Source organism: Opitutus sp. sgz309028 (genome assembly GCF_059821195.1).
In genome coordinates this window covers 57,672-173,014 of the sequence record NZ_JCAMRR010000005.1, presented here as the reverse complement: position 1 = coordinate 173,014, position 115,343 = coordinate 57,672, and the positions used below count along the sequence as shown (strand labels likewise).

General features: G+C 63.6%; 58 protein-coding genes and 1 tRNA gene (2 of these 59 cut by a window edge). 29 read left to right on the top strand and 30 right to left on the bottom strand.

The genetic code is table 11. The annotated features are described in order from the left end of the window. The 10 genes from AC6RV7_RS18955 to AC6RV7_RS18910 form a co-directional block, all read left to right on the top strand. Window positions 1-419: the final stretch of a PAS domain-containing protein gene (locus AC6RV7_RS18955; protein ID WP_500095766.1), read on the top strand. It extends 1,030 nt beyond the left edge of the window; only the last 419 of its 1,449 coding nucleotides appear in the window; its start codon lies off the left edge, out of view; its stop codon occupies window positions 417-419. A 394-nt stretch (window positions 420-813) separates the two neighbouring features. Continuing rightward, on the top strand, window positions 814-7,995 hold the full coding sequence (locus tag AC6RV7_RS18950; protein WP_500095765.1) for a malectin domain-containing carbohydrate-binding protein: 7,182 nt from the start codon (window positions 814-816) through the stop codon (window positions 7,993-7,995). 112 nt (window positions 7,996-8,107) lie between these two features. After that, window positions 8,108-8,182: transfer RNA gene (locus AC6RV7_RS18945), tRNA-Cys, on the top strand. 572 nt (window positions 8,183-8,754) lie between these two features. Further along, on the top strand, window positions 8,755-10,098 hold the full coding sequence (locus tag AC6RV7_RS18940; protein ID WP_500095764.1) for an aspartate aminotransferase family protein: 1,344 nt from the start codon (window positions 8,755-8,757) through the stop codon (window positions 10,096-10,098). 19 nt (window positions 10,099-10,117) lie between these two features. Continuing rightward, entirely contained in the window at window positions 10,118-11,659 is a 1,542-nt protein-coding gene (locus AC6RV7_RS18935; RefSeq protein WP_500095763.1) for a M81 family metallopeptidase, read from the top strand. Further along, on the top strand, window positions 11,631-12,014 hold the full coding sequence (locus tag AC6RV7_RS18930) for a RidA family protein (protein ID WP_500095762.1): 384 nt from the start codon (window positions 11,631-11,633) through the stop codon (window positions 12,012-12,014). The genes AC6RV7_RS18935 and AC6RV7_RS18930 overlap by 29 nt, the downstream gene beginning before the upstream one ends. 20 nt (window positions 12,015-12,034) lie before the next feature. Then, complete coding sequence (locus tag AC6RV7_RS18925; RefSeq protein WP_500095761.1) at window positions 12,035-12,850, top strand: fumarylacetoacetate hydrolase family protein; 816 nt, start codon at window positions 12,035-12,037, stop codon at window positions 12,848-12,850. An 84-nt stretch (window positions 12,851-12,934) separates the two neighbouring features. Continuing rightward, the gene (locus tag AC6RV7_RS18920) at window positions 12,935-13,933 is read left to right on the top strand and encodes a Gfo/Idh/MocA family protein (RefSeq protein ID WP_500095760.1); all 999 of its coding nucleotides are present in this window, start codon (window positions 12,935-12,937) and stop codon (window positions 13,931-13,933) included. Beyond that, window positions 13,930-14,721: an SDR family oxidoreductase gene (locus AC6RV7_RS18915; RefSeq protein ID WP_500095759.1), complete on the top strand. Its 792-nt coding sequence runs from the start codon at window positions 13,930-13,932 to the stop codon at window positions 14,719-14,721. The genes AC6RV7_RS18920 and AC6RV7_RS18915 overlap by 4 nt, the downstream gene beginning before the upstream one ends. A 2-nt stretch (window positions 14,722-14,723) precedes the next feature. Next, window positions 14,724-15,632: an aldo/keto reductase gene (locus AC6RV7_RS18910; RefSeq protein WP_500095758.1), complete on the top strand. Its 909-nt coding sequence runs from the start codon at window positions 14,724-14,726 to the stop codon at window positions 15,630-15,632. A gap of 15 nt (window positions 15,633-15,647) precedes the next feature. Here the strand turns inward: AC6RV7_RS18910 and AC6RV7_RS18905 are convergent, their stop codons facing one another. The 4 genes from AC6RV7_RS18905 to AC6RV7_RS18890 form a co-directional block, all read right to left on the bottom strand. Continuing rightward, the gene (locus AC6RV7_RS18905; protein ID WP_500095757.1) at window positions 15,648-17,111 is read right to left on the bottom strand and encodes a sodium:solute symporter family transporter; all 1,464 of its coding nucleotides are present in this window, start codon (window positions 17,109-17,111) and stop codon (window positions 15,648-15,650) included. A 28-nt stretch (window positions 17,112-17,139) separates the two neighbouring features. Next, the gene (locus AC6RV7_RS18900) at window positions 17,140-18,156 is read right to left on the bottom strand and encodes a hypothetical protein (protein ID WP_500095756.1); all 1,017 of its coding nucleotides are present in this window, start codon (window positions 18,154-18,156) and stop codon (window positions 17,140-17,142) included. A gap of 298 nt (window positions 18,157-18,454) precedes the next feature. Then, window positions 18,455-20,674, bottom strand: a complete 2,220-nt coding sequence (locus AC6RV7_RS18895; RefSeq protein ID WP_500095755.1) for a TonB-dependent siderophore receptor — start codon at window positions 20,672-20,674, stop codon at window positions 18,455-18,457. 458 nt (window positions 20,675-21,132) lie between these two features. Then, the gene (locus AC6RV7_RS18890) at window positions 21,133-22,053 is read right to left on the bottom strand and encodes a cupin domain-containing protein (protein ID WP_500095754.1); all 921 of its coding nucleotides are present in this window, start codon (window positions 22,051-22,053) and stop codon (window positions 21,133-21,135) included. 207 nt (window positions 22,054-22,260) lie between these two features. Between AC6RV7_RS18890 and AC6RV7_RS18885 the strand changes: the two genes are divergently transcribed. From AC6RV7_RS18885 to AC6RV7_RS18875, 3 genes are all read left to right on the top strand, one after another. Further along, a complete protein-coding gene (locus AC6RV7_RS18885) occupies window positions 22,261-23,034 on the top strand; it encodes an HpcH/HpaI aldolase family protein (protein WP_500095753.1) in 774 nt (257 codons plus the stop codon). Window positions 23,035-23,193: 159 nt separating this feature from the next. After that, entirely contained in the window at window positions 23,194-26,004 is a 2,811-nt protein-coding gene (locus tag AC6RV7_RS18880; protein WP_500095752.1) for an FG-GAP repeat domain-containing protein, read from the top strand. Continuing rightward, window positions 26,001-28,814, top strand: coding sequence for an FG-GAP repeat domain-containing protein (locus tag AC6RV7_RS18875; protein ID WP_500095751.1), 2,814 nt, complete (start codon window positions 26,001-26,003; stop codon window positions 28,812-28,814). The genes AC6RV7_RS18880 and AC6RV7_RS18875 overlap by 4 nt, the downstream gene beginning before the upstream one ends. Before the next feature lie 80 nt (window positions 28,815-28,894). Here the strand turns inward: AC6RV7_RS18875 and AC6RV7_RS18870 are convergent, their stop codons facing one another. Both AC6RV7_RS18870 and AC6RV7_RS18865 read right to left on the bottom strand, forming a co-directional pair. Continuing rightward, window positions 28,895-29,983: a threonine synthase gene (locus tag AC6RV7_RS18870; protein WP_500095750.1), complete on the bottom strand. Its 1,089-nt coding sequence runs from the start codon at window positions 29,981-29,983 to the stop codon at window positions 28,895-28,897. Further along, complete coding sequence (locus tag AC6RV7_RS18865) at window positions 29,980-30,966, bottom strand: aldose epimerase family protein (RefSeq protein ID WP_500095749.1); 987 nt, start codon at window positions 30,964-30,966, stop codon at window positions 29,980-29,982. The genes AC6RV7_RS18870 and AC6RV7_RS18865 overlap by 4 nt, the downstream gene beginning before the upstream one ends. 130 nt (window positions 30,967-31,096) lie before the next feature. On the opposite strand from AC6RV7_RS18865, the gene AC6RV7_RS18860 reads away from it, so the two are divergent. After that, the gene (locus AC6RV7_RS18860) at window positions 31,097-32,065 is read left to right on the top strand and encodes a succinylglutamate desuccinylase/aspartoacylase family protein (protein ID WP_500095748.1); all 969 of its coding nucleotides are present in this window, start codon (window positions 31,097-31,099) and stop codon (window positions 32,063-32,065) included. Window positions 32,066-32,172: 107 nt separating this feature from the next. On the opposite strand, the gene AC6RV7_RS18855 is transcribed toward AC6RV7_RS18860, so the two are convergent. The 3 genes from AC6RV7_RS18855 to AC6RV7_RS18845 form a co-directional block, all read right to left on the bottom strand. Beyond that, window positions 32,173-32,919 (bottom strand): SDR family NAD(P)-dependent oxidoreductase, encoded by a 747-nt coding sequence (locus AC6RV7_RS18855; protein ID WP_500095747.1) that lies wholly within the window; start codon window positions 32,917-32,919, stop codon window positions 32,173-32,175. Continuing rightward, on the bottom strand, window positions 32,916-33,716 hold the full coding sequence (locus tag AC6RV7_RS18850) for a hypothetical protein (protein ID WP_500095746.1): 801 nt from the start codon (window positions 33,714-33,716) through the stop codon (window positions 32,916-32,918). Before AC6RV7_RS18850 ends, AC6RV7_RS18855 begins: the two co-directional genes overlap by 4 nt. A gap of 197 nt (window positions 33,717-33,913) precedes the next feature. Continuing rightward, a complete protein-coding gene (locus tag AC6RV7_RS18845; RefSeq protein WP_500095745.1) occupies window positions 33,914-34,804 on the bottom strand; it encodes a dihydrodipicolinate synthase family protein in 891 nt (296 codons plus the stop codon). 68 nt (window positions 34,805-34,872) lie between these two features. On the opposite strand from AC6RV7_RS18845, the gene AC6RV7_RS18840 reads away from it, so the two are divergent. From AC6RV7_RS18840 to AC6RV7_RS18825, 4 genes are all read left to right on the top strand, one after another. Further along, window positions 34,873-35,976, top strand: a complete 1,104-nt coding sequence (locus AC6RV7_RS18840; RefSeq protein WP_500095744.1) for a substrate-binding domain-containing protein — start codon at window positions 34,873-34,875, stop codon at window positions 35,974-35,976. Window positions 35,977-36,433: 457 nt separating this feature from the next. Beyond that, entirely contained in the window at window positions 36,434-38,479 is a 2,046-nt protein-coding gene (locus AC6RV7_RS18835; RefSeq protein ID WP_500095743.1) for a DUF2264 domain-containing protein, read from the top strand. A gap of 743 nt (window positions 38,480-39,222) precedes the next feature. Then, a complete protein-coding gene (locus AC6RV7_RS18830) occupies window positions 39,223-40,545 on the top strand; it encodes a Gfo/Idh/MocA family oxidoreductase (RefSeq protein ID WP_500095742.1) in 1,323 nt (440 codons plus the stop codon). Between the two features lie 95 nt (window positions 40,546-40,640). Continuing rightward, a complete protein-coding gene (locus AC6RV7_RS18825) occupies window positions 40,641-41,756 on the top strand; it encodes a serine hydrolase domain-containing protein (RefSeq protein ID WP_500095741.1) in 1,116 nt (371 codons plus the stop codon). Window positions 41,757-42,026: 270 nt separating this feature from the next. On the opposite strand, the gene AC6RV7_RS18820 is transcribed toward AC6RV7_RS18825, so the two are convergent. The 4 genes from AC6RV7_RS18820 to AC6RV7_RS18805 all read right to left on the bottom strand — a co-directional run bounded on the left by AC6RV7_RS18820 (window position 42,027) and on the right by AC6RV7_RS18805 (window position 54,642). Then, on the bottom strand, window positions 42,027-44,561 hold the full coding sequence (locus AC6RV7_RS18820) for a hypothetical protein (protein WP_500095740.1): 2,535 nt from the start codon (window positions 44,559-44,561) through the stop codon (window positions 42,027-42,029). A gap of 314 nt (window positions 44,562-44,875) precedes the next feature. Beyond that, the gene (locus AC6RV7_RS18815; RefSeq protein ID WP_500095739.1) at window positions 44,876-48,469 is read right to left on the bottom strand and encodes an Ig-like domain-containing protein; all 3,594 of its coding nucleotides are present in this window, start codon (window positions 48,467-48,469) and stop codon (window positions 44,876-44,878) included. A 362-nt stretch (window positions 48,470-48,831) separates the two neighbouring features. Further along, entirely contained in the window at window positions 48,832-50,904 is a 2,073-nt protein-coding gene (locus AC6RV7_RS18810; RefSeq protein ID WP_500095738.1) for a heparinase II/III domain-containing protein, read from the bottom strand. 318 nt (window positions 50,905-51,222) lie between these two features. After that, window positions 51,223-54,642, bottom strand: coding sequence for a TonB-dependent receptor plug domain-containing protein (locus AC6RV7_RS18805; RefSeq protein WP_500095737.1), 3,420 nt, complete (start codon window positions 54,640-54,642; stop codon window positions 51,223-51,225). Window positions 54,643-55,124: 482 nt separating this feature from the next. Between AC6RV7_RS18805 and AC6RV7_RS18800 the strand changes: the two genes are divergently transcribed. After that, entirely contained in the window at window positions 55,125-57,782 is a 2,658-nt protein-coding gene (locus tag AC6RV7_RS18800) for a DUF4962 domain-containing protein (RefSeq protein ID WP_500095736.1), read from the top strand. Then, window positions 57,779-59,167: a sulfatase-like hydrolase/transferase gene (locus AC6RV7_RS18795; protein ID WP_500095735.1), complete on the top strand. Its 1,389-nt coding sequence runs from the start codon at window positions 57,779-57,781 to the stop codon at window positions 59,165-59,167. The genes AC6RV7_RS18800 and AC6RV7_RS18795 overlap by 4 nt, the downstream gene beginning before the upstream one ends. A 62-nt stretch (window positions 59,168-59,229) precedes the next feature. Here the strand turns inward: AC6RV7_RS18795 and AC6RV7_RS18790 are convergent, their stop codons facing one another. Beyond that, complete coding sequence (locus AC6RV7_RS18790) at window positions 59,230-60,627, bottom strand: carbon-nitrogen hydrolase family protein (protein WP_500095734.1); 1,398 nt, start codon at window positions 60,625-60,627, stop codon at window positions 59,230-59,232. A gap of 514 nt (window positions 60,628-61,141) precedes the next feature. Between AC6RV7_RS18790 and AC6RV7_RS18785 the strand changes: the two genes are divergently transcribed. Beyond that, complete coding sequence (locus AC6RV7_RS18785) at window positions 61,142-63,667, top strand: alpha/beta hydrolase family protein (RefSeq protein ID WP_500095733.1); 2,526 nt, start codon at window positions 61,142-61,144, stop codon at window positions 63,665-63,667. Window positions 63,668-63,923: 256 nt separating this feature from the next. After that, entirely contained in the window at window positions 63,924-65,009 is a 1,086-nt protein-coding gene (locus tag AC6RV7_RS18780; RefSeq protein WP_500095732.1) for a LacI family DNA-binding transcriptional regulator, read from the top strand. Window positions 65,010-65,014: 5 nt separating this feature from the next. On the opposite strand, the gene AC6RV7_RS18775 is transcribed toward AC6RV7_RS18780, so the two are convergent. The 7 genes from AC6RV7_RS18775 to AC6RV7_RS18745 all read right to left on the bottom strand — a co-directional run bounded on the left by AC6RV7_RS18775 (window position 65,015) and on the right by AC6RV7_RS18745 (window position 80,300). Next, window positions 65,015-66,811 (bottom strand): glycoside hydrolase family 2 protein, encoded by a 1,797-nt coding sequence (locus tag AC6RV7_RS18775; RefSeq protein WP_500095731.1) that lies wholly within the window; start codon window positions 66,809-66,811, stop codon window positions 65,015-65,017. A gap of 31 nt (window positions 66,812-66,842) precedes the next feature. Next, on the bottom strand, window positions 66,843-68,747 hold the full coding sequence (locus AC6RV7_RS18770) for a glycoside hydrolase family 97 protein (RefSeq protein ID WP_500095730.1): 1,905 nt from the start codon (window positions 68,745-68,747) through the stop codon (window positions 66,843-66,845). After that, complete coding sequence (locus AC6RV7_RS18765; protein WP_500095729.1) at window positions 68,744-71,032, bottom strand: FAD-dependent oxidoreductase; 2,289 nt, start codon at window positions 71,030-71,032, stop codon at window positions 68,744-68,746. Before AC6RV7_RS18765 ends, AC6RV7_RS18770 begins: the two co-directional genes overlap by 4 nt. Next, the gene (locus AC6RV7_RS18760; RefSeq protein WP_500095728.1) at window positions 71,029-72,312 is read right to left on the bottom strand and encodes an MFS transporter; all 1,284 of its coding nucleotides are present in this window, start codon (window positions 72,310-72,312) and stop codon (window positions 71,029-71,031) included. Before AC6RV7_RS18760 ends, AC6RV7_RS18765 begins: the two co-directional genes overlap by 4 nt. 169 nt (window positions 72,313-72,481) lie before the next feature. Then, on the bottom strand, window positions 72,482-75,343 hold the full coding sequence (locus AC6RV7_RS18755; protein WP_500095727.1) for a hypothetical protein: 2,862 nt from the start codon (window positions 75,341-75,343) through the stop codon (window positions 72,482-72,484). Between the two features lie 4 nt (window positions 75,344-75,347). Continuing rightward, entirely contained in the window at window positions 75,348-77,876 is a 2,529-nt protein-coding gene (locus AC6RV7_RS18750) for a glycoside hydrolase family protein (protein ID WP_500095726.1), read from the bottom strand. Between the two features lie 144 nt (window positions 77,877-78,020). After that, on the bottom strand, window positions 78,021-80,300 hold the full coding sequence (locus AC6RV7_RS18745) for a TonB-dependent siderophore receptor (RefSeq protein ID WP_500095725.1): 2,280 nt from the start codon (window positions 80,298-80,300) through the stop codon (window positions 78,021-78,023). Between the two features lie 261 nt (window positions 80,301-80,561). Between AC6RV7_RS18745 and AC6RV7_RS18740 the strand changes: the two genes are divergently transcribed. From AC6RV7_RS18740 to AC6RV7_RS18720, 5 genes are read left to right on the top strand one after another with little or no spacing between them, the layout of a single operon-like run. Next, entirely contained in the window at window positions 80,562-83,453 is a 2,892-nt protein-coding gene (locus AC6RV7_RS18740) for a hypothetical protein (RefSeq protein WP_500095724.1), read from the top strand. A gap of 60 nt (window positions 83,454-83,513) precedes the next feature. Continuing rightward, window positions 83,514-84,320, top strand: a complete 807-nt coding sequence (locus AC6RV7_RS18735; protein WP_500095723.1) for a hypothetical protein — start codon at window positions 83,514-83,516, stop codon at window positions 84,318-84,320. Next, on the top strand, window positions 84,317-86,329 hold the full coding sequence (locus AC6RV7_RS18730) for a plastocyanin/azurin family copper-binding protein (RefSeq protein ID WP_500095722.1): 2,013 nt from the start codon (window positions 84,317-84,319) through the stop codon (window positions 86,327-86,329). The genes AC6RV7_RS18735 and AC6RV7_RS18730 overlap by 4 nt, the downstream gene beginning before the upstream one ends. Beyond that, window positions 86,326-87,768, top strand: a complete 1,443-nt coding sequence (locus tag AC6RV7_RS18725; protein WP_500095721.1) for a sialate O-acetylesterase — start codon at window positions 86,326-86,328, stop codon at window positions 87,766-87,768. Before AC6RV7_RS18730 ends, AC6RV7_RS18725 begins: the two co-directional genes overlap by 4 nt. After that, the gene (locus AC6RV7_RS18720) at window positions 87,765-91,127 is read left to right on the top strand and encodes a glycosyl hydrolase (RefSeq protein WP_500095720.1); all 3,363 of its coding nucleotides are present in this window, start codon (window positions 87,765-87,767) and stop codon (window positions 91,125-91,127) included. Before AC6RV7_RS18725 ends, AC6RV7_RS18720 begins: the two co-directional genes overlap by 4 nt. Window positions 91,128-91,180: 53 nt before the next feature. On the opposite strand, the gene AC6RV7_RS18715 is transcribed toward AC6RV7_RS18720, so the two are convergent. From AC6RV7_RS18715 to AC6RV7_RS18690, 6 genes are all read right to left on the bottom strand, one after another. After that, window positions 91,181-92,554 (bottom strand): Gfo/Idh/MocA family protein, encoded by a 1,374-nt coding sequence (locus AC6RV7_RS18715; protein WP_500095719.1) that lies wholly within the window; start codon window positions 92,552-92,554, stop codon window positions 91,181-91,183. 5 nt (window positions 92,555-92,559) lie between these two features. Continuing rightward, window positions 92,560-93,396: a sugar phosphate isomerase/epimerase family protein gene (locus AC6RV7_RS18710; protein WP_500095718.1), complete on the bottom strand. Its 837-nt coding sequence runs from the start codon at window positions 93,394-93,396 to the stop codon at window positions 92,560-92,562. Continuing rightward, a complete protein-coding gene (locus AC6RV7_RS18705) occupies window positions 93,393-98,171 on the bottom strand; it encodes a GDSL-type esterase/lipase family protein (RefSeq protein WP_500095717.1) in 4,779 nt (1,592 codons plus the stop codon). The genes AC6RV7_RS18710 and AC6RV7_RS18705 overlap by 4 nt, the downstream gene beginning before the upstream one ends. After that, complete coding sequence (locus AC6RV7_RS18700) at window positions 98,168-100,579, bottom strand: glycoside hydrolase family 95 protein (RefSeq protein WP_500095716.1); 2,412 nt, start codon at window positions 100,577-100,579, stop codon at window positions 98,168-98,170. The genes AC6RV7_RS18705 and AC6RV7_RS18700 overlap by 4 nt, the downstream gene beginning before the upstream one ends. Beyond that, on the bottom strand, window positions 100,576-103,062 hold the full coding sequence (locus AC6RV7_RS18695) for a glycoside hydrolase family 95 protein (RefSeq protein ID WP_500095715.1): 2,487 nt from the start codon (window positions 103,060-103,062) through the stop codon (window positions 100,576-100,578). The genes AC6RV7_RS18700 and AC6RV7_RS18695 overlap by 4 nt, the downstream gene beginning before the upstream one ends. Before the next feature lie 75 nt (window positions 103,063-103,137). Next, window positions 103,138-106,071: a glycosyl hydrolase gene (locus AC6RV7_RS18690; RefSeq protein WP_500095714.1), complete on the bottom strand. Its 2,934-nt coding sequence runs from the start codon at window positions 106,069-106,071 to the stop codon at window positions 103,138-103,140. 557 nt (window positions 106,072-106,628) lie between these two features. Here AC6RV7_RS18690 and AC6RV7_RS18685 point away from each other — a divergent pair. After that, window positions 106,629-107,498 carry a site-specific integrase gene (locus AC6RV7_RS18685; protein ID WP_500095713.1) on the top strand — a complete coding sequence of 290 codons (870 nt, stop codon included), beginning with the start codon at window positions 106,629-106,631 and terminating at the stop codon, window positions 107,496-107,498. 1,094 nt (window positions 107,499-108,592) lie between these two features. Here AC6RV7_RS18685 and AC6RV7_RS18680 read toward each other — a convergent pair. The 3 genes from AC6RV7_RS18680 to AC6RV7_RS18670 form a co-directional block, all read right to left on the bottom strand. Next, window positions 108,593-109,822, bottom strand: a complete 1,230-nt coding sequence (locus AC6RV7_RS18680; RefSeq protein ID WP_500095712.1) for a hypothetical protein — start codon at window positions 109,820-109,822, stop codon at window positions 108,593-108,595. 306 nt (window positions 109,823-110,128) lie between these two features. Next, window positions 110,129-113,710 (bottom strand): hypothetical protein, encoded by a 3,582-nt coding sequence (locus tag AC6RV7_RS18675; RefSeq protein ID WP_500095711.1) that lies wholly within the window; start codon window positions 113,708-113,710, stop codon window positions 110,129-110,131. A 266-nt stretch (window positions 113,711-113,976) separates the two neighbouring features. Then, the gene (locus tag AC6RV7_RS18670) at window positions 113,977-115,035 is read right to left on the bottom strand and encodes a LacI family DNA-binding transcriptional regulator (RefSeq protein ID WP_500095710.1); all 1,059 of its coding nucleotides are present in this window, start codon (window positions 115,033-115,035) and stop codon (window positions 113,977-113,979) included. Window positions 115,036-115,159: 124 nt separating this feature from the next. On the opposite strand from AC6RV7_RS18670, the gene AC6RV7_RS18665 reads away from it, so the two are divergent. Continuing rightward, window positions 115,160-115,343 carry the beginning of a family 78 glycoside hydrolase catalytic domain gene (locus AC6RV7_RS18665; RefSeq protein ID WP_500095709.1) on the top strand. The gene runs 2,630 nt beyond the window's last position, so 184 of the gene's 2,814 nt are visible here — the first part of the coding sequence; its start codon is at window positions 115,160-115,162; its stop codon lies beyond the right edge, outside the window.

Below are 115,343 nucleotides of genomic sequence, written 5' to 3'. Positions count from 1 at the left end.
GCCGCATTCGCCAGATCCTGGTCAACCTCATCGGCAACGCCTTGAAGTTCACCGAGCGCGGTGGCGTGACAGTGCAGCTCTCCTGCGCCCGCGGTGATATTCCGGAGATCGGCAACCTCCGCGCGGCCCGGCTCTTCTTTGCGGTGAGCGATACCGGCATCGGCATTCCCGAGGACAAACTCGCGTTGCTGTTCCAGCCGTTCACGCAGGTCGACTCGTCGGCCCGCCGCCGCCGCGAAGGCACCGGCCTCGGTCTCATCATCTCGAAGCGGCTCTGCGAACTCATGGGCGGCAGCATCTCGGTGGAAAGCCGGCCCGGCGAGGGCTCGACCTTCCGGTTTTCCATTCTGACCGACTATCAGGTGGGCGACACAGCGATTCCCTTTTCGCAACCCGTGACCTCACCGGTGGCGCACTGAAGCGGCTGTATCCGCTTCGCACGGACACCTAAGCCCGTCCGGGCCTCGCCCCGGTAGCCGGGACTATGCGGCTTTGTAGGTCTACCTGATACGCGCCGCGCCCGCTTCTTGATACAAAGGGGTCGTGCGATACGCGCGTTTCCAGCTTCGCCTCGTCCGGCCGCACGCCGGGATCCGGGATTCGATGATCACCGTGACCACCTCGGGCCGCACGTTCGAGCCCCGTGGCGCCGGCCCTTTCCCGGCTCGTCCAGTGCCACCTCGAGGCCGCTGAGCGACGCCACCCGTATCCAGAAAATTCTGAACGGGGCCTCAGGGTAAACGCGCGATGCATTTGTCCGGCCGCTCCGCGCGTCCCGATCGCTGTCCACCGCTTCTTCCCGTCTGGCTCATCATGTATCTTCGCTTCTTTATTGGATTTCTTCTCGGCTGCTTCGGCGCCACCGCCGCCCTCGCCTATAATTTCTCGTTGAGCACGCTTCACGGCGTATCGCTAACGACCGCGACTTCCCTGCAATTCGGGCCGGACCACCGGCTCTACGTTTCGCAGGTCAACGGGCAGATCCTGGCCCTCACGATCCAGCGGCTCGGTCCCAATAATTATCAAGTCACCGCCACCGAGACGATCAATCTCGTGCGCGACATCCCCAATTACGACGACAACGGCACGCGCAATTTCTCGCTCACGACGCGGCAGGTCACCGGCCTGCTCGTCGTCGGCACCGCCGAATCGCCCATCCTCTACGTGACCTCCAGCGACCCGCGCATCGGCGGCGGCAGCGGTGGCGAAAACGACCTCAATCTCGACACGAACTCGGGCGTCCTCTCGCGCCTCACGCGTAGTGGAAATTCTTGGACGAAAGTCGATCTCGTGCGCGGCCTGCCCCGTTCGGAGGAAAACCACGCCAGCAACGGCATGCAGCTCGATGCCGTCAACCACCGCCTGCTCCTCGCCCAAGGCGGCAACACCAACGCCGGCGGCCCCTCCATCAACTTCGCCTACGCCAGCGAAACTGCCCTGTCCGCCGCCATCCTCTCGATCGACCTCACCGCGATCGACGCCCTGCCGGTCAAGACCGACGCCTACGGCCAGAAATACCTCTACAATCTGCCGACGCTCGACGACCCGAATCCCGCGCGGAACCACAATCCCGACGGTTCTGACGTCAACGATCCCTTCGGGGGCAATGACGGCCTGAATCAGGCCAAGCTCGTGCCCGGCGGCCCCGTGCAGATCTATTCGCCGGGGCATCGCAATCCCTACGATCTGGTCCTCACCCGCGCCCCCGGACGCGAGGGCCGGCTCTATTCCTTCGACAACGGCGCCAACGCCGGCTGGGGCGGTTATCCGAAGAACGAAGGTCCGTCCGGCAATGTCACCAACGAATACGTCGAGGGCGAACCCGGCTACGTCAACAATCTCGACAGCCTCCACCTCATCACGCCGGGCTTCTATCGCGGCCACCCCAATCCCATCCGCGCCAATCCCGCCGGCGCGGGCTGGTTCCATTTCGACAACAACCTGCCTGCCGGCTCGCAGAAGGTCTATTCCGCCAGCCCGACCACCGACTGGCCGCCCGTGCCCGTTGCCATGGCGAATCCCGTGGAGGGCGACTTCCGCCAGCCCGGCGTCGACGACGGCGCGTTGCTCACCTATCCGGCCTCGACCAACGGGATCACCGAATACGTGGCCACCAACTTCAACGGCGAGATGCAGGGCAACCTCATCGCCGCCGCCTACGACGGCAAGCTCCTGCGGATCGCGCTCAATCAGGCCGGCACGGCCGTTACCAACGGCGTCGAGTTCCTCGCCAGCGGATTCGGCGCGCAACCGCTCGATGTCACCGCGCCCGACCCCGGCCACGGCGCTCCCTTCGTCGGCACCATCTGGATCGCCCACTATTCGCCCGGCAAGATCACCGTGCTCGAGCCAGCGGACTTCGATTCTCCGGGCAGTTCGACCTGCACGGGCATCGACTCGTTCGATGTCGACGAGGACGGCGACGGTTTCAGCAACGCCGACGAGATCGCCAACGGCACCGATCCCTGCTCCGGCGCGGTGCGCCCGCCGGATGCCGACGGCGACAACCTCTCCGACCTGCTCGACCGCGACGACGACAACGACGGCCTGCCAGACACGGAGGATCCGTTCCCCCTCGATCCAAGAAATGGATACAGCCTGCCGCTGCCGCATCATTACGAACTGTTCAACGAAACCGGCGTCGGCTTCTTCGGTGTCGGCTTCACCGGCCTGATGATGAATCCCGGCGAGGATTACCTGAACCGGGCCAACGAAGACGCCGTCGTCGCCGGCGGCACCGCGGGCCTGTTCACCATCTCCGCCGCCGACTCCGGCACGCCCCGCGGAGCGGAAAACGCCCAGAAGGACGCTTATCATTTCGCCTTCAACTCCGACGAGTTCACGACGCCCTACCTCGTGACCGTGCGTCTCGCCGGCCCGTTCTTCAACAACACTCCAGCCGGCGCCCAGCGTCAGGGCATCTATATCGGCAGTGGCGATCAGGACAATTATGTCTCGCTCGCGCTTCACGCCAACAACGGCGCCGGAGGCATCGAAGTCGTCTACGAAGTCGCCGGCACCATCGGCTTCGAACACATCTATCCGCTCTCGCTCGGCGACGCCTCCACCGTTGATCTGTCGTTCCTAGTCGATCCGATCGCCGCCACGGTGCAGCCGCTCTACCAACTCGCCGAGGCCGGGGCACTCGTTCCGCTCGGCTCGCCGATCCATGTCACGGGCGAGGTCATGAAGTCCGTAATGGGCCCGACGCCGCTCGCGATTGGTCTGTTCGCAAACGCCAGCGGAGGCTCACCGACCTTCTCGGCCACCTGGGACTACTTCGACATTGCGCCGCTGCCGACCACCGCCGTCGCAAAGCTCACCATCGATCCCAGCGGATCCGACATGGTCACCGGCAGCACGTATCAAACCGGCACCTTCAAGCTGCAGAACCTCTCCACCGGCGGTCAGCACATCGAAGCGTTCACGCTCGATATCAGCACCGCCATCTTCCCCGACGTCGTGTTCGACACCACCGGCACGGCCGGCGACCCCGTGGCGAAGGACTTTCAACAGAACTCCGTCACCTCAGGCGTCAGTGTGAACCACGGCGGCGCCACGCACCCGCATAACGGCGTCGATGGCGAGGACGGTTACGATCACGTCGACGTCTCGTTCAACAGCTTCCCGCCCAACGGCCAGCTTACATTCTCGATCGACGTGGATCCGACCAGCGTGAAAGGCGCACCGCAACCCGGGCCGCACGACGCAGCCAGCGTCTCCGGCCTCGAGCTGATCGGCGCCACCGCGACGGTCTATTTCAGCGACGGCACGGTGCAACGCACCCGCCTCGGCCGGCTGGAGAACAGCGTCGACGCCTCCTACGGCTGGCTGCGCGGCGACAAGCCGCCGAAGCCGTCCGTCCTCGTCGTCGGCAAGTCCTCGCCGGTGAAAACCAATCATGCGGAGATCGTGCGCGTTTCCGGTCCGCCTGGCCTCACCGTCTCGCTCGTCGTGATCGAAGGCGGCCTCTACACCGCCGGCCTCCCCAACGGCGGCTACGACATCGATCCCTTCGAAGCCAACACCGCCATCAAGGTCACGGAGCTCAGCGCCGTGCTGAACAACGAGGGTTACGCGGATATCACCGTCACTCCCACCAAGACCGATCCGGAAGCAGGCCTGAACTTCGTCACCGCAACGCTGCTGAACACAAACGGCATCAAGGGTCCCGCCTCGGATCCGTTGCTCATCTGGTATGATCCGTCTTTCGGCGGCAGCGACACACAACCGCCCTCGGCGCCGGGCAACGTTTCCGCGACCTCCATCACTTCGCGGAGCATCACCCTCGCATGGTCCGCCGCCAGCGACAACGTCGGCGTCGTCGGCTACGATATCCTGCGCGACGGCCAGTTGCTCACGTCGACCACCGGCTTGACCTACACCGATATCGGCCTCGATCCGGAGGTCGCCTACAGCTACGCGATCGTGGCTCGCGACGAAAGCGGCAACGACTCCACGCCCGCGACTGTCGACGCGACCACCACGCCCGGCGGCACCGTCGTGCTGCGCGTGAATGCTGGCGGCAACGCCTTCACCGATAGTCATGGCGCCGCCTGGACCGCGGACAACGGCTACAACACCGGCACAACGTCCAGCACGTCGCACGCGATCGATCGGGCGATCGACGATACGCTGTTCAAATCGCGGCGCCTCGATTCCTCCGCGAGTTCGCCGGATCTGATCTACAGCTTCACGCTGCCCAACGGCGACTACGAGGTGCAGCTCTTCTTTTCAGAAAACGACACGGCCAACTCCGCCGTCGGCAAACGCGTGTTCGACGTCCTGCTGGAAAACAGTGTCGTCATCGACAACTTCGACATTTTTGCCGCTGCCGGCGCGCCCTACACCGCCGTCGTGCTCGCCGGCACCACCACCGTCAGCGACGGCCAGCTCAACATCGCGTTCGGCCGCGTCTCCGGCAACCCGCAGGTCAACGCCATCAAGGTGATCCGCCTCAGCGAAGCCCCCGCCGACACGCAGGCGCCGACCGCGCCGGGAGCGTTGAATTTCACCAACGTCACTTCCAGCAGCGCCACCGTCAGCTGGTCCGCCGCGACCGACAATGTCGGCGTCACCGGCTATCGCATTGCCCGGAACGGCACGACGCTGACAACCATTTCGAACCTCTCCTTCAACGACAGTGGGCTCTCGCCGGCGGCCACTTATCAATACTCCGTCGTCGCCCTCGACGCCGCCGGCAACACGTCCAGCCCGTCCACTGGCTCCGTCACCACCTCCAGCGGCGGCTCGACGCCCACCACGATCCGCGTCAACGCCGGCGGTCCCGCCTACGTCGATTCCCTCGGCCAGACCTGGTCCGCCGACACCGGCTACAACAGCGGCAAGACCTACTCCGTGACGACTGACGTCAGCGGCACCGCCGATCCCACACTGTATCAGACCGAGCGTTACGATGACCCGGTGTCACCGGTCCTTCAATACACCTTCCCGGTCGTCAACGGCTCCTATCTCGTCCGGCTCCACTTTGCGGAAACCTACTCCCGCACCCAGGGCGCCGGCCTGCGCGTTTTCGACATCGACCTTGAAGGCTCCCGCGCCTTCGAGAATGTCGACATCTACGCTCTCGCCGGCGGCGGCCACAAGGCTCTCGTCCTCGAACAGACGCTCACCGTCTCCGACGGCCAGCTCAATCTCGGCTTCGCTCACGAAGTCGAGAACCCAAAGATCAACGCCATCGAGATCCTGCCCGCCGACACGGAACCGCCGGCCGATACGCAGCCGCCAACGGCACCCGGCGCGTTGACCTTCACCAACGTCACCTCGTCCGCAGTCACGCTCCAGTGGTCCGCCGCCACGGACAACGTCGGCGTCGCCGGCTATCGTGTTTCCCGCGACGGCGCCGTCATCGGCACGACGAGCGCGCTCACCTTCACCGACACCGGACTATCCCCGGCGACCACCTACGCGTATTCCGTCGTCGCCTTCGACGATGCCGGCAACGACTCCACCGCCAGCTCGGCGTCGGTCGCCACCGCCAGCGGCGGCACCACCGGCACCGCGATTCGCGTGAACGCCGGCGGCCCCGCCTACGTCGATTCCCTCGGCCGCACCTGGTCCGCCGACACCGGCTACAACACCGGCAGCGCCTCGTCCGAAAACGTCACCGTCACCGACACCAACGATCCGTATCTCTACAAAACCAACCGCTACGACGCTCCTGGCGGCGCCACGCTCACCTATACCTTCGCCGTCCCAAACGGCGCCTATCTCGTTCGCCTGCACTTCGCCGAGACTTACGGCCCCAGCAAAGCGCCCGGTAAACGCATCTTCGATATCGATCTGCAATCCGAACGAATCTTTGAAGACGTCGACATCTTCTCCCTCGCCGGCGGCGGCAACAAAGCCCTCGTCCTCGAACACAACCTCACCGTCTCCTCCGGCCAGATCGCGATCAAACTCATCGCCCAAGCCGGCAACTCCCGCATCAACGCCCTCGAAATCATCCCGAGCGACGAAGCCCCGGCCGACACGCAGGCGCCGACTGAGCCGGGAGCGTTGAGTTTCACCAACGTCACTTCCAGCAGCGCCACCGTCAGCTGGGCTGCCGCAACCGACAATGTCGGCGTCACCGGCTATCGCATTGCCCGCAACGGCACGACGCTGACGACGACATCGAACCTCTCCTTCAACGACAGTGGGCTCTCGCCGGCGACCACTTATCAATACTCCGTCGTCGCCTTCGACGCCGCCGGCAACACGTCCAGCCCGTCCACCGGCTCCGTCACCACCGCCGGCGGCGGCTCGACGCCCACCACGATCCGCGTCAATGCCGGCGGTCCGGCCTACGTCGATTCGCTCGGCCAGACCTGGTCCGCCGACACCGGCTACAACTCCGGCAAGACCTACTCCGTGGCCACCGACGTCAGCGGCACCGCCGATCCCACGCTGTATCAGACCGAGCGCTACGATGACCCGGTGTCACCGGTCCTTCAATACACCTTCCCGGTCGTCAACGGTTCCTATCTGGTCCGGCTCCACTTTGCGGAAACCTACTCCCGCACCCAAGGCGCCGGCCTGCGCGTCTTCGACATCGATCTTGAAGGCTCCCGCGCCTTCGAGAATGTCGACATCTACGCCCTCGCCGGCGGCGGCCACAAGGCCCTCGTCCTCGAACAGACGCTCACCGTCTCCGACGGCCAGCTCAATCTCGGCTTCGCCCACGAAGTCGAGAACCCAAAGATCAACGCCATCGAGATCCTGCCCGCCGACACGGAACCGCCGACCGATACCCAGCCGCCAACGGCACCCGGCGCGTTGACCTTCACCAACGTCACCTCGTCCGTAGTCACGCTCCAGTGGTCCGCCGCCACCGACAACGGCGGCGTCGCCGGCTATCGCGTTTCCCGCGACGGCGCCGTCATCGGCACGACGAGCGCGCTCACCTTCACCGACACCGGACTATCCCCGGCGACCACCTACGCGTATTCCGTCGTCGCCTTCGACGATGCCGACAACGCCTCCACCGCCAGTTCCGCCTCCATCGCCACCGCCAGCGGCGGCACTACCGGCACGGCGATTCGCGTGAACGCCGGCGGCCCCGCCTACGTCGATTCCCTCGGCCGCACTTGGTCCGCCGACACCGGCTACAACACCGGCAGCGCCTCGTCCGAAAACGTCACCGTCACCGACACCACCGATCCGTATCTCTTCAAAACCAACCGCTACGACGCTCCTGGCGGCGCCACGCTCACCTATACCTTCGCCGTCCCAAACGGCGCCTATCTCGTCCGCCTGCACTTCGCCGAGACTTACGGCCCCAGCAAAGCGTCCGGTAAACGCGTCTTCGATATCGATCTGCAATCCGAGCGGATCTTTGAAGACGTCGATATCTTCTCCCTCGCCGGCGGCGGCAACAAAGCCCTCGTCCTCGAACACAACCTCAACGTCTCCTCCGGCCAGATCGCGATCAAACTCATCGCCCAAGCCGGCAACTCCCGCATCAACGCCCTCGAAATCATCCCGAGCGATTGACCTGCCCGTCGAGGTGAAACGGAGGCGAAAACGAAATACGTCGGATTTGTCCTTGCCGTTGACTTTGGCGCCAACGTAGTAAACTCCGCTTTCCCGATCAGGTTAAAGTCAAGGCGCGGTAGCCAAGTGGTAAGGCCGAGGTCTGCAAAACCTCTATGCGCCGGTTCAATTCCGGCCCGCGCCTCCAATAATCGACTGCCGTTTTAGCAACGGGTTATGAGACTCGGTGTCCTCTTGGGACACCAAACGGGACACCAACCAAGATGGTGACTCCCGTAGGACTCGGCACGGCCGGCGTTAACTCGCCCAGTGCTCCCTAAAGGTCCGGAAGTCGTTTCGGCTATTGTAGGCGTTTGCCTGAAACCGATTCGGGCGTGGCGACGCGCTCGCGTAGCCGCTCGGCGTCGACGAATCCGGCGAGTGGGCAAAGCTTATGACCAGGACATTCCGGTTTCACGAAGCCGGTGCTTGGGGCACTGACACGTTCCATGAACCGGACGTCACCGTACACCTCCTTCCGGTCCTCGGGCGATGCGCCTGCGGGCATGTCGCTTGCATCGAGGTGTCGCCAGGGATCGAGCATCGGCGACGGGCGTCGGGGCCGCGGACTTCGGTCCGCCGACGGGCGATCACAAGTTCCGCCGCCCGACCGCGGTGGACGCTCCGGACGCGCACGCTGTCGCTAACTTTTGAATACGTGACGGGCGGCTCCCGACTTCCTTTCCGCCGCCCGCCTCACCCGAACTGTTTCAGAATCCCATGCCCTACAACTTCACTGAATCGCAACGACTCTTCGCCCGGGCTGGCCGGTCCATCGCCGGCGGGGTCAACAGTGGCATCCGAAAGCTGGAGACACCGGTGCCCGTCTATTTCACGCATGGCCGCGGCGCGCGCCTGTGGGACGTCGATGAGAACGAATACATCGACTACCAGATTGGGCAGGGGGCGATCCTGTACGGCCACGCGCCGGCCGGCATGGCCGACGCCATCGGCGCCCAGGCCCGGCGCGGAACGCATTGGGCGGCGCAGTCCCTCCTCGAAATCGAAGTGGCCGAAAAGATCCAGTCGCTCATCCCTTCCGCCGAACTGGTTCGCTTCAACAACTCGGCCACCGAGGTGGTCGGCGCGGCGCTGCGACTCGCGCGGGCCCACACCGGCCGGCCGCTGGTCCTCAAGTTCGAGGGTCATTACCACGGCTGGGCGGACGAGGGTCTGGTCGGCTTCGCCCCGCCCAGCAATCAGTGGGGCCCGCCCGAGGCGCCGACGAGCCTGCATCCCAGCCAGGGCGTGATTCCGGAAGTGCTGAAAACCTTCGTCGTCGCCCGCTGGAACGATCCCGACCACCTCCGGCGCCGCGTGCAGGAACACGCCGGGAAAATTGCCGCCATCATCTTCGAACCGGTTCTCTGCAACACGTCATGCATTGTGCCGGACGCCGCGCTGTTCGCGACCATCCGTGAACTCTGCGACCGCGAGGGCATCGTCATGATCGCCGATGAGACCATCACGGGATTTCGTTTCGGGGGCGCGGGAGCGCAAGGCTTCTATGGTTTCTCCCCCGATCTCACCGTGCTCGGCAAAGCCGTCGGCGGCGGCACGCCTTTCGCCGCGCTTGCCGGCAAGGCGAAGTTCATGGAGAAGATCGTCAAGGGCGAGATCGTTCACGCCGGCACGCTCAACGCGAATCCGCTCTGCCTCTCTGCTAGCAAGTGGTGTCTCGATTTTCTGATCGGCCGCGGCGCGAATCACCCCCGCCAGCTCATCGCGCATGGGCAGATGCTGATGAACGCGCTCACGAAAACCGCGCAGGAGCACGGCATTCCGTTGCGGCCGCAGGGTCCCGGACCGGTTTTCCACACCACGATGCTCAAGCCCGGCGCAGCGGAAGGACCGATTCGCGACTACCGCGACTACGTGACCCGTCACGATGCTCTGCGCTGGGCTCATTTGCGGCGCTGTCTGCTCGAGGAAGGCGTGCGCGCGATCGAACGCGGTCTGTGGTTCGTCAGCATGGCGCACACCGATCAGGATCTGGCCGACACGCTGCCCCGAGTGGAGCGCGCCTTCACACGCCACGCGGCGACGTGGGCCGGGCCTCGCTGAAAACCCAACTGCCGCTGCCATGGGCCACCGCATTCTCCTCGCGGGTCTCTTTCATGAGACACACACGTTCCTGGACACAGGGACGTCGCTGGCGGATTTCGCGGTCGCGGCCGGCGACGACCTTCTCGCCAAGCAGGGCGACGGTTCGCCCACTGCGGGCTTCCTCGAAGTTGCGCAAATCCGGAAATGGGAGGTGCTGCCGACGATCGACCTTCGGGCGATGCCGGGCGGACTGGTGACGGCGGACGTGTTCGACTATTTCTGGACCGAGTTTTCCGCCCGCGCCCGGACGTTTCTGGCCGGCGGCATCGACGCGATCTTCCTCGTGCTCCATGGCGCCATGGTCGCGGAAGGGCAACCCGACGTCGAAGGCGAGCTCCTGGAACGCATCCGCCAGCTGCCCTGGGCACGGGAGCTCCCCCTGTTCGCGGTGCTCGACCTGCACGCCAATCTCTCGCCTCGCATGGCGCAGCATGCGGATTGCCTCGTGACCTATCGCGCCAATCCGCACACCGATGCGGCGTTCACCGCCCAGCGCACCGCGGAGTTTCTGCATCGCTGCCTGACGACCGGGCAGCGGCCCCGGACCGTACTCCGCAACGTGCCGGTGGTGTGGGCGCCGCCCGGCACCGGCACCTCGGACGATCCGATGCTGACGCTGACCCTCATGGCCGAAAAAGCGGAGGCGGTGGACCGGGACATCTGGGCGGTGAGCGTGGCAGCCGGCTTCGCCTTCGCCGACACGCCCGATACCGGCGTTGCGATCATCGCGAGCGGCCTCGCCGGGGAATCGCGATTGATGGCCTGCGCCGACTCCCTGGCGGTCAAAGCCTGGGAATTGCGGGCTCTCGGCGAAATCAGGTATCCGGATGTTGCGGACACGCTGGCGAGGTTGGTGCCCATCACGGACGGCCCCGTCATTCTGGTCGAGCCTTCCGATAACATCGGCGGGGGCGCGCCTGGCGACGGCACCGGCATACTGCGGGCGCTGATCGCGCATGACGTGCCGGATTCGCTCGTCGTGCTGAACGATCCCGACGCCGTGCGCCGGCTGGCCTCCCTTCCGATCGGGGGAGAAATGCGCGTTCCGCTCGGCGGCCGCGGTTCGCGGCTCGATGCCGGTCCGGTGACGCTGGAGGTCACGCTGCTCTCGCGCAGCGACGGCCGTTTTGAGCTGGAAGATATTCACAGCCATCTGGCTTCGATGGTCGGCCGGAACGTCGACATGGGCGCATGCGCCGTCGTGCGTCATCGCGGGATCACCCTGCTCCTCACGAGCAGGAAAACGCCGCCGTTCGATCTCGGCCAGTTGCGCAGCCAGGGCATCGAGCCGACCGCGATGAAAGTGATCGGCGTCAAGGCGGCCGTCGCGCACCAGCGGGCCTACAATCCCATTGCCCGCTCGAGCCATTTTGTCGAAACGCCGGGCCCCTGCTCGAGCCGGCTGGATGCTTTTACCTTCCGCCATCTCCGCCGGCCGGTGTTTCCGCTCGACGCCGAAACCCAGTTCCATCCCCGCTCACTTCATTCCCATGCCGATCGAGTATCCACTTCTTCCTGACACGCCAACCTCCCACCTGCCCTTCAGTCCCGCGGTGATCGTCAACGGGCTCATCTTTGTCTCCGGCCAGGCTTCGGTTGACCGCACGGGACAGATCGTGGCGGACACCTTCGAGGGCGAATTCCGCCGGTCGGTGGAGAATCTGCGCATGGTGCTGCGGGCGGCCGGCAGCGATCTCCAGCACGTGGTGCAAACACGCAACTACGTCCGCGATCCGGCCAATCTCGCGGGCTTCAATGCGCTTTATCGCGAGTATTTCTCCGCGCCGTTTCCCGCTCGCACCACGATCACCGGCTGCCTGCCACCCTCCCTGCATTACGAGATCGAGTGTGTCGCCGTGCCGGCGAACAGCTGAACCGTTTCCAGATCCCACCGATGAAAATCATTCGCTACCTCGATCATTCCAACATCACGCGCCTCGCCGCCGAAACTGCCGACGGCCGGCACCAGGTGATCGCGGGAGATCTGTTCGGCCGGCACGAACTCACCTCCGAGTTTGCGGAAGTCGCTCAATTGCTCAGTCCGGTGGTCCCGAGTCAGATTCTCGGCATCGGCTTGAACTATCGCCATCATGCGGCCGAAAGCGGCATGAAAGAACCGCTCCATCCGGTCCTGTTCATGAAAGGGCTGAACACCGTGCAGCATCCCGGGGCTCCGATCGTGCTGCCCCGGAAGCTTCCGAGCACCGGCGTCGATTACGAATGCGAACTCGCGGTCGTGATCGGTCGCGCCTGCAAGAATGTTTCCCGGAAGAACGCCTTCGACTACGTGCTCGGCTACACCTGTGCCAACGACGTGTCCGCACGCGACTGGCAGATTGGACACGGCGGAGGGCAGTGGTGCCGCGGCAAAACCTTCGATACCTTCTGTCCGCTCGGACCGTGCCTGGTCACCGCCGACGAGATCCCCGATCCCGGCCAGCTGAAAATCCGCACGGTCCTCAACGGCGAAACCGTACAGGACTGGACGACCGGCGACATGATCTTCGATGTTCCGGCCCTCATCGAATTTCTCAGTGGCAGCACCACCCTGCTCCCCGGCACCGTGATCCTCACGGGCACGCCCCACGGCGTCGGCATGGCGGCAAAGCCAAACCCACGCTGGCTTAAAGCCGGCGATTACGTGAGGGTCGAGATCGATCGGATCGGGACGTTGTCCAACCCGGTGATCGAAGAGCCGTATCCGCGCTGACCTCACGCCGCGGCGCCCAACGACCAGGAGCGCACACAACGCCTCGGACTTTCAGCCGCTTTCCCGCAGTTGCTATCCCATTTCATGCCGTCTTCACGCGCCACCATCCTCGTCATCGGATGTGGTTCCATTGGTGAACGTCATCTCCGCACGTTTCTCGCCACCGGCCGCGCAGAGATCGTGGCCTGCGACACCCGCCCGGAGATCCGGGCGCTGATGAGCGAAAAATACGGCGTCGTGACGACGGGAGACTGGTCAGCCGCTCTCCAGGATTCGGCGATCAGCGGCGTCGTGATCGCAACCCCGGCCCCGCATCACGTGGCGATCGCCACCCGTTGCCTGGAGGCGCACCGGCACGTATTGATCGAAAAGCCGCTCTCCCTGGACCTGTCCGGGACGGAGCAGCTTGTCGCCGCACGCGATCGCTCCGGCCGATTCGCGGCGGTGGCCTACGTTCTTCATTTCGTTCCGGCGCTGCAGGCCGCACGGGATTTTCTGCGCACGGACAACTTCGGAACCATCCGTCATGTCGCTGTGAATACGGGCCAGCATTTCCCCTTTTTCCGCCCCGCCTACCGGGACATTTACTATCGCGATCACGCGCAAGGCGGAGGAGCCATTCAGGACGCGCTGACCCACATGGCCAACGCCGTGGAGTGGATCGCGGGGCCGACCTCCCGCGTTTACTGCGACGCCGCCCATCAGGTGCTCGACGGAGTGACGGTGGAGGACACGGTCAACGCCACCGCTCGCAACGGCGACGTGCTCGTGAGCTATGCGCTGAACCAGTTCCAAGCCTTGAACGAGACCCGTCTCGATTTCCACGCGGAGACCGGATCCGTCCGGGTGGAGCTCAACGCCCAACGCTGGGGAACGCTCCGGCGCGGCGAATCCGACTGGAGCTGGCAGGCCCTGCCGGCGACCGACCGCGACCAGATGTTCGTCGCGCAGGCCAATGCCTTCCTCGAGGGATGCGAAGGCCGGCCCAACGTATCGTGCACGCTCGAGGAGGGCGTGCAGACCCTGCGGTTCAATCTCGCGGCCCTCCGCTCCTGGCGGGAGGGCCTTCCAGTCACCTTATGAACAGCGCCCCGCCGGCTCCAGGTCCTGAATTTTCCCTCGCGGGCCAAGTCGTCGTCCTCACCGGCGGCGCCGGGTTATACGGCCGCGGACTTGCCGCCCAGTTGGCCGAGGCCGGAGCCCTGCTCGTTCTCGCCTCGCGGAACGTGAAGGCGCTGGAAACGGTCGCAGCCGAGGAGCGCGCCCTCGGCCGAACGGTGCACGCCTGCTTCCTGGACCAGGCTGACGAAGCTTCCATCCTGGCGCTGCGTGATCGTGTGTTGCACGATTTCGGTCGCATCGACGGCCTGGTCAACAACGCGGTAGCCCGCCCGATGCAAAGCGCCGACGCGCCTCTCGCCGACTGGGAGGCGTCGATGAAGACGAATGCCACGGGGCTTTTCGCCATCACCCGTGCCTTCGGCGAAGCGATGGCCGCCCGCGGCGGTGGCAGCATCGTGAACATCGGGTCGATCCAGGGCATGGTCGGCCCGGATTTCTCGCTGTATGAAGGGTTGGAGATGCACGCGGTGCCCGACTATTTCTTTCACAAGGCGGGCATGATAAATCTCACCCGTTTTTTCGCCGCCCGCTACGGCCCCCAAAATGTGCGCGTGAACTGCCTGTCTCCGGGCGGCTTCTTCAGCGGCCAATCCCCGATCTTCGTCGAACGCTATACGCGAGCCACGTTTCTGCGCCGGATGGCCGGCGACCGCGATCTAGGCGGTCCCGTGATCTTCCTGCTGAGCGAGGCCGCCCGCTACGTGACCGGCGTCAACCTCCCCGTCGACGGCGGCTACACCGCGCACTAGCCGTGCTGCCGGAACCGACGATCCTTTATCCCGGCGGGCCGGCGCTCGGCCCCATCAGCCTGGGCGGGGCGACCTTCGGGCGGGAGATCGACGAGGCGGCGGCATTCGCCCTCATGGACCACGGCGCCGCCTTGGGCATCACTTTATTGGATACGGCGGCGACCTACTCCGACGGCGTCTCCGAAAGGATCATCGGGGCCTGGCGCGTTTCGCGCCGGATCGGGTCCGACACGCTGGGGGTGGCGACCAAGATTTATCCACCGTTCACGCCGGACGCGATCGACACCGCCGTCACCGGTAGCGCCAGGCGTCTCGGGGTCGACAGCATCGACCTGCTCTACTTGCACCGCTGGCACGAGACGGCGTCGACCGTCTCCGCTCTGACGGCGCTCGACGGACTCATCCGCGACGGACGGGTGCGCGCGCTCGGCGTGAGCAACTTCAACGCCGTCCAACTCCGCGCCATCCTTGCGCGCCAGCAGGACCTCGGTCTTCACCGTGTCCGCGCCATCCAGAACAACAACAATCTCGCCGTCCGCGACGTCGATCCCTCGCTGCAGGAACTTTGCGCCGCCGGCCAGGTGGCGATTCTCACCTACAGCCCGCTCGGCGCGGGTTTTCTCACCGGCAAGCACCAGCGGGGCGTGGAACCGGGATCCCGTTTCGCGGTGTCCCCCACGCATCAGGACGTGTACTTTCATCCGGTTGCCCAAGGCAGGCTGGCCAGGCTGTTCGCCGTGTCCGCCAGGACCGGGCTGCCCGCGGCGCATCTCGCGCTCGCATGGGCGTTGCACCGGCCCTACACGGCCAGCGTGGTGATCGGCGGGCGGATGCCCGCGCATCTCGACCAGGCCTGCGCGGCCCTGCGATCGAACGCCCCTGCGATTTTCGCTGAACTCGAATCCGTTTGACGGATACGAGCGACTTTATCGGCGGTTTCCCGCCGGGTCGCGCTGCAGCCCGACAAGCTTCGTCCCGATCCAGGCCACCGCCACCGTGGTGCCCGCGGAAAAGAGCGAGACCCAGAGGTTCGCCAGTGTGGAATAGGCGACCCAGATGCCGAACAGGCATCCACCGATCATGGCGAACGTGAGCGCCGCCCCTCGCACCTTCAGACCCGAAACGGTGCAGAAAATACATCCGAGCAGCGGCCCCAGAAAGATACCATAGAAGGCGTTCATGATATCGAAGAGCGATCCCATGCCATCGACGAAACCCGCGATGACGGTGGCCAGAATCCCAATGATCGCGCTCGTGCCCCGGGCATACTTCAGGAGCTTTCCCGCCGGCACTCGCTCGGAGAACGGGATGAAGTCGTTGAGCAGCGAGCCGGAGAGCGCATTGATGCCACTGGTGATGCTGCTCATGGTGGCCGCCAGAATGGCGGCGATGATCATGCCCATGAACCCGATCGGAAGCTGCGACGCGACGAAATAGGGAAACACCTTGTCCGCATCCGTCGGCAGGGAGGAATCCGGATGCAGGTTATACCAGGCGCCAAGCATCAATCCCACCGCCGACAGCATCAGGAGCACGAGCGTGGTCGTGAACATGCTGGTGCCAAAAGCACTCGCAGCGGATTTCACGCTGCCTGAAGCGAGGTAACGCTGGAGCGACATCTGGTCGGCGGTAAACGAGCTCATGTTCTGCATCGTGCCACCGATCGCCATCGCCCACACCGTCATCGTGAGGGTCAGGTCGAACGACCAATTGAGCTCCAGCAATCCGCTGTTCGACCGCAAGTAGGTCGATATCTGAGTGAGCGAGATGGGGATCTTCACCAGCACGAAGACGATCGTCACCAACAGGACGGCCATGATGATGAGGAACTGAATGGCGTCCGTGATGATGACACCGCGGATCCCGCCGATCACCGTGTAGACCGTACTGGAAAGCCCAATGACGAGGATCAGCGGCCAGAACCAGTCGGGCCCAAGATTGCAGCACGCCATGACCACCAGCGCCGGAGCGTAGATCAAAGCCGCCATCCAGCATAACCGGAGCAGAACGAACATGGCGGATGCGGTCAGCCGGGTGGTCCTGCCGAAGCGATGTTCGACAATGTCGTAGGGGCTGTTCTGGGCGTGGGCCAGATACCGGGGGAGAAACCAGAATCGCAGCGCGAGGTAGGCTGCCGGATAGCCGGCCAAGGCCGTCAAGGCCGTGATGCCATAGGTGTAGATTACGCTCGGAAAGGCGACGAAGCTCAACGCACTGAAGAATGTCGCCCCGAGACTCAGGCCCACCACGACCGTTCCGATCACCCCGCCGAATCCACGCTGGGCGGTGAAGTAGTCGTTGATATTGTCCTGCCGCCCCCGATAGCGGATCCCGACAGTCACGATGGCCGCTATATAAATGAATATGATCGAGCTATCGATGAACGTCATGAGCAATACAGGATTGTCTGGTTGGGTTTCATCGGGCCACCTCCGCCGCCGGATTCCAGGACCAGACGTGTGGCGTTCGCACCGCGGACATGATTTCGCCGGATACAAGGATCCATTCGTCGGCCCAAGGAACGGCCGGAGAGGTCACCACCGGATCGGGCCATCTGCCGGGAAGCGTTTGCCACGCGCCGGTGGCGACATCGTAGTAGATGATGTCGTCCGGAACACGGGTATCGCGAGGCTGTTTGCCCACGAGGCGTCCGTCGACACCTCCAAGAACGTATATCCGCCCAAGCGCGGTTGACACCGGCGACGGCGACGGCGCGGCGATCGCGGAGCGCGGCAGGTCGGGCAGCTTGGTCCAGCCTTCCGCCGGGTGGTAGCGATAGGCGTCCGACAGATAGGTCACCTGCGGCTTGGCGTCGTGGCCCGCAACGATGGAGATGCCACTGAACAAATACACCGAGTCGCCCAACGCTGCCATCACCGCCTGGCCGCGGGACGGTCCTGGCCACGCGGGCAGTTCGGTCCACCCGGCGGCCGGATCACGCAAATCGAGCCGCCAGAACCCCGCCTGACTGAGGCGCGGTGCACCCGCGGCATAACCGGACGCGACGTAAACATGTTCGCCCAGCACGGCCGCGACCGGACTGGTCGTGGAGGAAGGCAGCGACGGCGCGGGCGTCGTGACGACCCGGCGGCCGTCCCATTGCATCCAGAACGAATCCGCGAAAACCTTGTCGGCGTTCTCTCCGCCGATGACGAGCACACCTGCCGGGACGGACACCACTGCCGCATAGCCGCGCGGCTCAGGCAGGTTCCCGGCGGCCCGCCAGGCGTGCTCGGACGGCTGATACACGTGGACATCAGCATAGGTGCGCTTCTTCCCGCCTTCCCAGGGGGGACGCTCGGGGAAATTTGTCCCGCCCGCCGCGATCAGCACGCCATCGTGCCGGCCCGCGAGGATGCCGGCGACGCCGATGTCGCCAGGATAAGGAGGCAGCTGCCGCCAGCCGGCAGGAGAAGAAGTCGACGAAATAGACATGATGGGCAGGAAAGGATCCGCCGCTGCGGCGACAGCGGGCCAGCCCGCGAAGAGAGATCCGACCAGGAGCCGGGAAACACCGGTGAAGGCGGTTGAGTCGGAAAACATGCGGAGGCTTGTGGTCGAATCAGGGGTCGGAGTCGATGGGATGACGCGGCTGGGAAACCAGACGGGGCAAGGCAGCGTCTCTGGTCGCACCGGTCCGCCCGTCAGACCCTGCCGAATATATGATTCGGCAGGGTCGGCCCGCCAACGGGCAGGTTCACAGCTGCAATTGAATGTTATCCTGAATCCGCGCCTAGAACGAATATTGGGCGCCGAGACGGATCGAACGCGGACGCTGCACCTGGGCGAGCGAGGCGACAATCGAGGATTCGACGCCATCCTGATCCATCACGTTGCTGAGATTGGCCTGAAGCCTCCACCGCTTGTACGAATAGCTGGCAAACAGATCCAGCGTGTCGTAGCCGTCGGTGAAGAACGAATTCCCGTTCTCACCCGCACGTTTGGCGATGGTGACAAATGCCGCGCCGAGCGAGAGGCGGTCGAGCGCGCCACCCGTGAAGGTATACTTTCCGACGAATCGATAGTTGATGCCATTCTGTACATTTCGTTTGTACAGGCCGTTCGGATTCTTGGAATCCACGTCCGAGACGGCGAACATGAACGAGAGGTTCGGGCGCGGCTGCCAGGCGATGTCCGCCTCCCAGCCCTTGGACACGCCGGTTCCGATTTGCAGGTAATCATCCAGGCCGAGTTCCGGGATTAACACGCGAATCGGGAAGTTGGTATTCTCGTTCTTGAACACTGACGCCGTCATCACGATACCCTGCTTAACCAACTCGAGCTTCACTCCGACTTCGTTGGCCGTGCCTTCAATATCCTTGAACGGGATCCCGGAGAGCGTCGTGCCGGCCTGCGCCGTGAAGGTTTCGGAATAATTGTAGAAGAGCGAGACACCGTCGTAGGCTTTCAGGGGCTTGAAGACGAGGCCGCCCTTAAAGACCCAGTTGTTGGTCGTGCGCGAAGCTGACCTCACGCCGGTCAGGTAGTTGGTGCTGCCATTGTCCACCGCGTGATCGTAACGGGCGCCTCCAACCAGGATCAACCGATCGCCAAACAGGAACAGGTTGTCCTGCACGCCGAAGTTGAACGCTTCACTGGAGCCGCCACTGCTCGATGCGAGCACCGGATTCGAGAAGAAACCTTCGACGTCGAAATAGACGGGATTGATTACACTAAACTCGAAGCCTGCCGGCAGCGAATAGTTGTAGGATTTCGATCGGGAACTGGTTCCGCTCATTTGACTATAAACAAGCAGCTTGTGTTTGACGGGGCCGGTGGAGAAATCTCCGACGATATCGAGGTAGCCGCCATATTGCTTGCCGGTGCCGGGACCGGCATTGCGGGCGGTGAAACTCGACAGCCGGATGTCCGTCCAGTTGGTGTCGCTGAACTTGGGCTGCGAAGCGTTGACCGCGGTGCCCGTCTTGCCGAGCAACGTGCCCGCGGCATCGTAGAACGAGTAGCCCAGCGGGATCATCGCAAACTCGGAACCCGACTGCTGATCGAATCGGCCCACCAGGCGGAGGTTCCAGGTGGACGCAGTTCCCTTCAGCTGGGTCTCGAAGCCGGCCTCGAAGGAATGATTCTCGCGCGTCGCGACCGGGCGCAGCGGAACCGATAGGAAATCGGACCCGAGAAACGAGGAGGGCTGGCCCGCGCCGTCATAGAACCAGTTGGTGCCTTCATGGCCGGTCTCGATATCCTGGTAGCTGTAGCGCCCCCAGGCGCGTCCGACGCCGTTCTTTGGCGAGAACGAGGTGTAAAGGTAGATCGCCTGCTTGTTGTCGACCGCTCCGAACTGCGTCTCGCCTTCGCGAGCGACGCCAACGACACGATAGGACAAGCCGCTGCCGCCGAGCGGTCCGGTCGTGTCGAATGATCCCTGCACCGTGTTGCCGACGGAATCGAAGGAGGTTTTCAACGTCGTCTGCTGGAACGGCAGCGGACGCTTGGAAACGCGATTGATCAGACCTCCGAGGGAATGCGAGCCATAAAGGGTTCCGGCCGGACCTTTCACGAACTCGATGCGGTCGAGGAACTCGATCTCGATCTCGGCCGTCTGCCCGCCGGGCAATCCGTCGAGGAAGTTCGCGCCGTTGTTCGGACGCACCTCCTCGCCCCGGATCGTCACGACGTTGATCGTGCGGGTGGAGGCCGGAGCCACGCCACTCGCAAACTTGAGGATGTCGAGACCGTCCAGCGCACCGAGATCGTCCATCAGCTCCCGGTTGAGAATCACGATGGAGTTCGGAGTGTCCGTGATCGCCAGGTTCATTCTGGTCGCTCCGAGTGCGTTCGTGGTTCCGTAGCCGATCGGCTTGGAATCGGACACGTCGAAGGTGGGCAGAACCGTAACCTCGGCGGCGGTGGGCGACGGGGTCGTTTGCGCAGCAAGCCGCAGCGCGAGCAGGAGGGCGCACAAGCACACTCCGTATATGGTTTTATTTTTCATCGCTTGGTGGGATTGTATGTGAAGTGAACCCGACAACGTGGTCACTCTGGTGCGCTGAGAATGCAGATGGCGGGCCAGCGACAAAGGTCATCTCTTGGTAACATCTGTTGCCCGGTGGCCGGCTTTCATCCGCCATCGTCGCTCGGGGCGCCTTCACCTCTTCCCCCCGTTTTCCCTCGTGAACGGCACCCACCGCGCCCGCGGAGACGGCGCCCGAACGAAGTATCCCACGTTCGGATACATACGTCCATCGCCGCGTGGGAGAAAGCGCCGGTCGCACGCCCGTTGCGATAACGGGCAGCGCCCCGCCGGAGTCGTCGCGCGCGTCATCCTCCGTAGCGACCGTCAGCGTTCGCCGAACGATCCCCGCAATCGAATAACGTTTCATGTCGGATGAATCAGGGCCGATGACCGGACGCGTCAGAGCGCTTCCCGGCGTCACTTCCGGCGATGATCCGTCAATCACGCCCCCACTCGAGCTCGAGAAATTTGAACGGTTCGTCGCCGATCGTCTTGTAGCCGTGACCGACATGGCGCGGTGCAAAGACGATGTCACCCGATTTCACTTCGACGGTGTTCGCACCGATCTCCACGAGACCTTTGCCGGAAAGAATCACGAAGCATTGCTCCCGGTCGGGATGAAAGTGCCAGCGCGTGCCGCCTCCGGGATGATACTGGGAAAGCCCCACGCGCACGAGTTGCGTGTTCGCGGTGAAGGCGCGGCCGGTCGTGATGTCCTTGCTGTAGAGCAGCAGCGAATTGCTCGCGTTCACATGCCCGGCGCCGAAGCTGACGATGGAAAGGGCGTTGCCCTGCTGCCGCGCGTTGGGCGCCACCGTGACATAACCTTCGCCACCCGTGTGCGCCAAGGGGCGCAGTTTCTCCGACACGACAAAGGCACGGGGATTCGCCGGAGCGCGGACTCCTTTTTGCCGCCAGTCCGCCCGCAGCACCCGGGCGCCCTTCTCCCCCACCGCCGAGAAACCGCGCTCGAGCCCGAGCGACACAAATACAATTTCTTGCGGGCCCGCCTGCATCGTTGTTCCGCCCGCGGTGAACTCCAGGTTTCCCTCCAGAACGATGAAGATCTGTTCGCTGGCATTGTCGCTCACCGCGTGAGGCGAGACGCCTCCACCCGCCGCGATCTCGAGCAGTTCGACGCGCGCCATGCTGGAATTCGAGTCGTGCTTCCGCTCCGGCAGATCGTCGGGCGCCACCAGCAGCGCGGCGCGAACGTTATTATAGAACTGCGGATCGGCCGGCTCGGACCAAAAATATTTTGTTTCGTTGAACAGAAGCCCGCTATCCGGATCCGACGTGTAGGCCATCGCCATCACCGGCAGCCAGAGCAAAAGAAAGACGATGCGCGCGATGTTCATAAAAGCAGGATGAGGGGTGGGAAACGCGGCCGGGGTGCGACTGAAGCCCAGTCGTTCTCCAGGTGGAGTTGCCCGCAACGCCCGAGAACCGGTCAAATGTTTTGCCCACCACCGGATTCTGTTCGCCGCGGGTTACCGCGAATAGTTTTCCGCCACGATCCGGCGCAGTGACGCGCCGCCTCCGCTCACCGCCCCCTTCGTCCCCTCATGCGCCCTTCCCTGATTCGCTCCCGCCTGCGTCGGAATCTCCCTGCCCGCATCGCGTGCATGTATTATCCCACGGCGATGATGCCGAGTCACGCCGCCCGCGCGGGCTTCGATGCCATCTGGCTCGACGCCGAGCACAACACATGGGACCGACGTGAGCTCCAGCGACTGATCGCGCTGCACCACCTCGCCAACATCGACTGCATCGTGCGCACCGGCAGCCGCAACCCAACCGATCTCTATCATCTGCTGGAGGACGGTGCTACGGCCTTGATGATTCCGCTCGTGGACACGGCTGCGGATGCCGCGGCCTTGGTCGCGGCCGTCAAGTTCCCCCCCGCCGGGCAGCGCGGCCTCGACGGCGCCGGGCTGGACAACGACTTTTACCTTCCCGGCACACTCGCCTATCCCGCCGCCGCCAACGCGGAATCGCTTCTCATTCTCCAGATCGAAACGCCAAAGGCTCTCACCAATCTCGACGCGATCGCGGCCACGCCAGGCGTCGACGGTCTTTTCATCGGCCCCGGCGACCTGGCGCTTCGACTCGGTTGTCCGCTCGACTGGAACCACCCCGAGATGACCGCGGCCGAGGACGCGGTCGCGGCGGCGGCGGCGAAGCACCGGATCGCCTGGGGGCGCCCCGGCGGCACCGCCGAGCAGATCAGCCGCATCGCGAGCAAAGGCGGCAGGCTCATCGCCCACGGCAGCGATTTCGGCGCTGTCATGACGATGCTGACCAGCTACGGAAACACCTTCGCCGAGGCGCTGAAGTAACGCCGTTCGTTCCCGTCGAACGCGCGACTCGGATCGGGCAGGTAATGTTACCAGTGCAGCGCGCTGGCCGCGAGGAAGTGAACGCTCACGCTCAACACGGGCCCGCGCTGCCGCCTCTGCGGCAAATCGCGTCGGCCTTTCATTCCCCTTGAAACTCCCATGAATGTCCGACGCCTGCACTTCCTTTCCACTCTCGCAGCCGGCGTGCTGCTGTCACCGTCGGCAGTCGACGCCGGGGACACCCGCGCTTCGTGGACGGACACCGGCGCAACTTTCGCGGCCGGCACGCTCGGTGAATCCGGCCAGAATCTCTATATCAATCGGCGGGGTGAACTGGAAACCATCCGTCGCTACGACCTCGACGGCAATGGACATCTCGACCTGCTGTTCAACAGCACCCACGATATCTTCAACGCGATTCCCGCCACGCTCGCGACGATGCAGGGACCAACCCTGACCACCGCCGAGCTCGCCGTCGATGGTAGCAGCCGCGTGCTGCCCCGCGATATGAATGCCGACGGATATGTGGATCTCGTGTTCATGCCCAATCACCAGAATGTACAGCAGCAACGCAGCTCCCTCATGATCGCCTGGGGCGCGCCGGACGGCTGGACAACCAATCGGCTGACTCGTCAGCTGCCGGTCGATTCCGTGACCAGTCTGGCCATCGGCGATCTTAACGACGATGGTTGGCCGGATCTTCTCACGCTGAATGGCGACGGCTGGCTCTTCGGACAGCCCGGGGGAAAAATCGTCCGGGTCTATTGGGGAAGTAAGACGGGCTTCCTGCTCACGCGTTATCAGGACATCGGCGTTCCCGCGGCGGTGGAGATCGCGACTGGCGGATTCGGCGCCCGGCGCGAGTTTCCCGCCGTCGTGCTCACCGCGTCCGGCGCGCTGCACTTCCTCGGCTACGATGCGCAGGCGAAAGCAATGCGTGTCGCCACGACCTTCGAGACCTCGCTCACCGAAGCCACCAAAGCCCAGGCGCTCCTCCCGCAGGCCGTAGCGCCCGATGCTGGCGACACGCTCTGGATCGGCACGAACACCCGATCCCTGGTTCAGGTCGCGACCAACAAGGCCAAGCCCTCCGCGCAAATCCTGGAGTGCGCGCCGGCCACCCATCTGGCCATCGGCCGGCTCGATGACGACGAGTGGCCGGATCTGATCCTGACCGATCTCAAACTCGTCTATCCCTCCGCAAAATCGGCGACACCCGCAGCGACCTCCGTACACGTGCTGTGGGGACAGCCGGACGGCGTCGACGCAGCACATCCTGTTTCGCTGCAGATTCCGAACGCCTCGGCGGCCACCGTCGGCGATCTCAACGGGGATGGACACGGCGATCTCGTCGTCGCCGTTTTCCAAGGCACCGAATCGCTCAAGGCTTCCTCTCGCGTCTTCCTCGGCCAAGGCGGACGCCAGCTGACCGCAGAGGGTCTCGCCGTCGCGACCGAGGGTGCCCAAGGAGTCGCGATCGCCCGCCTCACGGCTGACGCGCCGCCGGTCGCCGTGTTCGCCAACAGCCAACACCGCACGCTCGACGATGCCGTACCCCTGCGCCTCTACTGGGGCATCCCGGGCGGATTTTCGCGCGACACCTTTGTCGATATCCCAAATCTCAGCGGCTACAAATCCAGCGCGTCCGATCTCAACAGCGACGGCTACGTGGACCTCATCGTCATCAACGGCGGCGACATCTCCGAGGACGCCGCCGCGCGCGCTCCCCATACGGGCATCAACATTTACTGGGGCGGCGCCAACGGCAACATGAAGGGCCCGGGGCCGACCCGGTTCGACTTTTCGCGACGCCAGATCCTCCCGGAAAAACACCTGGGTTCGATCAACGTCGCCGATCTCAATCGCGACGGTTATCTCGACCTCGTGCTGGGGGCTTTCGAATCCGCCAACTCTCCCGACACGCAAATGATCATCTACTACGGCAGCGCCGACGGCCTGTCCGCGGCGCACCGCCACGCCGTCGACGTGCCGGGTCGCTCCATCGGTTGCCTCATCGCCGATTTCAATCGCGACGGCGAGCTCGACATCGTCATCGGCTCCTACACGACAAACCAGGTGATCACCTTCTGGGGCAAGGACGGCCGCTATGACAATCGGAACCAGACCATCCTGCCCTATCCGGCGCCGATCGATCTGGAAGCCGCCGACTTCAACGGCGACGGCTGGCTCGATCTGGTCGTCGCCAGTTACGAAGATACCGTCGCGCATCACCACGATACCGGCTCGAGCATCTTCTGGGGCGGGGAAAAAGGCTGGCATCAGTCGGCGTCGCAGTGGCTGCCGGGCATGACGCCGGTCGGAATTGCCGTGGCCGACGTGGATGGCGACGGCTATCTCGATTTCATCTCGCCGCACTATCATGGCGAGCTCTCCCGCGAACAGCTGCCCTCCTATATTTTCTGGGGCTCGGCCGAAGGATTTGCCGCCCGCCATCGCACCTCGCTGATCGTCGACTCCGCGTCGGAAGTGATCGTCGCCGACTTCAACGGGGACGGGAAACGGGACATCGCCTTCGCCGCCCATTCGATCGACCCCGGCCATCTGGTGGAGTCGCCGGTCTTCTACAACGACGGCAACCGCTTCAAGTCTCCAGAAGTTCAATACCTTCCCGTCGCCGGTCCCCACTACACCTGGGTCCAGGATATCGGCAACATCTCGCACCGCCGGGACGAGGAGACCTTTACCTCTCGCGTATTCGCTTTTTCCAATACGGCCGCCGGAGGCAGCATTGCGGTGGATGCGACGACGCCCCACCGCTCCCATGTCTCGATCCAGGTGCGCAGCGCCGCCAGCGAAAACGCACTCGACGCCGCTCCGTGGCGGGAAGCCAGGGAAGGCGCCTTTCCGCTCCTCGCCGGCGACCGCGCGGTTCAATACCGCCTCACGCTTCATAGCGCCAATGCCGACGCCTATCCCATCGTCCGAAAGGTCTCCGTCTCCCTGAAATGATCTCCCGCTCTCTTTCCCCATTCCGTCTGACCTGCGTTTCGCTCGCCCTTGGCGCAGCGTCCCTCTCCGCCGCCGGTTCGAATCCGCGCTGGCAACTCGACTCCTTTCGCGCGTTTTCGGAAGGCTCCTTTCCCGATGCCGGCGTGAATGTCTACGCGGCCGCCGATGGCACGCTGCGCCTGATCAATGCGTTCGATCTGAACCAGGACGGGCGTCCGGATATCTTCCTGCCGGCGAATCATGCCTACGGGGAGAAAGTGGATCTCTCCATTTATCTGGATCAACCGGGCTACAGCGCCGCGCACGTCCTGCGCCTGCCGACAGAGGGCGGCAAGGACGCCGCGGTCGCCGATCTCAATCGCGACGGTCATCCGGATCTGGTCATCGCCAACAGTTTCGACGGCACGCGCAACGAACTCGACGCCTGGATCTATTGGGGCGGTCCGGAGGGCTACGCTCCGGCGCGCCGCACCCTCCTGCCCACCCAGGGCGCCGAAGCCGTCGAGATCTCGGATCTCAACGGCGATGGCTGGCCCGAAGTCGTCATCGCGAACAATGGCCGCACCTATCACGTGGCGGTCGACCGGATCCAGCAGTCCTATATTTACTGGAACGACGAGGGGAAATTTACGCCGGCGCACAAAACGATTCTGCCGACGATCAACGGTCGCGATGTCGCCATCGGCGATCTCAACGGCGACGGCGCGCCGGACATCGTCCTCGTCAGCCAGGGGAACGAAGCTGGGGAGGCTGGCGCCCGGATCTTCTGGTCACGCGACGGCGCGTTCGACCTCGAGCACAGCCTTTTTCTCCCTGGCGAAGGCAGCAGCGCGGTGACGCTGGGCGACCTCGATCGCGACGGCCGCCCGGAGGTGGTGCTGGTGAACAGCGAACGCCTGAAGGGCCGGGAAGGCGGTATCTACAACATCGTGGATACGGTCCAGCTCGACTCCTTCATCTACTGGAACTCCCCGACCGGGTTCTCCGCCCGCCGCACCGGCCTCCCCACCGTCGCGGGGAGCGACGCCGCGATCGCGGATCTCGATCGCGATGGCTGGCCGGAGATCATTTTTGCAAACGGCCAGGGCGACGCCTCTTTCGTCTACTGGGGCTCCGCGGAGGGTTTTCAACCGCGCCGCCGGCTCGCCCTCCCGACGCACAACGCGCGCGCCGTCCTCGCCGCCGATCTGCAGAAGACCGGCCACGTCGACCTCGTGTTCGCGAATTTCAACCTCGGCCGGACCTTCGACACCCCTTCGTTCATCTACTGGGGCGGACCCGATGGCCCCACGGCGACCCGTCGCGAGGAGCTTCCGACCTCCGGCGCCTCCGCCGTGATCGTCGCGGATCTGACGCGTCAAGGACGAAGCGACCTGATCTTCATGAACAAGCAGGATGGCACGGGCGCCGAAACCCCGGCCAGCCTCTATCTGTCGGATCCGTCCAATCCCGCCGTGTTCTCGGCCGACCGTAAAATAGAAGTGGATACGCAGGGACCGGATTCCTATTCCACGGCCGACGTGAATCTCGACGGCCATGCCGACATCATCGTGCCGGGCAGCGACGGCGTATCCATTTACTGGGGAGGAGAAAAATCCTTCCAGCGGGCCCAGCGCACCCCGGTGTTCGGCCACTACGCCTTCTCGACCCGTCTCGCCGACTTCAATCGCGATGGATACCTCGACCTTCTGCCCAGCGAATGGAGTCCGGGCTCGAAGGAGACGCACATTTATTACGGCGGTCCGGGCGGGTTTTCCACCGCCGCCCGCACCTCCCTGCCGGTGGGTGGCATCCGTTTTCACACGATCGCGGACTTCAACGGAGATGGCTGGATCGACGTGGCTTTCCCGGTGTTCAACGAGGAGAAAGTCACGATCTTCTGGAACGGTCCGGACGGTTTCGACGCGGACCGACGCACCGATCTGCCCGGGCGCTCGTCGGTCGCGCTCGAGGTGGCCGATCTCAACGCGGACGGCCAGTTGGATCTCATCGTGCCCAATCTGTTCGACAAGAATCCCCCACCCGACAGCAAGTCCCGCGCTTTCGGCGGATCGCCGGACGGCGGGGTGTTCATTTACTGGGGCTCGCGCGACGGTTACTCGACGGCTCGCCGGACGGTGTTGCCCGCCATCGGTGCGGAGGACGCGGCGGTCGCCGACCTGAACCGCGACGGTCGCCTCGATCTCGTGATCACCGCCTATCATGGCGGCACCCGACGGGATTTCCCTTCTTACGTCTACTGGCAGGGCCCAAACGGTTTCACCCCGGACAACGTCACCATGCTGGAAACCTATTCTGCCTCAGGCGCGATGACCGCGGACTATAACGCCGATGGCTGGATCGACATCTTCTTCGCGAATCATCAACGCAACGGCAATCATCACACCGAATCGTTTCTCTACTGGGGCGGTCCCGAAGGCTTTTCTGCGGAGCGCCGCCTTGAGCTCCCCTCACGCGGCACGCACCTGATGACAGTCACGGATCCGGGCAACATCTACGATCGGGCGACCGCCTACCGCTACGTTTCCCCGGCGAAGGAATTCTCCGAGGCCAGGCAACTCCGATCCATCGACTGGAAGGCGGATACACCCGCCGGAACCGCCGTAAGTTTCCAGGTTCGCTCGGCCGCTTCGCCGGACGACCTGGCTCGGGCCGCATGGCAAGGCGTCGACGGATCGGCGGCACCTTTCACCCAGCCCGGGCCGGCGCATCTGCCCCTCCATGGACCGTGGGTGCAGTTTCAGGCCATCCTCGAAAATCCCGGCGGCGGCCTGCCCGTCGTGCGCGCCGTGAGCATGGACTTCGAATAGGAAAACTGTTGCCCGGGGTTGCCGTGCCGGAGACGCACCGTGCGTCCCCGGCCGGAACCTGCCTCGCGACGCCGCCGCAGTCAGCGAGGACCGCGCATCGTTCCGTTCACGACCTCCGCAAACTCATCGAAGCTGTCGAGCAGCGGTGTGCCGGCCTCGCCGGTCATGCGCACGAGCGCCCGCTCGTCCTTGAATCCGCTGCCCGTCACCAGGCACACGATGGGTTCGTTGGCGGCCACCTCGCCACGCGCGACGGCCTGCTCCACGCCGGCGAGCGCGACCGCCCCGGCCGGCTCGCTGAAAATGCCCTCGTCCCGGGCGAGCCGGGCCTGCCAGCGCCACACCGCGTCGTCCTCCACGACATAGCCCTGGCCGCCCAAGCGCCGGCAGGTCGCGATCACGTCATCTCCGTCCAGCACGCCGCCCACCTGCAGCCCGCTGATCGCCGTGGTCGATTCGACCGGCACGGCCGTCGCCGCACCGCCTCGCAGTCGCGAGGCGATCGTGTCGTTGCCCGCGGGCTGCACACAATGCACGCGCCCCGCCGCTCCCAGTTGCTCCACCCCGCGCGCCACCGCGAGGATCAGGCCGCCGCCGCCGGCCGGGCAGAAGATGCTGAACGCCCCCGCACCCAGCGACTCCGCAATCTCATAACTGATGGTTTGCACGCCCGCCATCCCGCGCGGGGATAGCGCGAACGCACTGATCTCATAGCCCGCGTCGAGCCGGTCGGCGAGCCCGCGGAGACCTTGCATGACACTCGCGTTCACCGCCGGGGACGTCCCGAATTTCCGGATACGGAACAGGTGCGCGCCATACGCGCGCATCTGCCGCAGTTTGCCTTCGGGCGCGCCCTCGACGATCGCCAGGTAGCATTGCAAACCCGCCCGGGCACAATAGGCCGCCAGCGCGGCCCCCGTGTTGCCGCTCGAGGTGCCGAGACACGCCCGCTTACCTTCCTGCCGCAGATGCGTCACCGCGGCGGCGGCGAACCGATCCTTGTAGGAGCCGGTGGGATTGGCGCCCTCGTATTTGAACCACAGGTTGGCCAGGCCCAGCGCCGGCCCGATCCGGCTCGAGCGGATCAGCGGCGTTTCGCCCTCGCCGAGGGTGACGGCGATCGCCGCCGGGGGGGCGTCCCATTTGTCTGAATACTTCCAGATGCTCATCGCGCGTTCTCCGTCCACGGACCGGTGGCACGGTTCACAAAACCCGTGGACATCGCGGTGGTGACCGCTCCCTTGCCCGGCACCTGCAACACTTCGCCATGCTCGACCAGCGCGTCGAACCGGCCGACCGGGGACGTGCTCGGTTGCAGGGTGATGATGTGGCCCTCGCCCCACAGCGGATACTGCGCGATGCCTCCGGCCGAATTCCACGACCAGGCGTAGGGAAATTTCTCCAGCTCCCACTCGAGGCCAAAACCGAGCTGCTTGCGCTCGTTCCAAACGCAGCCCCAGCCCGCTTCGAAGTCGGATAGCTGCACCGAGTGGTCCATTCCGCTGCCGGCCGGAGGCACGACGCTGCAGTCCCGGTTCCGTCCGCCGATGCGCTCGGGCACGAACGGCCAGCGCCCCTCGTATCCAGCTTTCAATTGCAACGCTTGCGGGTCCTCCGCCTGAAAAACCCGCACCGTTTTCGCCGGTGCAACGAGTCTCGCCCCGTCCAGCAGGGGACCGCCGAAGGTTGGGTGCTGCAGCCATGCCACCGGCAGCGCCGACGACGAGCGGTTTTCCACCGTTTCCTTCCAACCCAGCAGCGGGCTGTCCCGCCGCACGATCAGCTCGCGCCGATAGATCAACGGCGTGCGCACGGAGCGCCCCACGAGGGTGACGCGCAGCTGCTCCCGGTCCGCCACCAGGTTTTCGACCTCCCAGGGCAGCGCCCGCAATTCGCCGTGCGTCCCGAGCGGAGCGCCGAAATAGTTCCCGGCGAAAAAACCGTTCGGCAGCGACACATACCAGCTGCCGTCCATCACGTCATACAGGTCGCTGCCGCCGCTCACCGGCTGGTCGAGCAATCGCAACCGGGGCGGCTGGCCGTAGGGATTGCGCCAGATGATGTCGATTCCCGAACCGAGATCGACGTAGCTCGTGAGGGCGCCCCCCTTCTCCGGCCACAACTCGACGCGGTAGAAGGCGTTGTCCAACACAAGCCGGCGCTCCGCTCCGCGTCCGCTCCATCGGCCCACTGGTTTGGAATGCTTTCCAGTCCGCGGAGATTGTCGGAGGCCGACGGGCCCGGTTGGGTTGCGCGCCAACCGTGGTTTATTCGTTTTTTCCATGACTGCTCGTGTTGCCAAACTGGGTCTCGATCTGAGTGCGCTCGCCTCCGGCTTTCATCACCGTCGCTTCCAGGCGCGCGAAGTCGGCTTCGACGCGTGGATCTGGCGCGGAAGTCCCGGACCGGTGCTGCTGCTGAACGGCGGCACCCATGGCGACGAATACGAAGGCCCGACGCTGCTGCGGGAGTGGGCGGAAACCTGGCGTCCCTTGCACCTGCGTGGCACGGTCGTGATGGTGCCGGTGCTGAACGAGGCCGCCTTCTTCGCCGGCCAGCGTTTTCATCCTCGCGACGGCGGAAATCTCGCGCGGGCATTTCCGGGGAAGGCTCGCGGCACCGTCACGGAGCGGCTCGCCCACCTCTTCGACACCCAACTCCTCGCGCAAGCCACGCACTATGTCGATTTGCACAGCGGCGGGGCGGCCTACGAACTGCTGCCGTGGGTCGGCTACCTCACGCGGGACGACAAGGTCGGCCCGACGCAACGCGCCATGGCGGCGTGCTTCGATCGCTTCTGGTCCTGGGCCGGCCCCTTCCTGCCCGGTCGAACGTTGAGCGCAGCCCACGCCCGCAACATCCCCGCCATCTATGCCGAGTGCCGCGGCGCCGGCGGGATCGCAGCGAACGACCTGAGCGCGCTGAATCGCGGGCTGACCAACTTGCTGCGCTGGTCCGGTTGCCTCGCCGGCGCACCGTTGACGCTGGCTCGCCAGAAAACCCGCACGTCGGCCGATCCTGACGAAGCGCACCTGCAAGTCCATCACCCCGCCCCTCACGACGGCCTGTTCGTTCGAAAGGTGGAACTGGGCACGAGGGTGCGCCGCGGCCAGATCCTCGGCGTGGTGCACAAGCTGAACGGCGGACGGCTCCTCCGCATCAAAGCCGAGCGCAACGGCCGGGTCGTGCTCGTGCGTTATCAACGCTCGGTCCGGAAAGGCGACGCCCTCTTCACCCTCGCGCCGATCTGACGGCCCCCCGGGCAAGTGTATCCAAAACCTAATGACGGGGCTCGGTTCCCGCCGCGGACCGGGTCCTTCGCTCCGACCTGACGCGAACCGGAGCCCGTTCCGCCCGTTCATGCCAGCAAGCCGCCGTCGACCAGCCACGTGGTGCCCGTGACGAATTTCGCCCGGTCCGAACACAGAAACGCGACCGTTTCGGCGATGTCCGCCGGTTCCCCGGGCCCCAGCGGGGTCTGGTTGGCCACGTCCGAAACCACCCCTTTCGCCGCCAGCTCCTGCTCGAGCCGGGCGGAGGTGTCGACGCGGATGTCTCCAGGCGCGACGGCAATGACGCGGATGCGGTCCACCGCCAGTTCCTTGCCCATGGACTGGGCGAGGGAGGAAACCGCCGCTTTCGTTGCCGCGTAGATCATCGCGCCGCGTTGCGGCCGGATCGCATTGATTGACGAGATATGAACGATCACCCCGCCTCCGGCGGCCTTGAGGTGCGGCACCGCCGCCTGCGAACAAAAAACCACGCCGCCCAGATTCACGCTCACGAGTAGATTGAACTGCGCGGGCGCGACCGAACTCAGGCTCGCCATTGCCGGGGCGCCGACCACCGCGGCGTTGTTCACCAACACATCGAGGCCGCCGAGCTCCGCGGCGGCGGCGTCAACGAACCGGCGGCATTGCTCCGGATCGCCGACGTCCACGCGGAACGGAATCACGCCCCCGCCATAGCGCCGGACCAAAGGCGCCGCCACGGACGGATCCGGCTGCCCCACGGCCACGCGTCCTCCCCGCGCAAGAAAAGCCTCGGTGATGGCCCGGCCGATGTTGGTGGCCCCGCCGGTCACGATGACGCGTTGCGGCCTCATGTCGCTTCGACCACCCACAGCGAATGGCGAGCCGCCACCCGCCTCACCTCGCTGAAATGATGCACGGCCACCGCGTGTCCTTCGAGCGGTGTGGGACGGCTGACGATGAACTCCGCCCAGTCTCCGCCCAGATGCGCCACATAGGCGAGATGCAGATGCTCGATCGTCTGGCTGCCGGTCGTCTCGCCGAAAAACAGCACCGGTCCCGTGTCCACCTGGTAATAGCGGTGACGCTCGCTGTAATTGACCGTCTTGACCGGGTATTCGACCGTCACCTCCCCGCCGGCAATGGCGAAGGTGGTGCGCGCGACGACTTCCCTGTCCCCCGACAAAACCTCGATCACATCCTCGATCGCACCGAGCGCGCGGGCTGGGCGGCGGCGCAAGGCGAGCGAGTGGCTGTCGAACGCCACGACCGGATCGATGCACTGCCGTTCGGGCTGCGGTCCCAGCGACGGCGGATGCAGCATCACCCCCTTGGCTACTTTGTCCCAGCGCTTGATGACCATGAACTGGTCAGCACTGCTCACCGCGCACATGTCGGCGTTCGGCTGCATCCAGACATCGCGTTCGACAAACACCTGCTCGGTTTTGCACGACGTGCCGAGGCCGAACTCGCTTCGCTGTCCATCGTGCACGACCGTCGCCAGGCACTCGAGCGGCATCCGCACGTTGTTGAGCGACGTCGGCGGGGGCTGCGATACCGTCAGCATCGGCTTCTTCGTGGTGTCGCTGCGCCAGCGAATGAACGAGCGCGCAAAATCGGTCACCAGCGGGGACGTTTCAGGAGAGTGCATATGAAAACGGGAAGACAGACCGGACGGCCTCGCCGGCAGCGTCCGGCAACCGCTTCGGCACACAATTACGTTCAACTGGTCTGATCATTTGCCCAGTTTACCAGTGTTTCCCAGCGCGCGACTTGCGGCCCATTCTCAACGACATCGATGTGACGAGCATATCTTCCGAACTCGATTCGCGGAAAGGCGGGGGCACCTCAGGTTCGCGCGGCGTAGTCGTCGATGAACGCCCGGCAGTCGTCGTTCAGCGGGTAACCCAGAAAGCTGGCGGTGGACGAAAACAGTCCGCGGCGGACCATGTAGTATTTCAGACCCGTCAGCCAGCAGGCGATCGACTCGCCGCCGTAGATGCCGAAGAGAACCTGCTTCATGTCCGCCTCCACCGCTCGCGCTTCCTCGACCCGGCCGGCGGCGAACAGCCCGACGATCTGGTTGAGCTGGGCCGCCACGGCGACCGCCCCGCCGAACATGAAACCGTTGTAGCCAGCTTCCAGATAATCGATGCAGCGAAACTCATCGCCATTGAACAACTGCAGCGACGGTTTGGCGGCCCGCGCGGCCAACGCAATGGCGCGGCGATCGGGCGAACCGGAGCTGTCCTTCACCAGCCGGACCTGCGGCAGCAAATAGATCTCCTTCAGGCGACCCTCCGGGATCACGATCGGCCGGTGCCGGCCAAGGTCGTAGATGCCGACCGGCAGCGGGCTGGCGTTCGCCGCCTCCGCGAACAGTGCCGCGATCCGATCCGCGGTCGGATTCAAGAACGTCGCAGGCGACGCGATGACGGCGTAGTCGGCTCCCGCCTCCGCCACGCGTTCGATGTTGTCGAGAATGCGCGGCACCGAATTGTCGGAAACTTGCGCGGCGATTTTCAGTTTCCCCTCGGCCGCGCTGACCGCGGCCCTGATCAGACGGCTGCGTTCCCGGTCCTGCAACCACGGCCCCTCGCCGCAGGTGCCGGCAAGAAAGATGCCGTGGATCCCGGACGCGAGCGCATCCCGGATCATCTTGGCCACCGAACTCACTTCGACCGCGAGGTCGGAGGTGAGCGGAGTCGGAGTAGCCGACCAAATTTGCACAGCTGACATCTGTTTCATTGTTTTCAAACAGCCGAAACGCGACGCCTTCAACTAGCCTTATCTACTGGTAACCTGATATGAGCAGCTCATCTCCTCCCTTCGATATTCCGAAGCGTTTCTCCCTTTCCGCCCAGGCCGCCGCCTCGATCCGGAAAGCCATCGAGGAAGGCACGTGGAACGAATACCTCCCGAGCGAACGACGGCTCTGCGAGCTTTTCCAGATCAGCCGCCCGACCGTTCGCACCGCCCTTCATCTGCTGGCCAAGGAAGGCTTGCTGGATATCCGGCAAGGGCGTCTGAACCGGCTGCTTTCCACGCCTCGCGAGGGCGTCCGTCAGCAAAGCCGTCTGGTCGGTTTGGTCACGCATGAACCGGTCACGCGGGTCTCCCTGACCGCTTATCAGGGCATCAGCGAAATGCGGGCGCATCTGGCGGAGCACGGCTTCGCCACGGAAATCCTGGTTTGTCCGCCGCACAGCGCGCGCATGCAACGGCGGAAACTCGAGGAGTTCGTCCGCCGCAACCGTGTCTTCTGCTGCGTGCTGCTTTCCGTGAGCAAGGAACTCCAGCAATGGTTCTCGGAAAACTCGGTGCCGGCACTGGTCCTGGGCTCGTGTCATCCGGAGGCGAAGCTGCCCTCGCTCGATGTGGATTATCGTTCCGTCTGCCGGCACGCCGCCGGCGTGTTTCTGGGCAAAGGTCACCGCCGAATTGCGTTGGTGGTCCCAAACAGCGGCGTAGCCGGCGACATCGCCAGCGAAGAGGGATTTCACGAAGCCATCAGCCGGCGGCCGGCGGCGGACGATGCGCGCGCGGTGATCGTCCGCCATTACGGCACCGCCCAGAATATCGGCTCGAAGCTGGATGCGCTTTTCGCTTCGCGCGAGGCGCCAACCGCCCTGCTGGTCGCGAAGCCCCAACACGTGTTCATCGTGCTCATCTATCTGCTCAAACGCGGGCTATCGGTGCCGGACACGGTATCCTTTATCGCGCGCGATCACGATTATCTGTTCGAGACCGTCAGCCCGCCGATCACTCACTACAAATTCGGGGAGGAAACATTTGCCGACCGACTCTCGCGACTGATGCTACAGATGGTGCGCCAAGGTTATTTGGCCTCGGAACCAAACCTGATCTTTCCAACGTATTTCCCCGGGGGAACCGTCAAAAGTGTGGGCTGACAGGAGCATCTTCGCCACCGCTCCTCCGTTCCCCACGCGGAAAACCCGACGCTGCGGCCAGTTCAGGGAGAGCCGCGCAATAAATCTCAGGCCCAAGCCTGGGAAATAGCCGGACGTCTTCGCTGAAGACGCCGGCAGCCGATTTCAGAGTGAAGCCGTGGACCCAACGCGTTTGTTACACGTCTATGTAACAAAATATTTTTGTTGCACGACCGAAACTCCGCCGTTTGGTGATGCGAATGTCGCCTTCCCTGCTTTTCCCCGGGCCAGAAAGGGACGGCGCCCTTCGCGACAACGGTGATGTTCAAAGCCCGTCCAGTCCCGTGATGCCCTAACATCCCCCGCACGAAGCCAGCGACCGTCCGGCTCACGCTCCAGAGACCATTCCCCGCGCTGAACGTGCTCTCAAGCCGCATCCAAAAGTCACGCGGATGCGTTTCTCGAAACCTTTTTCCCGATGGCTCCTCGATTGTCCATGCACCTTCCACGATTCCTTTTCGCGCTTCCGCTCTCTTTCGTTTTGCTGTGCGCCGCCATTTGTCGCGCGCAGCAGCCCAACAGCACGATTGTCGCGCAGCTCGCCACGCCACTCGATTTCCAGCACAGCAGCGTGACCGGCTATACTCGTCAGCATTGGCTGGAGATCAACGAGCGGCTGCTCGCCGGAATTCTGCCGTATTTCGATGCGTCTGAGGGTGTGTTCCATCTGCCGCCGCCGAGTGGAGAACCGGCTTTCAACACTTTGGTGGATGCCCCCGACGGTCCCGACACCAATCATCAAGCGTTCGAGCGGATCATGATGCTTGCCGTCATCTATTCGGCCGCAACCGGCCGGGACACCATTCCCGGCTACAACGGATCGATCACGGAGCCGTTTCGCCGGGGAATGATCGCCGCGCTCGATCCCCAATCACCGCACCGTTGGCCGAAGCCTGCGAAAGGCGAACACGCAGGCTCCATCTTCGCGATGGGTGCCTTGTTGAGTCCGCAATTTTTCTGGGAGCCGTTCACGCCGCAGCAACGCAGCTGGATTCTCAACTACCTCAGCGATCTCGGCGAGGCACGTTCTTACGACAATAATCACTATTATTTCCATCTTGTCGCGGTGCCCCTCCTCGAACGCGAGGGGCGCGAAGCGCATCGCGCTCTGCACACCGACCGGCTCGAACGCCTGTTCGGTTGGTATCGTGGCGACGGCTGGTTCCTCGACGGCAGCAACATGACGTTCGACAAATACAACGCGTGGGGATTCCAGCTCTATAATCAGGTCGTGTATCGCCTCGATCCTGCGTGGCGCACGCAGTTCGGTCCGCGAATCGCCCAATCGAGCTGCGCGTATTTGGAAAGCTATCGTTATCTCGTGGGACGTGACGGCGCGCCGATCGCCTGGGGGCGGTCGTTGTCGTATCGTTTCGCCGAACTCGCCGCCGTGGGCTGGGCGTCGCTCAACGGACTCAACCCCCTGCCGCCCGGTGAAGCGCGTCGGCTGTCGTCGGGCGTGCTGAAATATTTCTGGGAAAACCACGCCCAAGATTCCGATGGCCTGTTGCAGGTTGGGTATCGCGCCACGAACGGAAGTGTCGCCGAGCCCTACAACGGCCCCGGCACGACCTACTGGGCGGCGCAGGGCCTGATCGCGCTGCTCATGCCGGAAAAGGATCCGTTCTGGACGGCCCCCGAGCTGCCAATTCCCGCCGATCTATCCGCAGACGAAACAAAAGTCATCGCAGGCGCGCGGATGGTCGCACGCGTTCGGCAGGACGGGGACGCGCGCCTCTACCCCGTTTCGCAGCCGTTTTCGCGTGCGCATGATCACTGGCAGCGTGGCGTCAAATACCAGCAACACGCGTATTCGAGTTCGCTCGGCTGGTGCACCCTGGGCGAAGGCACCGATCTGGGCGCGGGACGCACCGGCATCTCGCTCGACGGAAAAACCTGGCGCTATCGCGATCACGCCCGCGCGCTTTCCATCGCCGAAAACCACTTCGCGAGCGCGTGGGGTTTCGACGTGAACCTCAGCTACCAACCCGCCGTCGACGATCGTTACGAGGTGATCACGCACTCACTCACCACGCCACAAGGCGAGTTGCACGTCTTCTGGCATCAGAGCGCGCAGCCGGTGTATCTCTATCTCGGCGGCTACGGCATCGCCTCGCCCACAAAGGACGCGGTTCAGACGAAGACCTCGCAGAACTCCATCGCGCTCACGACGCCGCAGTTCTATTCGACGCTCCGCGTGATCCGCAGCCCCGAAGGCACCGTCGCGCACGAGGTGCTCGAGCCGCGCGAAAACTGGCGCTTCGCGCATCTCTTCGATCGCGTGGGCACGTTTCCCAGCTGGACCAGCCAATCGCCCGTTCCGGCCAACACACCCGTCGCGATCTATGTCGACGGCGGTCGCGGAGCCGACGCGCGCGAACCACGCATCGAACTCACGCAGACACCCGGTGCACTCGTGATCGACATCGACGGCGAGAAAACGTCGATCGCCACGCCGTGGTAACCCCGACGCGCGACACGCCAACGCACCTCTACGCGCGGCGGTCGTAGTAGACGAACCGCCTGCGCTTCCCCCGGCAGTTCGAGACCTAGATCGCGCCGCACGCGCACGCCTCGCCGACTGAAGTCGCCGCCGAGGGTGAAAACATAATTCGGGATGTTCTGAAGGTCCGAAGCTCCGCCCGCTCGCCCGAACCGATACGGTCCGTCGTTTTCCCGCGCGCGCAGTGTCACGCAAGTAGACCTCGTCGCCTCGCTCCGCCGGCGGGTCCGTGCCGAAACCTACTGCCTCGGAAACGCCGGCAATGCCCGTGCCTCCCCCCTGAAAACAAAGATCAGGCCCTGGACCAAGCCGTCTCGCGATTCCGCGATTGCCCGATCCGCTATTCGAATGTTTTCCCATGCGCATTTGTTTTAGAGACAGCCCCTTGGACGCTCCGGCGCAAGTCCCGAACGCGTGATCAACGCCGGTCCGCAGAGCTGACGGGGGAGCATCTTCTGCCATCGGCCGGTGCGCGTGGCCCTGACTTCGAAACGGCCGGCGCAACTTCCCCGACAAGCCACGGTGTGCAAGGCCTCTCGGCGCTTCTTCCACGGAAAGGAAGAAATTTCGTTGCGTCTCCCGTTTCACATGCGCATTTGATTTTAGCTAATTTGGTCAGCCCTTTACGTTTTATGCCCCCCTCTTTACCTCTAGGTCAACCTAGCGGCGCATCCGCGCCTTCCCTCCCCCGCCGTTTCGCATACGTGGGCACCGGTGGTCGCGTGCGCATGTTTCTCGATCCGGTGGCACAGCGCTACTCCGCTGAGGCGCAGATCGTGGCGCTCTGCGATCTGAGCACCGCCCGGATGACGTTTCACCGTGATCGGCTGAAGACCAAGTTCGGCTACGCCGAGGTGCCCGTGTATACGGCATCGCAGTTCAAGAGAATGCTGGCAGAAACCAGACCCGACGTCGTCGTGGTCTGCACCGTCGACGCCGAGCACCACCACTACATCGTCGAGGCGCTGCGCAGCGGCTGCGATGTGGTCACGGAGAAACCGATGACGACCGACGCCGCGAAGTGCCAGGCCATCTTCGACGCCGTTCGTGAAACGGGCCGCTCGGTTCGTGTCGCTTTCAACTATCGCTGGAATCCGGGAGTGACCAAGGTGCGCGAGCTTCTTTCGCAGGGCACGATCGGCGCGGTGCGCCACGTGACGATGGAGTATCTGCTCAACACCAGCCACGGCGCCGACTACTTCCGCCGCTGGCATGCGCACAAGGACCAGTCGGGCGGTCTGCTCGTGCACAAATCCACCCATCATTTCGACCTCGTGAACTGGTGGATCGATGCAATTCCGGCTGAGGTCTTCTCGCAGGGCGCGCTGATGTTCTACGGCCGCGATAACGCCGTTCGCCGCGGTGACGACGCTCTCACCGCCTATCCCCGCTATTACAAGCACCCAGTCGACGGCGATCCGTTTGCCTATACCTACGAACACTCGATGATCCGCGATTTGGAGATGGAACGCGCGCTCTATCTCGGCGCCGCGGAACGCGAGTCGGGCTACGTGCGCGATCGCAATGTCTTCCGGTCCGACATCGACATCGAAGATGTGATGAACGTGCTCGTCCGCTATCGCAACGGCACGCTGCTGAACTATTCGCTCAACGCCTTCAGTCCTTACGAGGGTTACCGCGTGGCATTTACTGGCGATCGCGGCCGTCTCGAATATCGCGAGTTTCACGGAGCGCACATCATCGGCGAGGGAACGCTGGGTTCCGAGCACGGGCGCGGCGAGGCGCGCGAACTGCGTGTCTTCCCGCATTTCAAGCCCTCCTATGCGGTCCCCCTGCCGGCGGCCGAAGGCGATCACGGGGGCGGAGACCCGCTGCTGCAGGAGCAGATTTTCTCGGCGCATCCGCCGAGCGATCCGTTTGGCCGCTCCGCCGGCCACGAACAGGGTGCGGCGTCGATCCTCATCGGCATCGCGGCAAACGCCAGCATCGCTTCGAAGCAACCGGTGGCGATCTCGTCGCTGCTGTCACTGAACCCTTCTACTCACCGTCTCTCGGAACTCATCTGATGATCTTACGCATTTTCACCTCGCTCACACGTTCCCCGCTCCCCCCTGTGCAACGTGGGTCGGCTCGGCGCGTGCTGGGCGGCCTCGCTCTCCTTTTGAGTTCGTCCGCGCTGGCAATTGGCGCGCCCGAGAAACTCGGCGCCGAATGGCCAACAGCAACGCCGGAAGCCTACCAACTCTCCGGTCAGCGCCTCGAGGACGCCTGGCGCGTGATGCTGCATCAAAAGAGCACCACGTTCCTCGTGATCCGGTCCGATCACGTCGTGTTCGAGCGCTACGTCGATGGTTACAGCCGCACGACGCCGCACTACACCGCTTCCTTGGCGAAGGCGCTTGTCGGCGGCTTGTCACTCATGGTCGCGATGGCCGACGGTTGTATCCGTCCTGAGGATGCAGCGAGCGACTATGTGGTCGCATGGCGGGACGATCCCGTCAGGAGACAAATCACGGTCGCACAACTCGCCACTCACACTTCGGGGCTCGACGATGCGAACGAGAACGGCATTCCGCACTCCAAGCTCCCTGGCTGGAAGGGCGAATTCTGGAAATTTCTCCCGGTCCCGCGCGATCCGTTCACGCTCTCGCGCGATGAAGTGCCCGTGATGTTCACGCCCGGCTCAAAGGCGCTCTACAGCAATCCCGGAATCGCAATGCTCAGCTATTGCGTCACCGCCTCGCTCCGCGGCACCAAGCATTCGGATCTCGACGGGCTGCTGCGCGAACGCGTAATGAACAAAATCGGCGTGCCCGCAAACGAGTGGTCGATCGGTTACAACGGTCCGGTGCAGCTTGACGGGCTCTCGTTGATCGGTTCGTGGGGTGGCGCGAATTTCAGTCCGAACGCCGTCGCTCGCGTGGGTCGCCTGCTCGCCCGTCGCGGCGATTGGGACGAAGAGCAAGTCATCCCGTTTGACATCGCGACGCGCGCGGTCCGCCACGCCGGTCTGCCCAACTTCTCCGGCCTCAGCTGGTGGGTGAATCGCAATCTCGACGGCACGCGGGTGCTGCCGCAGGCGCCCGACGATGCGTTCTGGGGCCTCGGCGCCGGCGGGCAACTTCTCTTCGTCGTTCCAAGCCTCGATCTGATCGTCGTGCGCAATGGTGGCGGTTTTCCGCTCGGCGCGAGCACGCTGAAGATGGTCGAGAAACTCGTGATCAATCCCGTGCTCGACGCCTTCAGGCGCGAAGCGCCTTTGTCCCTGTCCAAGTAGTCCGGTGATCTCGCGCCTCGAGTGACCAGAACCTTCCGCGGCGATGACGCGTTTTCCATGCGTCGCGCGACGTTCGTGACGGCTTCGGACCGCTGAGGCAGCCGGAAGCGACCTATCAAGTAAATCTTCTCATCGATAATCCAAGAGACGTCGGGACATCTCGCAGAGGCGCCCGGACTCAAACAAATCGGCGGCCGATCTCCGGCCGCCGAAGTTTTTAATGATGAGCGAGGCGAACCCGAGGTTCACCTGCTTTGAAAACACCTCGGCTCACAAGTCCGAGATCGAAACGTCATCGAACGCCGCCGTGGTCGCGTAAGTGCCCAACGCGACATCGCCCGTCGCGATCGTGGAGTCGGTGGCTTGCACGAGCAACTGGCCATTGACGTAACCGCGAATCGAGCTCCCCTCCGCTTCGAGTTTCATCACACACCACTGTCCTTCGCTCACGCCCGAGGCCACCGGGCCGGCGATGACGACCGACGAGCCGCCATTCGCCTTTTTCAAGGTGGCATTTCCGGATTCGCCAATCGTGAGGAAGTAGGCGTGCGAGGCGTCGGTGTAGCGCACGCAGAGCATCACCGAACCGCTGGTGCTCCGGAAATCCAGCGGACACACATCGGCCTGGATGCTGTGATCCGAAGAGTTCGCCGCGTGCGAGGAGCGCGCGTTGATGGACGTGCCGGTGTTAGTCTGACGATAGGTCTTCGTCGTCGAGTCCACCGTCCACGTCCCGCCAGACGGCGTCCAGCCGTTCGCATCCCCGTCTTCGAAGTCGTCGAGTACCGTATTGGACGAGCCCGTGGTCGGGCTGGCGGTCATTTGGTCGAATCGTGCGGCCGCGAAGTAGGTTCCGATGGCGACGCGTCCGCCGGTGAATGGCGAACTCGAGTCGGTGCCGTTCAACGTCACGCTCGGCTGCGAGGGATTCGTGAGATTGCTCACGGTCGCCGTCAGAGTCGCCGTCGACGTGCCCGAAACCGTGAGCCGCACGTGATACCACGAGTTCGTCGCGATCGGGAAAGTCGCCGTCGTCTCGGAGTCGAACGTCGTCACCGTTCCACCGCTGATCTTGCGCAGTTGCACGGTTTGTCCGCCCGACGGAGCGTTGCGCAGTGTGACGTAGTAGCCGTTCTTGAAATCCTGATACCGCACGTAAACGGCGCAGAACCGATCCGTGCCGTTGAACGAGGTCGGCTTCACATCGACCTCGATCGTTTGATTGCCGAACCAGTTGGTCGCTGCGAGCACAGCGCGCGCTTCGCCTGTGTCGTCGCTTTGCTGCAGCACCTTCGAACCATCGGTCGCGATGGACCAGTTCGGTGCATTGCCGTCGGGGATCCACCCGTTGAAGTTGTTATCCTCAAACGTGTCCGTCACGGCGACTGCGGCGCTCGGAGCGCGCTCCACTTCGAGCGCGGGCTCGTGCAGCCACTCTTCGAAGTTCTTGTAACCATCGCCGTCATCGTCGCCCAACGGATTCGTGGGCAAGGCAAGTGGAGGACGCGTCGACGTGCTCGCCAGCACCGCCCAAGGATCGGAGCCGAGGTCGGCAGGATACTCGACGAACTCGCCCGTCAGCGTCGCCACTTCGTTGATGAGTGCGGCGTCCCACGCGTCGCGCATTGCGGGCATCTTCCCGGCCGACAGCAACACGGTCGCGGGCACTTCGCCATTCGGCAGCGGACTCCACGTGACGCCACCCGAGTTGACGTAGGGGTCAGAGCTGAGATGCGTAACGGGATTTTGAGACGATGCCGTGTCATCGCTGACAAAAGAAGAGTCCCATTGATTTCCCGACGTTGGTCCCCAAGTGCCCATCGAGCGATCAAGGTTGGTGTTGTCGCTTAAAAACACGCCGGTGCCGGCGATTACATCGCCCTTAATTTTGAGCACCGCTTTGTTGTAATTGGTGAAATTGTGGAGAACGGGCTCAGTGTCGTTATCGGGCGCAGCCTGGAATTCCATCATCAATGAGTAGGGCGTTTTCTTCCGCAGAAAGACGTTCCCGATCAGTGACACCGCGTAAGGCGACCAGCCATTTCTCATGTAGGCCACGGAATCCGTGAACGCGCCGGGATTGTAGATGTAGTTGTTAACGACCTGGGCCCCCTGGGTCGTGTCGTTGATGAGCGGATTTCTCGCCCAGCAAAAGGCGAAGAGGTTTTTGAGCACCGATACTTGAGAGGTGTTTCGACCCACGATCAGTCCATAGCCATGGGAGCCCTTTTCGTGGTTACCATTGAGGATGGGCTTGCTGAAGATGCAGTTTAGGAAAGTAACTTTCTGCGCATACGAGGCCGGGCCCGCTGAGTTATCGAATTTCCCCCACACCGACGCCGTCTCATCCACTGCCCAGCTCATGGAAACGTGGTCGATAACGACATTCTGCACCGTCGTTCCAGACTGCGGCTCGACCTTGATGCAATCGCGATTGCTCAGCGCATGCTCATCGCCAACTCCGTTGCCCGGGCGGATGGCAATGTGCTGAATCAAAACATCGCTGCCCCAAATCTGAATGCCGCAACCCTTCAACGTGATGCCCGGAAAGGGCGCCGTCTGGCCAGCGATCATCAGGTTTCCATATGCGCCCGCCTTGACCCGCAGGTCCGTGGCTAGATTGATCACGCCTGCGACGTCGAAGATGATGACGCGAGGTCCGGAGCAGTTTTCCACGAACTCGCGCAAGGTGCCCGCTCCACTGTTCGCCAGGCTAGTCACACGATAGATTTTGGAGGCGTCACTGATATTGCGCGCGGCCACCGTGTCCGTGCCGTAACCGACGGCTCCCGGAAAAACCGGCAAAGCGGAAGCGAGTGAAACAACACACAAACAACACCCGGCGACGAGCGCCCGGCGGAATCGGAGGAACGATGAAGATTTCATGTCTTCGACTTCTCGCCACCCGCCGCAAAGATGCGCCCCCACGTCCGCCGCAGATTCCCTGCGACCGGCGTGTTTACGGCCGGTGGCTACTGGTTTTCGAGGCAGGCATCAGGGCAAAGTGCGGAGCAACGCGCATGCGGATCGAGCCGTGCGGCCATCGCTCAAAGGGGGATATCCGTCCGGGCAGACCGCGCCTCGCCCGGTGCGGCTTCGCGCGGTCCGCAACGCAGCACCTAGTCGACCGCGTTCGCCAGCGGCGCCGGAGCCGCGTGCACGTTGTCGAAAGACACGTCACTGAAATATGTGAGCAACGCCACGCGTCCCGTGACATAGGTAGCGTCGGCTCCTTCGAGCACGAGCTGGCCGTCCACATAGGCGCGCAAACGTGAGCCGACTACTTCAAGCGTCATCCGATGAGGCACGCCCGGTGTGACGGTGAACGGCAACGGCACGGGCGGCACAAGGTTCGTCGCCACGGCTTTGGTCAGCCGCTTGAGTTCCGCCGTGTTGTTCGTGCGCAACACGAAATAATAATAGTCGTCCGGCGTCTGGTAACGCGCCGCCACCCCGAAGAACCGGTTCGAGCCCGAGACGGCGTTCAAGGTCACGTCCGCCTCAACAACTTGATCCGCCCACTCGGCCGATTGCAGGACCGCGCGGTTCGACACGGCGGTCACATTCGACTGCCGCAGAACGCGATTGTCGCCCTGCTCCGCGACCGCCCACGTCCCCGTGCCATCCGAAACCCAGTTCGAAGCATCGCCGTCCTCGAAGTCATCGAAGGTCGCATTCTTCACAGTGACGGAAACCGGCGCGGAGATCGCGGTGTTGCCCAGAACATCGCGCGCGATGGCGGTCAGCGTGTGCCCGCCATCCGGGATTTGCAGCGTGTTCCACTCGATCGTAAACGGCGCCGCCGTGTCTTCCCCGCCGAGAGACACGCCATCGACCTGAAAGCTCACTCCCGCCACACCGCTCGCGTCCGTGGCCTCCGCGCTCAACGTCACCGTGCCGGCGAGTTCGGCGTCCGCCGCGGGAGCGCTCAACACGATCGTCGGCGCCGCCCTTTCCGCCGGATCGCGCAGAATGCTGCCGCTGTTCAACATAAGCCGGTCCGCCGTGACGCGGCCGTTCACTCGCGCATTCCCGTTGAGAATCACGGCGCCACTCGGAGCCACGATCGAACCGTGCAGGACTGCGCCGCTGTTGAGCGTCGCGCCGCCGGCGGCGATGCGCAGCGTCAACCACTCGGGATGGACCGCCTCTCCGATCGTGGCCTGATTGAGGATCGCGCCCGTTGCGAGTGTCAGCTCGACCGGACCGGCGATTTCGATCGCGGCGCCATGGTTGAGTGTCAGTCCCTGCAGCGCATAACGCGCCGGCACGGTGGCGCCGGGCGTCCCCAGGCGGAAGCGGGAGCCGCCGCTGGCAACGAAGTTGCCGTAGTTGCCCGGCGGCACCCCAACCGTGCCCGCGCCGGAATTCAGCGTAAGATTGCGCAGGGTGGCGAAATCGCCGACGCTCGCGTTATCTGTATTTAGGGAAACATTACGCGTGCCCGTGGGCGCGGATGGCGCCGTCACCGTCGGCCAGCCCGCTGCATCCACGCAGCGCACGAGATCGCGCAGGATGGCGCTGCCATTGAGCGTGACCCGATGGCTGGTCGGGGTGGTCGAGCCCGGTCCGTCAACCACGCCGGCGAAATCGGGCGAGCCGTTAAGCTGCACCGCCGGTGCTCCCGGCAACAGCAGATCGCTCGCGATCGCGGCATTGCTGTTGAGCGTGACGCTCTCGGGCAGGGCCACCTGCACCGAACCGTCGACGAGCCCGTTGATCGTCGGAGCGTGACGCACGAATACGGTCGGCTGAATCGTCAGCGCACCGGTCGCAGATTCGTTGTAGCCCGGCGACGTGACGGTCGCAGTCACCAGATAAGTGCCGGGATAAACCGGCGGCTGGGTGCTGCCATCATAGCGCACGTCAACCGCGAGTTGCTCCGGATTCGTCACCACGGTCGCCGGCAGCGGTTCACCCGTGTAACCAAGATCGAGATACGAGAGCGCGACAACCGGCGGGCGGCCCTCGACCGTGATCGCCACCGTATCCGAACCTTGCGCACCTTGAGCATCGGTTACCGTCAAGGTGACTTCCGTGGTGCCCAACGGCAGAACGATCGCAGGCGTCGGGCCCGCCGCGCTGCCGCCCGCCCAGGACCATGAGTAAGTGAGATCGCCGCCGTCGTAGTCGAAGGAGCTCGAACCATCGAGCGACACCAGCGCCGAGGATTCCCCGTGCACGACGATGAGCCGGTCCGGACCCGCTTGCGCGACCGGCGGGCGGTTGGCGGCGCTTTCCACCGCGGCCGACATCTGGTGCAGCCATTCCTCGAGGTTCGTATAGCCGTCGCCGTCCTCATCTCCGGACGGATCGTCGGGCGTCACCAGCGGACGCGAAACCTCGGTGCGGACGGAAGCCCACGGGTCTTCGCCGAGGTCGGACTCGAACGCGACGAAAGCGCCGTTGCGGTTGTGCACCTTCGCCACCAGCTCCGCGTCAATGGGATCGCGATGGGCGGGAAACTTGCCCGCCGTTGCCACGACGCGCGCCTCGACTTCTGCAGAAGGCCAGGCCGCCCACCCGGTGCCGCCCGATCCCGCGTAAGGATCGAAATCCAGGCGGACGACATGGTTCACCGGGCTGTCACGAAAAATCGTGGAGCTCCATGGGTCTCCATCCGTTGGATACCATTGCGAGTCCTGCGGGTTGAAGACGCGATTGTCGGCCAGGTAGAACTGCGCGCCCGCCGGAAGATCGTCATGCGCATAGATCCCGGTATTGTAATAGGACGTGTAGTTTTCGACCACGGTCGTCCCATCGGCCCGTCCCATGGCCACGCTGAACGGCACCGGATGGCGGACGATCACGTTGCCGACGACGGAATTGGTCAGCGTTTCCGGCATGCCGCCGGGTCCGGCGAGATAGATGGCCGTGTTGGACCACACGCCCGGCCGATAGATGAAATTGTTCACGATCTGCGCACCGGCGGTGATGTCGCGGATAAGCGGGTTTCGATTCCAGTTAAACGCCATCAGATTCCGCGCGATGGTGACGTTTGCCGTGTGACGGCCGGAGAGCGGACCGTAGCCGTGCGCGCCCTTGTTGTGGCCGCCGTTGAGGATCGGTTCGGCGAAGATGCAGTTCGAAAACGTCACCTCCCGCACGCTGCCCTTGTCGCTCCAGATCGAGGCGATCTCGTCGGTCGCCCACGAAGCGGAGACGTGATCGATCACGACATTTCCGCCCAGGACGTTCTCGCCGGTCTCGACGCGGATGCTGTCGCGGTTGTCCGGAGGCGTGAGGTCCCAGCCCGGCTCGGAACGCTGCAACGTTCCCGGCCGAATCGCGAGATGCTGAATCAGCACGTGCTGCGCGGAGATGACGATGCCCGCGTTCTTCAGCGTGATGCCGGGATACGGCGCGGTCTGGCCGGCGATCGTGAGGTAGCCGTGCTCCCCGGCACCATCGCGCGCGCGAATCATCAGATTGCGACGCAGCTCGATCACGCCCGCGACTTCAAACACGATCACCCGCGGACCGGTGACCTTCTCGATGGCCCAGCGCAACGAGCCGGGGGGCGGATTCTGATAGTCATCCAGCAAAGTGGTCACGCGCACCACCTGCCCGCCCCGCCCGGCAGGAGTATCGCTGCCATAGCCGACGGCGCCAGGAAACACCGGGAGCGCAAAGCTGCTCAGCGTCGCGGCGAAGCCGGCAAACGCGAAAACCAAAACACGGAACAGGACACGGGGCCAGACACACAGGGGCATAGCGGTGGTGGGTTTTTCGCTGATGACGCAGAAGGGCGCATCAACAAGGGAGTTCTCGGAGCGGAAAAATCGCCCACTACAATTCAAATGCGCATTTGTAATCGTCAATGACAAACGGTAACGGCTCCTCGTGGCCATAGGAGAAGCATCCCCCTCACATCTGCGTTCTGTTATATTTGTGGTTAAATAATTTATGAATAACGGACGGCGGTGCCCGTCGATGCCACCTGTAAAATCCCCGGTGCCGCATCCCGGGCAAATCACGCCGCTGACATCATTATTCCCATTCGCATTTGATTAGTGACTGCGTGCGCTCTCGCTGGAGCGAGCACCTTCTCACGGGGCGTGGGAAACAAAGCGATTTATGGCCGTTCGCGTTTGATGCGTGCAGCGCCACCGGCTTCGAACGGAAAGGTGATCGTCCAGTCGCCGACGTGCACCGTGGCGTCGTCTTTCGTCCGGGTGAGTTTCGCATCCTTCGCTTTCACCGGTTTCGCGCCGACATCGTCGACGAAGAGCACATGAAGGAAATAATCGCGCAAATGCGGCTGGCGTGGCGAAACCTCGAGGCGCCACTCGCCGGGCTCGCGGCCCGGTTTCTTACGTGTCGTCGGGATCCAGGAATAATTTTTCCCGTCCACCCACGCATCCTTGCCCGGCCCGCCGATGAGCTCGAGCTTCGCTTTTTCCGGTAGAAGGGTGATGCAGGAAAGGCGGCCGCCTTTATGCTCTGCGACGGTCACGACACCGTTCATAACCGGCTCGTTCACTGTGTGCAGCAGGAAGCGTTTTTGGAACTCCACTTTCACACTCTCAACACGATCGAACACCACGACGACCGGATGCGCGTGACCTGAATTCCTCAGGTAAACGATTTCGCGCTGCGCGAGCCGCACGCGGTCGGCGTCATAAGCCTTCGTGGCATCGCCGGACGCATACGTGTAGTCCGTCGTGTCGGCGCAACGCGTGATGCCATCCATGTGCGCGTATCCGCCAGGCTGAATGTCCGCGAGGGTCCACGGATCTTTACGAAAGATCTGGCCGCCGTCGTTCGACGCCGGGCCTTCCAGCACGGTCATCTCCTGCTTTGGATCGAACACGACGATCGCGTTGTGCGCGATCGTGCGCGTGAAGTAGTTCCGCCAGTGCACCCCGTTGTAACCGCCTTCGAAGGCCTTGCCTTCGTCGTAGAGGCCCGAATCGATCGCGAGCCCGCCGCGATAATGCAGCGTGAACGAGTTCGAATCCCGGTGCAGATGATTTGTCGAATAGAACGAGGGCGCGGTAAACTGGAGCATCGTCGTCTTCTCGTCCCAGCGATCACGCGCGATGACGACGCCGGCATTGCGGAAGTGACGGCTGAGTGCGAGCGGCGACTCCGGAGCGTCGGGCGCGAGCGGTTTCACGCATTTGTCGCCGTACAGGATGTCCGCGAACCGGTCCCTATGCTCGCGAATCGCCCACGCCGCGCGGCGGTCCTTGAAGATTCCCGACGCGATCATGAGCAGATCGGGATGATAGGCATTGAGGTCGTCGGTGACCGTGTAGGCGTCACCAGTGTTAGGATACGTCCCGTCTCCCTGGCGACCGTAGATCCAGAACAGCGGCAGTTTCGCCTGCCACGGGAAGAAAACGCATTCGTTCGTCGCCGTGGACCATGCGCAATGAATGCTGCCCGTCAGGTAGGCGGCGCTGTAGGACCAGGCCATGTGATAGCCGCCGTCCTGCGCGATCCAGCCCTGCGCGGGAAAATAGCCGTCGAGCCAGTGCGCACGAACCTGCAGCAATCTGTCGCGCAGCTCCGGCTGTTCGGTCACGAGTGCGAGCAGACCGGCGGCCAGCGTGAAGTTGCCCCAACGCGAATGGTTGCCGATGTAATTTGCCCGCGCGGCAAAGTGCCACGCGTGGTCGAGATGCGCGAGAATCGCCTCGGCCAGAGTCTTCCGTTCCTCAGCGGTCAGCGCCGGATACAGCCAGTCGTAGGCGATCGCGAGGCACTGCAGACGGCCGCGATACTCGGCATCCGGTCCGACCGGACCCGCCGCAGCAAGCGCCGCGGCCCACTCCTTGCTCCATCTCACGTAGCGTTCGTCGCCGGTAACAGTCGCCGCGAATGCGACGCTTCGTCCGATTGCCCAATCCTTCAGGTAAGGACCCTTCGCGAACTCCCCCGGCGGAGCCGAGAACGCCTGCTTCTCGATGAGGTCGGTCATCGCCTTCCACTCGGGCGCAAAGTCGCCGCGGATGCGCTCGCGAATCGCCGGCAAATCCGTGTCGCGGAAAAACAGCCGCGGATGCCCCGCATAGACCTCGAACTTCGCGAGATCAGACTGAATCGTGACCTCCGGAATCCCCTCCTGGCCGATCGCATAATCCGCGCGAACGGAAAAAGGAGGGAGCAGAAGGAGCAGAGACGCGAAAGGAATCTTGTTCATGAAAAAAAGAGAGCTCCGACGATTCATCGCGCGGCGGGATTCGGCCGGAATGTGGCGTGACGCACGGAAACTCATCCTCACCCGAGAAGACCAGTCATACGGTTTTCCCATCGGCGCTCACCCACTCGTCCATCCCGTCGTCCAAGCGTGACGACGGGCACGGCATAACCAATCAGTGCAGGAGCGTCGAAGGGTGCGAGTGCCCATCGGTAACTACTATTCGGTTACGGGCGTCGCATCCGGCGCCGCCGGTGCCCCGGCTTTTTTTGCGGGCACCGGCGGTGTTCACTAACGGTATCTACAAATCTGGACGGGAGCCTAGAACGTGAACGTACTGCGCAGGCTCCAGTATTGCGACGGAGCGATGCGCCAGCCGGCGATGCTGCCGTCGGGCTGCGCGGCCACCGGAATCAGCTCGTTACCCACGCCGATGTTGCGGACGTTGAGCTGAATTGCCCAGTTGAAGTGCTTGAATTTGCGGCGGTAGCCAACCCAGCCGTCAATGTTCGTCTCAGCCGGAGCGTAGTAAGGATTCCGCACATCCGGCGCGGGGCCGAACACCGGGTCGTTGATGATCGGCGTGCCGATTGCTGCCTTGTCCTGCCAGCGCACGCCGGCACCGACATTGAAGCCCTTCAAAGTGCCGTCGGTGAAGGTGTAGTTGGTGACGAGGTTCCAGCGCCACTTGCGCAGTTCGTTCGTCGGCAGACCTTCTTCCGCGAGGCGCGGCAGCATCTGGTTGTAGACCTGATCGCGGAAGCGGAAGGCTGCTGTCGTGGTCGCATTGACGTCATCCCCCCGCAGCGCTCCGGCGGGACCGGCCATGAGCGGGACAAACTCGCTGAAGACGACCTCGCGCAAAGCGGTCGCGACGTTGGTGCGCACGGCCTCGGCCTTGGCGGCGTTGAGCGAGATGCGCCAGTTCTTGTTCGGGTTGAAGATCAACTCGTATTCCTCGCCGGTCGACCGGACGTCGGACGGTGCAACGACGGCGCCGGTGCGGCGATCGCTGGTGACGGTCGCGAGCTCGGGATTGGCCGCGTTGGGCGCCTCGACCACGCGGAACGTGCCGCGCAGCGCCTGGCCTGTGGGCGAGTTGTACCATTCCCTCCAAGCGGCCTCTCCGGCAGCATTGGCGGGATTGTGGCCACGCAGGATTTCGCCCTGAACGTCGGCCAGGAAGTCGGCGAGATTATTCAGCGGCTGCGAAAGATTGCCGAGCGTCGAGGACTGGCCGGAGATGGTTTCGTAGTGCGCGGCACGCAGCACGAACTTGCCGTTGAACGTGGAGATCATCACGCCGTAGTCGGTCGTCTCGCCGGTTTCATGCGCCAGCGGATGGTCGAAGATGTCGTAGCGTTGCCCAGCGGGCGCGAAGTTTTCCGCCTTGTTATAGAACGCGCTCAGCTCGGTGCCGAAAGGCAGACGGCGGTTCAGCCAGGCGGGCGAGTGCACGACGACGCCCCAGTTGAAATTGTCGATCGTCGTGTTCGAGACGGGCTTCGGGTAATAGTCCTCGTCGAGGATCGCCGTGCCCGTGTCCGGATCTTGCAACGCGGTGCCGGCGTCGGAGGTGATCACGTGGTCGCGGCGGGCGCCGAGCGTGCTGACCACATTGCCGTCGAGCCAGTAACTCTGCAGAATGCCGACGGTCGAGTTCACCTTCTCCTGCGTGTAGCGGAGATTGTTGCGACGGACGGCGGACGGATCCTTGAGGTCGGCGGAAATCAGGCCGAACTCACGCGTCGTCCAGGGCTTCAGACCGGAGACGGCGGTCGAGGTGGGTTCGTCATACCAGTAGAGGTTCACCCGCGAGACGTCGTCGGGGAACTGCGAAACCGGCGTGGCAATCACGCCCGTCGCGACGGAAGACGCGCCGCTGACGTTGGGCCCGAGATAGCGCATGATCATCGCACCGCGGGTCGCACTGCTGGCCGTCGAGACGTTGCCGCGGGTGGCCATGATGTAGTCGAGGCCGTTGTTGAAATAGAAGTTTCCGTTTTCCAACAGCGTCGTCTGCTCCTGGCGCGTGTGCGATGCCTGGAAGCGGTGGCGTCCGAGAACCTGGCCCAGCCACTTCGGGCCGAGTTCGTGGAGGTCGAGATCGTAGAAGGCGGTCGCGCGGCCGACGTCGCGATCCGCGGAGGTCACGACACTGCGGCTGTAAGCGGTGGTAAAGGGACGACCGAAATTGGGATTCGGCGTGCCGTCCGGCAGGTGCGTGTTGATGTCGAGGCGCACCGTGTAGCCGCTAATAGTGCTGTCGAGCGGCATGGCCGAACCGTTGTCCAATTCCTCGCGGTTGAACGCGAGCTCGACGCCGGCCTTGCCATCGAGGAACAGCTGCTCGCCAGTGATGTTGGAGGTCTTCCAGTCGGAGAATTCGCGTTTGTCGACGCTATCGAGTTGGTGGTGATAGAAGTCGTAGATCGCCGGATCGGTGATCTGGGTCGCTTTCCAGAAATTGCGGGTGATGTCGTTGACGTGAACCAGATTGTTATAAATCCGATTCAGTTCACGCAGGCCGCGGAGCTGGTCCTGAACCAGCGCGGTGCCAGCCGCATTCGGGTGTACGTTGCTGATGTTACCGCCACGCATGCCAACGACCTCCGGATGACCGGGGAGTCCCATGCTCATGATGGAGCTCGTCGGATCGTTGTAGACGAGAAGCATCTGGCGGGAACCGGCGGAAATGGCGCCGATCTGGCTGCTGATGACATTGCCGCTCACGCTGCCGTCAGCCAGCAGCGGATTGGGCCAGCCCGGAGCCGGCGTGCCGAGCAGCGACGAGACGCCGGTACTCGGATTGTAAACGGGCTTACCGAGATCCCACCAGAAAGTGTAGGCGTCGCCCGGAGGACGGATTTGCGGCCGGTTGGAGTCGATGTCGCCGTGCTCGTAGCTGGCACGCAATGTCGTGTTCTTGAAGGGCCGGTAAGTGATGGTGCCGAAAAGGCGACGATCATAGGAGCCAGCTTCCTCGATCTTGTAGGCGGTATCTTCGTAGAGACCCGCGACGCGCACCGCGAGCTGGCCGGGAATGACCACCTGGTTGTGGTCCAGCGTCGTGCGAAAGGTGCCGTATTGATCGGTCTGGACCTCAACCTCGGTCCGATCACGGCTGGGGTTCGCGCGGATCAGCGACGAGTTGACGATGCCCGAAGGACTGCCAAGGCCGAACAACATCGCGTTCGCACCGCGGCTGATTTCAACGCGGTCGATATTGTAGCTGTCCGGGGGCGTCGCCGTGATGAAGAAGTCGCGAGAGATGTCCGCCCGCGTCAGACCACGCACGCGGGTGCTGGGCTGCGAGCTCGCGAAGGCCGCGTCGTAGTTGACCTCGGAGCCGTTGGGATTGTCGATCGTGCCGGCGTCGGAGAAATTTCCCCCGCTGCCGCCGACTTCCGTGCCGAGACTGTACACCAACAGGCCTTCCAAGTCGGTCGCGGCGATATCGCGCAGATAGTCCTTCGTGACGACCGAGATCGAAGCGGCGATGTCCTTCAGGTCGGTGCGCAGACGCGTGCCTGATTGCACGCCGCCGGCGAGGTAGCCCGTATCCTGATCGGAATTCACCTCGAAGGGCGACAAGACCACCGGTTCGTCGCGTTCGGTGGAGTTTGGAGAACTGGCACTTTGGGCCAGGAGACGTGGGGCGAGCAGGAGAACGAGGCCGGCGAGTCCAGCGGACGCCAGTTGGCATCGGCCGGAGAGTAGGCGGAGGTCGAGCTTTATCATGGTATGGGTGTGGGAGCGTGGGTGGGGAGGAACGAAAGCGACGTCAGGTAACGGGGGTGCCAGTCACTCGCCCACGAGTTCCAGAAATCTCGGCTCAGGAAGCGGCCGGGCTGCAGGACAACACGTTCTGCGCGGAAGCAATGCGGCGGAGGGGACGAGCATGCGAGCAACCAAGGAACGTTTCTAATGCGCATTTGATTTTATGTGTCAACCGATAAACTTCGCCGGATTCCCGATTAGGTTTGTGCCGGAACGAATTCCTTCACACGCGTATTTGATCACACCTGCTGCGATTATCCTCTTCGCCACGAGCCGTGGCGCGCGGACATATGGCCAACACCCACAAAAATCCCCCCGGCGTTCCAAGCAGCCGCCGATATTTCAAGAAGCTCATCGTGCTCGCAGGGGGCATGCTGGTCGGCGTCCCCGGCGCGACCGGAGCAACCGAGCTCGCACGCGCGCCGAGCGCGTCCTCACCCAAAGTGGAATCACCTCGTTGGCCGACGTCCACCGCGCCGCTCGCACGCCCATGGCAGCCAGCTGACAAAATGGTCTGCCAGCAGAACCCGCCCGACTTCAGCTGCCCGGCCATCGCCGACGCCGTCAGTTACGATCTCCAAGTGTGTCGCGATGCCGCCGGCACAGACATCGCCTTCCGCGCCGATGCACTGACGCACAACTTCCATAACTTTTCCGAGATCTTCCCGGCCGGCACCTACTACTGGCGTCTTCGTTTTCATACGGCCTCGGGAACCAGCAGTTGGTCCGAGCCACGCCGTTTCCGCGTCGATTCGGAGGCATGGAAATTCCCGGTGCCGCCGGTCGACGATCTGCTGAAACGCGTGCAACACGGACACCCCCGCGTGTGGGTAACGCCGGAAACGCTCCCGGCGTTTCGCGCGCGCGCACGAGGCGCCAGCAAGGCCTGGTTCGATCCGGTGCTCGCTCGCGTGCGGCAGGAGATGAGCACACCGCTGCCCGAGGAGCCTGTTTTTCCGTTCGCCCCTGGAGGTCCCCGCACCACCGAATGGCTCGCCGCTCACCTCCGACTACGAGAGCACGGCTGGGACGGCTACGGCGGCGCCACCGTCCGCTTGTTGCGCACCGCCTTCTGCTATCTCGTCACCGGCGACCAGGCGATCGGCCGTCATGCCGTTGCTCAACTCCTGAACTTCGCCACGTGGGATCCCAACGGCGCGACAGGTTACGCGACGCACGATCAGGTGCATCGCTCGATCGCGTTGTATTCAGCGATGGCCTACGACTGGTGTTACGACGTGATGACGCCCGCGGAGCGCGACACCGTGCTCGCCATGGTGGAAACGCGCACGCGCACGATGGCGAAGTGCATGCTCGTGGGCCGGCCGCTAAACGAAGCGCCCTACGATTCGCACGCGTGGACCGCCTTCGGGTACGTCGGAGCCATTGCAATCGCGACGCTGCACGATTTGCCCGACGCGATCGTTTGGTTCAAAGCCGCCCTTCCCGCCTACATCAACACGCTGCCTCCTTGGGGGGGCGAGGACGGCGGCTGGTCGCAGGGACCGAACTACTGGCAATACAGCCAGCGCTCGAACCGCGAACTCGCCGACGCGCTGCTTTCCGCCACCGGTTTCAGCCTCTACGACAAGGCCTTCTTTCACAACAACGCCTACTTTCCGCTCTACGCATTCCCACACGGCTCGCCGCGTTCCCACTTCGGCGATGGCAACGAATACGTTCCCGCCAAGCACAGCGCCGATCACTTCCTCGCACTGGCCAACCTCTATCGCGATCCCGTCCTGAAATGGGCCGCACGCGCGCTCGGCGACGCGAAGATCGATCAACAAGAGGATTATCTCGGCGGCACGTTGCGCGACTACTTCACCTTCGACGACACGCTGACCGCTGAACCGCCACCGCCGGACTTCCCGCGCTCCCGTTGGTATCGAGATATCGACTGGGTGACGATGCACTCCGACCTCGTCGATCCCGAGCGCGTGTCGCTCTATTTCAAGTCGAGCCCCTACGGCAGTCACAACCACAGCCACGCCGACCAGAACAGTTTCGTCCTGAATGCCTATGGTGAGGCGCTCGCGATCGATGCCGGCTATTACGACAGCTACGGCACGCCGCACGACACCACATTCACGCGCCAGACGCTCGCCCACAACGCGATCACGCACGACGGCGGTTTCGGCCAGCCGATCTTCGACATCACCGCGAAAGGCGATGTGACCGGCTTCGTCACGAGCGATAAAATCGACGCGTGCACCGGCGACGCGACTCCGGCCTACAAAGGCGACCTCGCGCGCGCCATGCGGCACATCATCTATCTGCGTCCCGCCACGTTCATCGTGATCGACGATCTCGCGTCACCGAAAGCCGAGATGAAGTTCGAATGGTGGCTTCACGCCCTCGATCAGCTTGATCTCCATTCCGACCACTTGGGCGCGACGATCACCCGGGGCCGGGCCGCGCTTCGCGTGCGTTTCGCGTATCCAGAATCGCTCGACGCCCAAAAGCGCACCGAATTTATCGGCCCGCCCAACGCTTACCCGCCCGAACAAAAACCCGCGCCGGTAAAACCGGTGCCACTCGCGCTCGGCGATCTGGGCACCGCCGATCAGGTCCATGCCTGGTTCACCACGCCCCCTACCCGCGCCACGCAAGTCGTCGCCGTTCTCCAAGCCACGCGCGCCGGTAGCGAGCCGACCGCGTTCACGTCGCAGCGGATATGCAACGCCCTCGTGCTCGATTTCGCGGATGGCGCCAAGGTGATCGTGCGTCTGCAGGGTGACGAAAAAGTCACCGCCGGCGGTCTGACCTTTCGCGGAGCCGCTGCCGCCCGCGTCGGCGACACGACGCTTCTCGTCCAGGGCGATCGCCTGCAACGCGACGGTCGCCGCCTGGTCTCCTCGCTTTCGCCGATCACGACCGTGATCGAGCCGCAGACGGTGTCGTGGTCGTCGATGGACGACACCACCGTTCAATTCGGATTGGCCGACGTCACCGAACTACGCGACGAATGCAATCGCCTGTTTGATCGGACGCTGTGGTCGGCCGGACGAAACCGGATCACCGTAAAAAGCGAGTCCGGCGCCCACACCTTGCACGTTCGCACTTCCCTTCTGGAACCTTCCCTCACCTCTTCAAAGTGAAACGCTTCTTCTATCTTGCCCTGGCCGTTCTCCTGAACCCGCTCAATCACGTCGAGGCACGCCCGCCGAACGTCGTCATGATTCTCGCCGACGATCTGGGCTGGGCCGATCTCGGGCAAAACGGCTCGAAGATCGATACGCCCAATCTCGACCGGCTTGCGACGCAAGGCGTGACGTTGAATCGCTTCCGCGCCTCCGCGCCGATCTGCTCGCCGACGCGCGCCGCGCTCTTGACTGGACGTTATCCGCACAGCGTCGGTATGCCCGAACTTTCGAGCTCCAAGCCTCGCAACGGTATTCCATCGCTCGCGCTCGATCATGCTGCCGTCACCCTTCCGGAAGCGCTGAAACCCGCCGGATATCGCAGCGTGCTCGTCGGCAAATGGCACCTCGGCGCCAAACCGGGGGACGGACCGCGCACGCACGGCTTCGACGAGTTCTGGGGCTCGCTCATCGGCACGCCGATGTATTGGCAAACGAAGGAAACGTACCACAACGAAACGCCGATCAACGTGCAGGGCTACTACACGGATACGCTGACCGACGTCGCCGTCGATTACCTCAAGAAGTTCAACGATCCCGATCGTCCCCTCTTCCTCTATCTCGCGTATAACGCTCCCCACTACCCGCTCGAAGCGCCGGCCGAGCTGGTCTACAAATACCGCCGGCGCTTCGCGAATGACGGCCTCTTCGCCGTGTATGCTGCGATGGTGGAGCGACTCGATCAGGGCATTGGCCGCGTCCTCGCCACGCTCGACGAACTCAAGATGACTGACGACACGATCGTCGTGTTCACCTCGGACAACGGTCCTTCCGCGGAACCGAATGCCTACGGCCCGGCCGGCGCCGACATCTCCAACGGGCCGTTCCGCGAATACAAATTCTCCACCCACGACGGCGGCATTCGCGTGCCGTTCATCGCCCGTTGGCCGGGACATTTTCCCGCGGGCTCCGCTCGCGACGAGACCGCTGTGACGATGGATCTAATGCCCACTTTTCTCGAAGCCGCGGGTGTGAAGGAAACCGACAAGATCGAGATGCACGGACATTCGCTGCTCACGCTCCTGCAAGGCGGAGCGTTCCAGCGCAGCGAGGCCCTGCACTGGGAAACGCGGCAGAACGCCGCGACGTTGCTGGGCGAATGGAAACTCGTGCAGCGTTTCTGGACCTCGCAGCCTCGCTTGTATCGAATCTCTGAAGACATCGGCGAGGATCACGATCTCGCCGCTCAATTCCCCGGGAAAGTCCGGGAACTTCTGGCGCTCCACGCAGAGTGGAAGGCGAGGTATTACCCCAATCCAATCCCGCGCGAACTCACGCTGTCGCGTTACATGTTCCCGGATGAACCGGACGAGGCCCCGAAATCCGAAGCAAAACACCCCTAGGTGTATTCACTTCTTTGATTCGTAAGGCGAGAGACCGGGCGAGTCGCAGGCGTGAACTCCGTTCACTTCGCGGCCGACACCGGACCGTCGGTCAGGGGCGCATAGGCGTCGGGCCGGCGCTCCTTGATCGTCAGCGTCGCGGATTCGCCTTCGCCGTTGCCGACGGACATGTAGCGCAACCGCCATTGCTGATTGAGATCCACGTCCGCGATCGCGTGCGCAAAGTCGCCGTTCGCATCTGCCAGCACTTCGCCTCGCGGATTCAGGATGCGACTCGGCGAGTCGGTGACGGTGGAGGACGAAACGAGCCAAACGCCGTTGTCCATCGTCCGCGCTTTCCACACATGCTCCCAATGCTCCGGCGCACCGTCGCCCGCCAGCGGAAGGAAAAGCACTTCCGCCCCGGCGAGCCGTAGCGCGCGCGCCGTTTCGTCGAACCAGTTGTCCCAGCACGTCATGATGCCGATGCGGCCGAAGTCCGTGTCGAACACTCCAAATTCATTTCCCGGCGTGAGACCGCTGTCGGTCTCGCCCATCGTCAGATGCATTTTCCGATATCTGCCCACCAAACGACCTTCGCGATCGATGAGCACGGCCGTGTTGTGAAACAGCGTGCCGTTGGCTTCGAGCAACGTGGCGATCACATACGTCCCATACTGCTTCGCCTTCGCCGCGAGCGCGTTCGTCAACGGTCCGGGAATCGGTTGAGCCTTTTGCGCGAGAGGCTCTTTCACGAAACGCGTCGCGAGGTTTTCCGAGAAGAGCACCACATCCGGTTTTTGCGGACCGACTTGGTCGAACATCTTCAACATCAGCTCGGTGTTGCCCGCGACCGTTGCCGTCGGAATGTCCGGCTGAATGCGCGTGGTCGCGATACGAATTTTCCGTGGAGCCGGCGCGGCGACCTGAATGAATTGCGGATTTTTCCAGAATGCTTTTCCGCCCGGCGCCCAACGGAGGCCCAACTCGATCAGCACCGATTTCGCCTCCGCGGGTGCCTGCAAGGTCCGAACACTAGTCCGCCAGTCGCCCGTGCCCTCGATCGGCAGCACGTAATCGCGCTGCAGACTGTCCCTCCCATCTTCCGAACGAAACCACGACAAGATCACCAGCATGCTCGTTGCTTCCGAGGCGACACCCTCCGCTTGGTGCTGAACCGCGAAGCGATAATATTTTCCCGGCTCGATGCCCCCGACCAACGTCGTCCATTTGCCGACGGACTCGAAGCGATCGGCCTGCAGTGCCAATGCCGGACCGCCGTCGCGCTGAACCAATTCGCCGCGCAGGGCGAGCGCCGGACGTGGCGACCACAATGTCCACCCCGCGGGCACACTCGCCGCCGACGGATCGATCGCCGCGCCCCCGAGGAGATTACGCGAGGACTCCGTCGCGCCGACGGTGCTTCCGATCAAAGCTGCAAGAACGACGCAAAGGCGGGAATGAAAGGTAGAGGACTGCATAAGAGTGAGCAAAGAGGTTGCCGGAGAATCCAGCGGCGAGCGGTCAATACGCGCCCGCCGAGCGCGAGATCGTTTCGGAAGGGAATTTGGGTTTGGAAAAGAGCATCGTGGTCCGTGGGGAGCTTTGATTCAGAGGGTCGGCGCATCTCTGTTTCCACGCAACGCCTTGTGATTCCATCCGTCCCACCGCGTCCTCACGCCGCACCAGATCGACTTGTTTAGCGGGAGCGTGCCGCCCGTCGAAAAGCTTCCCGCAATGCTTCTTCCTGCTGACTAGACACATATTTCAAATCCTCGTCCGGCGCCGCGCGGCGAAGAGGTCGCCGCAGCAGAACAAATGCGCATTGGAAGTGTTTCGTTTTCGGTGGCAAGTTCTTTTCCCGTCTTCTCTTCGCCGAGGAGGCGGCTGGGAATCGGGAAGGCACAAATCCGGGAACGCGTGATTGCCTTCCATCCCACGCCTCATCAAATGCGCATTTGTTCCCGCGGCACTTTGTCAGCTCACTCCTTGCTTATGAACCGCTTCGTCCGATTCTCGTTTCTCCTTGCCGCGCTTTCCCTTGTCCCCGCGGCCGTCGCGCTTGCGGTCTTTCCGGGCGCGGTCGGGTTCGGTTCGCACACGGTCGCCGGACGTGGCGGTCAGGTGTATCGCGTGACAAATCTCAACGACAGCGGTCCGGGTTCGCTCCGTTTCGGAGTTCAGGAAATCCAGGGCCCGCGCGTAATCGTGTTCGAGGTTTCCGGGGTGATCGAGTTGGAGTCCGACCTCGTCGTGCGTCCGAGCAGCCAGGGCGAGTATGGCTTTCTCACCATCGCCGGACAGACCGCCCCGGCGCCCGGCATCACCCTCAAGAACGCCGGCATCGCCGTGCGAAATCACGACGTGCTGATCCAACATCTCGCGATTCGACCAGGCACCTCGACCGCATTTCCCAGGCTGCCGCGGGCGGGCAATCGCGACTCGATCAAGATCGAAGCACCCGACGGCGAATCGACCTACAATGTCGTCATCGATCACGTCTCATGCAGCTGGGCGATCGATGAAACCGCGTCGACGTGGAGCGATGGCGGATCGATCTACAATGTGACATTCCTCCACTCGATCTTCGCCGAGCCGATTCGTAACGGCGGGGCGAAGTCACCGTCGGGCTATGGTCCACTCGCCGGCCGAAACACCATGGGCGTGTCGTTCATCGGCAATCTCATGGCGTTCAATCACCATCGCAATCCGCTCATCCGCGACAGCATCACCAATGTCCAGGCCCTCAACAATCTCATCTACCGTCCGCACCCGAGCCATCACGGCGCCATTTATTTCGGCTCCGCCGGTCCCGAGACGCCTGATATGCGGCTCATCGCTTCCGCCGCGGGTAATGTCGTGATTCGCGCCCCCGCCGGCGAGTTGGAGGGGCATCATTATCCGGTCTCGACGCTGGCCGTTTTCGTGCACCCCCTGGCGCCGACGCGTCTCAGTCTCCATCTCGATCACAATTCCGTTTTCGATCCGGACACCAACACGTGGCACCCGACCGACGGGAAGCCGTTCAGCAAGGAAATCTACCGTTACGACTCGCCGGCCGAGCCCGCGCGGTGGACTTCGAATCCGTTTCCCGCCAACGGCGCGGAGGGTTGGAAGGACGCGCCTGAACAGCATGAAGCCAAGGTGCTCGCCATCGCCGGCAAACATCCCGCGTTCCGCGACGCGGTCGACGCAGCGCTAATCGAAAAAGTCCGCAGCCGCACCGGTTCCTGGATTCTCCACGAAGAGGATCTCGGTCCCACGCCGTGGCAGCCGGTCGATGTCCGAAAAACACGTCCGCTCGTGCTGCCGGCGGATCCCGACGCCGATCCCGACAACGACGGCTACACAAATCTCGAAGCATGGTTGCACCGCTGGTCCGCCTTCGTGGAAGGCCGCGCCAAAACGCCGCCGACGGCGGAAGTCGAACCACCCCCGCACCGCAATTATCAAACGCCCGGCGCCGTCGCAGATTTGCCGGTGTTTTATCAACGGGTGGCCGATCGCGTGACGCATCCGCTGTCGTGGACCTCGGGCGCGTATCAGGATTTTGGATCCTGGAAGAAACGCGTGCAACAGCGCGTGCAGCAAAGCTGGTTCGCGCCCCCGCCCTCCGCGCCGTGGGACGTCGCGGTGTTGGGCGAGGATGATCGCAGCACCTACGTGGTGCGAAAACTCGCGGTCAACATTTCCGGCGACAGCCGCGTGCTCGCCTACTTGACCGTGCCGAAGGGCCGCGGACCGTTTCCGGCGGTGCTCGTGTTGCACGACCACGGCGGGCGCTTCGATATCGGCAAGGAGAAGATGGTGGGGCCCTTCGACGTGCCGGAAGCCGTCAGCAGGTCATCCGAAGAATGGATACAACGCGCCTATGGCGGTCGCCACGTGGCCGATGAACTTTCGAAACGCGGCTACGTGTGCTTCATCACCGACGCATTGAATTGGGGCGATCGGGGCGGCGGCGGCGATCGCGGCCAACAAGCCATCGCATCCAATCTGATGCACCTCGGCATGTCGTTTTCGGGCGTGATGGCGTGGGAAGATCTGCGCGCGGCCGAGTTCCTCGCGGGCTTGCCCGAAGTGGATCGCAGCCGGGTCGCCGCGCTCGGGCACTCGATGGGAGCATATCGTGCGTGGCAGGTCGCGGCCGCATCGCCGCACATCGCGGCTGGCGTCGCGAATTGTTGGATGGCGACCGTCAAAAGCCTCATCGTTCCGGGCAACAATCAGGCGCGCGGCGATCCCGCTTACAGCATGTTGCACCCCGGCTTGCTCGCCGATCTCGACTACCCCGACATTGCGAGCCTGGCATGTCCGAAACCCATGCTGTTCCACAACGGCCGTCACGATCGCCTGTTTCCGCAATTCGGAGTGGAGCACGCCTACGCCAAGATGCGCGCCGTGTGGCAGTCTCAAGGCGCCTCCGATCGGCTCGTCACCACAACATGGCCGGTGGAGCACACTTTCACCGCCGCGATGCAAGAGGCCGCGTTCACCTGGCTCGATGCGGTGCTGAAGTAGGAGGAGCAAAATCGTCCCTGGCCGCGCTCACCGAGTATTCAACGAGGCGAAGACCAATCACACGCACGTCGGCAAATTCACGTTTTGACCCTCCTCGGGATTTCGTGCTGTGTCCTGCCGGAATCCGGTCGGGGCGCGAACTTCGCACCTCTCCTGACCGGCAGCGTTTCTCCGGCGTAACCGACAAGCACCTCCAGTGGACCCGAAGGCCCTCTCAACCTCGCATCCCATCAAAGCCCGCGACTACAACGTAAGCATGCGCGACATCGCCGAGGCGGCCGGCGTTTCCGTTTCAGCCGTGTCGCTGGCGTTCAAGAACAGTCCGAAGATATCGCTGGAGCTGCGACAAAAACTCGTCGGTCTTGCGCGTAAAATGGGTTACCAACGTGACCCGCGGATCGCTGAGCTGATGCAGCACCTGCGCACTCCGCGCGCGGAACGGGCCACGTCAAAAGTCGCCATGATCATTCCCGAGCTGACGCGCGAGCAGCTCGCGCATTATCCGCCCATCCTCGGATTGATCGAAGGTGTGGTGGAGATCGCCGCTATGGCCGGGTTCGGACTCGAGCGTTTTTATCTCGCAGATGCCGGCATGTCGTTGCGGCGCGTGCGCACGATCCTGCTGGCGCGCGGCATCAAGGGGGTGGTCATCGCCCCCTGCGCGAGCGGCGTGGCCCAGCTGTCGTTCGATTGCAACGGACTGTGTGTCGCCACGGCAGGCTATAGCATCGAGGAGCCGCGGCTGCATCGAGCGTGCCCCAACTATCTCCAGATGATGGATGAGCTTCTGGCCGACTGCACCGCGAAGGGATACCGGCGGATCGGCCTGATCATGACTTATAACGAGGGCGGTATCGGCCACAAACTGTTCACCTCCTCCCTGCTCTTCCATCAATCGAAGATACCGCCGGCGCAACGCGTGCCTATTCTTCCGAAGCCGATGATCACGCCCGAGAATACCGCGGAATGGTTCCGCAATCACCGGCCTGACGTCATCATCAGTGCCGGCCCGGTAATGGCGCTGCTCACCCGGATCGGCCTGCGTATCCCTGAGGATGTCGCCTTCGCGAGCATCGATGTCTCAGAACCGCCGTGCAATTCCGCGGGCGCGGATCACCGCTACAACTTGGTCGGCCGAGAAACCCTGAAGCTCGTCCTGAGCCAGCTCAGCCTGAACCTCACCGGGATCCCCGAGAACCCCAAGGTCGTGCTGGTCGACAGCCATCAACGCGAAGGCTACAGTCTGCCGCCAAAAAGCGGCGCAGCCCCCACGTCTCGCCGTCGACGTTCCTCGGATCCCAAACCGTCCTCCCTGCCGGTGTTTCGAGGCTTCCTCGATTAGGCCGATCAGCGGCCGTCGATTCCGGATTTCAACCGCTCCCGCACATGCTCGTACAGAGCGCGTGGGCGTCGAAGTTCGTCCACCAACCCCCAACGCCGGTAACCGTCGTCACCGGTTCCCGGATACCGACTCGCGTAATCGTTGAAAGACCAGTAGGAGAAACCGCAGATCCAGGGCCGTTCCCGCACGATCGCCAACATTGCATCGAAGTGGGCGATTCTCTCCGCCTCCGCTTTTACCCGATCGGCGCGCAGTCCGTATTCCGTAATGAGCACTGGCTTCTGCGGCCACCGGCGGTGCACCGGATCGAGAAAGCGCGCCACTTCGGCCGGTTTGAAATAGAGGTTCGTGGAAATGAAATCCACGTGATCGAAAGCGCGCTCCGCCCCGGGCGCCGCCACACTCAACTCCCGCAGCTCACGCCCGAGAGCCGCAAACGTCACCGGTCGCGTAGGATCGAGTTCTTTCAGGAACCGCACCATGTCGCGGGTCCACGCGATCCCTTCCGGCGTCCAGGATTCATATTCGTTGCCGATGCTCCAGCCGACCACGCTAGGATGGTTCGCTGCCAGCGCCACAAGTTCTTGCATCTCCTGTTTGAAACGCTCGCGCAGTTCCGCCGAAGCGACGTCCTCGGCGAGGTAGCCCCACATCCCGACCTCCAGGATCAACAGCATTCCTTCACGATCCGCCCATTCGAGGAGGTTTTTCCCCGGTGCCGTGTGCTGCAGGCGGGCGAAGCGAAGTCCCGCGTCCTTCATCAGTCTCATATCCTGCTCAACCGCCGCATCCGGATCGATGCCGCCATATAAGGGATGGCCGCGCGCCCGGTTTGCGCCAGCGAGACGGACGGGACGGCCATTGAGGAGAAACCGACCGTCCCGGACTTCGATTTCCCGGAATCCGAATTGCGCCTCGGACGAGTCCGATCGCCCGGCATCCGTGGCAGTTATGCTGCACCGATACAGCTGCGGCGCATCGAGCTCCCACTGACGATAGGTTCCCGCCGCCAGCTTCGTCTCCAGGGTAACGCGCCCGCTGGCGCCCGGTGCCGCCTCCCAGACGCCGTTCAAAGTCGTTCCAATCACGCGCGCCTGATCATCGAGAATCTTTGCCTCGAGTCGCACCTTGGCCGGCTCCAGCCGCGCGTTCCTCAGCTGAATCTGCAGCTTCAGCTTTGCCGATCCATCCGGCTGAAAATCCGTCTCGATGCGCTGGCCGGCGATCCACACCGGCGCCCGGGGCACGAGGCGAACGTCCCCGAGAATCCCGCCGTAATTGAGCCACGGATACTGACCGGAGTTCGCGGTCGTGCCCGAGCGCGCCCCGGGCAGAGCGCGGAACTTCACACGATTGTCCACCGCCACGACGAGGAAGTTCTGTCGTCCGGGAAGCAGATCCCGGGTGACGTCCACGGCAAAAGGCGTGTAGCCTCCCTCGTGTTCGCCCACCCTCCTGCCGTTCAACCAGACCCGACAGCGCTGAAATACCGTGGCGAATTCCAGCTGCCAGATCCGGCCGTCCCCGGCGTCCGGAGGAACAGCCACCGAGCGTCGATACCACGCAACCCCGACATATCCATAACGTGGATCGCTCAGATAGTCGTGTGGCACGGTCACAGCATCCCAGCCTTGCAAACTGTGCGGCGCCGCCCCGTCCCACTCTGCAGCCGGCCGGTGCCAGCCTTTGCTCTCGCCCGTTCCCGTCGGATCGAGCGCGATCGTCCATCCTTCGCCCGCCAGATCGAGCGGCCGTTCACCCGCCCGCAATCCCGCCAGCAAGCCGACAAGGATCAGAAACATCCGCAATCGATTCGTCCGCATAAGCGACCTCCTATTTTGTAAACATCACCACCGCGCCATCGCCGGCGGCGAGCGACAACGACCACGTGTTTGTCGCGACCACGCCGCTTTTGTCCCGCCGAGATAGTGTCAGCGCCTCCGGGCTCGTTACCTCGACCATGCGATAATGTCCCGATCCGAGAAACGACAGCGGCACCTCCTCGAGCCGGCGCGCTGTTGTTCCGTTCAGCACGCTCAGAAACCACGTGTCTCCGGAGCGTCGCGCTATGACCGACAGCTCCCCCATCCGGCTCGCCGGCAACACGCGCGTCTCGTCCCACACCGACGGGATGCGACGCAGCACCTCGAGCCCCGCACGCGTCGCTGGATCCCGCAGGATTTTGTCGGGGTGTTCGGCCATGATCTGCAACGGCGAATGAAACTGGACAAACGTCGCCAGTTGATGCGCCCAAGTCGTCGCGCCCGGATTTGAATAGCCCAGCGGCGTATAATCGCCCGGCCCCACCACGAATCTCGTGAATGGCAATACGACATTATGGGACGACGGAATCGGGCCCTCTTTCATCCGGTTCAGCTCCAATCCACGAATCGCCTCGCGCGTGATCTCGTTGGGATAGGTGCGCGCCTCACCGGTCGGTTTTGCCACCCCGTGGAAAATCACCAGCAACCGGCGTTCGGCCGCGAGACGGCAAGCCGCCACCGTGAAGTCCACCCGGTCTTTCGATTCGGCATTCAGGAAATCCAGCTTCACGCCCGCTACGCCCGCCGCCTTCGCATGATCGAGAAACGTCCGCAGCCGCGCCCAGTTTTTCGTCGGGTCCGCCACCTCCTTGTAGTCTTTCCAAACCAGCACACGCACGCCCCGTTCGTGCCCATGCTCGCACAATCGGCTGATCGCATCCCACGCGTCCGGCCATTCTTTCCAACCGTCGTCCACCAGCGAATACTCGAAGCCGAGCTCCGCCGCGTCATCGATCATCCGCCGTTCTTCCTCCGGCGTGCCGGTTCCCTTGCTCCACCAGCGCCACACCGCGCGCCCGGGGCGAATATACGAGGTGTCCGCGTAGAGCGCGGGATCCGGCGGCGCCGCAAGATGGGTGACAAGATCGCTCGTCGCCAGCGCATTGAGATCGCGGGCCACGAGCGTCACGCGCCAGGGTGTCGTGATGGTTCCCTCGACCAAAAATCCTTCCTCCCCTTCGGTGAAGTCGGCAACGACGCCGCGTGTCCCCACCTCCGCCCGCAGTCTCAGGCCGCTGTAGTTTTCCAGCGCCGCTTCGGTCACGAGTACGAAACCCGCACCGCTGGCCAACTCCGCCACCAAGGGCGGTCCCTGCACCGGTCCGCCCGGCGACACGTTCGCAAGCTCCGAAACGTGAGCCGCGCGCCACTCGCCAGCGTAGCTCTTGAGTTTCCAGGCGGAGGCTCGCTCGAAATACCAGACGCGACTCTCCGGCGGCAGCGTCCACGCGGACGCCTCGCCATTCACCCGTCTCAAACCTTCGCCCGGCACGATGAGCCGCCACGCGAACCCATCGTCATACGCTCGCGCCTCGAGCGTTATCCGTTGCGCAAATCGCGGATGCGACAGCGCCAGCCGCAAGGTCCGCGCATGATTGCGGGCGCGCGCCTTGCCGCCGAGCAGCGGATACGTCTCATCGATCTCGCCGTAGTCCGCCGACCCGGCGATCGCGCCGACTCCGAGATCAACACCTTCGATCGTAATGCCAAGTCGCGACGATGCGACAATCTCGCGACCGTCGGTTCGCACGGAGTAGTGCCACGCTCCTGATCCATCGGCGCCGACCTCCGCCTGCAATCTGCCGTCCGGACTGGTCAGCACCGCCGCCGTCAGGCCAAACGGGAGGAGTAGAAGCACCGCCAGCGCGCGTCCGATCATGCCACCCGTCGCCGGCGATGCGCTCGTGTTCGTCATTTGCCCGGACCGTAGCAACGCACGTCGAACAGCGCCGCCGGGACATTCGCCGACGGTCGCCAAAGTTCGATTCTCAACTCACGCGTGATCGCCGGCTTCGACAGCACGATCGTCCTGCGCGTTTGATGCTGTTCGTCACATTCGGCGAGAGCCGTGCCCTCTCCATCGAGCAAACGACACCCGCGCACGCAAAACGGCATGCGATTCTCCGGATGCCCCCACAACACGGTCTCCATCGGGTGATCGAAATCCGTGTCGAAGCCGAGTTCGACGCGAGCGATCGTCTGCGGCGTCTCCCATCGCAGCGTCAGCACCGGACGCTCCTCGTCCACGGCCGCGACCCACGCGTTGGGCTGGTTCGTCGGACGCGCCACGCCGTTGAGCACGTTGGCCGCGCCGAAAAGCGAGATCGGCTGCGCCAATCTCAACGCGATGTTCTGTCCGGCCGGACGCCGCTTGGGCTGCCAGAACTCGAAGGTATCCACCCCGATCTCGGACGGCGGCGTCTGAACGGCCGACTTCGCCACGGCAAGATTCACCGCATGGCAGAGCGAGAGCACGCCTGTGACCCGCCGCTCGCTCGTGCGCAGGCGGACGTGCTCGTTGGCGAAAAAGCAAACGAACGCGTAGCGCGCATCATCGAAGACATGATCGAATGCCACCCGCACTTGCGCGGGTCCTGCAGCCAGCGGCAGCGTCTTCCGCTCCAGCGTCACGTCCGGAGTATGATTGTCCGGCCGGCTGCTTTGTCGCAGTTCCACGCGCAGATCGGCTGCGTCCGCGACTTCCGCCCAGATGGAAAGATCGATCTTCGTGCCGGACGTCACCGGCAGGAGCATCGCCCAACCATCCTTCAGCGCCAGCCAGGGACCGTCCGGCGGCAGGTCTATGAGCTTGAATTCGCTCGACGCGGAGACCTGGGCGGTCGCCACCAGATCGTCCGTATCCGGAATCCTGATTCCAGGAATGTGCTGGCCGGTGCGTTGCAGCGAGAGTTGCAGTTCGCGCATCCGCGCGGGCTCGGTCAGCGACCGCGGCCGCACGTGGTAGCGGCGACAAAGCGCCGCCGCCATGCCGACTGCCTGGCCGGCGTGGGCACAGGTCGCCATCACCCGACTCGAACCGAACGCCACATGCGTAGCGCTGATGATCCGGCCGGCGAGAAAGAGATTCGTGATATTGCGGCTGTAGAGACAGCGATAGGGAATCGGATAAATACCCTTCGCGTGCCATTGGTTGCAGCCCGGCATTTCGCTGAAAACGCCGTCGGCCGGATGCAGGTCGATCGACCAGCCGCCAAAAGCGACCGCGTCCGGGTGCGCTCGCTGCTCGACGACATCCTGCTGGCGGAGAATGTAGTCGCCCTCGAAACGGCGGCTCTCGCGTTTCCCGGGGATCGTGCCCACCCACTCAAGCGTCAAATTCGCCGCTTCGGGAAATTTCCCGGAATTCTTGATGTGGTTCCAGACCCCGTAAACGACGCGCCACAACTCCCACTTGATTTCCTCGGTCGCGTGGACCGTATCGAGGCGGCCGCCATATTCGATCCACCACAACTTGCAGCCCTGATCCTTCGCGCTGAAATCCCGCCAACGCGGCACCTTCGTGATGTCCTTGAGCGCGAAACTCGGCGGCGTAAAGGCCACCGGCCTTCCCGTGTCCTTGGTGTAAAAATACAGCGAGTGCCCCAACAATTCGCCGTATTCACGGGCGGGCGCGAATTTCTCGCCGAACTCGGCCGTCGACTCCGCGCCCATCCGAAACGCCGCGCCGGCGAGAAACCCCAGCACGCCATCTCCCGAGGCATCACAGAAAATCGGCGCGCTCAAGTCGTAGAGCGTCGAGTTCTGCGAACAGAAACCGCGCACGCTCCGAATGGTGTCGGCGTCCTCCTTCGTCACGTCGAAAACGGCCGTGTTGAGCAGGAGCCTGATGTTCGGTTCGGCCGCGACCTTCTCGAGCAGCAAGGCGTCCACGAGGTGCGGATTGCCCTCGGGATTGCGAAATGTGTTTTCAACCAGGATCTCGTCGATCAGGCCGCCCTCGCGGGCCCACCGGTTGTTGTTTCCCATGTGCGAGGTCGCACCTAGCACCCAGAGCCGCACCTCGCTGGAGGCGTTGCCGCCCAGCACGGGACGATCCTGCACGAGGATCACTTTGATGCCGGCGCGCGCCGCGGTGACGGCGGCGCAGGTGCCCGCGAGGCCGCCGCCGATCACGACCAGGTCGGCGACCAGCCGCTGGGTGACGAGTTCACGTCGTTCGGTTGGAGAAGCAGTAATCATGAAGAAAGTATCGCCGCGGGACGGCGCCGCAGGCGCCAGAGCAGCAGCAGCGCGAACGGATGCAGAACCGCCATCAGGTAGAAGGCCGGGCCGTAGGAATGCTGGGTCACGATGGCGCCGACGGCCTTGTTCATCAGGATGCCGCCGAGCGAACTGCCCGCGGCCACGATGCCAAAAACCGTTCCCAAAGAACCCTTGGGCACGAGATCGACGACGAGCGCGCTAAGGTTGATCAGCCACGCCATGTGGGCGAGGACCGCACACATGCCGAGCGTGAGCACCAGCCACAGCGGATCGATTTGCGGAATCAACGCCGCGAGCGGAACGACCGCCGCGCACGCCAGCATGATCCAGAGGCGACTATTGGCCGCTGGCATGCGCCGTTTGATCAGGAGTCCGGAGAACCACCCGCCGGACAATGCACCGATATCGGCTGCGAGAAATATCACCCACGTGATCGAGAGTGAAAACTGATCCAGGCCGCGTCCGTCGTAGAGATATTTGGCGAACCAGAACTGGAAGAAATACCACACCGGATCCGTCAGCATGCGTCCAAAGATCAGCAGCCAGACCTCCTTGCGGCGGAGCAACTGCCACCAGCGGCCCCAGTCACCTCCGTCACCGGCGACACCGTTCTCGTTGCCTGCGGCGATGAGCTGGCGTTCCGCCTCGGTCACGCGCGGATGCTCGTCCACGCGGCGATACAGCCACAGCCACGGGATCAGCCAGAGCAATCCCGCAAATCCCGTCACGACGAACGCCGCCTGCCAGCTATGCCACGAGGCGAGACCGATGATCAGAATCGGGGCAATCGTCGCGCCGATCGTCCCTCCCAATGTATAAAGACCGATGGCCAGACCGCGCTCCCGGGCGGGGAACCACTCCGACACCGCCTTGGGCGCAGCGGTCCAGTTGCCCGCTTCGCCGAGCCCCAGCAGGAAGCGAAACGCGCCGAGCGATCCCACCGATTTGGCGAAGCCAGTGAGGATGTTCGAAATCGACCACCAGCCGACAAACAACGCCAGTCCGGCCCGGACGCCGAATCGGTCGACGATGCGGCCGGACACGAGATAGGCGATCGTGTAGGCGACGAGGAACAGGTTCAGCACCGTCGCATAATCCTCGTTCGTCAGCGCCAGATCCTTCTGGATCGTCGGCGCGAGGATCGAAAGCGTTTGCCGGTCGATGTAATTCAGAACCGACGCGAAGAAGATCATCGCAACGATCCACCACCGAAGGTGGCGAATCTTGCGCGGGGCAGCGGGTGCGGAGCGTGACATGGAATCAGGGGACGGGACCTCAGATGGCATTCATCCCGCCTATCGATAAACGCAGGAGTGAGAATCTACTTCTTCGGCGAACCGCCGCAGGCCGCGAGATGGTCGACCGTCGACCAGCACGGCCTGCCGGCCGGGGAAAACGAGCTCGCAGGCGATCGCACGGCTTGGGTCATTGGGTGAGCGTTGCGGACTCCGCACGACTCTGGCGCCCATCCACTCCACGCCCACCAAGCTGGAAAGTGAATGCCTGCGCCTCCGGCGGCAGCGACACCGTGAACTCGAACGGATACTCGTGATCGGTCACCTTCTGACGCTGGCCGTTGAGCTCATACTCGAGCGTCACCTCGCGATAGGTCGAATCGTCGGCCTGCAGGTAAATGTAGGCGGTGCGCGCACCCGGTCCGAAGTTGAGCACCATGGCGCGAGCGCCGCCCCAATCGAGTTGCACGTAGTCGTTCCGCCACGCCTGTTCCGGCGCCGCCGCAAGCAACTTCTGCTGAAAGCGCGGCTCCACGTGCAGGCCGTCGATGACGATTGCGGTAAGTCCCATCGGCGCGACGGACACGCGCAGGCGACCGTCGACCAACTGGTCTCCCGTGCCGGCTGCGTCCCCGGCCAGGGTCCGAACGCGATAAACGCCCTTCGCCGCCGCCGGCAGGAGGTCGGCATTGAGCACGATCTCCGTGGTCACCGCTTCGTTCGACTGGTTGGTGAAGGCGAGATAAAGGCGTTTGTCGCCGCGCGCCGCCAGATAGTTGAGTTCCACACTGCCGGCTTTGAGGAGCCGCTGCGGCAGCCACAACTTCGCGTCGCTATACTCATAAAACCGACCCGCGCGATCGCCGTAGAATTTGCTTTGCAGATACGCGTAGCCTTCGATGAAGCGCGACGGGAAATCGATCTGGCCCTGCGAACGCGCAAACGCATCCGTCACGAGAAAATCGAGCAGGATGCTCATATGCGGCCAGATGTGGTTATAGTGAAACGAGTTTACGCTCAGTTCCTTATGGTCACGCAAAGGGTAGTCTGCCTTTTCGTAGATCGTCGTGCGCGCCGTGTTGATGTGATAACCCGGGAAATTGCGGTAGCGCCCGACCACCGCCGACCGCGCGACGTCGTGCAGCAACGTGTCGCCGGTGATCGCCGCGATGCGCAGCATCCACGGCGCGTAGTTGGCCATGAAGATGCCGCGGTGGCCGGACATCGTCCCCGACGATTCCGGCGTAAGTCCGATTTCGGAAAGACGCCACGCCGGCACCTGCTCCTCCGGTGCTTTCATCGGCAGATGCCCCTTGCTTTGCAGATACCAGTAAACGGGCGCGTTGCCGCCGGGATTGACCGTCACGTCCCCATCCGGGATTCGCGGAGCCATCCAGGTGAACATGGTATAGCGGCGTGCCCCCAGACGGGCGGCCTCGAGGTAGCGGCGGTCGCCGGTCGCTTCGAACAACTCGAAGAGATCGATCCACTTCGGCGCGAAGGCGGTCCAGAAGAACAGACCGGCTTCATTAAAATCGCCGGCGCCCTGCGCCATGCGATGCACGAGATAGTCGTCGGCGCCCTTCCGAGCCCTCTCCAGATAGCGCGCCTCGCCCGTGACCTGATACATCCGCAGATTGTTCTGCCAGCTGTTGCCGGCAGCGACGTCGTCGAGATTGAGCGTCCGATCCGTGCCCATCAGCTCCGTCGCCAGACGGCGAAGCACGGGCGACGCTTCGTGGGTGATGCCATAGAGCGCCGCAAGTTCGCTGACCGGCGCCGACGGCCCTTTCAGGGCGCGCGACGGGCTTTGAATCTTCTGTTCCGGATCCAGCGAGAACAGGAACTTCTCGCGCGAGAGCAGATATTCGGCGATTGGATACGCCCGCTGACGGAAGATCGCCTCGTCGTCGGCCACGAGCGCCAGGTTGAGCGGATTCAGCGCCGAGACGTTCTTCACCGCTCCAGGCACATCGGTCGAATACGCGCAGCCCTTCAAATCGTCGATGAACCAGCTATAGCGGCTCGTTCCGTAATCGATCATGTTGTCGAGTGTCTCGTTCAGGGAGGCAATGGCATTGCGCCGATAGTCTTTGAAACCATATAGCCGCCGCGCCGCTTCTTCATAGGCCGTGGTCAGTTCGCCCCGTCCCACATAAAGCCGAAGCTTGAACGTGAAACTCTCGCCGGCGCGGCGTTGCGAGCCATGGCCTCCCAGCATCGGGGCAAACGCCATCGGCTGCGCCTCTCCGGCGGCGTTGCGCAATGCCACGCCGAAACGACTATTGTCCAGCACCGGCAGCGGTTGAAACGGAAACTCGTCCGCGTCGACCACGACGCCCGCCACCGCCATTTCGCGGCGAACGAAGGTCGTCGGCACCGAGCACTCGAACGCCGGCGTCAGAAAGGATTGATGGGGAAAGCGTCGTTCCTGCCAGAGAAAGGGCTGCCAGAACTCCGCGGCTGCCGCCGGCTCGAGTCGCGGCGCGCCGACGTAGCCGACGGAATACCAACCCGCGACTTTCGGCGTCAGCGTGTAAGTCAGCACGGGCTCTCCGGCATCGTCGGCCGGCAGCGACACCGTGGCCGCCAGCGTAAACCGGGAGCCCTCCGGAAAGGTGTAGCGCACGAGACCGCCCTGCTTCGTCCAGCCGGATGCGCGCACTCTCTCGCCCGGCGCCGCCGCAAACACATCGGCCGTGCGCGCCCGGGTGTCGCCCTCGAGAATCCGGTCGTCGAAGCCGTCGCCCGCTTGCGCGGTGGAACGTTTCACTCCAGCCAGCGCGGCGCGTCCGCGCGCACCGCTCTCCCACGTCGGCACGTTGTAGCTGACGCGCGGCACATTACCGGGGCGCATGGCGAGTTTCGGATCCTTGTCTTGAAACAGCACCAGAAACTCAGGAGCGAAACTCCAGGGTTCCATGCCTTCTCGTTCGACACGCAGATCGCCGTTGGATTCCAACTGCAGACGATAACTTACCCGCTCAGCGAGTGCAGCCTGCAGGGTCAACGACGCCAGGAAAAGTGAGACAAACAATCGGGATGGTTTCACGGAATCAGGGTTCAAAGGTGAGCACCGCCAGACCGGTCGCCGGCAGCGTGAAGCGCCAGGCGTCGGTTGCCGGCAGTGAGGAAAGTCGATGATCGAGACGCAGCGAAGCGGTGCGCGGTCGCTTTCCCGGCACGCGCACGTCAGCCTCCGCATCCCGGGTCGAGTTATTGAGCAGCACCATGTAGCGGCGGCCGTCTTTTGCCCGCGCCAAGAGGTAGTCGATCGCGGGAGAGCCGGTGTCGACTGAACCCCAATCCAGCGACGCCTCCTCGCCGAAAATTTTGCCTGCCGCGAAGCCGTAGCTGCAGTGCGGTCCGACCTTTGGAGTCATGAAACCGCGAGGAAACGAAATCGCACCGTCGGAACGAAGCGCGGCTTCCGCGACGAGATAGTCGGTGATCCAGCCGATCTGCCACCACGCATGATGAGGATACGGGCCGGCCCCTTTGTTCATCGCCGACCAATAATAAGACGCGACGCTGGTTTGAGGATCGACGAATGCGTCTCGCGCCCATGCCGCGGCGCGGGCCAGATCGCGGAACAGGGGCTCCCCGGTCAGCTCACTGACGCGGAGAAAAAGTCCCGCATGGCTCGCCAGCAAAATGGGACCGCCGGTGTTGGCCGATCCGATGGTGGTGCCATGTTCGTAGCTCAGCCCGGTTTGGTTCAGCTCCCAGTCGGCCCAACTCCCATCGGTGCGGGTCTTCGGCTGCGCGGTCGCGCGGGGATGAGTATAGATCGAAGTCACATAAAACCGCGCCGCCGCAAGACCGGCCTCACGATACTTCATTTCGCCAGTGGTTTCGGCCAGATCGAGCAACGCCTGTGCGATTTGTGCGGTCGCAAAGTCCGGCGCGAACCGCGCGTCGCCACAGACCCCGAGAAACGCCCCCTTCTTCACACCTTCCGTCATCAGCCAGTCCGCGCCGCGGCGTGCCGCGGCCAGGTATTTTTCGTCACCTAAAATTTGATACGCAATCAGCAGACCGTAGAACGTGGGCCGCAAATCCGGCACATCCCGAAATCGCGGACGGCTCGTGGCACTGTCATAAGCGACCTCCCAGTTTCCCTCCGCATGTTGCCACGCCACGAGGCGGTCGGCGGCCAGGCGCAAACGTTCTCGGAGTTCGGCGTTGCCGGGCTCGAAGAGCAGGATGTTCCCGAGATCGAGCAGAACATAATAAGTGAGCGCGACCGGTTCGGAGTAGTCGCCCCACTCTTCCGTGAAGCGCCGGCTTTTCGACAAATAATACTGGCCCGCCGCGGCGCCTTGGAAGAAACCCGGCTCCATGCGCTGCTGCGCCAGCTTGAAGTTCAAGGCATAAGGCAGCCGGCGTTCCACCAGCCGCGGATCGCCGGTCAACCGCGCGAGCATCCACATCGCGCCATAATCGGAGTTCTTCATCGCATCCTTGTCGGAGCCGACCACCCCGCCCAGATACGCCTGCGCCCCGATTTCGAAGGAGCCGAATTGCTCCGTGCGCCACAGCGACGTGTCGTCGCCTGCCACATAATCCCGTAGCGCCAGCAGTCGTTCGCTCAAGGAGCGTCGTGGCTGTTTGAGCGCGAGAAATCCCGGCAGATCGTAGATATCCTCAATCACATGACGCGCGGCCTCGAACCAGTCGCCGCGCCGCAACGAATAGCGAAAATGAAACGTCCGCGTCTCGCCCGCCGCGAGCCGTGAATCGACCTCGCCGAGCACGGGATGATAAAGCGTCGGCGCGAGTTCGCCGGCGCGGTTCATATGGGAAAGTCCGAGCCGCCATTCCTGGCGGGTGTTGCGATCGCTCTGCCACGGGTCGGTCCCCGTTCCGGGCTCCGCCACCACCGCCATCGTTGCGCCGCGGCGGGTCGTGACGAACGACGCCAGCGTCGAGGCCACGCGTTCGCGTCCCAGCACGGGGCGATCCGGCAAGCCATGACCGTAGGCGTAAGCACGAATGAAATCGGCGGCGATCTCCGCGCCTTGGAAGTATCCCGGCACCGCCGCCCAGGCGAGTTCCTCACGGGGCACGCTCGCGAGCGTCGGCGTCGCGAGAGAAAACCAGCCCGCGCGACGCGCGGTCAGGTGCAACTCCACGCGAATATCACCGGGTTGCACCGGATCGAAACTCCAGTCGGCGACGAGTTCAGCGACCTCGTTGCTAGCGGTGAAACGCAAACCATCATCGCGCTGGATCGCGGTCGTCGGCCACAGCGTGAAAGCCTGACCCGCCGTATTCAGCGCCGCCGGCGATCGCGCTTCACGCCATTTCTGATGCATGAAGCGATACTCCGGCTCCGGGAAACCATTCGGAAACGCCGGGTGTTCGATCTCCAGCGGTTCCTTGGACGGCTGCGTCTCCGCGAAGAGGACCGTATAGCTCCCGGAAGTTTCTCCCACCGGCAGCGGGCCCGACGGCGTGATCAGTTCAAGACGATCAACCCGCCATTCTCCGGTCTGCCGCTGCCAATGCACCGCCAGCGTCTCGTTCGTCAACGCGACCTCGCTCGGCGAGGAACTCGTGAGGGCGGTAGCAGACAGCGTCACCGCGCCAGAGAGAAATGCGCCGGCAGTCCGACAGGCGAATTTATAACGACGAAGCGACAATGAGAAGAAAGGAAGAGAGACCGCACCATGCGGGGAACGCATGGCGCGGTGTCCGTGAGCAATGAAACGCAACGACTCCGATCGTCAGAACGACAGCGAGTAGGAGCCACGAATCTGCAGCCCGACTGCTTCGCGACCGGTGACGGTCCAATAATATTTGTCCGTCAGATTGAGACCGTTCAGGCGAAGGCTGTGCCGATATTTGCCCTTCTCTCCCGTGCGGAAGTTATAGGAAACAAAACCGTTCAGCAGAGTATAGCCCGGATTGACCTGGCGGGCGCGGGTAGTGATGCGGTTGCCGTAGTCGATGATGACTTCGTCAATGTAGCTGACCGACGCACCGATCGAGAGGCCCTTGATCGGAAGCTGATAACTCATCGCCAGGTTCGCCGTAACCTCCGGCGTGCGTTGCATCCGTTCGCCCACCACAGAAAGGACCGTAGCCGTGATGTTCTCGTCGGGCGCGCGCACGACCTCGGAATCGAGCAGACCGACGCCACCGCGCAGGGTCAGCGCCTTGTTGGCCTTCCAACTGAAGTCGAGTTCGACGCCCCGAACGCGTTCGAGGCGCAGCCCGAAATACTGGGGCAGGCCCGAGCCGGCCACGAAATCGGGGTCCGCCGCGGGATTGGTCCGCTCGATCTCATAAGCGGTCACGGTATAGCTGAGGTCGCTCCCCGCCAGCAGTCCCTTGAAGCCAAACTCAGTACCCTCGCCTTCAGCGAAACCGACCAGTCCGCCGATGCCGCGGTCAAGGATCGGATTGCCGTCGAACGACGTGCTGTGGTTGAGAAAGGCCACAAGCTTCTCGCGTTTGATGCGCCAGGTGAGGCCGGCCGTGTAGGTGAGATGGTTCTGCTTCGCGTCGAGATCGTTGCTCGAGCTGAAACGATCCATGTAGTTGACGTCCACTTGGTCGAGACGGAGGCCGCCCATGGCGATCAACCGGCCCTCGAACAAACTGACGCGGTCGCTGATGAACGAGCCGATCATGCGCGTCTCCGTCAGTTGGTCACGGGCTTGACGGACGAATTTACTGCGCTCGAGCGGCGTCCAGACGGGATTGAGCGGATCGATCACCCGCGTGGCCGCGGGTAGTTCGGCCAGATAGTTGGGCGTGCCGTTTGCTCCATTACCATAACGGTAGTCCGTGTTGTGATCGCTGGTATCGGAATAGTCGAAGGTGATGAGGAACTTGTGCTCGAGTGCTCCGGTATGAAAATGCGCCAGCGCATCCGCTTGGAACGCGACCGCGTCCTGCGGCCGATGTCCGAGGAATGGCTCGCGGGAGTTAAACTTGCCGGTGTCGATCTGATACTGGGGCGAACTCCAACGGGTTTCGTCGAGCAGTCGATCCCAAGCCTGACCATTCACGCGCAGGCTCCAGACATCGTTGATCTTGTGTTCGAACTGGAGGTTCATGGTCGCGACTTCACGCGAAACAAGCGCATCCGGTCCGAAGATGTTGAAGTTGATCAATGGTTCGTAGGGACCGAGGATCAGGTTGGCTTTCGCCGTCACACCATCCGGACGGGTCACCGACACCCCGTTCAGCCGCCCGAGAATCGCGGTGCCCTGATTGGCGTCGCGCACCATATACTCCAAATCGAGCGTGAGCGCCGTATCCCGACTGAACTTGTAGGTCCAGCTCGTGCTGATCGCCGAGGTCTCCTGATAGAAGTAATCCATGTTGCCCTCGAATCGCTGGTAGGAACCGTCGACCCGATAGAACAACTTGTCCGATAGCGGACCCGTAGCCGAGATCTCGCCGCGCGTGAATTCGTCGGAGCCGTAGGTCGCACTCAATCGGTATTCCGGAGTGGAGCTGGCCCTCTTCGTGATGTAGTTCACCAAACCGCCGGGCTCCGAACGCCCATACAGCGCGGACAGCGGCCCCTTGATCACTTCCACGCGATCGACGTTCATCACTTCTCCAACGCCGGAGCGGGGGAAACCGTTGCGATAAGTCGGGGGCGTAAAACCACGCAGACGGCTGCCGCCGCCGCCACCGGCTTCAACCTCGCCGGGCGTGAAGCCGCTGATAAACAAGCCGAACTCATCCAGATCCTTCATCTGAAAGGCATCCATGAATTCACGGGTGACGACCGAAACCGAATACGGCAGATCGATGATCGCCGACGCGGTGCGCGTGCCAGAAACGGCTTCGGAGGCGCCCCACCCAGTCGCATCGCGTTGCGACTTCACCGAAAATTCTTCGAGCGTCACGACTTCGTTGGTCACCTCGCCGTTGCCGGCAGCGGGCGCGGAAGTCATCGGCGTCGTCTGACCGGCGGCGGCGAAGGTTAAGGCAAGAGGCGCAACGACGCCACTCACGAGTTTGAACACGGAGGAGTGCGATTCCATCATGATAGGGCTGGGTGTTTAGGGTAGAGGCAACCGGGATGGCAGAAGATAGTTCCGCCTCGCGGGGTAGCAGCGAGATGGAAGGCTTCTCTTTCGTGGCAGCACAATTCGAGACCTGGTCGACAGTTGACTTAAATCGGAGGTCAAACGCCGACGATTCGCTTTTGCAGACCGCGATTCCGAAACTCAACGGTCAACCTGCGCCGTTTTTGCCGGGAAGCGGAAAACTTGCTGCATCCGGTTGCCCCGTTTCCCCTCCCCATGTTGCACTCCGCTCGAACGTCCTCCCACCGCCTTTTTCTCGTCGCTCTGTGTCTGGTCTGCCACGCAGCCCACGCAGCCACCGCCCGGCACCGCCTCGATCTCCAGGCGGATCATTCCGTCAAGGTCACCGCGCCCGACGGCAGCCACGCGACCTTCGCCCCGAACTTTGCCATCCTCCGTTCCGAGAAAGATCCCAATCTCGAAACCCGCTGGGGACGCTATCGGGATGCCGGCCTGAAGAGCGGCGACGCCGGATCGGTTTACCATGTGCTCACGTGGGGTCTGCCGGCGGAGGCGGTGAAAAACGCCGGACACGTCGCCGACGGTTACGACCCCAACTCCGACCGTTTTTACGGTCCCGATCGTTCACCCGATCTTTTCCGCGCGGGGCAGTTGACGAAAGTCCACGCGACCGCCGCCTCCACAACCGGTGACACGATCGCCTGGAGCTTCCCCGAAGCCGACGGCGTCATTCTCTCGGCCGTCTTGCAGGTGCCGGCCGACGGCAGCGAGCCGCGACTCGAACTCACGGCGCGCATCGCCCGTGCCGGGTGGTATTCCTTCGGCTACATCGGCGCGCCGCAGCAGGATCCGGCAGTAATTGACGAACTCTGGCAGCCACTCGTCTACACGGAGAAACGTTTCCCCGAAGGCTCGTATCTCGAGGCCTCGGGCCGTTGTCCCCTGCCCGGCACGTTCGTGCGCCACGATGGCATCACGGTCGGCGTCATCTCCGACCCGGCGGAACTTCCCTTTCAGCCGATGCCGACGCTCGCGAATTCCCGTTTCGGCGTCGCGCTCCGGAATCAGGAAGGTCGAGCGCAGCCAATGCTGTTCGCCCCGATCCTCGGCGGTCAGGGCTCACACTTCGCCGATGGCGCCCGCTTCACGTTCGCGCATCGCCTCGTCGTCGCCCGTCGCACCATCGACGAGACGCAGGAACACCTCGCCCGGTCGCTGTTCGGTTTCGCCGATGTCCGCCACAACATCCTGGGCTCTCTCAACGCGACTTTCGAACGCATGCTCGCTTTCGGTTTGAGCGATTACGCGAAGTTCAACTCCGACCTGCGCGGCTTTGCCTACGACACCGACGTGCCCGGCTCGGTGAAGAACGTGTCAGCGCTCCACCCGCTTGCCCTCGCGCTCGTCACCGACGACCGCCGCATCTTCGACCGGCTCGCCCGTCCGCTCGCGGAATATTTCGTGTCGCGCGAGCGCTTCCTTTTCACGACGGACCCGAAGGTGCGCGGTCAGGCCGTGTCCGCCCGGCTCGGTGGTCTCGGCGCGCCCCTCTCTGAATACGCCGCTCTCTACGAGCTCACCCGTAGTCGCACACCATTCTTCCGCGACGCCGCGGAATCACTTTTCGGCAAGGATCGAATTCTGAATCTCGAATCGGTGCTGCGCGGCGATTTCTGGGCCAATTCACTCGCGCTCTACCGCGCCACCGGCGAGCGGCGCTGGCTGGATCGCGCCCGGCGCGATGCCGACACCTACCTCAAACGTCGCGTCGACCGGACCCAGACCGACTTCGAAGATCCCGATTCGCGCGGTCTGTTTTTCTGGACGTCTTTCAGCAACCAATGGATCGAGCTGTTCGAGCTCTTCGAGGAAACCGGCGACCGTCGCTATCTCGCGGCCGCCCACGAGGGTGCCCGCAACTACGCGCGCTACGTCTGGCTCGCCCCCCGCATCCCCGAAGGCAACGTGATCGTGAACCAGGGCGGCTTCGCGCCCAACTATCGCTCCGGGCCCAAGTATCCGCGCAACCCGCTACCCGAGGAAAGCGTGCCGGCCTGGCAGGTCTCCGCGATCGGTTTGACGCCCGAGTCCTCCGGCACCAGCCGTGGCCATCGCGGCATTCTGCTCGCGTGCTACGCCCCATGGATGCTCCGCATCGCCGCGCTCACGAACGACGAATTTCTCCACGACATCGCACGCTCCGCGATCATCGGCCGCTACACGAGCTTCCCGGGCTATCATATCAACACCGCCCGCACCACCTCCTACCAGAAGCCCGATTTCGCGGAGCGCCCGAAGGACGAGCTCAACGCCATGACGTCGATTCACTACAATCACATCTGGCCGCACGTCGCACTGCTCCTGGACTATCTGGTGTCCGACGCCTATGCGAAATCCCGCGGCGCGGTCGATTTTCCGAGCCGTTACGCCGAGGGCTACGGCTACCTGCAGCAAAAGATCTATGGCGACCGCCCCGGCAGAATCTACGACGCCAAAAACCTGCATCTCTGGATGCCGCGCGGGGTGCTCGACGTATCGCATCCAGAACTCAACTACATCGTCGCCCGTGGCGAGGGCCGCCTCGCGCTTGCGTTCACCAACCAGTCCCATTTCGCGTTGAGAAGCCGGGTGCGGCTGAATCCGGCGCTCGTCCGGCTCCCGGCCGCACGCCCGGCCCGTTTCACCGTCTGGCTGGACGGCAAAAAACAGCCCGCGCGCGATCTTCCGGCTGACGGCAACCTGGAAATCGATGTTTCCGCCGCCGGCATCACCGCCCTGGTCATTGAGGGTGTCGCGCCGCAGGTCGGATTCCAGCAGCAGGTGCTCGCGGACATCCCGGCGCTTCCGGCCAAGGGCAGCGTATGCGAGCTCGATTATCGCGGCGCACGCGCGGTCGCGATGCGCTTCGGCGCCGGCGATCTCACCAGCGTCTACACCTACCTGCCCGATTTCGAACGGGAGATCGCACGCTGCACCGTCCACTATCGGCAGGAGGGCGTCGCCGACGGCCAGATCGAAGATCACGCCTTCCCCTTCGACTACACGCTTCCGGTGCGGAACGAATCGCCGTTGGAGTTCTGGTTCGAAACCGAGATGAAGGACGGACGCACCGAGAAATCGCCGGTGGGCCAGGTTCTTTTCCGCTAGTCCGCGGTGAGGCGTCCGCTTTTCGCCGCCGCCGCTTCCGCCGTCGTTCCTTTCATCTTTATGAACGTCCCGCTTCGCCGCGTCGGCCTGTCCATGCTTGCCGGCGCGCTCCTCTCTCCTTTGCACGGCGATCCACGCGCTCCGACTCGCCCCACGGCCAGAAAAACCGAACCCCTGCTCATTTCGCCCGCCGATCGCACGCTGGTGCAGCGCGGCTTCGTTCCGTTTCGTGGCCTGAAACGATGCTACGCCTGCGTCGTCGGCTCGCCGTCCGGCGTGCACTTCGCCTACGACGGCGAGACCGGTGCGGTCCTTTATCTTTGGCGCGGAGCCTTTGCCGATGTTGCGGAAATGTGGGCCGGACGCGCGTTCAACCAGACCGCGGTGCCGGCCGGCGAGGATCTCGTGGAGTTCTCCGGTCGCCCGCTCCTCGCATTGTTTCCCGATCGTCTGCTCGAATATCCCTCCGCCTGGCCGGAGCACCCCGATCCGCTGTATTCCTCGCTCGGTTACGAAATCGAAGCGGACGGCTCGGTCGTGTTTCTTGCCAGCCTGTCCGAACTCCACCTCCGCGATCGAATCGTTGCGCGCGCCGACAAACCCGGCTTGAGCCGCACGCTCGAGTTCAGCGGGAAACTGTCGCTTTGGGAGAACTGGGTGCTGCTCGCCGATGCCGAACGCATCACCGCCGAGGGCAACAAATTCAAGATCTCACCCGCAGGCTGCTCGATCGAATGGCCCGCCGGTTCGCCCCACCGTCCTGTCGTGGTGGATACGCACGGGCGGCAGCAGCTGCGTCTGCGCCTGCTCAAGGAAACGTTCAAGACGCCGGTCACTTACCAGATCGTCTGGTCCGCCACGCCATGAACTGCCGGCTCCCCTTCCTCCCTCTGCTCGTCCTTCCCTGTGTGCTCATGGCGCAGGTCGCGACGGTGGCCGAGCGCTTCGCCAAACCGTCCGACTCCCAACTTTCCCGCGAACAGCTCGGCTGGACGCGCACCGTGCTGCCCGTGCCCGATGATATCGTGCTCGAGGGAAGCGGGATCCTCGCACTGCCCGAGGGCGATCTCCTCGTCACCACCCGACGCGGCGAAATCTGGCGCGTCGACAATCCCGGCGGCAGTCCGCCACAACCTCGCTACCGGCTTTTCGCCGCGGGGCTGCACGAGCCCATGGGCATCACGTCCGCTCCGGACGGCGGCTACTACGTCGTGCAGCGGCAGGAATTGACGAAGATCACCGATCGCGACGGCGACGGCCGCGCCGATCGCTTCGAGACGATCTATCGTATTCCGCTTTCGGGCAGCTATCACGAATTCGCCTTCGGCCCGGCCGTGCTGCCAAATGGAAACATTCGCCTCACGCTGAACAACGCGTATCTGGCGCCCACGCGTTCGCCGGTTCCGTGGCGCGGGTGGATGATTGAGGTGCAGCCCAACGGGAAAATGATCCCGATCGCGGCCGGGATGCGCTCTCCCGCCGGAGTGCTGGTGACCTCCCAAGGTCTGTGTCTTTTCTCGGAGAACCAGGGCGAATGGATCGGCTCCTGTTATGTGACGGAGGTCCAGCCCGGCGATTTCCTCGGCCATCCCGGTTCGCTCGCCTGGAGCAAACTTCCTGGCTCGCCGCTCGATCTTCAGCCGGAGGAAATTCCCGATTCCGGCGAACCGCTCTTCGAAGTCGCGAAAAGAATCCCGGCGCTGAAGCCGCCTACCGTCTGGCTGCCTTACACGGTGCTCGGCATCTCCGCGTCCGGTATGGTCGAGGACACTACCGAAGGAAAGTTCGGCCCGTTCTCCGGGCAGCTTTTCATCGGCGACCAGGGACAAAGCAAGATCATGCGCATCACCCTCGAAAAGGTGAAAGACGTCTGGCAGGGCGCCGCTTATTCCTTCCTCCAGGGATTCGAGTCTGGCGTGATTCGTCTCACGTTCGGCACCGACGGCGCACTCTACGTGGGTGAAACGGCTCGCGGCTGGGGCGCCGTCGGCGGCAAGCTTCGCGCCTTCGAACGCGTGACTTGGAACGGCGTCACTCCCTTCGACCTCCAGGAGGCGAAGGCGGCGCCTGATGGGTTTGTGCTGCGCTTCACCCGCCCCGTCGTTCGCGAAAGCGCCAGCGATCCCGCCAGCTACGCGATTGCCGGCTTCACCTATCAATACCACGGGCGCTACGGGAGTCCGCCGATCAACCGCCGCAATTGCACCGTCGTTCGCGCTGTCGTCTCGGCGGATGGCCTGACGGTGCGGCTCGGAATCGTCGGTCTGCGCGAGGGCTATATCCATGAACTGAAGTCGTCGGGCGTCCGTGATGCTGAAACCGGCGAGCTCCTCGTGCACGACACCGCCTACTACACGCTCAACCGCCTTCCGGATGGCGACCGCATCCTCACTCCCCACGACGAAGCGCTTGAAATCTGCGAAGCGCCGGGAGCGGCCAGCCAGCCGGCCGCCTCGTCCAAACACCCGACCGAGGCTCCCGCCAGCTGGTCCAGCGCGGAGCCCGTCCGCACGATTGCCCTGGGCACGCTGCCCGGCCTGAAGTTCGACCAGACGCAGCTGACGGCGAAAGCCGGCGAGAGGATCCACCTCACTTTTCACTACAGCGACGACATGTTCCACAACTTCGTACTGTGCGCGCCCGGACGCGGCGACGCGGTCGGGACCGCCGCGCTGTCGCTCGGAGTCGAGGGGCCCGATCGTCACTACATTCCGGATACGTCGGACGTCCTTTATCACACCCGCGTGCTCCAGCCCGGTGAGACCGACGGCCTCTATTTCGCCGCGCCATCGGCCCCGGGCGATTACGACTACATCTGCAGCTTCCCGGGACACTTCACGCTGATGAAAGGCATTCTCCGGGTCGTCGAACCATGACCTTCACTCGTTTCTCGTTCTTGTGGCGCGCTGCACCGCGCCGCGCGTTGCTCGTTGTCAAAGCGCTGTGCCTGCTGACGCCGCTGTCCGCCGAGGTCACGCTCGCGCCCCTTTTCCGCCACGGCGCGGTGTTGCAGCGAGACAGCACCATTCCGGTATGGGGCCGCGCTCGCGCGGGCGAAAAAATCTCGGTGCACCTCGCCGGCCAGCGAGTGGCGACGTCCGCCGGAGCCGATGGCCGGTGGCTCGTCCACCTGCCGGCCCGTCCGGCCAGCGGCACGCCGGTCGAACTCGTCGTCGAGGGCGAAAACCGCATCGTCGTGTCGGATGTGCTGGTCGGCGACGTATGGCTCTGTGGCGGTCAATCGAACATGCAAATGAGCGTTCGCCACGCCCGCGACGCCGAGCAAGAAACCACCGCCGCGCAGTATCCGCTGCTCCGTCTCTTCAAGGTCGCCGCCCAGTTTGCTTCTACCCCCGCGGAAACGGTCCAAGGATCGTGGCAGCCGGCCGCTCCAGCGACCGTCGGCGATTTCAGCGCAGTCGCCTACTTCTTTGGCCGCGACCTGCAGGCGGCGATCGGCGTGCCCGTTGGATTGATTGTGAGTTCGTATGGTAACACGCCTATCTCCACCTGGCGCTCGTCCGAGGCGCTCGCCGGCGATCGCATCGTTCGAACGTGGTGGGAGCGTCAACGTCGCGCGCAGCCGCCGCCGCGTCCGCACCGCCAGCCTTCCGCCGGCTACAACGGCATGATCGCTCCGCTCGCGCCGTATGCGGTGCGAGGCTTTCTTTGGTATCAGGGCGAAGCGGACGCCACCGAGGCGCCAGATTTGTCGCGCCATTACGCTGCCCAGTTCATCGGTCTTATTTCTGAGTGGCGCACCTTGTTCGACACTGGACGGACGCTTCCTTTCTACTGGGTGCAGCTTGCCGGGTACGGTCGCGCGGCTCCGCGCGATTGGACCGGAGTGCGCGAGCAACAAACCCGCGCGCTGGCGCTGCCCGCCACCGGGCAGGCGATCGCGCTCGATCTCGGTGACGCCACCAACATCCACCCGCGCGACAAACAAGCGGTCGGCGCCCGACTCGCCCGCCTGGCGCTGCACCGTGAATACGGTCGCGATTTGGTCGACACCGGGCCGATCCCCACCCGGGCGGCGACGGCCGAGCGCGCTGTGGTTGTGCACTTCGATGTCGCTCCGCTGTCCGCCTCCGGCGATCTGGCAGGTACATTCGAACTGGCCGGAGCGGACGGAAAATATCACCCGGCCGACCGCGCCGAAATAGACGCCGGCAGCGTGATCGTCGCAGCTGATGCTGTTCCTTCCCCCGTCGCCGTCCGCTTCGGCTGGCAGGATCTGCCCGCAGGTTTTCTGTTCAACTCCGACGGCCTGCCAGCCGGCCCCTTCCTCCTCGAACTGTCACCCGCCCGATGAAGCTACCGTCCGTCCTTTTCGTCCTGCTCGCAACTCTCCTGGTTGCGGCGCTCCCGCTGCGCGGCGCCTCGCTCGACGCGCAGTTCCGGTCGCCGCCTTCCGCCTATGGCCCGTGGGTGTATTGGATCTGGGTCAACGGCAACACCACCCGGGAAGGCATTCGCGCGGATCTCGAGGACATGAAGCGCGTGGGTATCCGCGGCGCGATGCTCTTCGAAGGCAGCCTTTACCTTCCCGCCGGCCCGGTTCGCTACGGTTCCGACGCTTGGTATTCGCATGTTCACTACGCCATCGAGACCGCCGCCGAGCTTGGCCTCGAAATCGTGGTCATGAACTGCGCCGGCTGGGCGACCAGTGGCGGCCCGTGGAACACCGTCGAAAACTCCATGAAGATGATCGTCTGGAGCGAGCAAACCGTCGCCGGAGGCACTCTCTGGGACGGGCGACTGCCCCAGCCACCTACCCAACTGGGTTTCTACCGGGAGATCGCGACGCTCGCCATACCTTCGCGGACGGAGCCGATGCCGCGGATGCACGGCACCGGCGTCTCAGCCGGGCTGACAGCGCTCGGCGATCGCATCTCCACGACCGGCGTCACCTTCGAACATCCCGCCTCGATCACGTTCGATTACTCGCAGCCGACGAGCCGCCGCTGGCTGGAGATCGACCGCCAGCGAGGAGAGCACACCGAGTCGGTGGAGGGCCTCGGCCATGACGATGACGTGATTCCCGCGCTCAAGCTCGAGGCTTCCGACGACGGCGAACTTTTTCGTCTGGTGAAGGAGTTCCCCGAGTCGCGTCTCGAGTTCACCAACCGCGTGGAGCTCGAGTTCCCCCCGACCGAGGCCCGATTTTTCCGCCTGTCCGTGCGCCCGCGCACGCCGTGGAACGTCGCAGAGCTGCGCCTCACCCACTTCCGCAAAGTCTCCAGCCTTGCCGGAAAAACCGGTCTCAAGATCCAGCCCGCGCCCAGTGCGCCTCGCGAATGGGACGCATCGGCCCGAGGCGAGTTCTCCCCGGCAGACATCATCGATCTCACTTCGCAGGTTCGAGACGACGGTTCGCTTCGCTGGGAGGCGCCGGCGGGGAACTGGACCATCCTGCGCTTCGGTTACACCAGCAGTGCGCGCAGGAATCATCCGTCGCCCGAGGAGGGCGAAGGTCTCGAAGTCGACAAATTCGACCCCGCAGCGCTCGCGATCCATTTCGAGCACGCCTTGGGACGCATTCTCCGCGAAGCCGGTCCGCACCTCGCGCAATCGTTGACGGGGGTGTTGAGCGACAGCTGGGAGGCGGGCCCGCAAACCTGGACGGACGCGTTGCCGGCGGAGTTCCAACGCCGCCGCGGCTACTCCCTCACGAACTATCTGCCGGCGCTCAGCGGCCAGGTCGTGGGCACGATGGAGGAGACGGAAGCCTTCCTCGCCGACTATCGCCGGACCTTGGGCGAACTCTACGCCGAAAACTATTACGGAGCCCTACAGCGCCTTTCGCACCGTCACGGGCTCAAGCTCTTCGCCGAAGCCTACGGCGGCGTGCTCGACGAGCCCCGCGCGCTCCAGCACGTGGATGTGCCGATGGTGGAATTCTGGAATCACGATCTCTACAAGGGTTTCGATTTCGCCACCTCCGTCGCGCACTTGACCGGCAACCCGCTCGTGCTCGCGGAAGCGTTCACCTCGCGCCCGCCGCTCTCCGGATGGCGTGAGCATCCGCGCCTGCTGAAGCCGCTCGGCGATGCCGCTTACGCGGCTGGCGTCACGGGATTCGTGCTGCATTCCTACGTTCATCAGCCGCGTTCGGATCTGGCGCCCGGGTTCACCCACGGTCGCTACGGCACGCAGTTCGGCCGTCTCAACTCATGGTGGTCGCTGGCACCCGCCTGGATCGATTATCTGAAACGCTGCCAGCTCCTGCTGCAGCACGGACGAGCGGTCGCCGACGTGCTTCAGCTGCAGGAAGAGCGTATGAAAACCGAGTCGCGGGAAATCCCGTCGCTGGCCGCGGAGGGACATCGCGCCGATCTTCTTTCCGTTTCTCAACTCGACCAGATCGACGTGCGCGACGGCGAACTGCGCACGCCGGCCGGTGCGACCTACCGCGTGCTGCAACTCCCGGTCGCGTGGGTGGCGACCCGGAGCACCCTCGAGCATCTGTTCCGCCTCCAGAACGCCGGAGCCGTTCTCGCCGGTCCGCCGCCCTTTGCTCCCGCCAGTCTGATCGACACTGGCAAGCACCGCCCCGAGTGGGAGGCACTGGTGGCAAAAATCTGGCTCGGATCGCGCCGCCCGGCCGAGACGCTCTCCGATGCACTCGCCCGCCTGCAGGTCGCGCCCGATTTCGTGGCCCGCGCGAATGGCGAACCAACGGACGTCCGTTTCGTGCATCGCACGTCCGAGATGGGAGATTTCTATTTTCTCACCAACCAGAATGGGAAAGCCCTCACGTTCACCGCCGACTTCCGTTGCGGCGACCGCGAGCCGGAATTGTGGGATCCGCTGAGCGGCCGGATTGTGACCGCGCCGGTGTTCGCGAGCGAAAACGGACGCACCACCCTCACGCTTACCCTCGAGGAAGCCGGTTCGCTGTTCGTCGTTTTCCGCCGCCCGCTGCCCGCGCGCTGGCCGGTTGCGGTCGCGAATTTCAAAGTCCGATCCACTCCGACACCCTCGCGGCTGGCCTCCGCGGCCGACGCGTGGGCGCCTGCCGCCGGCAGCTATCGCGTGGTGTATTCAGATGGTAGTGACAGGCCGGTGACGATTCCGACCGCCACGACCGTCCCGCTGGATCGGCCGTGGACCGTTGCATTTGCGGCCACGCGCTACGTTCCGGCGTCGATTGTGCTCGATGAATTGGGGTCGCTTTCCACCCATCCGGATCCAGCGGTAAGGCATTTTTCCGGGATCGCGACCTACTCCACGGCATTCGATCTCCCGGCCGGTTTATCCGCCGCCACCAGTCGCGTTTTCCTGAATCTGGGCGCCGCTCACGAGATCGCCGAACTCTCCCTCAACGGCCGCACTGTGGCCACGTTGTGGCAGCCGCCGCTGACGGTGGACGTCACCGACTTCGTCCAACCCGGTCCGAACACGCTGCAGGTGCGCGTCGCCACGCGCTGGGTGAACGGGCTGATCGGTGACGAGCAACTGCCGGCAGATCTCAGTTATGTCGCCCGCGGCAATTCGGCCGGGGCTCTGGAAAGACTTCCCGACTGGTGGGCGGACGCTGACGCGATCCGCCAGCGGCAGCGCACCACGTTTTCGACCTGGAAACACTACTCCGCGGACTCCCCGCTGGTGCCCGCCGGACTCGTCGGCCCGGTCATGCTCGAGATCCGGCCCGTCCTCTCCCTCCGCTAACTTGGATCATGCGGGATGCGGACGCGTCCCGCATCCACGGCACGAATACAGCCTCAACTGCGCCACGCCGCCTCGCCGTAGCGCCAGCCGCGCCGCGGCTGCTCCCGCACCAGGTGGTCGAGGTCGCGATGATTTGTGATCCGCATTCCGGCATCGTCCCATGCGATGTCCCGCTGGCTCCGCTGGGCGATGACTCCGAGCAAAGAGACCTCAGTCAGGCGCGCGGAATAGTCGAAGTTCGAACCGGGTGCCGGGCCTTCCCCTTTGATGGCGCGCAACCATTCCTGGAATGGTCCGCCTTTCACTCGCGGGATCGTCTTGGCCGGAAGATTGCGCCGAAACTCATCCCACTCCGCCGGCGGCAGCAGCAATGTCGGACTGTCGGGCCGGGCGCCCGTCATCAGTGTGCGCCGGTTTCCGACCATGATCATGCCGCCGTTCGGCCAGGGCTTGCTGCGATCCCAATCGAGCGGCATCGGCGGCTTCTGGCCGCCATCATACCAGTGCAGCGTCACGGGCGGCTGTTCTCCGCGCGCAGGAAATTCGAATTTCAGATGCGAGGTGCGATGGCTGAAACCGGGCGCGATCGGCTCGAGGTTCACCACCGATATGCGTGTCGGCATACCGAGGCCGAGGGCCCAGAACGGGGCGTCAAGCGTGTGGCAGGCCCAGTCCCCCAGAATGCTCGTCCCGAAATCCCACCAACTGCGCCAGAACAGCGGCGCGTATTCCGCCGTGAACGGACGCTTCCGCGCCGGTCCGAGCCACAGCTCCCAGTCGAGCGTCGCCGGCACGGGGATGTTCGCTGGCGGAAACTGCGGCGGAATTCTGAAATACTTCGCGTCCGCGAAACCCGGGCCGCTGAGCCAAGCGTGGACCTCGCGCACCTCGCCGAGCACGCCGGCGTCATACCATTCCTTGATCAGGCGGATCCCTTCGCCGGCGTGACCTTGATTGCCCATCTGCGTCACGACCTTGAAGCGATGCGCGGCCCGCTGCAGCGTGCGCGCCTGCCAGATGTCGTGCGTGAGCGGCTTCTGCACATAGACGTGCTTGCCCATCTCCATCGCAACGTAGGCCGCGGCGAAATGCGTGTGGTCCGGCGTCGACACCACGACAGCGTCGATCTGCCGTCCCAGCTTTTCCAGCATCACCCGGAAGTCGCGAAACCGGGGAACGTCCGGATACTTCGCGTAGTTCGCCGCGGCGCGAGCGTCGTCCACATCGCAAAACGCCACGTAGTTCTCGCCCTCGCAGCCGGAGAGCGCCGAGCCGCCGATGCCGCCCACACCGACGAAGGCGACATTGACGCGGCGGCTCGGCGGCGGCCCAGCCTGCGCAATGCTCACGCGCGGCAGACTGAAATAGGCCGCGGCGGCGAGGCTCGTCTTGAGAAACGCGCGACGATTCAACGTGAATTCGGTCATGGGAATCAGGGGTTGGACAACGACAGTTGGGCGCGAACGAAATCCGCGCACTGGTGAACCTCGTCGAAATTGTTGCCGGGGTTCGCCTCGTATTCGATGACGATCCAGCCGGCGAATTTCTGTGCGCGCAACTCCCGGAAAATTCCCCGAAGATCGAGCACGCCCGTGCCGTAAACCTGGTCCGGCGTGCGATGCCCGATGGCGGCGCGATCCTTCAAATGCACCGATTTGATCCGGCCCGCGAGCAGGCGGATCGCTTCGAGCGGAACGACGTTCGATGACGCGTAATGCCCGGTATCCGCGCAGACTCCGATGCGCGAATCGCGGCCTTCGAGCAGCGCGCGCATGAAATGCGGATCCGAATTGCGATAAGCCGGCTTCTGCGGATTCGCGGGATGGTTGTGAAAGGCCACGGTGAGATCGTAGTCGCCGACGATCTTCTCAATCGTGTCGATCGCGTCGACGGAGTCGGTGCCGATATTGCGCGCGCCAAGTCGTTTCGCGGCGGCGAAAAATGTCCGTGCTTTAGCCTCGTCCTTCGACACCGCGCCCATGCAACTCACGATCTTCACGCCGTGACGGTCGAGATGGGTCTGCAGCGTTTTCAACTGGGCGTCGGACAATTCGTAAACGCGCGTGGGATCCTCGGGACTGAGTGGGAGATTCGTGAACGTCTCGATATTCCGGATGCCGCACTGCGCGGCCTTTTCGATCGCGCCGAACAGCGTTTCCTTGCGGAACGTGTAGGCGGAACAGACGAGTTCCGGACGGGCGGATTCCGCAGCCAGCACGCCGCTGGCGAAGAGGCCGAGAGTGAAGAGCAATCGGGCGTTCAGGTTCATGGGAGCAGGACTTCGAGAATACGCTGGGCGTAGATGCGATGGAGGAAATCGTTCGGGTGGTTGGCGCCATTGCCCGAGAGGTCGAGGTAGTTTTTTCGCTCGAGCAGGGCCAACTCAGTGGAAGTCAGATCGACGAAGGCGACCCCCGGCCGGGAAATTCGCAGCGCCTCGTCGCGGATGAATTTCACGGGATCCAGACCGGTCGGCTGCCGCGGATTGTTCAACATGGGCGTGATCACGACGAACTCCGTTGCCGGCGAACGCGCACGCACGGCATCGATGATTTTTTCGAGATTCTCACGGTGCGCCGCACGGCGCTGCTCGCTGCGATCGTTCATGCCATAGGCAAGCAGCACCAAGTCCGGTTTGAACCAGGCGACCTGCGAATCGACCTGCGTGGTCGCATGCGCCGAGGTGCCGCCGGCGCGGGCATGATTCATGAACGTGATCGGAGCGCCGTAAACGCTTCGCAACCGCCGCATCACGAGATCGCCGTAACCGGGTTGATAAGGCCACACGCCGGCGCGCCCCGACGAGTCGAATCCCTCCGAGATGCTGTCGCCGAAGAGCACGACCGTGAGCGGCTGTTTCGACTCGAGACGTTTCCTGGTGCGCGGCAGATCGGCGATCGATGAGCGGGCCGCCGGCCAGGCCCAGTCCCGCGCCGCCGGCTCATAGCTCACCTCGATCTGGCGTTCGTGATACCAGGACCCGCTCACCAGCTTCACCGCGTTGCGGATCATTTTGACGGAACCGTCCTTCTCCTTCCGCGGCGTGAGAAAGAATTCAGACTCCAGCTGCACCGGCGCGTGGGAACCGACCGGCAGGAACACCCGACCGTCGCGCAGCACCCAATCCCTACCCTCGCGCAAGCGTTCGGCGGTGCCAAGCGCGATGACTTCGGTGACGTGCTTTACCGGATACAACAGCTTGAGCTCGACCTCCCGCGAGCGATCGTCGGTCAGCGGCAGGCACGACTCGCGATACACTTCGTTCCCTCGCAAAATCGAGTCCGTGCGCCTCTCCGCATCGTCGGTCCAGTTGGCGGACGACGCGATCTCCAGGACGGGCAGTTCCTTGGGCAGAGCGTAAACTTCGCCGGGCACCGGTTTCCCCGTGAGTCGAATCGCGAGGCGCAATCTCCGTTCGGAGGCGCGCCGCGCCAGAACGGAGTTCACCGCCGAGGTCACATCCAGCGGATAGTTCGCCTGGCTGCCGCCGGGCTTCAGATGACTGCTGCCTGCCAGTTCCTCACGTCCAGAAGCGTCCACCGCCAGCACATGAATCGCACCCCGCTCCACGCTCGCGGCCTGCCCCGGCCGTTTCACGGGCGATCGTTCGAGATTCAACATGAGCCTTGCCCACGGCGTCTTCGTTTCCGCCACCGTCGAAAGATCGAAGTCGACGATCGCCGCCGCCCCGCCCGCGGGTTCGTTCGTCAACACGGTTCGCTCCGTCGCGACAAGGCCCGGCACGTCACCCTGCTGCGTAATCTGCTCCGGGGCGACGACCCGGAGCGACGATGACGCTTGGGCGGCGGACGTCAGCTTCACGATCCCCGCCTCCGAAGTAATCCGGCCGGTCGACGTCTCGGCTTCCACGACGAACCGGAAATCAGTCGCGGCGTCGTCAACCGCCACCGTGAACTCAAATGGAAAACGGTCGCATGCCACGTCGATGCGATCAGCGCCCGCGTGTGCTCGCAGCGTGGCGGATCGAACCTGCTGCGGACCGGCCTTCAGCCAGACATGCACGCTCGTGAGTCCCCGGCCGAACCGCAGCGCCGTGGCGGTCACGTCGCCGAAGGCCGATTTCGCCACCACGGAGCTGCCCGGGGGAAGCGGAGCGGAGTCGGGATCGAGTGCGGCCTCCTGAATTTCAGTCGCGATCTCCACATCGGGGACCATGAGCGCCACGATTCCTTTCGGCGCCACCGTGATTGTCGCGCGGCCGTCCTGCAGCTCGATCGTTCCCGCCTCCCGGCCGTCCTGCCAGACTTTCGCACGCCTGCCTCCGGCGGCGCGAACACGCGCCGGATTCACGAGGAAATCAGTCGTGATTGTGCGGCCGGACTGGTTCGCGAACGCGAGGTAGAGCTTCCCGTTTCCGCGGGCGGCGAGGTAGTTGAGCTGCGACGATCCCACCGTCAGCAGCCCTTTGGGCAGCCAGAGATAAACGCCGTCATCTCCGAAGAAATGTCCCGGATGCGCGCCATAAAGCCGGTTGCGAAAATAGGCGCCGGTGTCGGTAAAATCGCCTTCGAAATCGATGCGCCCCTCGGAGCGCGCGGCGAAATCTGCGACGAGGTAGTCGACGAGGAATGCCGTCATCGGCAGCGGATGATTGTAGTGGGCCGAGGTGAACTTCTTGATTTCTTCGAACGGGCGGAGCGGGTATCCGGCTTTTTGATGCACCGTCGTGTAACCGTTGCGATAGGCGTAGCTCGGATAGTTGGCGTAACGTCCGACCACGGCGTTGCGGGCGATGTCGGTGAACAGCGGCTCGCGCGCCTCGGCGCCGAGCCGCACTAGATAGGCGGCATAACTCGTCATGAAGACGCCGCGATGGCTGTGCGCGGTCCCCGCGCACTCGGCGGCAAGTCCGTTGGCGGAAACCTGCCAGGCGGGGACGGTCTCCTCCGGCACCGGCTGGCCATTATAAACGCCGTTGGGATTCGCAGTGAAGCTGCCCGCAGGAATCACGGGCACCAGATACGTGTAGGCGGTGAACGCCCGCAGCGCCGCGGCGGAGGCATCGAGAAAACGTTTCTCCCCGCTCTCGCGGTAAAGCTCGTAAAGGAGGTCGTAACCCGGCGCGAGCTCGGTCCAGAAGGAGGAACGCACGTCGCCGAAATCAGCCGCCGGACGGGCGATCCGCGCCGCCACATAGCGGTCGCCCGCGGCCACGGCCCGTTCCAGATACTCTCGATCCTTCGTTACGCGATACCACGCGAGATACAGCGCGAGGCCGTCGCGGTCGGTGAGGATCGGCGTCGCCGCGGAGATCGGCCGTTGCATCGCCGGCGCGAGCTTCTCGCGCAACACCGTCGTGCGACCGCCGGTCAGGCGGTAGGAAGCGGCCATGTCCACGGGGTAGTTCACGAACCCTCCCATGAAATCGGCCGCGTCGAACTTCGTGGTGTTGCTTTTCCGCGACAGCGCATACTCCAGCGTCGGCCGGGCGCGGCGTTCCAGGATCTCCGCCCGGTCAAACACCAGCGCCAGCGAGATGGCGTCGGCGGCCGATTGTTGGCGACCGGTGCCCGGCCCTCCGTCGTTCTGGTAACCCCACGTCTTGTAACGGGGATACCAATACGCGAACTCGTCCCGGAGAAAATAGTCGGTCATGTTTTCGATCGTCGTGTTCAGCGAGACCTCCAGGTTTTCGCGAACGTCGCCGAAGCGATAAAGCGAGCGCGCCAGATGTTCATAGGCGTCGAACCAGGAGCCTTGTCTGACCACCAGCCGGAGCCGGAACGTGTAATTCTCCCCGGCCGCCCGGATTGACTCGGGACCGCCCAAAATCGGGGCGAAGAGCATCGGTTGCGCCTCACCCGCCGCGTTTCGCACCAGCACGCCAAAACGAGAATCGGAAATCGTCGGCATCCGATAGGGCATTTCGGCTGCGTCTGCCCCGACGCCCACGGCCGCACCGTCGAATCCGGCCATGACAAACGGAATCGGACACTGGAACTCCTTCGTCAGATAGGAACGATTCGGAAATCGGCGCTCCTGCCACACCAGCGGCTGCCAGATCCAGTCCGCGTCGCGCATCGCGCGCGCCGGCGCCCCGGCGTAGCCGACCGAAAACTGGCCGGCCTCCTTCGGCTTCAGTTCGAAACTCAAAGCCGGCGCCGTGCCGTCGTCGGGCAACCGCACTTCCGCGCGCAGCGCATAACCGGGCTGCTCCGGGAAATCCCAGACGATGCGATCGCCCTCCTGCCGCGCCGCGTTCGCATGCAGGCGGGTGCGCGGCCGGGCGGCGACAAGGTAATCCGTTTCCTTCTCCCACGAGGGAACGACGTAGTTCGTATTTCCGACCGAACCTTCGTCGAGATACTTCCCGCCTTTCGGGTCCATTCTCGTCTGCTGCCCTTTCCGCTGATGAACAACCACGAACTCGGGGGCAAAAACAGCACGCGCCCCGCTCCGTTTCTCCGTCAACACCAGCGCTCCATCGGCACGCGAATCGGCTCGGTAACTTTCATTTTCCAACGTCGCCGCGTTTCCAATGCTGGCGCCGGCGACGGGCCCCGCCTGCATCTCCGCCGGCGGTTCGCTGGTGGCTTCCTCCGGCAACGGCGCCGGCCGCCCCCACTCCACGGCTACGGCCACGCCGCGCTCCCAGTTGGCCGCTTCGACCAAAATTTCATAAGGCCGCCCCTGCCTCATCGGGACGTGAACCGTCGCGGGAGCGGCTCTCGCCTCCGTTTCTGCGAGCAGTTTTCCGTCGATGCGCAGCGCGATCGGCCCGCTCACGCGCACCGGGAAAACGCCTGAGACCGCCGGCGTGAGCGTGCCGGTCCAGCGCGCGGACAGCCTCGGAGCCGCCAGCCCGGCGGGGGCGTCGGCTTCGCTGCCAACATATGTCTCCAATCGCGTCGTCGACGGCGCTCCGGCGAGCACCGCGTTGTCGTAATACGCGGTATTGAACGCGCGATCCCCGTCGCGGGCGTTGATCTCGCCCAGCGATCCCACGCCAAGTGGGGAGAAGTCGGCGGCGAGCGCGAGGGCCGGCGTGAGCAGGAGAACGAGGTGACGAAACAGGGCAGTCATGGAGAGGATTCGACGGGCATCACCACATAGTCCGCGTCTGGCCCGGCCGTGAAGCGCGCGAGATGGGTGCCTTGATCCGGATGCGACCGCGCGACCGTTCGGCCGGAAATCGAAACAGAAAATGCCGCGGGCGCGCGCAGCGCCACGGGTGCCACGGTGTCGGCGCGAAGCGTGGCCGCGGCGAGGTGACCATCCGACCAGCGAGCCCCCACGATGAAACCGCCCCGCGCGCGCCAGCCGGAAAACTGTCCGTCCGGCCACACCGCCGGCAACGCGGGCAGCAGCTCGATGGCGTCCGCATGACTTTGCAACAGCATCTCGGCCAGCGCCGCGGCGCCGCCGAAATTGCCGTCGATCTGAAACACGTTTTCCCGGTCCTTGCGCGGATGCGTGTTCATCAGATTCGGGAACACGCATCGCGCGAGCAGCGAGTGAAAGGCATCGTGCGCTTGCGCAGGTTTTCCCAGACGGGCCCACAGACCCGCGTTCCAGGCCAGGCTCCAGCCGGTGTTGCTGCTGTCGCTCAGATTGACCGCGCTCGTCGCGCCCCCGCCTGAAACGCGAAACGCCAGCGAACGGACTGCCGCGGCCGCGAGTTCCGGGGTGCTCCGCGGCGTGATTCCCGCTCCGGGATAAACGGCGTAAAGATGCGACATGTGCCGGTGCCCCGGCTCCCGCTCGGGGAACGCCTGCGACCATTCGAGCAGACGTCCGTCCGCCCCGATTTGCGATTCCGCCAACCGGGAGCGCGCCTCGGCCACTTCCGTCACAAACGCATCCCGGAGGCCAAGTTCGCGCGCCGCCGCGAGACAATTGTCGAACAGCTCGGCGATGATCTGCTGGTCCATGGCCGGACCCATATCGAGATTTCCACTACGGACATCGTCGAGCCGGTAGGAGTTTTCCGGCGAAATCGAGGGACCGCTGACCAGCCGGCCGGAACGCGGATCGACCACCAGCCAGTCGAGGAAAAATTCCGCCGCTTCCTTCATTGCCGGATAGCCCCGCTCGCGCAGAAACGCCTGGTCGCCCGTGAATCGATAATGCTCCCAGAGGTGCTGGCACAGCCACGCCGCGCCCACCGGCCAGACCGTCAACCCCTTCACCGGGCTGGTGAACGACCAGAGATTGGTGCGATGCGCCGCGACAAATCCACGCGCGCCATAAACCTCGCGCGCCGTGCGACGTCCATTGACGCGCAACCGGTCGATCAGATCGAACAACGGCGTGTGCAGTTCACCGAGGGCTGATACTTCCGCGAGCCAGTAGTTCATCTGGGCGTTGATGTCGAAATGCCACCCGCAGAACCACGGAGGATTGGGATCGTCGTTCCACAATCCCTGCAGGTTGGCCGGCAGCCCACCGGGTCGGGAGGAGGCGATGAACAGGTAACGTCCGAAATGGAAGAAAAGCGCTGCCAACCCTGGATCGTTCGCACCCGCACGCACCCGCGCCACTCGTTCGTCCGTGGGCAGCCTGTCCTCTGCAGGATCGCCGAGCGTCAGTCTCGCCCGCGCAAAGTATCGCGCGTGATCTTCGCGATGGCGGCGCTGGAGCATCACGTCGTCCCACCGGCTCGTTTCTTCCAGCTGCCGGATGCATGCCGCGGCGGGTTCGGCTCCGCCGAAATCCGCCGCCGCCGCGAGACGCAGCGTCACCGCATCGGCTTCCTGCACGTGCAACGTCGCATCCTTCGTGGTCATCCGTCCGGCTTGCAGACGTGCTTGCAACTGCGCGGCGAACCGCACGCCCGCCGTCGGCAATCCCGCATCCGCCTGACCCGCCAAGGAAAGGCCGGTGGAGGTCGCCGTGGTTGTCGCCCCACCGACATCCCGCGTCAAACGGGCGTGGAAGGAAATCGCCCCCGGCGTGTTTGCCGTCAGCCGCACCACGACAATCTGGTCGGGGGCGCTGGCGAACACCTCGCGAACGTAATCTGTGTTACCCGAACGAAAGGTGATCCGCACCACGCCGCTAGCCAGATCGAGCTCTCGCCGGTAGTTGGTCACCGGCCCGGGCAATTCGAAATCGAGCCGGAGATCGGCGAGCGGCTGATAGGCGCCCGGCGGACGATCGCCGAGAAACTCGCGGTTGACGAGCGCCTCGGCCTCCTTGACCCGTCCCGAGAAGAGCAGCCCGCGAATCTCCGGCAAAAATCGCCACGCGCCCACCCGGTCGTAGTCGCCCGGCCCGCCGGACCAGACAGAACTTTCGTTGAGCTGCAGCCGCTCGTTTTCCACTCCGCCAAAAACCATCGCGCCGAGCCGGCCGTTTCCGACGGGCAGTGCTTCGCTCCAGGTTGAAGCTGGCTGCCGATACCACAGCCGGTCGCCGGCTTCTGCCGCGAGCGGCAGGATGGCCAGGCCCAGTGCCCACGCAGCCGGAAATCGCACGGACCGCAGGCTCATGGCGTGGTCTCCAGGACGTAACGGCTGCCGGCGATCGCGTCGAACGTCAGCATGTGGCCTCCGCCACCGTCGGGCTGACTGCGAAGCGTCCCCAGACGAAACGGTTGCGCCGCTCGCACCGTGCAGGAGCCGTTGTTTGCGGCGGTGATTGCCGCCTCGTGCAGCAATCCGTCATTCCACGACTGATCCACCGTGAAGCCGCCGCGGGCGCGCAGGCCGGTGACGCTGCCTTTCCGCCAGGCGCCGGGCAAGGCGGGCAGCAGTTCGATCGCTCCCGCGTGGCTCTGCAACAGCATCTCCGCAAGGGCGGCGGTGGTGCCGAAGTTGCCGTCGATCTGAAAGCAGGCGGTGTTGCCGCCAAGCCGCGGATGCGAATCCATCAGGTTCGGCCACGTCGTGCGCTCGAGTTGCAGCCGGAGCTGTTCGTGCGCCAGCGCCTTGTCCCCGAGTCGCGCGGCCAGCGCAATGCTCCATGCGCGGCTCCAGCCCGTCCATCCGCTGTAGTGATCGAGCCGGCGCCGCAGAGCCTTGCCCGCGGCCTCGGCCAGCTCTGGCGTTCCTCTGGGCGTAAACTCCGCGCCGGGATAAAGCGGATAGAGATGCGAGAGGTGCCGATGACCGGGCTCGGTCTCGCCATAGTCGGCGCGCCACTCCTGCAACCGGCCGTCGGACGCGATCGCATACGGCGCCATCGCCGTGAGGCGCGCGCCAACCTCGGCGCGCAACTCCGGATCGACGTCGAGGATCTCCGCAGCGCGCAGGTAGTGCGTAAACACCTCGCGAGCGATCGCCATGCTCATGGTCACACCGACGTCGACATGCACAGGCTGGCCGTCGTCAGGACCAACAAAACGATTTTCCGGCGAATAGGTGGGCCCCGTCAGCCACCGGCCGCTCGCCGGATCGCGCACCATCGTGTCGAGATAGAAAAGGGCGCAGTCCTTGAGAAACGGATACGCCCGCCGAAGCAGGAAGTCACGATCTCCGCTGAACGCGTAGTGCTCCCAGTAATGCTGCGCGACCCAGCCGGCGAAATCGGGCCAGTAACCCGACGCCGTCTTCGGGCCGTAGTTGCTCATCGAATGCAGCACCAGGCCGCGCGCGCCGTAGGAAAGACGCGCCGTCTCGCGGGCGGCAGGCAGGAAGCTGTCGATCAGGTCGAACAGCGCGGTGTGGCACTCCGCGAGGTTGGTCGTCTCCGCCGGCCAGTAATTCATCTCAACGTTGATGTCCGACGTGTGTTGCCCAAACCACGGCGGCAACAGGCTGTCGTTCCACAGCCCCTGCAACGGCGGCGGTAACGTGCCAGGCCGCGAGGACGCGATCATGAGGTAGCGACCGAACTGGAAATACAGCGCGAACAAGTCGGGATCGCGATCGGTCTGCTGATCGACGCGGTTGTCCTGCACGCCCCACATCTGTGCCATGATGCGACGATTCGTGGGCAGTGTCGCCGCTCGCGTCCGCCCCAGATCGAGGCTTACCCGCCGGAAAAGCGATTGATGATCGGTCACGTGGGCGGTCTTCAAAGCCTCGAACGGCTGCGATGCCACCGCGGCGAGGTCGCGCACGGCCGACGTGGCGGGATCGTTGCCCCGGAAGTCGGTGCCGACGGACATGAGGATCGTAACCGCGTCCGCTCCTGAGACGCGAAAACCTTCCGCCGTGGCGGTCACAGTCCCTCCCTGATTCCGGACCAGAAAGCGGGCGTCGAATCGAGTTCCCTCAGGATGCGCCCGGCCCTGCCAGCTGAAGCGATTGTCGCCGAGCGCGTGCCAGAGCGGCCGCGGCGGTGTGGTCACACTCGCCACCTTCGGGCCAAGCTCGGCATCGTAGCGATACATGTCCGCCTCCACGTCGCGTCGGTAGTCCATCGACGCCTCGAAGTTGATCGCTCCCGGCCGATCGGCCGTGAGTTGGATCACTAGCACTTGCGCGGGATGGCTCGCGAAAACCTGCCGGGTGTAGTTTACGCCGCCGGCGGTGTAGGTCGTGGTGGCTACGGCGGTATCGAGGTCGAGACTCCGACGGTAATGCTGCTCACGCGCGCCGCCATGATCGAAGTGCAGGAACAGGTCGCCCAGCGGTTGTGCTACATGGCGGTTGCCGGAGGTGCCGGGTATGGGCTTGGCCGCTGGCAGCGCCAGCCCGGCGAGATCCTCCGGGGAAAGCTTGAACTCCTCAGACTTCCGGAACTCGCCCCGGAGAATCAGCTCCTGCCGGCGTCGGCGGGTTTCCGCGAACGCCGGGTTGGTCATGGCAGGCCGGGGCGTTCCAGACCAAATCGTTTCCTCGTTGAGTTGAATGTGTTCGCGAATGGCTCCGCCGAAAACCATGGCCCCCATCCGTCCATTGCCCACCGGCAAAGCCTCCTCCCAATAAACCGCCGGGCGGTCATACCACATCACGAGCGGCGATGACTCCGCCTGAAGCGAACCGGCAAACGCTATAAAAACCGATACAATATATATGGGGGTCTTCATGATATATGGGAGCTAAAGCATGGAGTCGAACTGGTCTGACCTGAAGGGGCGACGTCCTCGGCTGGAATGGTATCGCTAAAAGGAGCCGCCTCGATCTTCCGGAACGATTCGCGTCAACCATCGCAACGACACCGGCCCGAGAAGTCCCGCGGGCACGAGCGGCGAGTCCGCCTCGTAATGCTTCCACGTGCTGAAACTGTGACGCGGATCCTTAGCGCGCTTCGCGGGATCGTAAAGCCAATCGGGCAGCTGCAGCAGACGTCCGTCGGTGAATTTGCTCACGCCGCGCGGTTGGTAGGAATAAGGCACCGGCGTGGCTTCGTCGCCGATCAGGCGGTTGATCCACCGATTCGCCACGTGCACTTCCAGCGAGTTCTCGCCGGCTCGCAACAGCGGTGTGACCTCGACCTGGAATGGCCCGCGCCACGCCACACCGGCTTCGCGTCCGTTCACGAAGACGCGCGCAATGTCGGCAACGACGCCGAGATCGATCATCGCCACCTGATGTTGATCCGGCGGGGCCGCCACCTCGAAACGCGTGCGGTAAATCGCCGTGCCGGAGTAATGACGGATTCCGGGTTCCACGCGGTCGGGCCAGGAAATCAGTTCCGGGAACGTAGCGCGCGGCGGCGCGCCGCGGCCATCCGCGAACTCCACGTCCCAAGGACCGGCGATCGCGACGCTTGCAGGGAGCGGGCGGGCTTCGATTCGTTCCCGCGCGCCGTCGGAATACACGGCATCGAGGCTCGTGGCGGCGGTCAGCAGTTCACCGGGGCGCACCGCTGCGATCCCCTCGCCCGCCGCCTCGATCCACCGTTTCGGTAGCGCGTCACGGAACACGACGAAGGTCGATCCCCACGGTTCCAGCGTCACCGGCAGCGACACGCCGGTCTCCGTGCGCCGATAAACCGGCGCCGTGCCACGCGTCCCCAAGGCGGGATCCCACAGCGCCGGCTTCCGGTTCGGCTGCCGGAAATCCAGCTGCAGTCGTCGCGATCGATCCGAATAGTTGAAGACGAAATAGATTTCCGCTCCCGGCGCCGAGCGGTGGATGAATTTGACGTCTCCGCCGGCCGTATCACCGCCGACGTCCGGCGCGATCTTCTCTAGTGCGAGAATGTCGCGCGGCTTCACTCCGGCATACACCTTCCCGCGCCCCAGCGACTTCGATTTCACCCCCTGGCCATCCAGCCCGCCCCAAATCTCGGCGACGAGCTGGTCGAACTCGGCGCGTTTTTCCCAATCCTTGAGGCCTGCGGGGGCGACTGGAGGTTCGCCGGAAAGCAGCGCCCCGGCGACGACGAGGTCGCGAAGTTTCCGCAGCGTCGAAATCCGGGCCATCCAGGTTTTCGCGGTGGATTTCTCCGGGGTCACCAGCAACCGGAAACGGCCGCCAGCGGCGTGATGGATCACGCCGTCGCGCACTGTCATTGCAGACAGATAGTCGGGGTAACCCACTTCATAATCGTAGCCGGCCAGCGAATCAGCCGTCGCGGCGGGCAGGCCGTAGCCGAGATCCTCGTCGACCAGCAAACAGACATCGGCGACCGTGCGGCCCTGCTGTAGCAGGAACTGACTGCGGCCGAGGTAGCCGAGCCAGCCGTCGGCGTAGGGCCACCACGTATTCAGACGTCCGAAGTGCACACCGTAACGGCCGAGCGCGAAGCCCGGCGCCGCTTCGGACACGGGCTGGTGCGTGAGCGAGTGGAGCGCGAATCGATTCAGCCCCAGCGTGAACGCGTAATCGCCGGCGCGTTTCAACGTGCCCGGCGTGTTCTGAAAACGTCCGTTCTCCGGCGTGGCGGTGAACGCTTCCGCCGCGACCACCGAGCGCCCGTGGAAACTTGCGGCCGACGTCGACATCTTGATGCGAGAAGCACGGCTGGCGGCGTCCGGCACCCAAAACTCGTTCATCGGCACGTCGACGTGCCGGTTGGCCGACATCGGCGTGATGGGCCCGCCCTGACTTTCGGAGTAGATCTGCAAACCATGGCGCGCCGCCAGGCGATGCATCGTGCCGTAATAATTCTCGGCCAGTAGTTCCTCGATGACGTATCGAAAATCCCACAACACCGCTTCGCTACGATCCCGCGAACCGACGATCCGTCCGGTCAGGACCGGCAGCCACGGAAGCAAATCGTAACCGGCGCGGGCGCGAAACTCCTCCGGAAACGCCGCCGTCCAGTTTTGAAATCCGCCCTCGAAACTGTCGAAGAGCAGCCCGTTGAAGGTGCCACCGGCGAGCGGGCCAGCATCGCGAATCAGACGTTCGATTGAACGCTCAAACTGAAACTCGACCGCGCTGGCATCGAACTTGTCGATCTCGAGACCATGCCCTTCGGGCACCGCCGGATGATTGGTTTTGCCCGTCGTGGTGAAACCGAAACGTAGCAGCGTCCAGTCGCCCGGCGGCAACTCGACCGTGAGCTGTCCCATGGCATCCATTTTGCCGGTCAGATCGATGATGGACTCGGGCGCGATGCCGGGCGTATCCGGTCCGGTGGGACGGGTGACGGGCTTGGCCGCCCAGCTAATTTTAGGCTCGAGGTTTTCGATTCGTGCGCTCGTCGGCGGCACTGCCAGCACCGCGATATCCCGGTAAAACCGTTCCTTCGGCACGCCCCGTCCGCCGTAGTAAGGTGTGAGATCGGGAAGCGGCAGCGTCACGGCGAGTGCACCCCCGCCGCTCACGGACGTTTCCGTCCAGACGAGCCGCTTCATTGACCGCTCGGGCGTCACCCAAGGTCCGCCGCTCGCGGACCACCCAGGCGTGTTCATGACGTGAAACTCGAGGCCCAGTTCCGCCGCCTTGCGCATCGCGAACTGCACGTGTTCATGCCAGTTCTCCGTGCCGTAGCGCACCGGGCCCGGCGGCAGATAGATCTCCACGTCGAACATCTGCACTCCGCCGAGTCCTTGTTGCCGGAAACTTTCCAGGTCGGCCGCTATGCCTTCCTTCGTGACATTGCCGTTGATCCAATGCCACCAACCCAGTGGTCGCGCACTCACCGGAGGATCGGCAAAACCGCGGGCCAGTGGATCGGCCGGCGGGGTTCCGGCAAAGCCTGTCACTACGAACACGAGCGATGCCAACGAAACGCGAATACTGGATTTCATACGGGATCGAATGTGGGGACCAGACGACCCGCAGATCGCTCGCCGACTCGAACGAACACGAAAGCAAATGGGGACGAGCAACCAAACGGGGTATTTCCAGCAAGGGATGGCGCGCGCTTCTTGACAAAGGGCCGCACGGTCAACCGTTGAGCGGCAAGGTTTGTGATCCAAGCCAACAGTCCGTCGATTCCACCAACCGTTGCATCTGCAACGGGACACCAAACGGGACACCAAAATAGCTCAAATCGGTTAATCGCAGTTAAATCGGATTATGCTTGGTTACCTCTGAGAGATGGCCAAATTGGGTAGACACTCGCAGCGATAGACGGTCAATTCCGGCCCGCGCCTCCAAGCTTTCTCCTCTAAAAGAGGGTCGTGGGCCAACGCCGATGCCAAGAAGTTCTTGGCATGCGGTTGCCGAAAAAAGTGTTCCTTTCATATGCCCAACGGTGAGCAGACCGAAGCAACCACCAACGATAACGAGCAAAACCCGACCTGATGGTTCGGAGATTTTTCGCGTTCGGTCGGTGGTGTTGGGCCAAGACCGACGCAAGATAGTCCGCAGCCTCGAAGCGGCCCGCCTCCTTGCCAAGCAGTGGATCGACGATAGCCACGAAGAACTACGCGTGCTTCCTACGCGCTTGAAGGCGGATGAGCTTGGCGACGCAGAGGCATCGAATCGCATTTTCAAGCAGCTCGGCTTAACGGCGGTCGAAGCTGCGACGTGGTTGCTCGCGAATTACAAGCGACCGGCGACGATCGAATGGGCGAAGGCCATCCCCGAATACAAGGAAGACCGACGGAAGGTCGGGATCTCCGAGTCGCAGGTGACGAATGTGTCCAAAGCCGCGAAGCGGTTCGCTGCCCACGTTGCCCGTCCGGCAGTCGGCAATCCAACCCGGGCGGAAGTCGAGGGTTTGCTCGCCGCGCTGCCGGCCGATGTCGGTCCTTCAACCTACAATGGTTTGCTTGGCGACGTCTGCACGTTCCTCGGCTGGTTGGTTACGAAGGGTTATATCGCGAAAAACCCGGCTGAGGGCATGGAACGACGAAAGGTGAATCGCGGGAAACCCCCGATTTTAATGCCAAACGCTGTCGGAGCGCTCCTGCGCGACTTTGAAACGCGGGCTCCAGCGTGGATCCCTTATGCCGCGTGCTGTGTCTTCGGTGCGTTGCGGCTGGGAACCCGTGAGGGCGAGGCGAACCGGCTCGACGCCGATCTTCGGGCGAACAAGACGGTTTTCCGCCCCGGCGGTAGGAGGTCCACGGCAAAGCTCACGGCGACCGAATTCTGCCGTGAAAGCTGTGCGGACCATTGAAGCAATGGCTGGACGCGTATCCACCGCCGAACGGTTTGTGCCCCTCGGCATCTCCGACCATTGCGGAGCGGGAGTGGGCCAAAGTGCGCGACAAGCACAATTTCCCGTGCGCCGACATCCTCCGCCATACGGGGATTTCCGCGATGTGCTACGCGCCAGGCGCGTCGCTGGCGCAGGTCGCAATCGGCTGTGGCACGAGTGAAGCAAAGATCCGAAAGAATTACCTCGGACGGTGGTCCGAAGAGATGACGGGAGAATTGTGGGCGATCTTGCCGACGCCAAAGGTGCCGTCAGCGACGGTTGAATCGAACGATCAGGCGGCATGATTTGGTCCCGCCAACCACGAAGTGGTGGAGGAGGGACCTTTTGAGACTGGCAACGCGGACACAGAGGCCGAGCAGGTGTCGGGCGGAGCCCGACGCCGAGGGTATCGGGGGGGCGCAGGTCCCCTGACCAAGAGGCCATTTGCACAACCCGAAGGGGCGAAGTAAGGACGTATAGTCCGCACGGAGTGCAGGGGAGGCTGTAAGCTCCCCTGTATGTGCAAATGGCATCTTGCTTAGGCCTCACCCTGTCGATTTCGACAAGAATGGGTGGTGGGCCTGCCCGGTTGGGACGTGGAATCGGCGAGTAGCCGAGGCCACGCCAAACCCGTGCGGACGGTGAGGTGGTAACAGAGCCGCCAAGTCTAGAAAGCGACCGGGTGGTCGTCTCGGCCTGGGTTCGTTGAGACTGGCGTGCCAGACTCGACAAGGACGTGACTACCGCAGTGGCTATCGCGCATGAGGCGACAACATCGGGGTCAACTCTTCGGCCGCTTAAACACCAAGATGAACGATCCTGGTTTGTCAGTGCTTGAAATCATTTCCCAACCACGAGTCCCGAAAGCATCCATCAAGGTATAAAGTGTCATGTCCATTCCGCGTAGTGGCGGGTCGATGGCCTCAGCCCGCGACAGATTGACGAAGAACCTCTCAATCGAACTACCTTCGATGGAGGTGCTGCCGCAGATGAGGGACCATTCGGGCGACCTAGTTTGCGAATAGATCAGTGTAGCGTATTCCCATCGAGGAACCGGCCGGGCGCCAGTTGCGTCATTGGCATGCGTCCCTAAAGGCGCCGTTATGAGTAACGCCAAGAGTGAAATGGTGGACAACAGTGATTTCATACGAACACCGGTTGTGGCGAAAACCATCCTTGGTGTCACTGCGGAAGGCACGAAAAAGCCCGCCAGGTGTTCCGGGCGGGCTTGGGGCTGGAGAGAACGCGTTTAGTCGCGTTCCTGACCGCATTGGCGGCCATCGTGATCGCGTTCCCGGCGTCGATCGCGGACGACTTCGTCGATTTGATCGAACAGGGTTTCCCACGGAATTCGGTAAGCCTTCTTCTTGCCGGGGGGCGTGAGAAACGTCGCGCTTGAGGCGGCGGACCTGCGAGCCCTTGGCTTCGAGAATGGCCGCGATGTCGCGACGATCATGGGTGACGTCCTCGGCAACGATGATCTCAGCGACGGTTTGGAACCCTTGAGCCTTTCGATTTTCAGCGCGGATCTCTTTGAGCGTCGGAATGGTGCCGCGGTCGTCGCGAGCATGCTTCCGCTCCTGGTTCACGACCTCCATGAGGTGTTCGCCGATGTGACGCCCGATCATCATGTATCCGGTCGCATGGCGGTTGCGCAGCTCGGTGATCCGCAGGATCGAAGGGTACCCGCCGATGAAATTGCCACCGACGATGTGCAGCTCGTCGCGGTCGTCGTCGCCGAGGTGCCACACGCGAACCGAAGGCACGCCGGGGAACAGCTCACGAGCTGCGGCCCGTCCGATGACGTCTCGCTCATGGTCGTTGAGCTGAATGCCTTCGGGCGGGGCGTAGATGCAGTGTTCAGCGATTTCGCCGCCCCATCTGTTGCCCCGGCCCTTCGGGGCAGCCTTGTAGGCTTCGGCTTGTGCGCCGACGGCTGCACCGAACTCCAGTTCGGAGGTGCAGTTCTCCCACTGGAGAGGCGCAAGTCGGACGTTTACGTGATTCTCGTGGTTGGGGTCGCGCAGGTAGGCAACCAGGGCGGACACCTGCGCGAGAGACGTGATGGGGTTTTTGAACGGAGTCCCATCTTTGTCGTGCTGGTATTGCGCAAGCTTGAAGATCATGCGCATTTCACAGCTTGGGGCTGCGCCTCCGAGGGTGTTGCAGCAGGCGGCGTCTTCCCCGTGCTGGGTGCAGATGACGGTTTCGCCGCCGCGATGGTGGTCGGTCTTCCGAGGAGCGCACCCGTCATCGCCAGCAGAGAGGGCTTCGGGTGTTTGCCAGGTTTTCGTTTCGTCCATGAAAAATTGGCTGCGCTCGTCGAAGACGGGGGCGATGCATCGACCTAATTGTGGAAACGCACGTAGCCGCTCGGCGCTGGATGGCCGCGGTCCCGATTTCAGAACGCGAGCGAATCCCATCGCGAGGGCCCTTGGATTTAATCGTTAAGCTCGGGACGCCATCGACCGATTGCCTCCGGCAGGCGGGTCCGTCGTGTCGGAACACCAAGCGGCAAAAAAAAACGTCCCGGCCAGCGGCCGGGACGTCGGGCGAATTTCACCGCCGCGCTGGCCGAGCATGACTCGGTCCAGCGATTTTCGATCGGCTCAGAACTCGATGGTGTTGGTCAGCTGCCAGCTCATGCCCTGCTTGATGGCGTAGCCGTAGCCCCGCATCGGCACCACGGTCGTCGGCGTGGGTGTGCCGATTTCAGCCAACCGGGTATAGTCGACACCGGCCGTGATCGGGATAAGGTCATCCTGTCCGCCGACATTGTACACATTCAACTGAATGCGCCAGTGGAGGCCTTTTCTGAGCTTGCGGGTGTAGCTCACCCACAGGTCGACCGTTTCCTCCCGGGGGGCGTAGAACGGAGCGTCGAGGTTGATGCCAAGGGTGCCGTCCTCGTTGACCTTCGGTGCATAGGCGATCACCGACTTGTCTTCCCAACGATAGCCGCCGCCGATGCCGACGCCTTTCAGCCGGCCGGAATTGAAGGTATAGTTCGTGATCGCGTTGGCGCGATATTTGCGGACCTCACCCGCGGACTGGCCGTTGAGCGCCTGCACGCGCACCCAGTCGGGGTAGAAATTCCATGGATACGGGCCGAAATTGCGCATGCCCATGTTGTTTTGCGGCCACCAGATCGGCGCCATGCCCACGTCGGTGTTCTGGAACTTGTCGTTGATATAGTTGATGACGCTGGTCCAGGCTTCGCCCGGGACGTTGGTGCGGGTCGCCTCGGTGCGCGAGGCGTTCAAGGCGAGACGCCAGTTGTTCGTCGGGTTGGCAATGAATTCGATCTCGTAGCCCTTCGAGACCGAATCTTCCGTCGCCACCACGCCGGCCGGCTTGGCGACACGCGGGTAATCGTCGGTGCGATCGGTGCCCCAGACCGAGCCGGCGCCCATCCAGGCATTCACGAACTCGGGGAACTTCTCCTTCAACTCCTTCTCGAAGGCGAGCCACTGCGGAATGATCGAAGTCTTGAGGCGCTCGATCTGCTCCGGCGTGCCGTAGCTGTTGTAATCGTGCCGGCCATTGAGATAGCCGCGGAGAATGCCGCCCGCGCTGCCGTCCCAGCCCAGCCCGTCACCGAGGATCTGCTCGAGCGCCCAGTCGGCCTGCAACTTTCCGTCGGTCGACGTGGCATTCTTGATCGACGTCTCGTACTTCGTCGCCCGCAGCGAGTATTTGTCATCCTTGGTGGACAGCATGACACTGATGTCCTCGGTCTCGCCGCTCGGCGGCGCGAGTTGGCGGAGGTAAACATCATAACGCGCCGGCACCGGCTGGAAGTTCTCACCCTTGTTATAATATAGGCGCAGGTTGACCGGCAGGAAGTCGCGTTTCCCGAGGAGCCGGTTCACGTGCAGCATCGCGCTCCAGTTGCGGGTTGTCGTCTCCTCCGAGCCCATCAGCGCGGTGGGATTGCTGTAGTTGTACGTTGCCGGATTCAAGTCGGCTCCGCCGGTGAGCAGATTGCCGTTCCGCTGCCGGCTCGAAGTCGTGTGCTCGTAACGGTAAGATTTGTCGCGGCGATATCCGTAGATCCCGACGATGGCGTGGTCGAGCATCGTGCCCTGCCAGACCGCGACCGTCGACTTGACGTTGAAGTTTGCGAGCGTGGCGGACTGCGTCAGGAAATCGCGAGCAGTCAGACCGTTGACCGGCTGCTTGCTGTTCATCGTCACGTAGCGCCCGGTGAAATCCGTCCAGCCGCGGTAGTTCGCGGGATTGTTCGCCTGCGTATAGCCGCCGTCCGGCGCGGCGAAATTTTCGGGATCCTGCGGATTCACCCATGGATCGGCGAAGTTGACGCCGCTCGCCGTCCAGGTCGGATCGAACCAGCGCATCGGCCCGGTGTAGTCCGTCATCGCCGCAAAAGGCATGGACAGGTTTGAGACCCGGGCGCCGCTCGGACTGTTCATGCCTCGCAGGTCGCCACTGACGTAGTATTTGAAACCGGGCTGACCGTAATCGTAGCCGCCTTCTTCGGCGGCCCGCCGCGGGCCGAAACGGGCCTGTGTGCCCAGATCGTAGCCGGCGAAACTGAGGCTGCGGTTGTCCTGATTCTGGTCCTCCTCGGACATCACGCCGGTGAGTCGCTGCTCGCCCAGGAGCTTCGCCCACCAGCCGGTGTGACGACGCTCGAAGTCGTAAGCGCCGAACAACTGCGCCCGCCAGGCCTCGCGGTCGGAGGAGCGGGTGAAGCTGCCCATGTCCACGGTGCGACCGCCGACGAAGGCGCGGCCGACATTCGGGTTCGGGCTGCCGTCCAGCAGGCGCTCCATGATGTCGATACGGACCGCCCCGGCATCCCAGCCGAGCGGCGTCCACATCCCCTGCTCCAGTTCCTGGCGGAAATAGGCCACATTATAGCCGACTCTGTTTTCCAAAAACGTGTTTGATAGTTCCAGTTCCCAAACATCCCACTTCTGCCACTCGCGCTTGTTGTCGCCATCGAGCAGGTGGTTGTAGTAATCGAAAATGGTCCGGTCGGTCAGCGTCTCGTTGCGATAGCCGCCCGCGCCGAAGTACGGCAGACCGGCCGCGCTCGCCCACTGTTGTATACCGACGACATTTCGCATCCCTCCGCCTCCGAAAATGCCGCCGGAAGCGTCGGTCGTCGTATCGATGATCGAGCCATCCGGACGGCGCGCGCCGAAGGCCGGCACATCCTGGCGAATGAAACCGTACGGGAGGCCCGCGTTATTCAGCTGGAGCGAACCGCCGAAGTCGTCCGTCGTGACATTGTTGTAGGTCGTGTGCGGCTCGAAGCCTTCATCCCAATAATCGCGGTAGGGATCGAAGGTCTTTTTATTGACGCCGCCCTGACTGACTGGACGGAAGAACGGCGAGATCAGGTCCTCCGGAGTGACCTGCCGCGGACGGTTGGAGGAGATCTCGCCATGTTCGAAGTTGGCATTCACCTCGAAGAGCCGGCCCGGACGATTCAGCTGCGCCGGGGCATACTTGATGGCGCCGAAGGCCCTCCGGTCGTGCTGAAAGGCCGGCTCCTGCTGGAACTTCTGCTTGTTGTCCAGCAGCGAGAGACGCACCGCGAGTTCGCGGTCGAGCACCACGTGATTATAGTCCAGGACATAACGCTGGGTGCCGAACTCATCGAACATGAATTCGAACGAGCCGCCGCGCTGGAAAGTCGCCGGACGAATCGCCGCGTTGATGACGCCTGCGGGGCTGCCGAGGCCGAACAGGATGGCGTTGGGTCCGCGCTGCAGATCGACGCGACTGATGTTGTATCCATCCCACGGAACATCGGAGAGGAAGAAGTCGCGGGTGTTGTCGGCCGACACCAGGCCGCGGACGCGCGTGTTACCGTTGGGGTTCGCAAACGAAGCGAGTTCGTCGATGTGGCCTTCGTTGCCGCCGCGATTGGCGCCCGAGAAATTGCCGCGCGGACCGGCGACTTCGGTGTTCACGGCATAGGACAGGACCGTCTCGTTATTGTATCCTCCAAGGTCGTTGATCAGCTCCTTGGTGAGGACTGAGATCGCGGAACCGACATCCGCGAGATTCGTGCGAATCCGCGTGCCAGCCAGCGTACTGGTCGCCTGGTAACCTCGGTCCTGACTCGCATCGACGGTGAACGGACTGAGGACAACAACCTCGTCGGGATTTCCCTCGGGATCGATTGCAGGAGCAGATGTTGTCTGCGCGGATGCCACGGAGGCACCCGCAATGAAGGCGGCAATAGAGATGGCCGACCTCGTCAGGCTATACAGGTTGAGTTCTGTGTGCAGGGGGTGGAGCTTGGTGTTCATAGTACGGTGTGGCGCCAAGGCAGCCTTTCGGTTGCAGAGAGGGGTATGGCGCTGCCCGTGACGGGTAAAAGCGCATGAAACCACTCCCTACGAGGCCCGTGTCGGTGAACCCGTTTACGCGACCCCGCGCACCGGAAACTTAGGGGAACTTCCTAACTCCGGGAGGTTGATTACCTGACCGGTTCCGCCGGCTTCAACTCGGACGTCGCCGGTGTCGAAGTCGCGCGCCACGGACTCGAGTCGCCGTCGATCCACGCGGGCAGCAACAGGTGATTGAAGGTGTTCCGCGGAATGCCGAAGGCGCCGTGCTGGATCTGGAGATCCACCAGTTCGACCGCCGAGCACCCGAGCTGTTGGTTGTCGAGAAACAACCCCGACGAAGGGTTGATCGACGGTTGCGCGTATAAATCGATGAATCCGGCGTCCGCAGGAATTTTCCACCCTCGATGCTGCGCCCAGTGCCGGACAATATTGTTGATCCCGAGGATCATGTCGGGGCGGTGCGCCTCCAGCCAGGCCGCGAGCGTGTCGTGGTCCCGTGGCGCGATATGAACGATGGGAACATGCTGCTCGCGCGGCAATGACGACTGGTAGAACAGGTAAGCCCCCGCCTTGTCCGCTTCGTCGATCGCCTTCTGCTCATCGAACAGCACCAGACCAATCCGCCGGTATCCCCGCTCGTGCGACCTTTTCCAGGCCAGCCCCATCGCTTGGGCGTGGTCCGGCGCCACCAGGTGCACCGGCAGATCGTAATAGCCGATGTTGCACGCCACCGTGGCGAACTTCTCCCAGGGAAAACTTTGCGCGAAGTCGCTGCGGAAAAGCTGTCCGATGATCACACCCTGAATCCCCCGATGGTACAAGGTGCGCCCGAGATGTTCGACGTTCGCGTAGCTCTCGAGACGGTGGTGCTCCAAGTGATACCCGAGTTCCTGGGCGCGGCGCTTCGCGCCGGTGATCGCCGCCCCGTCCAGGAAACCGCCCGCCGGATGGTCGGTGGTCACGAAGGCGATCGTCGACCCGGATCCCGCCGTGCGGGTCTTCCAACGATGCGCGGCGATGCGCGCCAAGGCCGGATCTGGACAATACCCGAGGGTGGCCGCGACTTCGCTGATCCGCTTCCGCGTTGCTTCCGGGATCTTCGGGTTCATCCGCAACGCGAGCGAGACCGTGGTTTTGCTCACACCAGCCGCCCGCGCGATGTCCGCCAGAGTTGCCCGTGACGTCATGAGGTAAAGGGGAACGGGTTGACCTACGGGCCAATTGCGCCGCGCAGTCAATCGCCTAATTATGGCCGGCCTGATTTGCCGATGATCAGGCATCGGCCGTTTGTCCGCCCCAGTCGCCCCGCTGATGAACTCAACGCTGCTTCCCGCCCTGCTCTTGTGCAACTCGCTCGCCAATCCCCTCGGCGTGCACGACCCCGCTCCCCGACTTACCTGGCAACTGGCCGCCGAGGACCGGCGGGGAATCGTCCAGACCGCTTATCAAATCAAGGTATCCACCCGGCCCGGCGGTCCCGCCGATCTCTGGGATA

Bases quoted from the DNA above. Each gene is read 5' to 3' on its own strand.
- AC6RV7_RS18950 (WP_500095765.1), top strand. From the start codon at position 814: ATGTATCTTCGCTTCTTTATTGGATTTCTTCTCGGCTGCTTCGGCGCC.
- AC6RV7_RS18940 (WP_500095764.1), top strand. From the start codon at position 8,755: ATGCCCTACAACTTCACTGAATCGCAACGACTCTTCGCCCGGGCTGGC.
- AC6RV7_RS18935 (WP_500095763.1), top strand. From the start codon at position 10,118: ATGGGCCACCGCATTCTCCTCGCGGGTCTCTTTCATGAGACACACACG.
- AC6RV7_RS18930 (WP_500095762.1), top strand. From the start codon at position 11,631: ATGCCGATCGAGTATCCACTTCTTCCTGACACGCCAACCTCCCACCTG.
- AC6RV7_RS18925 (WP_500095761.1), top strand. From the start codon at position 12,035: ATGAAAATCATTCGCTACCTCGATCATTCCAACATCACGCGCCTCGCC.
- AC6RV7_RS18920 (WP_500095760.1), top strand. From the start codon at position 12,935: ATGCCGTCTTCACGCGCCACCATCCTCGTCATCGGATGTGGTTCCATT.
- AC6RV7_RS18915 (WP_500095759.1), top strand. From the start codon at position 13,930: ATGAACAGCGCCCCGCCGGCTCCAGGTCCTGAATTTTCCCTCGCGGGC.
- AC6RV7_RS18905 (WP_500095757.1), bottom strand. From the start codon at position 17,111: ATGACGTTCATCGATAGCTCGATCATATTCATTTATATAGCGGCCATC.
- AC6RV7_RS18900 (WP_500095756.1), bottom strand. From the start codon at position 18,156: ATGTCTATTTCGTCGACTTCTTCTCCTGCCGGCTGGCGGCAGCTGCCT.
- AC6RV7_RS18895 (WP_500095755.1), bottom strand. From the start codon at position 20,674: ATGAAAAATAAAACCATATACGGAGTGTGCTTGTGCGCCCTCCTGCTC.
- AC6RV7_RS18890 (WP_500095754.1), bottom strand. From the start codon at position 22,053: ATGAACATCGCGCGCATCGTCTTTCTTTTGCTCTGGCTGCCGGTGATG.
- AC6RV7_RS18885 (WP_500095753.1), top strand. From the start codon at position 22,261: ATGCGCCCTTCCCTGATTCGCTCCCGCCTGCGTCGGAATCTCCCTGCC.
- AC6RV7_RS18880 (WP_500095752.1), top strand. From the start codon at position 23,194: ATGAATGTCCGACGCCTGCACTTCCTTTCCACTCTCGCAGCCGGCGTG.
- AC6RV7_RS18875 (WP_500095751.1), top strand. From the start codon at position 26,001: ATGATCTCCCGCTCTCTTTCCCCATTCCGTCTGACCTGCGTTTCGCTC.
- AC6RV7_RS18870 (WP_500095750.1), bottom strand. From the start codon at position 29,983: ATGAGCATCTGGAAGTATTCAGACAAATGGGACGCCCCCCCGGCGGCG.
- AC6RV7_RS18860 (WP_500095748.1), top strand. From the start codon at position 31,097: ATGACTGCTCGTGTTGCCAAACTGGGTCTCGATCTGAGTGCGCTCGCC.
- AC6RV7_RS18855 (WP_500095747.1), bottom strand. From the start codon at position 32,919: ATGAGGCCGCAACGCGTCATCGTGACCGGCGGGGCCACCAACATCGGC.
- AC6RV7_RS18850 (WP_500095746.1), bottom strand. From the start codon at position 33,716: ATGCACTCTCCTGAAACGTCCCCGCTGGTGACCGATTTTGCGCGCTCG.
- AC6RV7_RS18845 (WP_500095745.1), bottom strand. From the start codon at position 34,804: ATGTCAGCTGTGCAAATTTGGTCGGCTACTCCGACTCCGCTCACCTCC.
- AC6RV7_RS18840 (WP_500095744.1), top strand. From the start codon at position 34,873: ATGAGCAGCTCATCTCCTCCCTTCGATATTCCGAAGCGTTTCTCCCTT.
- AC6RV7_RS18835 (WP_500095743.1), top strand. From the start codon at position 36,434: ATGGCTCCTCGATTGTCCATGCACCTTCCACGATTCCTTTTCGCGCTT.
- AC6RV7_RS18815 (WP_500095739.1), bottom strand. From the start codon at position 48,469: ATGCCCCTGTGTGTCTGGCCCCGTGTCCTGTTCCGTGTTTTGGTTTTC.
- AC6RV7_RS18810 (WP_500095738.1), bottom strand. From the start codon at position 50,904: ATGAACAAGATTCCTTTCGCGTCTCTGCTCCTTCTGCTCCCTCCTTTT.
- AC6RV7_RS18805 (WP_500095737.1), bottom strand. From the start codon at position 54,642: ATGATAAAGCTCGACCTCCGCCTACTCTCCGGCCGATGCCAACTGGCG.
- AC6RV7_RS18790 (WP_500095734.1), bottom strand. From the start codon at position 60,627: ATGCAGTCCTCTACCTTTCATTCCCGCCTTTGCGTCGTTCTTGCAGCT.
- AC6RV7_RS18785 (WP_500095733.1), top strand. From the start codon at position 61,142: ATGAACCGCTTCGTCCGATTCTCGTTTCTCCTTGCCGCGCTTTCCCTT.
- AC6RV7_RS18780 (WP_500095732.1), top strand. From the start codon at position 63,924: ATGCGCGACATCGCCGAGGCGGCCGGCGTTTCCGTTTCAGCCGTGTCG.
- AC6RV7_RS18775 (WP_500095731.1), bottom strand. From the start codon at position 66,811: ATGTTTCTGATCCTTGTCGGCTTGCTGGCGGGATTGCGGGCGGGTGAA.
- AC6RV7_RS18770 (WP_500095730.1), bottom strand. From the start codon at position 68,747: ATGACGAACACGAGCGCATCGCCGGCGACGGGTGGCATGATCGGACGC.
- AC6RV7_RS18765 (WP_500095729.1), bottom strand. From the start codon at position 71,032: ATGATTACTGCTTCTCCAACCGAACGACGTGAACTCGTCACCCAGCGG.
- AC6RV7_RS18760 (WP_500095728.1), bottom strand. From the start codon at position 72,312: ATGTCACGCTCCGCACCCGCTGCCCCGCGCAAGATTCGCCACCTTCGG.
- AC6RV7_RS18745 (WP_500095725.1), bottom strand. From the start codon at position 80,300: ATGGAATCGCACTCCTCCGTGTTCAAACTCGTGAGTGGCGTCGTTGCG.
- AC6RV7_RS18740 (WP_500095724.1), top strand. From the start codon at position 80,562: ATGTTGCACTCCGCTCGAACGTCCTCCCACCGCCTTTTTCTCGTCGCT.
- AC6RV7_RS18735 (WP_500095723.1), top strand. From the start codon at position 83,514: ATGAACGTCCCGCTTCGCCGCGTCGGCCTGTCCATGCTTGCCGGCGCG.
- AC6RV7_RS18730 (WP_500095722.1), top strand. From the start codon at position 84,317: ATGAACTGCCGGCTCCCCTTCCTCCCTCTGCTCGTCCTTCCCTGTGTG.
- AC6RV7_RS18725 (WP_500095721.1), top strand. From the start codon at position 86,326: ATGACCTTCACTCGTTTCTCGTTCTTGTGGCGCGCTGCACCGCGCCGC.
- AC6RV7_RS18720 (WP_500095720.1), top strand. From the start codon at position 87,765: ATGAAGCTACCGTCCGTCCTTTTCGTCCTGCTCGCAACTCTCCTGGTT.
- AC6RV7_RS18715 (WP_500095719.1), bottom strand. From the start codon at position 92,554: ATGACCGAATTCACGTTGAATCGTCGCGCGTTTCTCAAGACGAGCCTC.
- AC6RV7_RS18710 (WP_500095718.1), bottom strand. From the start codon at position 93,396: ATGAACCTGAACGCCCGATTGCTCTTCACTCTCGGCCTCTTCGCCAGC.
- AC6RV7_RS18705 (WP_500095717.1), bottom strand. From the start codon at position 98,171: ATGACTGCCCTGTTTCGTCACCTCGTTCTCCTGCTCACGCCGGCCCTC.
- AC6RV7_RS18700 (WP_500095716.1), bottom strand. From the start codon at position 100,579: ATGAGCCTGCGGTCCGTGCGATTTCCGGCTGCGTGGGCACTGGGCCTG.
- AC6RV7_RS18695 (WP_500095715.1), bottom strand. From the start codon at position 103,062: ATGAAGACCCCCATATATATTGTATCGGTTTTTATAGCGTTTGCCGGT.
- AC6RV7_RS18680 (WP_500095712.1), bottom strand. From the start codon at position 109,822: ATGGACGAAACGAAAACCTGGCAAACACCCGAAGCCCTCTCTGCTGGC.
- AC6RV7_RS18670 (WP_500095710.1), bottom strand. From the start codon at position 115,035: ATGACGTCACGGGCAACTCTGGCGGACATCGCGCGGGCGGCTGGTGTG.